The sequence below is a fragment of the Gemmatimonadota bacterium genome (genome assembly GCA_016713785.1).
Classification (GTDB): Bacteria; Gemmatimonadota; Gemmatimonadetes; order Gemmatimonadales; family GWC2-71-9; genus JADJOM01.
This window is the reverse complement of sequence record JADJOM010000002.1, coordinates 457,606-572,948: the sequence shown is the minus strand read 5'-3', so window position 1 is coordinate 572,948 and position 115,343 is coordinate 457,606. Positions and strand designations below refer to the sequence as shown.

Genomic DNA, 115,343 nt, shown 5'->3' with positions numbered 1-115,343 from the left:
GCCGGCGCGATCGTAGCGGCTCAGGCTCCGGCCCGATCCCCCCTGATACAGCTCGAGCACCACGCACCCTCCCGCCTCGCGGGTGATGCGGCTGCCTCCCGCGGGACTGCCACTCGGGGTGGTGATCGACCAGTCGCCGAGCCAGAAGTCGAAGCCGTCGTAGGCCTCCCCGCGGCAAGAGCTCCCGGCAAGCGGGGCCAGTCCGTAGACCAGTTCCAGGCCAGCACCGTCCTGCGCCGCCACCAGCCCGGGCGCGGTCGGGTCGGTCGCGCCACCCTCCCGCCCCGCGCAGCCCAGCGCCGCGACCGCCGCCGCCAGCACCACCATGCCCATGCCCCGCATGCGTTCCCCCGTGCCGTGTGGGGGGCCCCCGTGGTCCGGCCCGCATGGCCGCCACATCGCCCCCGCCTGTCAGGTGGAGCCACGCTAGGCGGCGGCGGGCGCGGGCGCCCGCGGTTGGGGACGAGCCGTCCACTGCGGGGACCAGCCGTGCCGCAGAGGGCCGCGACGGCTTGTCCCGGGAGGATACGGCTCGCCCCGGATCGCTGGCGCGGGGAGGGAGGCCGGCCATGGTTGGGCACCCCAGACCGGAGCCCGCACCGTGCCGTCCCGCCGCTCGTTCCTCGCCGTCACCGCCGCCGCGCTGGCCGCGCGCCGCCTGCCGCGCCTCCATGCCACGGATCCCGGGTGGCGTGCCCGCAAGCGGACCGTCCAGGTGCGTGGGCTGCCGCTGGCGTACGTCGCGAGCGCCCGGCCATCCAACCCGGCCGCCCCGACCATCGTCTTCCTGCACGGCAATCCCACCAGCTCCTACCTCTGGCGGCGGATCCTCCCGGGCCTCGAGACCTTCGGCTGGTGCGTGGCGCCCGACCTCCTTGGCATGGGCGACTCCGCCCGGCTGCCCGACAGCGGACCGGGGCGCTACCGCTTCGTGGAGCACCGGGACTACCTCGAGGGCCTGCTCGACGCCCTGGCGCCCACCGGCCCGGTGTGCCTAGTGCTGCACGACTGGGGCGGGATGCTGGGCTTTGACTGGGCGCGCCGGCACCCCGATCGCGTGGCCGGCATCGCGCACATGGAAACGGTGATGGACGGGCTGGACCGCCGGACCGCGCCGCCCGAGGCGGTGCGCTTCTTCGAGCGGTACCGGACCCCGGAGGGCGCGGCGCTGGTGCTGGAGCAGAACCAGTTCGTGGAGCAGGTGCTGATCGGTTCGCTCGGCGACCGGCTGACCGAGGCCGACCGGGCGGAGTATCGTCGGCCGTTCCTGGCGCCGGGCGAGGCGCGCCGCCCGACGCTCACCTGGCCCACCGAGGTTCCCCTCGATGGCGCGCCGGCCGACGTGGCGGCCATCATGGCCGCGTGCCACGCCTGGCTGGCGGAGAGCATGGTGCCCAAGCTCTTCGTGAACGTGGAGCCCGGCGCGCTGGTGGCCGCGCCGGGGCGGAAGGCGCGCTGCCGCGGGTGGCCCGCCACCACCGAGGTGGTGCTGCCCGGCCGCCACTTCATCCAGGAGGAGGCGCCGGTGGAACTCCAGGCCGCCCTGGCCGTCTGGCTGGAGACCCTGACACAAGGACGCCGCTGATGCGATGGGGAGCGCGACAGGCGCGGTGGGTCGCGGCCTGGCTCGCGGGCGCCTGGCTGGCCCGCATGTTCGTCGAGATGGGGTGGGTGAAGTTCTTCGCCGACGGCTTCTGGACCGAGGCCTTTGCGCGCTGGGGGTATCCCCCCTGGCTGCGCATCCTCGTGGGCCTGGGCGAGGTCGTGGGCGGGCTCGCCCTCCTCGTGCCCTGGATCGCGAGCTACGGCGCGCTCACGCTGATCGTGGTGATGCTCGGCGCCTGGGGCACCCGCGCCCTCGATGGCCGATGGACCGACGTGGGGTGGATCACCGTCTATGTCGCGGTGCTGGCGTGGATCGCGGCGGAGTGGTGGTCGTGGCGCGTGGGCCCCCGCGCCCGCCGGTGACCCAGCGGCTCAGCTCCCGGTCCCGGCCCGGCGGCGCAGCACGGCGAGCCCGCCGAGTACCAGCGCCACCGGCGGGACGAGCAGCAGCGCAGCGAACTTGAGCCTGGTGGCCCATGGCAGCACCTCCGCGAGTGGCCCCGCCTCGGGGTACCGCGCGATGGCGCCGAGGAGCAACAGGTTTTCGGTGACGTCGGCCAGGGCCAGGGCGGCGGGGAACAGCAGCATCGCCCGGCCGGCCGCGGCCGGGAGCCGCGCGCGGGCCGAGAGCCACAGGAGGAGCGCGGCGGCCGCCAGGGAGAGCAGCAGGGGATTGAGGAAGTCCAGGTACTGGAAGGCGGCGTACCGTGCCCGCCCGCCGGCGTCCAGCGCCGCCAGGAAGGCCGCGACCGCGGCCGGCGCGGTCGAGAGTTCCTCGGGGAGTGGCCGGCCGGCGGCGGTACGCAGGCCCTGATAGGGCCCGGCGAGCACGACGAGCGCGCCCCCGGCCAACGCGAGGCCGGACGCGAGCAGGACCCGCGCCCCGGTCACGGTCGGCCACCGCCCCGCGCGCGGGGCATCCTTGGGTCCTGACATCAGCCTCCCGTCGTCAGGGGCGGAGCGACGCCCCGGTGGTGTTTGAACCGGCGGTGGCCCCCGCCTCCGGGCTCCATACCCGCCGGTGCAGGATGGTGGCCGTGCGGCGCTCGAAGTCGCCGGGCGCCTCTCCCATCAGCTTCCGGAACTCCCGGGCCAGGTGACTCTGGTCGGCGAAGCCGTGGTCGGCGGCCCGCGCCGCCCAGTTCTCCCCAGCCTCCCGTGCCGCCGCCTCGGCGCAGCGCCGGAAGCGCCAGATCCGGATGAGCTCCTTGGGCGAGAGGTCCGTGGCGCGCTGGAAGCGGCGCCGGAAGTGGCGCTCCGAGAGCCCCACCCCCTCCGCCAGTTCCCGCACGCTCGGCCCATGCCCGGTGGCGAGGAGGATCCGCTGCACCGCGACCCGGAGGGCCACGTCCGGGCGGCCCGCCCCCGCGGCGAGCGACCGGAGCACGGCATCGGCCGCGGCCACGTCCGCGGCGTCGGTCCCGCCGAGGCGCGCGACGAGCGCCGGGACCCAGTCGAGCCCGGGCACCAGGGCGGCCGGGAGCGCGCGGTCGCGCAGCGGTTGCGTGGCGGGCAGCCGCAGGAAGGGACGCGCCGCGCCGGGCCAGAACCGCACCCCGAACCAGCGGAGCCCCGGCGACGCCGGCACCCGGAACGGCGTGACCTGCGGCCCCACGAGCACCCGGTCGCTACCGCCGAAGGCAAGGTGCGTGCAGCCGTCGGGCGGGACCGCCAGGTCCTCACCCGGGGGCACGCCGGCCATCGCCACGCTCCAGTAGCTCGCCACCCACGGCGCGAGCGCCGGGGCGGGAGCGTGATCGGCGTAGACCAGGGCCGGATGGCCGGGTATCGTGGTGGAGGTCGTCATCGTGCGCCGCTCCCTACGTGGCGCCACAGCCGGGGTGTCAGCGGGCCGGTGGCCGATTCGTCCAAGACCGCCCGCCGCGGCGGGAGAAGATTGCGGCGGCGGCACTCCTTCGCCACCCCCGCACCCGGAGCTGCAATGGCGTCGTACCGCGTACCGGAGGTCGTTCGCATGGCCCTGCCCCTGATCCTGGGCACCCCGCTGGCCGGGCAGCAGCCGGCGCCACCACCCCCGGTGGAGATGCGCGCCCTCGCGTTCCTCGAGGGGCGCTGGGAGGGGACCGGCCGCATGGGCACCGGGGAGCGAGCCGCCGAGGCGCGCGCCACGGAGCTGGTCCGCTTCCGCGCCGACACCGGCGTGCTGGTCATCGAGGGAAAGGGCGTCGCGCGCGGACCGGACGGCCAGGACATCGTGGTGCACCAGGCGTTCGGGGTGCTCTGGTACGACCGCGCGGCCGCCCGCTACCGGCTGCGCACCTTCCGCCGCGGCGGCGAGAGCATGGAACCCGACGTCACCGTCGGCGAGCAGCAGCTCACCTGGGAGTTCACCGACCCACGCGCGGGGCGGATCCGCTTCGAGATCGCCGTGAGCGCCGCGCAGGGCTGGCAGGAGCGCGGGGCCTGGTCCCGCGACGGCACCACCTGGACGCCGTTCTTCGAGATGCAGCTCACCCGCGTGGGGCCGGCGGAGTAGCGGGCCTCTACGACCCGACCTTCCAGAACTCCACCCGGTTCTCCAGGAAGAGCGGAATCGCCACCAGCCCCCGCACCTGGTCCACGCCGATGTCGGCCGGGCTGTTGACGCCGGTGATGAGCTTCTTCGCCCCCGCCGCGTCCATCACGAAGACCGTCGAGTCGGTCCAGCTGGTGACCAGGGTCTGGCCGTTGAGGATCTCGACGCCGTCCTGCATGCCGGGACCGGCGGCGAGGGAATCGCCCGTGGCGGCGCCCGGCACCCAGCCGAGCAGCGCGTTGCCGCCGAAGGGAACCACCAGGTAGCGGTTGTTGGCCCCGTCCCACGCGATGCCGTTGGGACGCTCAAGCCAGTCGCCCTCCGCCGCCACCGTGGCCGCCCGCCCCTTGAGCGCAAAGATCCGGTCGGGCCCGGGATGGAGGAAGTTGCCCTTCTCGTCCATCCCCATGCCGGTGTCGGTGATGTAGACGGTGCCGTCGGGCCCGGTCACGGCGTCGTTGAGGAACTTCGCCTGCGACCCCAGCTCCACCGCGGCCACCAGCGCGCCGGTCCGCCGATTGAACCCGCGGATGGCGTCGATGTCGGTCACCCACAGCGTGTCGCCCACCAGCGCCATGCCCTTCGGCGCGTTCAGCGTCACCCCGCCGCGGCCCCCCAGCACAAAGTTGAGGCTGTCCACCACGCCGTCCGCCGTGAGCCGGCTGATGAAGCCGTTGCCATCCTTGGCCAGCGGGCTGCCGTTGATGTTGGACACGAACCAGACCTGCTGCTCGGCGTCCCACAGCACCGACTCCGGCGTCAGGAACCCCGTGGCCTCGGAGACCTTGGCGGGGGCGGCGGGCGCGGCGACATCCGGCGCCGGCGCCTCCTTCTTCGCGCAGCCGGCAACCACGAGCAGGGCAACGGACAGCAGGGCGGCGTGCTTCACGGCAGGGGTCCTTGGGTTGGGGGTGGGAGAGAATCTAGCTGGTTCGGCCAGTGCCACGGGCAGAGGGAAACGGGAAGAGGGAAACGGGAACGGAAGCCGCGAGCGGCGAGGGAGGCGTGAGGGAAGTCGGCACGAAGGCAGCGAGCGGCGACGACGACGCACAGCGGGGGGGACGCGGGCCGCTCAGCGGGCCCACCCGGGCAATGCGGCCCCGATCCCCCCGCGAGCAGTCGGAGGAGCCGATCGCGGCGGGTCGGGCATCGGTCGGCGCGAGGGCGTGCTCGCAGTCGGCGCGTGGCCGCACAGGAACCAGGAGCCCGCCGCGCGGCGCACGCGCCTCTGCTGTGCCGCCCTCACGCCTCCCTCGCCCTTACGGCCTCTGCCGTCAGAAGCGCCACTTCGCCACGTACTCCCGGGCAAGCGGCTGGTTCGTCAGCAGCGCCCGGAGCAGCTCGATCGGCATCTGGTGCGCGGCGAGCACGGCGTCGTGGAACTGGAGCTCGGTCATCTTCCCGGCCCCCACCACCTCCTGGTGCAGCGCGCGCAGCTGCAGCGCGCCCAGCATGTATCCCGCCTGGTAGAGCGGCGGGTAGTCGCCGCGGAAGGAGCGGCGCACCTCCGCCGTGGCGTTGGCGCGCTCGTGACCCACCCGGTCCACCAGGAAGGTGATGGCCTCGTCGGGGGTCATCTGCCCCAGGTGCACCTTGAGCGAGAAGATGATCCGCGCCGCGCGGTGCATCCGCCAGAACAGCATCCCCACCCGGTCCTCCGGCGAGCGGGGGAAGCCCCGCTCGTACATCAGCATCTCCCAGTACACCGCCCACCCCTCGGTGTAGAACGGCGTGCTGAAGGCGCCGCGCTGCGGGTTGCTCCGCTCCCCCACGAAGCCCTGCAGGTGGTGCCCGGGGATCAGCTCGTGGTGCACCGTGGCGCGGGCAAAGTGGACGTTGTTGCCACGCATGGTCATGCGCTTGTCGGCGTCGTCCATGGCGTCGGTGGGGTAGGCCACCTGGATCACCTCGCCACCCAGGAAGAACGGATTGGCCTTCTGCGCCTCCGGGGAGAGCATCGTCAGCCGCCACAGGTCGCGGGCCAGCGGCGGCACGGTGACCAGCTTCCGGCTGCTCACCCAGTCGGCGGCCTCGTCGGCCAGGCGCTTGACCAGCAGCGGCTGCGCCCCGGGCGCCACGTGCGCCAGCTTCACCCGCTCGAGCGCGGCGTGCCAGTCGTCGCCCAGCCCCATGGCGCGGGCGGCGGCGATCATTTCCCGGGTGCACCACGCCAGCTCCCGCTCGCCGATGGCGATCAGCTCCTCGGCGGTATACGGAATGAGCTCGAAGGCGATGTCGCGCTCCAGCGCGGCGCGGCCCAGCGGGTCGCCGACGATCGGCTCGTCGGCGCCGGGGGCCTGGCCCAGGATGGTCTCGCGGAGGTATGTGGCGTACCGGGTGAGCGCGGTGTCGGCGCGGGCGGCGGGGGCGCGGGTCCACCAGCCGAGCCCGGGATCGTAGCCGCCGTAGTGGCCGGTCCAGGTGCGCAGCAGGGCGCGGTGGCTCTCCACCGCCCGCGCGGCGCGGAAGGCCACCACGCGGCTGGGCCGCGCGGCGCTGTCGAGGGCCCCGAGCGCGGCGCGTGCCGAGTCGGCCTGCCGGGCAACTGCCGTGAAGGTGGCCGCCGCGGCGGCGCCGTCCACCGAGTCCACCCGTTCCCGCGCCTCGTCGAGCGCGCGGATGGCGGCGCCGAAGGGGATGAGCGGAGCGATCTCCGCCAGCCGCGCCTCCTCGAGCGCCAGCAGCTCCAGCCGGTGGGTGAGCGCCTGCCGCAGCAGCAGGTAGTCCACCTTCCCCTCCTGCGACAGCCGCGCAAAGTCGAGCGCCGCCAGCCGCCCCTGCCAGCCGTGATAGAACCCCGCCAGCGCCGCGCGCCGCGCCGCCGACCACTCGGCGGGGTAGCGGCGGCCCAGGGCGCTCTCGTCGGCGGTGAAGCGCTCCAGCGTCTCGCGCAACTCGCTGGTGGTGGCGCGCACCGGGCCGGCGCCGGCGGGGACGTATCCCGCGGCATCGCGCACCGGCCCCCGCTCCTGGGCGGCGAGGGGGAGGGAGAGGAGCAGCAGGGCGGCGTAGGGGCGCATGGGGGGTCGGCGGTAAAGGCGGTAAGGGCGGTAAAGGCGGTAAGGGCGGTAAGGCGGTAAGGCGGTAGAACAGCGAGCGGCGACGACGACGCGCAGCGGGGAGGCGCGGCGGCCTGGTCAGCGCGAGGGCGTGCTCGCCGCCCCATCAGCGACCATCGTACCGCCGTACCGCCCTACCGCCTCACCGCCCCATCGCCCGCGCCACCCACGCCACCAGCTCCTGCGCGTCCCAGGGCTTGGGCAGGAGCGGCACGTCGGGGGGCAGCGGGATCCCGTCGGGCATCTCGCGGCCGGTGTAGCCGCTGGTGAAGAGAAAAGGCAGCACGATGCCCTCGCGCGCAAGGGCGGCGTGCAGGGCGGGGCCGCCCATGCGGGGCATGACCACGTCGGAGAGCACCAGGTCGAGCGCGTCGCGGTGCACCCGCGCCAGCTCGAGGCCCTCCTGGCCGTCGGCGGCGGAGAGCACCCGGAAGCCGCTGCGCTCGAGCAGCCGCTGGGCGGCGCGGCGCAGGGCGGGCTCGTCCTCCACCAGCAGGATGGTGCCGCCGCCGGCGATGGTCACCGGCGCCACCGGCGGCGGGTGGATGGCGGGCTCCTCCGCCACCGGGAAGAACAGCGTCACCGTGGTGCCCTGCTCCGGGGTCGAGGCCACGTCGACGAAGCCGCCGTGCTGCTTCATCAGGCCGTACACCATGGCCAGGCCGAGCCCGGAGCCCTGCCCCGGCGGCTTGGTGGTGAAGAAGGGCTCGAAGGCGCGGTCCAGCACGGCCGGCGGCATCCCGGCGCCGGTGTCGCTCACCGAGAGGGCCACGTAGCTGCCCTCGCGGCCCCAGCCGCGGCGCACGATGAAGTCGCGGCCGATGCTGGCGCGGCCCAGCCGGAGCCGCAGGGTGCCGCCGCCGGGCATGGCGTCGCGGGCGTTGGTGGCCAGGTTGAGCACCATCTGCTGCACCGCGCTCGGGTCGGTGCGCACCGCGGGGACCGCGGCGTCGAGCTCGGCGTCGATGGCCACGGTGGCGGGGAGCACCCGCCGCAGCATCTGCACCGCCTCCGGCAGCACCTCGGCCAGGGTGCGGGTCTCGAAGCTCACCTGCCCCGCGCGGCTGAAGGCGAGCAGCTTGCGGATCATGTCGGCGCCGCGCTGCGCGGCGACCTTGAGCTCGTCGAGGTCGTCCTTCAGGTCGGGATAGCCGGCGGGGAGCCCGTCCTCCAGCAGCCGCACGTTGGAGAGGATGACGGTGAGCAGGTTGTTGAAGTCGTGCGCGATGCCGCCGGTGAGCTGGCCCACCGCCTCCATCTTCTGCGCCTGGCGCAGCTGCGCCTCGATGGCGCGGCGGGCCGCCTCGGCGAGGAGGATCCGGCGCCACGCCGCGGTGAAGGTCACCCCGCCGATGGCCAGCAGGATCACCGCCACGCCGGCCAGCGCCACCAGCAGCCAGCGTGCCGCCCACCGCGCGCCGGCCCCCATGGTGTCGCTGAAGGCGTTCTCCAGCAGGGCCAGCTCGCGCGCCAGCGCGTCGAGCTCCATCAGGAAGGCGTCGCGGCTGGCGGGTGGCAAGGGGGCGCCGGCCCGCTCCGCGCCGAGCCGGGCGCCGAGCGCCTCGAGCTGGACCATCAATGAATCGCCGGCCGACCAGGAGCGGACGGCCTCCGCCACGAACGGCACCCGGCCGTAGCGCCGCAGGAAGACGCCCATGCGGTGCACGTCGTCGGGGTGATTGCGGCCGCGCAGGAAGCCGGCGTGCACCACCTCCCAGTCGGGGGCAGGGCGCAGCAGCTCCACCCGGGCCACGTGGTCGCCCCGGTACACCTCGAGCTCCCGCTGGTACGCGGCGTAGTGGAGGGAATCGCCGTCCCAGGCGTAGCGCATCAGGTGCCGGACGGCGTCCTTCTGCGCCTTGGACCACTGCCCCTCGCCCCCCACGTAGGCGCGGGCGGCGGAGAGGGTCTCGAAGCCGATGGCGGCGACGACCAGCAGGATGGCCACGATCCCGACGCTGAGCGCGCCCGCCAGCATCACCTGGCGGCGGGGAGCGGCATCGGCGCGACGCACGGCGAGCGCGGCCGCGCCAGGCCTCGACGGGCTCGAGGGCATCGGCGGTCTCCCACGGCAATGACGGGGGTGCCCGCAAGGTGGCCGCCGGTGGGGCCAAACGGAAGACGGTGTAGCGGAGTGAGGCGGTGGGGCGGCGACCGAGCCCCCTTCGGGAGCGGCGAAGCCGCGACCCGGGGGCGAGGGAGTGGCGGTAGGGCGGTAGCGCGGTAGGGCGGTAAGGCGGTAGGGCGGTAAGGCGGTAGGGCGGTAAGGCGGTAAGGCGGTAAGGCGGTAGAAGAGCGAGCGGCGACGACGACGCACAGCGGGGGGGCGCGGGCCGCTCAGCGGGCCCACCCGGGCAATGCGGCCCCGACCCCCCCGCGAGCAGTCGGAGGAGCCGATCGCGGCGGGCCGGGCATCGGTCGGCGCTGTCCCCTTCCCGTTTCCCGCTTCCCGCTTCCCTACCTCCCTACGTACACCTCCCCACCGCTCGCCCGGAACTCCGCGGCCTTCTCCGCCATCCCCTGCGCGGCGGCGCGGATGTCCTGGGTGATCTGCATCGAGCAGAACTTCGGGCCGCACATCGAGCAGAAGTGCGCCACCTTGGCGCCGGCGGCGGGCAGCGTCTCGTCGTGGTAGGCGCGCGCGGTGACCGGGTCGAGGGCCAGGTGGAACTGGTCCTCCCAGCGGAACTCGAAGCGCGCCTTGGAGAGCGCGTGGTCCCAGGCCAGGGCGCCGGGGTGCCCCTTGGCCAGGTCGGCGGCGTGCGCCGCGATCTTGTAGGCGATGACGCCGGCCTTCACGTCCTCGCGGTTGGGCAGCCCCAGGTGCTCCTTGGGCGTCACGTAGCAGAGCATGGCGGTGCCGTACCAGCCGATCATCGCGGCGCCGATGGCGCTGGTGATGTGGTCGTACCCCGGCGCGATGTCGGTGGTGAGCGGGCCGAGGGTGTAGAACGGCGCCTCGCCGCACCACTCCAGCTGCTTCTCCATGTTCTCCTTGATCAGGTGCATGGGCACGTGGCCCGGCCCCTCGTTCATCACCTGCACGTCGTACTCCCAGGCGATCTTCGTGAGCTCCCCCTGGGTCTTGAGCTCGGCGAACTGCGCCTGGTCGTTGGCGTCGGCGATCGACCCGGGGCGGAGCCCGTCGCCCAGCGAGAACGAGACGTCGTAGGCCTGCATGATCTCGCAGATCTCGCGGAACCGGGTATAGAGGAAGTTCTCGCGGTGGTGGGCCAGGCACCACTTGGCGATGATCGACCCGCCGCGGCTCACGATGCCGGTGAGGCGGCCGGCGGTGAGGGGGATGTAGGGCAGCAGCACCCCGGCGTGCACCGTGAAGTAGTCCACCCCCTGCTCCGCCTGCTCGATCAGCGTGTCGCGGTACACCTCCCAGGTCAGGTCTTCCGCCACGCCGCCCACCTGCTCCAGCGCCTGGTAGATCGGCACCGTGCCGATGGGCACCGCGCTGTTGCGGAGGATCCACTGCCGGGTGGCGTGGATATTGGGGCCGGTGGAGAGGTCCATCACCGTGTCGGCGCCCCACAGCGTGGCCCAGTGCAGCTTGGCCACCTCCTCCTCGATGCTGCTGGCCACGGCCGAGTTGCCGATGTTGGCGTTGATCTTCACGTGGAACTGGCGGCCGATGATCATCGGCTCGAGCTCGGGGTGATTGATGTTCGCCGGCAGGATCGCGCGCCCCCGCGCGATCTCGCTCCGCACCCGCTCCGCCGGCACCCCCTCGCGCAGCGCCACGAACTCCATCTCGGGCGTGATCTCGCCCCGCCGGGCGTAATGCAGCTGCGTCACCGGCCCGCGGCCGCGGAGGGGGGTGCGGAGGAGGGAGTCAGGGATGAGGGCGGACGGCCGGACGGCCTGACGGTCGGACAAGACGACGCTTGCGGGAGAGCCACCGACCGCCTGACTGCCCGACCGCCCGACCGGCTCGACCTCCCGTGCCCGAATCCACGCCCCCCGCACCTCCGGCAATCCCTGCCGCACATCGTGCCCCTGGGGGCCGCTGCTGTCGTACACCTGCAGCGGTGGTTCGCCGCCGGAGAGGCGGATTTCGCGCACCGGCACGCGGAGGCCGCGGGGGCCGGTGCGGTACGCCTTGGTGCTCGCGGGGAAGGCGTCGCCGTAGCCGGCGGGATCGGGGGCTGGCGTGTCAGGCAGGACGGGGAGGGGGGTGGCCATGGCGCGGCTCCTTCCGAGGGGACGGAACGCGGCGGCGGCGCCGCGCTCCCTTCGCCGGTATCAACCGGATCAGGTTCCAAGGGTCTCTCTCAATCCGGCGCCGGCGCGGCGTGCCGCGACCGCGGGCCGGATACCCCTGGCGGACCCGCGAATCGTAACCCGGGGACCGGCGCGGTCAATGGCACGCGGTATGCCCCTGTAGCAGGCGCGGATGCGGCGGGAACCGGCGGGGCGTGCAGGAAGTTGACAGTGCGGGTGCCGGCCCGGGGGCTCAAGCTCCCCGGTACCGGGTCCGATATGAGAACACAGGAGCCGCCCTCACGTTGCTCCAAGGGGATGACCAGGAACTCGATGCGGCAGCGGAATCAGGCAGTGCTCAACCCGACCCTCGTCAACCGGCGCCTGCGCCGGGGGGTCGGCTGCAACCCGGAACTGACGCGGCACGGCTGAGCGCGGGCGACATGCCCGGCCACGGCCCCCGCGTCCCGGAACGGACGCGGGGGCCTTGGATTTCAGGGAGGCGGGGAGGCAGGGATGCCACGGACATGGACGATTGCGATGACCGGCCTCGCGGCGCTGGTGGGCGCGGGGCAGCCCCTGCGGGGGCCGGCGGCGGCGCCGGCGCCGGTGGCGCGCGAGGTGGCGGAGCGCTCGCTGCGCGACGTGGCGGTGGCGGTCTACGACCCCGCCGACCCGGTGATCTACTACAACCCTGACCTGATGCAGCGGTTCAGCCCGGAGCTGCGGGCCTTCTTCATGGCGCACGAGCGGGCGCACATCGCGCTGCGGCACACCCGGTCGGCGGCGCTGGGGCTCGAGCCCGGGGCGCGGGAGCAGGTGCTGCAGGGCAAGGAACTCGAGGCGGATTGCCTGGCGGCGCGCACGCTGGGGGAAGCGGGGCAGGCGGCGTCGCTGGCGGCGGTGGCGTTCTTCGCGCGGCTGGGCGCCAATCACTTCGACGCGGAGCATCCCTCAGGCAGCGCGCGGGCGGCGAAGATCCTCGCCTGCACCCCGATTCAGGCCGGCCTGTCGGCCGCGGCGAGCGTCTCCCGCAGCCGCTGAAGCAGCTGGGTGGTGGTGAAGGGCTTCTGCAGGAACCGGGTCTCCCCCTGGAGCAGGGGGCTCGAGCCCACCGCGCTCGCCGCGTATCCCGACATGAACAGGCAACAGAGCCCCTGGCGCTCGGCGAGGAGGATCTCGGCGAGCCGCGGGCCCGAGATCCCGGGCATCACCACGTCGGTGAGCAGCACGTGGATGGCTCCGGCGTGCGCCCGCGCCAGCTCGAGCGCGCTCTCGCCGCTCGGCGCCGAGAGCACCACGTAGCCGTGCTGCTCGAGGACGCGGCGGGTGAGGTTCCGCACCGCCTCCTCGTCCTCCACCACCAGCACCGTCTCGGAGCCGCTGGGCAGCGCGGTGCTCGCCGGGAGCATGGGGGGGGGATCCTCGGCGCCCACCTGCGGCAGGTCGATCTGGAAGGTGGCGCCCTCGCCCAGCGCGCTGCTGACGGTGATGGTGCCGCCGCTCTGCTCCACGATCCCGTACGCCGTGGCCAGGCCCAGGCCGGTGCCCTTGCCCACGTCCTTGGTGGTGAAGAACGGCTCGAAGACGTGGCGCCGCACCTCCTCGCTCATCCCCACGCCGTCGTCCTGCACCCGGATGCGCACCCCGGGGCCGACGGGCAGCCGCACGTTGGTGGTCTCGATGAGCAGGCGGCCGCCGTCGGGCATGGCGTCCCGGGCGTTGACGGCCAGGTTGATGAGCACCTGCTCCATCTGCACCGGGTCGGCGCGGACGTGGCCCAGGTCGGGGGCCAGCCGGGTGACCAGGGTGACGTCCTCGCCGATGGTGCGGCGCAGCATCTTGATGGTGCCGCTCACCACGGCGTTGAGGTCGAGGACGCGGGGCTCGAGCAGCTGCTTGCGGCTGAAGGCGAGCAGCTGCTGGGTGAGCGCGGCGGCGCGGGTGCCGGCGGCCTTGATCTCCTGCAGGTCGTCCCGCACCGGGTGGCCGGTGTCGAGGGTGCCGAGGGCCAGGTCGGCGTGGCCCAGCACGGAGGTGAGCAGGTTGTTGAAGTCGTGGGCCACGCCGCCGGCCAGGCGGCCGACGGCCTCCATCTTGGCGGCCTGCCGCAGCTGGTCCTCGCTGCGGCGCAGCGCCTCGCGGGCCTCGCGCAGGCTGGTGATGTCGAGCATGGCGCCGATCACCCGGGTCACGCGGCCGGCGGCGTCGCGCTCCAGCCGGGCGCGGTCGAGCACCCAGGCGTAGCTGCCGTCGCGGCGGCGGATGCGGTACTCCTCGCGCCAGCTGGTGGCGGTGCCGGTGGCGGCGGCGGCGTAGGTGCCGCTGGCCCGCGCGCGGTCCTCCTCGTGCAGCAGCTGCTCCCAGCCGTCGTCGCTGAAGCGGATCTCGCCGGGCTGGTAGCCGAGGATGGCGGTGATGTTCTCGCTCCACCACTCCCGCCGCGTCACCGGGTCCCACTCGTAGATCACGTCGCTGGTGGTGGCGGCGAGCGCCCGGAAGCGCTCCTCGCTGCGCCGCACCAGCTCGGCGGCGCGGGTGCGCTCGATCAGGAACGCCACCTGGCTGGCCACGATCTCGAGCAGCTGCTGCTCCCGCGCCGAGTAGACGTGGGCGCCCTCATAGGTCTGCACCGCCACCACGCCGACGGTGCGGTCGCCCACCGTGAGCGGCGCGGCCATCCAGTCGGCCGGCTCCGGCCCCACGAACGTCGCCTCGGCGGCGGGGGGCTCGCCGGTGGCCAGGCTCTGGCGGTAGCGCAGCGGCCGGCCGTGGAAGAGCACCCAGTCGGAGTAGCTCTGGCCGCGGGGGCGGTAGCGCGGGTTGGGCAGCCGCTCGTCCGACCAGTAGGGGAAGATCAGCCGCTCCTCCCCCGCGTCGACCAGCGCCACATAGCAGCTCCGGGCCGGCATCAGCGCCGCGATGGTGCGGTGCAGCTCGGCCAGGGTGTCGTGCAGGTCGGTGCGCTCCACCGCCGCGCGCGCCACCGCGCCCACCACCCGCTCCAGCAGCTGCGATTCCTTGACCGGCGTGATGTTCCGCGCCACCCAGACCGCCCGGTCGGGCCCCATGGGCGAGGCGGTGCCGGAGAACCAGTGCGGCACCCCGCGGATGGGCAGCTCGTACTCGATGGTCACTGCCTCGCGCCGCTCCAGCGCGGTGCGGACGGCCAGCGTGGCCTCCGCCGCGAGCGCGGGGGGCAGCACCTCCGCCATCCGCTTGCCGATCACCTCCTCGGGGGAGCTGAAGCGGTACTCCTGCCGGGTGGGGGCCACCTTGAGGAAGGTGCCGTCGCGGTCGAAGACCACGATCACGTCGGGCATGGCGGCGAACAGCGCCTCGAGCTCCACGGCGGTGGCCTGCTGGTCGGCCGCGGCGCGGCGCCGGTCGATGGCCATCGCCACCTGGTTGGACACGAACTCCAGGATGTCCTGGTCGCGGTCGGTGTACTGCACCCCCTGGTCGTAGCTCTGCACCACCAGCACGCCCATGACCGTGCCCGAGACCTGCAGCGGCACGCCGAGCCAGTCGGCGGCGGGGGTCCCGACGACCTCCACGTCGCCGCGCGCCTCGAGCGAGCCGATGGTGGTGTGGCGGTCGCGCAGCGGGCGCCCGCTGCGCAGCACGTACTCCGTGAGCCCGTTCCGGGCCCGCCGCGGGGCGGGGCGGGGGTCGTGCTGGTCCACCCAGTAGGGAAAGCTCAGGGTGTCGGTGGCGCGGTCGTAGAGGGCGATGAAGAGGTTCCGCGCCGGCATGAGCCCGCTCACGATGCCGTGGATCGCGGCGTAGAGGCTGTCGAGGTCCTCCGCCAGCAGCGCCGCCTGCGAGATCCGGAACAGCGCCGCCTGCAGCTGCTCGGCGCGCTTGCGCTCGGTGATGTCCTGCAGCGCGGCCACCGAGCCGGCGAAGCTGCCGTCGGCGTCGCGCAGCGGCCAGGTGTGCAGCACCACGTCGATGCGGGTGCCGTCGCGCCGCCAGCGCAGGGTCTCGAGGCCGAGCAGCGGCTCGGTGCGCCCCGCGAGGATGGCCGCGAACTCCTCCGCCCGCTCCGGCGGGATGGTGGGGGGCGGCCCCCCGATCACCTCGGCCGCCTGCCAGCCGAAGAGCTGCTCCGCCGCGGCGCTCCACAGGCTCACCCGGCCGGCGCGGTCGAGCCCCACGATGGCCAGCGGCGAGGCGGCCAGCAGCGCGCGGTACTGGTCGTCGGCGCGGTACTCCAGGGCCTGGGCCCGCTGCCGCTCCGCCGCGCTGGCGGCGAGCAGCAGCCCGGTGCCGCCGATGGCGAAGTGCAGCAGGGTGAAGAACACCTGGAGCTCGAGCACGCCCGGCTCGAGCAGCGACAGCTCCTGCCCCATGCCGAAGACGCTGAGGACGTAGGAGGCCACGGTGAGCGTGGTGGCGCCGCGGGACCCGAAGCGGAGCGACGCCCAGGTCATGAGCGGGAAGGCGAGCAGGGCGTAGAGCGGGGTGCTGGCGTGGATGAGCAGCAGCGCGCCGCCGATGCCCCCGGCGAGCACCAGCAGCTCCCAGCCCCGGCCGGTGGGGCGCTCGGCCGGCCGCGGCCCGAGCCAGGCCACCAGCGGCGCGGTCACCACCAAGCTGGCCACGCCGGTGGCGAGGGCCACCGAGGCCAGGTAGGTGAGCGGGTAGTCGTGGTTGGCGTCGGCCCACAGCGTCAGGCCGCCCAGCGACGCGACTCCCGCGACCACGGGCCCGAGCACGCCGGCGACGAGCAGGAAGCGGCCCACGCCGCCGACGGTCTCGAGGCAGCAGCCGGCGCGGCGGAGCAGCCAGGCGGGGAGCGCCGCGCTCACCGTGCTGCCCAAGGCCAGCGCCAGGGTGGAGGCGGGGGGGATCCCCAGGAAGGTGTTGAGGGCGAGCTCGGCGAGCAGCACCCCCGGCCAGGCCCGGAGGCCGAGGAGCAGCAGGCCGGCGAGCGCCACGCCGGCGGGCGGCGAGAGCGGCGGCGCCCCGCCGTGCAGCCCGCGCAGCGCCCAGCCGGCCGCCCCGCTCACCACGACCGCGAGCGCGAACAGGGCGACCTGGATCGAATAGCCTATGCGGGTCCGCGCGGGGGCGACGAGGGCCGCGGCAGGGGTCATCGGCGGCCGGTCAGCGCGGGGGGGGCGGAAGGGGCGGCGGGGTCACGGCGGGGGGCGGCGGCGGGGCGGCGACCGTGGGCATGACGACGCGCTGGTAGCTCCACAGCCGCATCATCCCGGTGAACGCCTCGCCCAGCTGGGGGTCGAAGTCCACCCCGGTACGCTCTTCCATGTAGGCCAGGGCCACCTCGGTGGGCCAGGCGTCGCGGTAGGGCCGCGCGGTGCACAGCGCGTCGAAGACGTCGCAGACGTGCACCAGCTTGCTGGCGAAGTGGGTGTCGCGGGTGTAGCGGAAGCGCGGGTAGCCGTGCCCGTTGATCATGATGTGGTGCTCGTAGGCCACCGTCGCGGCGAGGTCGAGCGCCTTCTCGCGGGCCAGGATCAGCCGGGCGCCGTCCACCGGGTGGCGGCGCAGCACCCCAGCTCCTGGTCGGTGAGGGCGCCGCGCTTGGTGAGGATCTCCTTGGGCACCCGCACCTTGCCCAGGTCGTGCAGCAGCCCCGCGATGCCGAACTCGCGCACGTCCTTGGCGGAGAGGCCGATATACTCGGCCAGCGCCATCGAGAGCACCGAGACGTTGGTGGCGTGGGTGGTGGTGTACTGGTCGTAGTTCTTGAGCTGCAGCAGCGGCAGCAGCATGCGGCTCTGGCTGTGCATGGCCAGCGACAGCGAGCGCACCACCGCGTTGGCCTCAGCCAGCGGCAGGTCCTCGGTCTGCTCCACCTCGTGGTGGATCCACCCCACCGCCTCGATCTCGTCGTCGAGGGTGTAGGGCACGGCGGCGTCCTCCGCCACCTCCACCGCGATGTCGGCGGTGGCGCCCCGGAGGCTCAGGTTGCCGAACCGGATGCTGGGCCGCCGGAGCTGGCGCGCCTCGCTGCTGTCGTCCTCGCCGGTGGCCACCTTCTTGTGCACCTCGGCCAGGAAGGTGGCGAGGTCCTCCCGGGTGGCGTCGCGGTCGAACTCCACCCGCTGCACCCCCGCCTTGGTCAGGCGGCGGGCCCAGTCCCAGGCCTTGAAGTCGCGCAGCGCCTGCTGCCGGTAGAGGACCTCGTCCTCGAGGAAGGAGAAGTGCGGCGAGGGGTCGAACCGCTGCAGCTCCTCCAGCTGGCGCCAGGCCTGGTCGAGCGCCCGCTCCCGCGCCGGGTGCCCGTCGCGGTAGAGCGAGGTGGCCGACAGCGCCTGGCCCAGGGACGTCAGGAACTTGACCGGGTCACTCACTGGGAGCCTCCTCCACCACCACGCCGGAGGCGGCGCGCCGGATCGAGGGATCGGTGCTCTCGCCGGCGAGCTTGAGCACCTGCTGGGCCTGCGCGTCCTGGCGGAAGCCGCGGGCCAGCGCGCCGATGATGGCGATGAGCTCGGGGCTCCGCGGCAGCAGCCGGCTGCGGCGGAACCACCCCGGCTTGCTCTGGGCGTGGGCCACCAGCCAGTCGCGGGTGGCCGGCGTCCGGATGGTGCCGAGCACCCGGATGGCCAGGGCGCGGATCTCGACCGGCACCTTGCGGTCGTTCACCAGCGCCATCAGGCGGCCCACCGCGCCGGTGGGGCACCCCTCCAGCGCGGCGCCCAGCCCCAGCCGCACGTTGGGGATGTCGTCGTCGCCGAGGGAGATGATGATCGCCTCGTCGCGCTGGCCCGGGATGCGCAGCATCAGCTTGAGCGCCTCGCGCCGCACCCGGGAGTCGTCGTTGCCGGTGTAGGGCGACGGCGTGAAGCCGGCGGGGATCTCCGGCAGGCTCCCCAGCAGCGCCAGCAGGTTGCGCTGCACGTACCAGGGCGCCGGCGGCAGCCGCTCGATGAGCATGGGCCCAATCAGCGGCCCCAGCCGCCCCAGCCGGGTGAGCAGGCGCCGCCGCATGGCGCGGTTGTCCGCCACCTCGAGGCTCTCCAGCATCGGCTCCGCCGCCGTCATCCCCATCCGCTCCAGCAGCAGCTCCACCACCTCGGTGTCACGCGGCTCGTTGCCGAGCAGGATGCGCATGTTCTCCGGCGTGGCCAGGTGCGCCCAGAAGTGCTCCTGGATGTCCTCGGCCACGTTCGGGTCCTCCACCATCTTCACCACGTCGGTGGCCTGTCCCTCCCGCACCACCTCCTCCAGCGCCGACCACACCGCGTCGCCCACGGTGTCGGTCTCCAGCGCCATCTGCACCATCCGGATGGCGTGGGCGCTGTGGTCCTCGGCCGGCGGCGCCACCCCCGAGGGGTGCCGCGACAGCCGCTCCAGCACCCGGGCGTAGGGCGCCGGGCTGGGGTCGTCGAGCGTCCACTTGTCCACCATCTGCCGCACCGCCTCGCGCAGCGCCAGGTCGGCCTCCTCCCGCACCGACTGCGACCCCTTCTCCGCCTGGAAGGCCAGCTTGGTGAGCAGCCGCATCATCGCCTGCGGCATCACCTGCGAGCTGGCGTCGGACACCGCGCGCATCAGGGTGAGCACCGCGCCGGCGGGGAGCACCATCGCGGCGTCCATCACCAGCCGGCGCCGCTGCGCCAGGTCGGCGCCCAGCGTGGCCAGCTCGCGCAGCGCCTCGGGGGTGATGTGGTTGAGCAGCATCCCCAGCCGCTCCTTGAGCACGTCCGCTTCCTGCCCATGGGAGCGGCGCAGCTCGCGGGAGAGGCCGAGCAGGTAGTCGATGATCTTCTTGGCCTCGGCCGGGTCGCGCACCCGCCGGTTGAGCGCCTGCGCGATGGCCCGCGGGTCGGTGTGCAGCTCCGGCGCGCCCTCGCGCGCCACCGCCACCGCCGCCAGCCCCACCCAGAGGCGGCTGGCCGCGCTCTCGGTGGGGGCGGTGTCCCCCAGCTTCTGGTCGCTGTCGGAGAGCTCCAGCCGGTCGTAGGCCGGCGGGATCAGGCGGATGTGTTCCCAGCGGGTGTCGTACTCGGTGAGGTCGCGGCCGATGGTCTTCTGCCGCGGGTCCTGGCTCAGCTCCTTGAGGAGCTCCTCGACCTGCTCCCGGTCCACGCCGTTGAAGACCTTGATGGCGCCCAGCTGGTGCTTGTGCAGCTTGGTGGCGAGGTCGCGCAGCACCGGGTTGCCGGGGTCGGTGGCCAGCCCCTCCACCAGCAGCTGGCCCCGCGCCACGCCGAGCAGCAGGAAGGGCCGGTTGACCAGCACGATCCGGAGGTGGCTGGCCACCGCGTCGAGCGCGGACTTGAGCAGCGGGTGCCCCGGCGGGTAGGCCGTGCACTTGTGAAGGCCGATGCCGAGCAGCGGCAGGAAGACCGCAATGTCGCGCGGCAGGACCGCGCGTTCCTGGGTGGCGGAGGCGCCGGGGTGATCGGCCACAGCTCTCGACGGGGGGAGGACGTTCTAAGGTAAGGAGCGGAGGAGGAGGCGGGAAGGGTCAGGCGGGGGGGAACGACGCGGGGCCCGGCGGATGCCGGGCCCCGTGGGGGCGGCGCGGGGCGGGCGCCCCGGCGGCGCGCTTACTTGGCCCGGTCGATGTACTCGCCGGTGGTGGGGTTCACCCGGACCTTCTCGCCGGTCTGGATGAACTCGGGGACGTTGATCATCGCCCCGTTGTCCAGCTTGGCCGGCTTGAACGACGCGCTCTTGGTGGCCGTCTTCATCACCGGGTTGGTCTCCACCACCTCGAAGACCATGGCGTTGGGGAGCTGGATGCCGATGGGTCGCCCGTTGAAGAACTCGGCGATGATCTTCATCCCCGGCGCCACCCACTGCGCCGAGTCGCCGAGGTCCTCGTCGCTCATCTCGAGCTGATCGAAGTTCTCGGTGTTCATGAAGTGGTAGCTGTCGCCGCCGGCGTACAGGAACTCGAGCGTGTGGGTCTCGAGGTCGGCGACCTCCACCGTGTCGGTGGACCGGAAGCGGTGCTCGAACTGGGTGCCGGTGCGGAGCTTCCGGAGCTTGGCCTGCACCATCGCGCGGAGGTTGCCCGGGGTATGATGGTGGAAGTCGAGCACGCGGCAGGGCTCTCCCTCATACAGGAGGCACATGCCCTTCCGCATTTCGCTGGCGATGATTCCCATGGTCCTGCCCCTGCGCTGATGTACGGGAGATGGGGGGAGACGGGAGGGGGGCCAAGGCATGCCTTGGCCCCCTCCTGCCGCCCTGAAGCCGGGCACAAGGATAGAGGAAGGCCCGGTCTGGCGGTAGGGGGCCCAGCCAGTAGATTGGAACTGCTTCTCCCACCGAGGCTTACATGGCCAGTCGCCGCAGTTTCCTCGCCGGCGCCCTGAGCGCCGCCGCCGTCCCCGCCTTCCGCCCCGACGCCCTGCGCCGGGTGCTCGACGTCGGCCCCACCGCCGGGCGCCCCGATGACGAGGACTTCTGGGGCGAGATCCAGCGGGCCTTCGACTGCGACCGGTCGATCGTCAACCTCAACAACGGCGGGGTGAGCCCCTCCCCCACCCACGTCCTGGACCAGATGATCCGGGACCTCCGGTTCTCCAACGAACTGCCCGTGATCCACATGTGGCAGACCCTGGAGCCCCGGATCGAGAGCGTGCGCCGCGAGCTGGCCCGGGAGTTCGGCTGCGACCCCGAGGAGATGGCCATCACCCGCAACGCCTCCGAGGCCAACGAGACCATGATCCTCGGCCTCGACCTCAAGGCCGGCGACGAGGTGATCGTCACCAACCAGAACTACGGCCGGATGATCACCGCCTGGGAGCAGCGGGTGCGGCGCGACGGCATCGTGCTCAAGCAGGTGTCGGTCAAGCTGCCGCCCCCCTCGGCCGAGTACATCGTCGAGCAGTTCAAGGCGGCGGTCACCCCCCGCACCCGGGTCATCGAGGTCACCCACATCACCAACCTCTCCGGCCAGATCATGCCGGTCCGCGCCCTGGTGGAGTGGTGCCGCCCCCGCGGCATCGAGGTGTTCGTGGACGGGGCCCACGCCTTTGCCCACTTCCCCTTCACCCGCGACGAGCTGGGCTGCGACTACTACGGCACCAGCCTGCACAAGTGGCTGCTGGCCCCGATCGGCACCGGCTTCCTCTACGTGCGCAAGGCGCGGCAGAAGCAGCTCTGGCCGCTCATGGCCGCGCCCGAGAGCATGGACGAGAACATCCGGAAGTACGAGGAGATCGGGACCCACCCCGCCGCCAACCACAACGCCATCAGCGTGGCGCTCGCCTTCCACCAGGCCATCGGCGGGGAGCGCAAGGTGGCGCGGCTCCGCTACCTCCGCGACCGGTGGGCCAAGCGAGTGACCCGGGAGAGCGACCGCTGCCGCGTGCTCACCCCGCTCGACAGCCCGCTCGGCGCCGGCATCGGCCTGGTGCACGTGGAGGGGCTCGACCCCAACCGGCTGGTGGGGTGGATGATGGAGAAGCACAAGATCGTGGTGACGCCGATCGTGCACGCCGAGTTCAACGGGCTCCGGGTGACGCCCAACGTGTACACCACCACCCGCGAGGTGGACCTCTTCGCCGAGAAGCTGCTGGCGGCGGTGCGCGAGGGGATCAGTTGATCCGTCCGCCGATCTTCGTGGACGCGCGGGGCAGCCTGCTGGCCTTCTCGAGCCCCGCCGAACTGCTGCGCCACGCCACCGCCGAGGCCATCCGCGCCGGCGCCTACCCGGTGCTGTACGACGCCGATGGCCGGCTGCTCCGGCTGGTGGTGAAGGTCGAGGAGTACAAGCTGTTCGGCCTGGTGCGCCGGGTGCGGGAGCGGATCGAGCTCGAGGCCACCGAGCACCTCCCCACCCACGAGGTGGCGCTCCGGGCGCTGCTGCTGCGCTTTGTGCGGCCGGGCGCGCCGGAAGAACCGCTCCCCGCCACCGGCGCCCACCATCCGCTCGCGGGGCTGGTCCGGACGTGACCGGCGGCCGCGCCGCCGCCCCCGTGCTGCTCCTGCTGCTCGCGGCCGCCCCGCTCCGCGCGCAGGAGCCCCCCTCCCACTTCCCCACCTGCAGCAGCGACTCGCTGGCCGGCGCCTTCCTGGAGCGGATGCGCTTCCTGCTCGCCAGCAATGACGCCGCGCGCCGCGCCACCCTGGGCCTCCGCGCGGCGGCGCCGGAGGCGGCGCGGCTGGTGCTGCTCGAGCCGGTCTGCCTCGCGGCCTCGTACGCCTACGCGCGGGTGGCCCACGGTGGCACCGGCCTCACCCCCCCGGTGCCGATGGCGGTGGTGCAGGCCGGCGAGCAGTACCTGGTGCAGCTGGGCGGGCTGGCCGGCGCCGAGGTGGACCGGTGGGAGGTGGCGGTGTTCGACCCGGCGTTCCGGCTGGTGGGGATCGACCCCGCGCCGTGAGGGCCGCCCGGCGGGGGCGCGGGGGCTTGGAGTCCGTTCCCGGTCTCGCCAAACTTCTCCCCATTCCCTGCGCCACCGTTCCCCGTTTCCCTCGCCGAGGAGCGCCCGTGTCCGTCCCCCCGTCCCCGTGCCCCGCATGACCTGGCTCCGCGGGGGCCGCGCTGGTGGCGCTGCTGGTGGTGGCGGCCGGCGTGGTGCTCGCCTTCCGGCGGCCCTCCGCGGAGCGGCGCTGGGCGGAGGACCAGTCGGTGCTCCCGGAGGCGGTGTTCGAGGGGAGCCGGGTGACCATCCGCGGGGTGCGCGACTTCCGCTGGACCAGCGCCACGGCGTACACCGCGGCGTGGGAGGACCGGAGTTACGACCTGGACCAGGTGGCCACCGCCTGGTACGTGCTGGTGCCGTTCTCGGAGAAGTGGCGCGGGCCGGCGCACGCCTTCGTGTCGTTCGGGTTCGACGACGGGCGGTACCTGGCCATTTCCGTGGAGGCGCGGCGGGAGGCGGGGGAGTCGTACGGCGTGCTCGCCGGGATGCTGCGGCGGTTCGAGCTGCTGTACGTGGTGGGCGACGAGCGGGACCTGATCGGCCGCCGCGCGGTGTACGACGGCAACGACGTCTTCCTCTACCCGGTGCGGGCCGACCGCGCGGTGGTGCGCGCGGTGCTGGTGGCCATGCTCGAGCGGGCCAACGCGCTGCGGCAGCGGCCGGAGTTCTACAACACCTTCACCAACAACTGCACCCTCAACCTGGTGCGTCACGTCAATGCCCTCTCGCCGGGGCGGATCCCGGGGAGCTGGCGCATCGTGCTGCCGGGCTACAGCGACGAGGTGGCGCTGGGCCTCGGGCTGATCGATTCCACCGGCCCCGTGGCCGCCGCGCGCGAGCGCTTCCGCATCAACGCCCGGGCCCGGGCCGCGCTCGACGCCCCCGACTTCTCCCGCCGGATCCGCGAGTAACATGGCCTCGATCTACGACCTCAAGCCGAAGTTCCAGGCGCTGCTGCGGCCCCTCACCCGGGCGCTGTTCGGGATGGGCGTCACCGCCAACCAGGTGACGGTGTTCGCCGCGCTGCTCTCGGCGCTCACCGGGCTCGCCCTGCTGCTGCATCCGGCGGCGCGGTGGCCGCTGCTGCTGGTGCCGGCGGTGCTGTTCGCGCGGATGGCGCTCAACGCCATCGACGGCATGCTGGCCCGCGAGCACGGCCAGAAGTCGCGGCTCGGCGCGGTGCTCAACGAGCTCTCCGACGTGCTGGCCGACGCCGCGCTGTACCTGCCCTTCGGCGCGGTGCCGTGGGTCTCGCCCCGGCTGGTGGTGGGGATCGTGGTGCTGGCCATCGTGAGCGAGATGGCGGGGGTGGTGGGGGTGCAGATCGGGGCCAGCCGCCGCTACGACGGCCCCATGGGCAAGTCGGACCGCGCCTTCGCCTTCGGGCTGCTGGCGCTGCTGCTCGGCCTGGGGGTGCCGGCGGGGCGGTGGATCAACGTGGGCCTCGCCGTGGTGGCGCTGCTCGCCGCCGTCACCATCGTCAATCGCTGCCGGCGCGCGCTGGCGGAGGGCACGGCATGAACTTCCCCCAGCTCACCCCCCAGGTCCGCGCGGTGATGGGCGGCATCCTCGCGCTGCTGGTGGTGGCCACCGCGGTGACCGCCTGGCTGCAGCGGCGGGGACCGGCGGAGAAGTACACCGAGCTGCGGCAGCGGGTGAACTCCTGGTGGGTGATGGTGGCGGTGTTCGCCATCGCCATCATGATCGACCGCACCCTGTCGGTGGCGTTCTTCGGGCTGGTCTCGTTCCTGGCGCTCAAGGAGTACCTGAGCCTCATCCCCACCCGCCGGGCCGACCGGCGGGTGCTGTTCTGGGCCTACCTGAGCATCCCGCTGCAGTACTACTGGGTGGCGCGCGGCTGGTACGGGATGTTCATCGTGTTCATCCCGGTGTGGGTGATGCTGCTGGTGAGCGCCCGCATGGTGCTGATTGGGGAGACGAAGGACTTCCTGCGCGCGGTGGGAACCATCCAGTGGGGGCTGATGCTGATGGTGTTCGCCATCAGCCACGTCCCCTACTTGCTGATGCTGTGGCCGGCGGGGGGCGCCGCGCTGGTGCTCTACCTGGTGATGCTCACCCAGCTCAACGACGTGGCGCAGTACATCTGGGGCAAGAGCTTCGGCCGGCGGAAGGTGGTGCCCACCGTGAGCCCCAACAAGACCGTGGCGGGGCTGGTCGGCGGCATCTGCACCACCACCGTGCTCGCGGTGCTGCTGGCGCCGCTGCTCACCCCGCTCGACCGCTTCGACAGCATCGCCGCCGGCCTCCTGATCGGCGCCGGCGGCTTCCTCGGCGACACCACCATCGGCGCCCTCAAGCGCGACCTGGGCGTCAAGGACGCCGGCACCATGATCGCCGGCCACGGCGGCGTGCTCGACCGGATCAACAGCCTCACCTACACGGCGCCGTTGTTCTTTCATTTCCTCAGGTTCTACTACTTCTAAGCGGTACGGCGGTACGGCGGTAGGGCGGTAAACGTACCGCCCTACCGCCGTACCGCCTTCCCGCCCCTACCGCCCATGACCCGCCTCCTCCGCCTCCTCTTCTTCGGCGTCATCGTCCGCGTGGTGACGCTGCTGGTGCTCGGGCTCAACGTGCGGCACCGGGAGCGGCTGCCGCGGAAGGGGCCGGCGATCCTCGCCGCCAACCACAACAGCCACCTCGACACGATGGTGCTGATGACGCTGATGCCGCTGGCGCTGCTCGACCGGGTGCGGCCGGTGGCGGCGGCGGACTACTTCCTGCGCAACCGGTTCCTGGCCTGGTTCGCCACCGGGATCATCGGCATCCTGCCCATCGCGCGGGCGCGCACCCGGCCCGACGAGGACCTGCTGGCCCCGCTGGTGGACGCCCTCGACCGGGGCGACATCCTCATCTTCTTCCCCGAGGGCACCCGCGGCGAGCCGGAGCAGCTCAAGGAGCTCAAGAGCGGCATCGCGCGGCTGCAGGAGCGGCGGCCCGACGTGCCGGTGGTGCCGATCTTCCTGCACGGCCTCGGCAAGGCGCTCCCCAAGGGCGAGGCGATCCTGGTGCCGTTCTTCGTGGACGTCTTCGTGGGCGCGCCGGTCACCTGGACCGGCGACCGCGACAGCTACCTCGGCCAGTACCGGCACTCGATCGAGACGCTGGCGGAGGAGGGAGAGTTTCCGGAGTGGCGGTGAACGGGAGGGCGGTAGGGCGGTAGGGCGGTAAACTCAACGTGAGGCGGACAGTCGGGGCCACATCGAGGCTCGCCTCTCGCTACCGCCTTACCGCCTTACCGCCCTACCGCCCTACCGCCCTACCGCCCTACCGCCCTACCGCCCTACCGCCCTACCGCCCTACCGCCCTACCGCCCCGCGCAGTAAGCTCTCCCCATGGAACCCGTCAACCAGACCGCCTTCTACTGCGCCGGGGTGCGCGCGCTCGACGCCGAGCGGTCGCATCCGATCGTGGGCGACCGGTACGCGCACCTGTTCCTGGGCGAGGACGGGAAGTTGGTGTTCGAGCGGTTCCGGCACCTCACCCGGCCCAACGGCAGCAACATCGCGCGGGCGCGGATCGTCGACGACCTGCTGCGCCGGCGGCTGCTGGAGGACGCGGCGCGGCCGATCGTGCTGCTGGGGGCGGGGTTCGACAGCCGCGCCTTCCGGCTCACGGGGGGGCACTGGCTGGAGCTCGACGCGGCGCCGCTCATCGCCCGCAAGGACGCCACGCTTCCGGTGACCCGCTGCCCCAACCCGCTGGAGCGGGTGGCGGTGGACTTCAGCCCCGCCTCGCTGCGCGAGGCGCTGGCGCGCTTCCGCGGCGCGGCCCAGGTGACGGTGGTGATCGAGGGGGTGCTGATGTACCTCACCGCGGCGCAGAAGGACCAGCTGCTCGAGGTGCTGCGCAAGGCGCTGCCGCGGCACGAGGTGCTCTGCGACCTCATGCAGGAGCGGTTCCTGCGGAAGTACAGCGCGGAGATCCACCGGGTGCTGGAGGAGCTGGGGGCGCGCTTCGAGGGCGTGGAGCCCGACCCGGCGGCGCGGTTCCTCGAGGCGGGGTACACGCTCCGCGGCAAGACCTCGATCGCGCTGCGCGCCGCGGAGCTCGGCGCGGTGGAGGTGAGCCCCTTCATGATCCGGTGGCTGGTGCCCTCGCTGCGCGACGGCTACGCCATCCACGAGTTCGCGCGGGGCGGCTGAGCGGCGCCGGGCTCAGCCCCCGACCCGGATGAGGTAGCTCCCCTTGAGGAAGAAGCCGTCGCTCCGGCGCCGGAAGTGGTCGAACTTGAACGACTCCTGCTCGGTGAGCGTGCTGCCGTAGCCGGCGAAGAACACCGTGCCGGGCGTCGGCGTGAACGACACCAGCACGTCCCCCCGGAAGGCGTTGTCGCTGCGCGGCGTGGTGCGGACGTAGTCGCCCACCCCCGGATCGAAGATCAGGATCGGGTATTCGGTGCGCTGGTTGTCACGCAGCGCGTCGACTTCCTCCGAGTTGTACTCCCCCACCAGCCGGATGAACAGCGGCCGGGCCAGCTGGTACTCCACCTTGATCCGCGGGATGCGCTGCCGGCCCGCCAGGGTGCGGTCGCTGCGCCGGCGGTACTGGTTCCAGCGGTAACGCCCCTCCACCCGGAGCTTGTCGGTGGGCCGCCACTGCAGGCCGAAGTCGGAGAACAGGATCTCGGACGAGGCCCACTCGAAGAAGTTCTCGTCCAGCCCCATCAGGAAGAAAGCGTTGGCGGAGAAGCCGCTCCACGACGGGGTGCTGAACGACACCGCGTAGTCGCGGTTGGGGATCCTGTCGTTGCCGCCGGTGAACGGAATGGTGTCGAGCCCCACGCCGCCCGGGCCGGGCGCCTCGAGCGCGTAGTTGCGGTAGATCCGCGGGTCGTAGCTGAAGTACTCGAGCAGGAGGGAGGCCCCCACCTGCCAGCCGCCCCGGAGCGTGGCGTTGAGGTTGAAGTGGGCCTTGGGGTCGCGGACGCCGCGGCCATCCTTGAAGCGGTCGTAGGTCCACACGCCGTTGAGCGTGATGTCGGGGGTGAAGCTCTCGACGAACCCGCCCGGCTTCCCCTGCACGATGAGGATGTTGGTGAGCGAGAGGTTCACGTCGCCGGTGCGGTTGACGAAGCCGCTGCGGGTGCGGAAGGCCGGGTCGATCCCCGAGAAGGAGTAGCGGAGCGCCACCCGCTGGCCGCTGTGGGTCATCCGCGCGAACCAGATCGGGCCCCCGGTGGTGCGGCCGGATTCCCGGCTGCGGGAGGCCCCGCCCTGGAAGGTGAAGTTGGTCTTGCCGAACCCGAGGCGGCCGTCGAGCGCCGCCACCCGGTTCCACTCGTCGCCGTCGCGCCGGTCGGTGTAGGTGACGCCGATGCGGGAGCGTGACCCGACGTCCTTCTGCAGCCGGAGCACGTTGTTGACCGGGTGGTCGTCGCCGGTGCGGGAGGCCACCTGGTCGTCGACGGCGGAGATCAACCCGACGTCGGTGCCGAGGGCCTTGCCCGCCAGCTTCACGGCGCCCACCGGCTGCACCACCCGCCGGGTGTAGACCAGGTTGAACGGGGTGGCGAACAGCTCCAGGCCGTCCAGGAAGAAGGGCCGCTTCTCGGGGAAGAACAGGGCGTCGCGCGGGTCGAACTGGATCTGCGACACGTCGGACTCGACCTGCGAGAAGTCGGGGTTGGCGGTGCCGTTGAGCACCAGGTTGTTGCTGATCCCCCAGCGCACCGTGCCGCCGACCTCGGGGCCCTGGCGGTCGTAGTCCCAGCCGCCGCCCTGCCGGGCGCCGTCCAGCCGGCCGGTGATCTCGGGGGTGAAGTCGAGGGTGAGGCCGCGGGAGAGCCCGCGCAGCCCCGCCAGCGAGCCCGACTGCCCCAGGAAGCTGGCGCTGGCCCGCGCCGCCGGCACCCACGAATCCTCGAAGCCCGAGTGCTGGATCTGCCGCAGCACGTGCACCTGCCAGTCCTGCTCGGCCCGGGCCTGGTAGCGCAGGCTCTTGAAGGGGATCCGCACCTCGATCTCGTAGCCCCCCTCGACCAGCCGCCCCTTGGACTGGAACACGTAGTCCGGCGAGAGGTCGGTCGACTCGCGCGCCTGGGCGCTGCCGCCGTTGAACCCGCCGCCCACCAGGTTGCCCCGCTCCACCAGGACGCCGTCGCCTTGGACGCCCAGCGGGTTCACCGCGAAGACGAAGGCCTGGCGGCTGTCGTTGTAGGTGCCGAGGAAGAGCAGGATGTGGTCGTCGCTGAAGATGCGGTCGCGGTCGGCGAGGGTGGCGTGCACCTCGCCGTGCGGCTCGCGGGCCCGGATGCCGAAGTGGATGGCGGTGGAGGAGTACCAGACCCGCACCTCGGTGCTGTCCTCCGCCGGGATGCCGTCGACCGGCTGGAAGCGCGAGAAGCCGGTGAGCCGCGCGGCGCCCTCCCAGGCCGGCTCGTCGAGCACGCCATCCACCGTGATGGTGGTGTCCCGCTTGGGGGCTCGATGCGCAGCTGCCGGGCGCGGCCGTCGTAGACCAGCGGGTCGGTGGCCGCCACCGGCACGGTGGCCTGGGCGGGCGCGGGCGCGGGCGGGGCCACCGGCCCCTGCAGGGCGGCGAGGAGGACGAGCAGCATCAGCGGGACCTTGGCGTGAGGGAACGGCAGCGGTACGGCGGCGCGGGGTTCAAGGTTTCCGCCGCGCCCCCGGCGCCCGCTGTCGGGCCGCCGCGCGCGCGTGTAGCTTCACCGGGAACCTCCACCCTCCGTCGCAGGACGAAACATGACGACTCGTACGCTCCGCGTCACCCTCCTCGCGCTGGCGCTCGGCGCCACCGGACTCTCGGCCCAGGCCGGCCGCGCGCCCAAGGAGCCCACCTTCCAGGACCGCCCGCTCAGCGCCTGGGTGGACGACCTCAAGGGCATGGCGCCCTACACCCGCAACCAGGCGGCGTACGCCATCGGGGGCATGGGCCCCGCGGCCAGGTCGGCGGTACCGGCGCTGATCGAGGCGCTCAAGGACCCCGAGGCCACGGTGCGCTTCCCGGTGTGCATCGCGCTCCGGGAGATCGGGCCCGACGCCATCGCGGCGGTGCCGGCGCTGCGTGAGGCGCTCGACGACCGCAACGACGACGTGGCCGCGATGGCGCGGAAGGCGCTCATCACGATCACCGGGGAGGATCCGCGGCCGTTCGGGGAGAACGATTGAGGCTCCTGCTCGTCCTGGCCCTGCTCGCCGCGCCGCTCGCGGGGCAGGGCCGGGAGCGGCCCGACCCGCGGCTTGAGCGCCGGCTCGACTCGCTGGTGCAGGGCTTCCGCGGCCAGGTGGGGATCTACGTGCGGCACCTCCCCACCGGCCGCAGCGCGGCGATCCACGCCGACAGCGTCTTTCCCACCGCCAGCATGATCAAGGTGCCGATCCTCGTCGCCACCTTCGACGCCATCCAGAAGGGCTACCTCGACGTCCACCAGCCGCTGGTCTACACCGACTCCCTGCGCTACCCTGGCGAGGACCTGATCGGCGGGCTCAAGGACTCGACCGTCGTTCCCCTCTCCAAGCTCACCCTGATGATGATCACCACCAGCGACAACACCGCGTCGCTGTGGCTGCAGTGGCTGGCCGGCACCGGCAGCACCATCAACGGGTGGCTGTACGACCACGGCTTCGAGGCCACCCGGGTGAACAGCCGCACCCCGGGGCGGGAGGAGCACCGCACCGCCTACGGCTGGGGCCAGACTACCCCGCGCGAGATGGCGCGGCTGCTGGTGATGATCCGCCAGGGCCAGGCGGTGAGCCCCGCGGCGAGCCAGGAGATGTACCGCCACCTCACCCGCAGCTACTACACCGGCGAGGCGCTCTCCGCGCTGCCACCGTGGGTGCAGGCGGCGAGCAAGGTGGGGGCGGTGGACCGCTCCCGCTCCGAGGTGGTGCTGGTCAACGCCCCCTCGGGGGACTACGTCTTCTGCGTCATCACGAAGAACCAGGAGGACACCTCCTGGGACCCGCCCAACGAGGGCTGGGTGCTCATCCGGAAGGTGAGCGCGCTCCTGTGGCGGTACTTCGAGCCGCGGCATCCGTGGCGGCCGGCGGAGGAGGCGGGGCGGTTCAAGCCGTAGGAACGGCGGGGAAAAGGGAAGAGGGAAGAGGGAAGATGAGCCACGGGCTCGAACGGTATCGCCGGCTGGCCGGGCAGCTCGACAGCCGCTTCCGCATCCCCGGCACCTCCATCCGCTTCGGGTGGGACGCCCTCCTCGGCCTCGTCCCCGGCCTGGGCGACGCCGCCGGCGGCCTCATGGGCGGGTTCGGCGTGTACACCGCGTGGCGCCTCGGCGCGCCGGTGAGCGTCCTCTTCCGGCTCCTCCTCAACGTGGCCCTCGACCTCGCCATCGGCACCATCCCCCTGCTCGGCGACCTCTTCGACCTGGGCTGGAAGAGCAACCAGCGCAACCTGGCCCTGATCGAGCGGTGGCAGGCGGCGCCGCACCAGACCCACCGGCGGAGCACGCTGCTGCTCGCCGGGCTCGGCCTGCTGCTGCTCCTGCTCGCGATCGCGGCGGCGTGGGGCGTGGTGCGCGTGGCGGGGTGGGTGCTGGCGGGTGGGGGGTGAGATGTGCGGGGGCGGCGGCGAAGCCGGCCCCGCGGGGATCACGCTGGCGCCCGACGGGCGCGCACCTCAGTTCGCCATGACCCGCCTGCTGGGCGCCCCGGTGCGCACCCGAGTCGAAGCCGCCGGCGCTCCCCGCGCCGCGAGGGCCGCGGGCGGGCCCGCCAAGTTGGGGAAGACCCTCGCGATGGTATCACACCCGCCGAGAGTCGAGCCGAGTGCCAGCGCGTGCGCGCCACGCACCGTCGTGACGCAGCTCCCGCCGGTGATCTCCGTGCTGCGGACACCGGCCCCGCCCTCGATGAATGTCATAGAGCCGAATGTCGCGCCGCCCGGAGGCACGGCGATAGCGCGTGGTGTCCAGGCGGTGCCGTATTCGAAGTTGAGCACCGTGCCTGCCGCCGGAATGAACGGCGAGGTGCTCAGGACTTGCAGGAAGCGGCGGCCGTCAGGGGTCCAGGCCGCCGGGCCGCTCACCCCGAAGTTCCCGTCCCAGGGGTACTCCTGCATGCGGGTTGGGGCATCACTCCCCACCGGCGCCAGGCTGAAGCGCTGGAGCGACGGGGTGGACAATGACGTCTGCCACATCACCGCGGTGGCGAAGAAATCGGCCGCGGGGGAGATGGCCCAGGAGCATTCGACGAGGTACTGCCAGGTGGAGGGCGGGTCGGCCTCGCACATGTTGATCGGCCCGGTGGTGCTCCCGTCGGGGTGCTTGAGCCGGAGGACGAACCGGTCGGTGAAGAAGGTATTGGGTGGCCCCGGCACCAGCTGGACCAGCGCGGTGTCTTCCTCGAGGTACCAGCGCTCGAAGGTTGCCCCGTCCCAGGGCGTGCGGGCGCGCTCGCCCCAGGCCCCGTTCTGCAGCGTGGCCGTGATCCGATCCACGCCGGTGGTGCCGTACTTGTCGCCGTCGGTGACGGAGATGACCCGCCCGCCCTGGGCCACGGAGGGGTTCTGGGCGCCAGACAGTGCGGCCACGGGGAAGGACTCGATGGCCGTCGGCGTCCGCTCCAGCCGGATGTAGCTGGGGTTCTGCTGGGTCACGGAGACCGGGATGCCGCAGACCGGGGTGCCCATCCGCTCCTTGGAGAGGAGCGATAGCGAGCCGTAGGCGTCGAGCTGGTAGATGGTGCCCGGCGCTCCGGCCACCTGGAGCGGTTGACGCGGCAGCCGTTGCCCGGTGAGGCTGTCGAGCAGCGAATCCTGGGCCCCGCGCAGCAAGTAGTCCTTCGCCATTGCCCCAGTGAGGGTCGGATCCATCGCGAATAACGCAGCGAGAGTGCCGGCGATGAACGGAGCCGAGAAGGAGGTCCCGGAATACGCCCTCGTGCCCGCGGGAAAACCAGGCTGTGGCTCTGTGGTTCTTCCCAGCGAGAGGATCTCCTCAGCGGGAGCGGCCACGGAGGTTGCGCCAATCCACACGTTGCTGGCGTACCACACTGCAGTTCCACCATCGCTACCGGCGGCAAAAACGATTTGGCTGCCACGCGTCGCATACAACTCTGCCGCCGCCCGATCAACTGCAGTCACCTGAGGGTCCACGCCCGTGGCGACCTGTGCAATGGGGACGCGCAGGGTGTCGTTTCCGTTGGCGATGACGAAGACCGCATTGGGGTCCTGGAGAAAGAATTCAAGCGCGTCCCGGAGGCGGGCCACCAGGTTCAGATCATGCGGATCGCCAAATGCGACCGAGGTTGTAACGACGCGAGTGCCCGCCGACGCCGCAGCCCTGAGGGCATCCTCGAACCTCAGGTCTGGGGCGTTGGTCAAGAACGAATCTACCCCGTAGTGGTAGAGGTTCAGATCTGCGCTCCATACCACCCCGGCCACGCCACTTCCATTGTCCCCGACTGCCGCCAACACACCGGCTACCCCGGTTCCATGAGCTCGGGTGACCACTCCTCCAGCACCTGAGAGTATGGGGGCTGGCGACAATACTGCACCAGGCGGCAGGGGGAAGAGCTCCACGTTGGCGGTATCAAGGTCGCCGTGTCCTTGCTCAAACGAAACGTCCACCACCCCCACCCGAACCCGCTGTGTTCCGTACGTACCGGTCTCACAACCCCAAGCGAGCGGTGCCCTGATACTAAGACGAGAAGCGGTGCCTACCGGCGCCGGCCGCTGGAACCAATCCGCTCGAGCAGCGAACGTGCCGTCATTGGGATACCGCCCCCGCACATTCAGTCGAAGCCTGATGGCTATCCGACTCGCGCGACGCACCCCATTCTCCGCATTGAGCAACCCGATCACGGAATCGAGCGCGACGAGTCCTGGGCCCGGATCAGGGACCTGGACATAGTACTCCCCGGTTCCACTCGGCAGCGCAGATCCACCGATGACGGTTCCGTGGTACTTGCCGAGAACCGCAGAGACGGTTTGCGCGCTCGTGGAGTCGTCAAACAGGACGCCGACGACATCACGATAGTAGACATTCGCAGTGTCCTGCGGACTGGGAGCCTGCAGGGGACTCGATGGCCAGATTGTCGTTGGAATAGTTGGGCGGCCAGGGAGTTGGGCCGTCGCCTGAAACTGCCACCGGGCCTTGGTCACCGGCGACTGCACCTGGAAGGTCAGCGTGTCCTCCGCGGTCGAGTCGCCCGCCGCCAGTACGCTGCTCCCCCCGACGAACCACACCCGCCCCCCGCCCGCCTCGCTGCTGTCCGGCTGGTACGCCACGACCTTGCTCGGCGGCGTCCCCGCCGGCAGCACCACCGTGGTCCCGGTCGCCGGCAGGTAGAGCCGCACCGGCAGCTGCACCGCCTGCCCGGTGAGGTTCCGCAACCGCACCAGCAGCCGCAGCCGCCGGTTGGGCGTCTGCACCCAGGTGGCCGGCTGGCTCCGGGTGAGCACCAGGCCGCTCGGGCACTCCGCGGCGGTGGGGAAGTTGGTGGTCACCGACGTGGGTCCGGTGAGCGTGAACTGCGCCCGCACGCAGAGGGTGTCGGCCACCACCAGCACCCGTGCGGGCGCCGGCGGCCGCGCCCGCGGCGCGGTGAGGTCCTCGCCCCGGCACCCGCCGCCACACACCCCCGCCAGCCCTGCCAGCATGAGCCACATGCGTGCGCCTCCGGTTGCCATGGAAGTTCCCCTGGGTGGACGCCCCGGCCAGCCGGCGGACCACAGGAGCCTACGCCCCCCCGCCGCGCAAGGCCGTCAGGCACAATTGGCGGTCGTGCGTGGGGGCGGGGAGGCCCGCGGGGAGTGGAGCTGAGGGAGGGAATAGAGCGCGGGGCCGGCGGCGATGCCGGCCCCGCGGGGATCACGCTGGCGCCCGACGGGCGCGCACCTCAGTTCGCCATGACTCGCCGGGGACCGGTGGGCTTCAGACCCTATGGGGCCTGACCGGGCCGCATGGGGCCCCGGAGAGGCGCGCTCGCCGGGGCGCCGGCTGACCACGCCAGTGGGACACCATACGCCTCAGCGATCGCCTCCCACCGGGCCAGCGCGCCTGCGGCCACGCTGCCGGAGCCGAGGTCGCACTCGGTCTGGTAGGGGCCTTCCAGGAGCTGCCCGGTCGCCATCGACCGGAATTCCGTGTAGCAGGGCCCGCTGAGCGGGATTTGGGGCGGGTTCGCGAACTGGGACACGGTGTTGTAAGAGACCGCGACTTCCGCCCCATCTTCCGAGACGGTCTTGAGGACATAGAACGCCTTGGGCAGCGTGAACAGCTTCCGCGAGGCACCCGTCCCGATCTTGACGGCATACACGTCGGCCGCCGAGTCCAGGACCGTCGGGTGCACCGCCACGAGCAGTTGATTCCCGATCCCGTCCCACCCGGCGTACGCCAGGCAGTTGCAGGTCGGGGCCGTCTGCCAGCTTGCCGGATATCCCTGAAAGACCGCCAATGGGGTGGGCTGGGTATATCGCACGGCTTCCGTGGTCGCGCCGTTACCATGTTCGTAGCCGGAACTGTCGGCATCATGGGAGAAGCCGAAGCGCGAGTTCTCGACCCCGCTGGCCGTGAAGGTCGGCGCCTGCGTGAAGACCCATTGCCCACCCTGGAACAGCCAGCCCTTCGCGTTCCGGGCCCCGAGGTACTTGCCGCCGTGAGGCGCGAGCAGGGCGATGACCGTGTCAGGGGCTGTCCAGCGGAAGGTGTCGGTTACCGTCGGGGTGCGCCGCACCACGACGTTGAGGCCGCGCCGCCACATGCGGTTGCCGCAGACCGGCGCCCCCGGGCGCTGGGCCGCCAGCCGGAGGGACTCGTAGGCGTTTGCAAGAGGCGCGCTATCCGAAGTCCCCGGGGTTCGAACGACATTGCGACCTCCAACTACCGCCCCGTTGATCACCAGGTCTCTCAGTTCTGCGGCCGTCAGGTTGGGGTTGAAGCTCTTCAGCAGCCCGGCGATACCCGCAACAATCGGTGCAGCCTCAGAGGTGCCGCTGCCTGGACCGTACCCTCCCGGCCCATAGGTGAACACCCCTTCTCCCGGGGCATAGATGTCGACACGGGGACCAACCGCAGAGGCCTGGCCTGTTCCAACGCTGATCCATCGCCCTCGCGGGGCCTTTGTGCTGGCGCCCACGACAAGAAAGTTTGAGGGAAAGCTATCCTTCAGCGCAGGGTACCCGATCAGCAACGCATCGACCGGGTAGTTCCCTGCGCTGACTACAACAAGTGGAAGTTTCCCAGATTGTTGGGACTTTCTGAGGTACCGCATCATCGGAGCCAATTGGCGCCAGACGAATGCTGTGTCCTGAGCCGCGCCAGTCGGCACGTAGGGCCCCCAAGGAATGTCCCACCCGTACGAGAGGTTTACGATGGACACCCCGGCCGCCCCAGCTCTCTCGATTTCCCTTCCGATTTGGCTCGGGGTTGGGTGCGACGTGCCGAAGTCCTGCAAGTGAAGACCGGCCCGCCACATGATCCCGGTCATACCGCTGCTGTCATTTCCCCGCGCCGCAAGGATGTTCGACACAATGGTCCCATGTAGCCGTGGGTCCGCAGGGTATCGCCCTAATACACTGGATCCGACGGAGACATTGCTTGCTACTTCGGTTGGCTGAAATGCATGATCGAGAACGGCAACGTGTGCCGAGGTGTCCCCCGTAGAGCAGCCCCAGGCGAACGGTGCGGCAACGTCCTCCAAGGCCCAATTGTCTCCCAGCGCGCTGTCAAGTGGGAGGCGCCAGTCCTGCCTCTGCCAGTTCACACCGTCGTCCGGGCGAAGGTAGGTAGGACCAGTACCGCGCCATTGTCTGGCCGCATGCTGCACTGCTGGCAACAGCATCAGCTGCACGACTGCTGAGTCTAGAAGGGCCCCACTTCCATCATCCGGCAACTGAACTAGGTAGTAACCATCTCCATCACTCATGGGTAAGCCACCGACTACCGTGCCCCCAACGGACTGGAGTGCCGATTGGCGTTCAGCCTGTGGTGCGCTCGCCAAGAAGAGCACCTCAAGTAGGCGCTTTGTGTACCCATTTCCGTCGATGCTCGAGTCCGCCAGCACCCACGATGGGATGGAGTCTGGGGGCAGGGCGGGCACCGGCCCACCTCCGGCCACTGCGCTCGCCGTCGCCTGAAACTGCCACCGGGCCTTGGTCACCGGCGACTGCACCTGGAAGGTCAGCGTGTCCTCCGCGGTCGAGTCGCCCGCCGCCAGTACGCTGCTCCCGCCGATGAACCACACCCGCCCCCGCCCGCCTCGCTGCTGTCCGGCTGGTACGCCACCACCTTGCTCGGCGGCGTCCCCGCCGGCAGCACCACCGTGGTCCCGGTCGCCGGCAGGTAGAGCCGCACCGGCAGCTGCACCGCCTGCCCGGTGAGGTTCCGCAACCGCACCAGCAGCCGCAGCCGCCGGTTGGGCGTCTGCACCCAGGTGGCCGGCTGGCTCCGGGTGAGCACCAGGCCGCTCGGGCACTCCGCGGCGGTGGGGAAGTTGGTGGTCACCGACGTGGGTCCGGTGAGCGTGAACTGCGCCCGCACGCAGAGGGTGTCGGCCACCACCAGCACCCGTGCGGGCGCCGGCGCCGCGCCCCGCGGCGCGGTGAGGTCCTCGCCCCGGCACCCGCCGCCACACACCCCCGCCAGCCCTGCCAGCATGAGCCACATGCGTGCGCCTCCGGTTGCCATGGAAGTTCCCCTGGGTGGACGCCCCCGGCCAGCCGGCGGACCACAGGAGCCTACGCCCCCCCCCCCCCCCGCCGCGCAAGGCCGTCAGGCACAATTGGCGGTCGTGCGTGGGGGCGGGGAGGCCCGCGGGGAGTGGAGCTGAGGGAGGGAATAGAGCGCGGGGCCGGCGGCGATGCCGGCCCCGCGGGGATCACGCTGGCGCCCGACGGGCGCGCACCTCAGTTCGCCACGACTCGCCAGGGACCGGTGGGCTTCAGACCCTACGGGGCCTGACCGGGCCGCATGGGGCCCCGGAGAGGCGCGCTCGCCGGGGCGCCGGCTGACCACGCCAGTGGGACACCATACGCCTCAGCGATCGCCTCCCACCGGGCCAGCGCGCCTGCGGCCACGCTGCCGGAGCCGAGGTCGCACTCGGTCTGGTAGGGGCCTTCCAGGAGCTGCCCGGTCGCCATCGACCGGAATTCCGTGTAGCAGGGCCCGCTGAGCGGGATTTGGGGCGGGTTCGCGAACTGGGACACGGTGTTGTAAGAGACCGCGACTTCCGCCCCATCTTCCGGAGACGGTCTTGAGGACATAGAACGCCTTGGGCAGCGTGAACAGCTTCCGCGAGGCACCCGTCCCGATCTTGACGGCATACACGTCGGCCGCCGAGTCCAGGACCGTCGGGTGCACCGCCACGAGCAGTTGATTCCCGATCCCGTCCCACCCGGCGTACGCCAGGCAGTTGCAGGTCGGGGCCGTCTGCCAGCTTGCCGGATATCCCTGAAAGACCGCCAATGGGGTGGGCTGGGTATATCGCACGGCTTCCGTGGTCGCGCCGTTACCATGTTCGTAGCCGGAACTGTCGGCATCATGGGAGAAGCCGAAGCGCGAGTTCTCGACCCCGCTGGCCGTGAAGGTCGGCGCCTGCGTGAAGACCCATTGCCCACCCTGGAACAGCCAGCCCTTCGCGTTCCGGGCCCCGAGGTACTTGCCGCCGTGAGGCCCGAGCAGGGCGATGACCGTGTCAGGGGCTGTCCAGCGGAAGGTGTCGGTCACCGTCGGGGTGCGCCGCACCACGACGTTGAGGCCGCGCCGCCACATGCGGTTGCCGCAGACCGGCGCCCCGGGCGCTGGGCCGCCAGCCGGAGGGACTCGTAGGCGTTCAGAATAGGGATTCCGCCCGCCGTGCTGCCCCCGATGACCGCTCCATCGACCAGCAGCGTCTTGAGCTGTGCTGCAGTCAAGGTGGGGTCGAATGAGAGAAGCAGCCCGGCGACACCCGAGACGAGCGGTGCTGCGACCGAAGTCCCGGTCCCAGTCCTGGGCGTACCGGCGCGGTCGAGGGTTGCTACGCCAACGGCTGGAGCGACCAACTCAACCCGTGGTCCCCTCCCACTCGAATCATACAGTTGCCCCAGGGAGTCGCTTCCTCCGACGACGAGCACCTGTTGCGGAAACGTGTCCACCAGGCCTCCGAGGCCATTCATGTATGCATCAATGGGCTTGTTTCCCGCGATCAGGACGATCAGCGGTGGCGCCGCTCCCGGGAGGCCGGTAGCATTCCTTATTGCTGTGACGAGTTGCCGGAGAATGTGGTTGACGTGCACGGTATCTGCCGTCACGGGTCGATTGCGCCCCAGCACACCCTTGTAGAGCTCCCAATCTAGCCACTGCGAGAGGTTGATCACTCGGACCCCTTGTCGGGTCAGCGATACTATGCCACTAGCCGTGTGACTCGTCGCATCGCCAGGTCGCGTGGCAACCTCTCGGATGAATGCCCGACTGCGCCACATGATCCCGCTGATTCCCAAGCCATTGTTGCCATTGGCGGAAAGTACTGATAGGACCGCAGTGCCGTGCCCAAGCGCGCCCGGGGTCCCATACAATGGCGCCGATGAAGGATCCACTATTCCGACAAACTCGGGGAGACTGTCGAACTGCGTATCGAGCACGCCGACCTTCGTAAGCGAGTCTCCGGTTTCACACCCCCATGCCAGGGGGCCGCGAATCGCCTCCAACGCCCAGTTAGCCCCGCTGGGCGCGTCGTTCGGGCCAACCCTCCAATCAGCCGGCTGCCACCCGAGACCGTCCGTGGGTCGGAGGTACCCGGGTGACAATGGCACCAACTCCGGGGTCGCAAGTAACACCTGCGGTAACGACTTCAACTGTGCGATCGCATTGAACAGTGGGGTCGTCGTGCCGTCGCTGGCGATCGTGACGTAGTACACCCCACCATTCCCGATCGGGTTTCCCCCGACAACCTGACCCCGATGGCGTCGATCGCTGCCTGCTTCTCACCAAGCGGCGTGTTTTCCCGAAACGTCACCAGAATGAGATTGCGTGGGAATGGAATCGGATATGCGGCGGATGCTGGTTCCAGGTTGAGCGTGTCGTGCAGGGCGAGCCACGTTGCTGACGAAATCGAGTCAGGGGGAAGGGCGGGTACGCCCGAACCGCTGCCTACACTGGCCACCGTCGCCTGAAACTGCCACCGGGCCTTGGTCACCGGCGACTGCACCTGGAAGGTCAGCGTGTCCTCGGCGGTCGAGTCCCCCGCCGCCAGCACGCTGCTCCCCCCGACGAACCACACCCGCCCCCCACCCGCCTCGCTGCTGTCCGGCTGGTACGCCACCACCTTGCTCGGCGGCGTCCCCGCCGGCAGCACCACCGTGGTCCCGGTGGCCGGCAGGTACAGCCGCACCGGCAGCTGCACCGCCTGCCCGGTGAGGTTCCGGAACCGCACGAACAGCCTGAGCCGCCGGTTGGGCGTCTGCGCCCAGGTGGCCGGCTGGCTCCGGGCGAGCAGCAGCCCGCTCGGGCACTCCGCGGCGGTGGGGAAGTTGGTGGTCACCGACGTGGGCCCGGTGATCGTGAACTGCGCCCGCACGCAGAGGGTGTCGGCCACCACCAGCACCCGCGCGGGCGCCGGCGCCGCGCCCCGCGGCGCGGTGAGGTCCTCGCCCCGGCACCCGCCGCCACACACCCCCGCCAGCCCTGCCAGCATGAGCCACATGCGTGCGCCTCCGGTTGCCATGGAAGTTCCCCTGGGTGGACGCCCCCGGCCAGCCTGCGGACCACAGGAGCCTACGCCCCCCCCCCCCCCCGCCGCGCAAGCCCGTCAGGGGCGAATGCCGGCAGCGGGTGAGGGCGGGGAAGCTCGGGGGGTGGAGCCGAGGGAGGGGAAGGCACGCGGGGCCGGCGGCGATGCCGGCCCCGCGGGGATCGCGCCGGCGCCTGACAGGCGCGCACCTCAGTTCGCCACCACCCGCCGGCTGGGTGCCCCGGTGCGCACTCGCGTCGAAGCCGCCGGCGCTCCCCGCGCCGCGAGCGGGCCCGCCAAGTTGGGGAAGACCCTCCCGATGGTATCACACCCGCCGAGGGTCGAGCCGAGTGCCAGCGCGTGCGCGCCACGCACCGTCGTGACGCAGCTACCGCCGGTGATCTCTGTGCTGCGGACACCTGCCCCGCCCTCGATGAAGCTCATCGTGCCGAACGCCGCGCCGCCCGGTGGCACGGCGATAGCGCGTGGCGTCCAGGCGGTGCCATACTCGTAGTTGAGCACCGTGCCTGCCGCCGGAATGAACGGCGAGGTGCTCAGGACCTGCAGGAAGCGGCGGCCGTCAGGGGTCCAGGCGGCTGGGCCGTGGATTCCGTAGTTGGTCGACCATGGCAACTCCAGCATCCGGGTCGGGCTGCCGGGGCTGGTGGACACCAGGGAAAATCGCTGCAGCACCTGCGCCGGCACATGCGAGATCTGCCAGAGAACATCCGTGGCGTAGTCGGCGCTTGACGGTGAGATGCTCCAGGCACATTCGACGAGGTACTGCCACGCCCCGGGCGGGTCGGCCTCGCACATGTTGATCGGCCCGGTGGTGCTCCCGTCGGGGTGCCTGAGCCGGAGGACGAACCGGTCCGTGAAGAAGGTATTGGGTGGCCCCGGCACCAGCTGAACCAGCGCGGTGTCTTCCTCGAGGTACCAGCGCTCGAAGGTTGCCCCGTCCCAGGGTGTGCGGGCGCGCTCACCCCAGGCCCCGTTCTGCAGCGTGGCCGTGATCCGATCCACGCCGGTGGTGCCGTACTTGTCGCCGTCGGTGACGGAGATGACCCGCCCGCCCTGGGCCACGGAGGGGTTCTGGGCGCCAGACAGTGCGGCCACGGGGAAGGACTCGATGGCCGTCGGCGTCCGCTCCAGCCGGATGTAGCTGGGGTTCTGCTGGGTCACGGAGACCGGGATGCCGCAGACCGGGGTGCCCATCCGCTCCTTGGAGAGGAGCGATAGCGAGCCGTAGGCGTCGAGCTGGTAGATGGTGCCTGGCGCACCGGGCACTGGCAGGCGGGGCACCGGCTGCCCCGTGACGCTGTCGAGAAGCGGCTCCTGCGCCCCGCGCAGGATGTAGTCCTTCACCTGGGCAGCAGTGAGCGTCGAATCCATCGCCATGAGTTGCGCGGCCACGCCAGCGACCATAGGTGCGGCGTAAGAGGTGCCATCCGCGAGGCGCGAATCGGAGCCGAAGTCCGCCGAGTGCGCCAGGGTGAGCACGTTTTCCGCCGGCGCCAGGATCGCCGTGCCGCCAGGTCCGCTCCAGTAGCCGCTTTGCGGCCAGAAGGTCCGCGATCCGGGGCGCGACCCGCCCACGAGCAGGATCTGATCCGGATAGAGCAGCGCAAGCTGAGCCACAGCACGGTCGGTTGCCTTGAGGCCCGGGATCACTGTTGCCGCAACAGATGCGAGTGAGGTGACGATCCCACTCTGCCCAAGAGGCCCTTCGTCCATGGGGTAGACAAACAGGTTCTTCGAATCCTGCTGCAACCACGGCTCAAGGAAGGCCCTGTACTTTGCGACACGGCTTGAGTCGGCCGCCTCGCCGTCCGCCGACGATGTCACGAGGATGTGAGCGCCCGTGGCCAACAGATCCGGCTGCACCGCCTTCAGGAGCCAATCGGGCCGGTTCGAGATCGTAGAGTCATTTCGCCCGTACGGGTAGAACACCGCTGTCGATTGCCACAGCAGCCCCGCAATCCCTTGACCGTTGTTCCCGATAGCTGTGACGATTCCAGCAAGGGCCATCCCATGCGAACGCATGATCTTGGCGGAAGTGCCAGCGCCGACAAGAAGGGCATCTTGCCTAACTGGCACGCTTGTTCCTGCGCGCCTAATCGCTGGAAGGTCATGAAGTGCATCGAGGGTCACGTCAAGCATCGCGACAGGGACGGCCGTGGCGCCATATTGACCATTCTCGCAACCCCAGGCGAGCGGTGCCCGTACGGCCCGCCATGCGACGGTTGCGGTGGCCGTATCGGCCCATGCCGCCCTCCCCGAAGCCCCATCGACCGGGTAACGCCCACGGGGCTGAAGCACATCACGATAGTAGAGGCGCCCCGCGTCGGCGACGCCCGGCTCTGAACGCATGAGCGCGAGAAGGGAATCAACCGCCGCCAGACTCGATCCGGGGTCAGGGACCTCGAAGACATAGCTCCCTCGGGGACCCCATGGAAACCCACCCGCGACGACCGCACCATACTTGGTCATAAATGCACGAATGATCGTGCCGGTTGTCGTAGGCAGGAATTCGACAGACACAAGCTTGCGATAGACGAGGGCCTCGCGTGCCGAGGAAACCGGTGCCGTGAAGCTCGAGTCCTCGAGTGGTACCCAGGTGCTCGGCAGCACCGGAGTGGTCGTATCATTGACTTCCACCGTCGCCTGAAACTGCCACCGGGCCTTGGTCACCGGCGACTGCACCTGGAAGGTCAGCGTGTCCTCCGCGGTCGAGTCGCCCGCCGCCAGTACGCTGCTCCCCCCGACGAACCACACCCGCCCCCGCCCGCCTCGCTGCTGTCCGGCTGGTACGCCACGACCTTGCTCGGCGGCGTCCCCGCCGGCAGCACCACCGTGGTCCCGGTGGCCGGCAGGTACAGCCGCACCGGCAGCTGCACCGCCTGCCCGGTCAGGTTCCGGAACCGCACGAAGAGCCTGAGCCGCCGGTTGGGCGTCTGCACCCAGGTGGCCGGCTGGCTGCGGGTGAGCAGCAGCCCGCTCGGGCACTCCGCCGCGGTAGGGAAGTTGGTGGTGACCGACGTGGGCCCGGTGATCGTGAACTGCGCCCGCACGCAGAGGGTGTCGGCCACCACCAGCACCCGCGCGGGCGCCGGCGCCGCGCCCCGCGGCGCGGTGAGGTCCTCGCCGCGGCACCCGCCGCCACACACCCCCGCCAGCCCTGCCAGCATGAGCCACATGCGTGCGCCTCCGGTTGCCATGGAAGTTCCCCTGGGTGGACGCCCCGGCCAGCCTGCGGACCACAGGAGCCTACGCCCCCCCCGCCGCGCAAGCCCGTCAGGGGCGAATGCCGGCAGCGGGTGAGGGCGGGGAAGCTCGGGGGGTGGAGCCGAGGGAGGGGAAGGCACGCGGGGCCGGCGGCGATGCCGGCCCCGCGTTTGTGCTCCGGGAAGGCGGCGGGCCTCAGTTTGGGCGGGCGGCCCGGGCCCCGGCGCGGTTCCGCCTGGCGCGGAGGTTGGGCATGAGGGGCGTCCCCGTCTGCTCGAAATCGGCCAGGAAGCAGTCGGCCCCGGTGGGCGCGCCGGCCTCGAGCATCGGAGAACCCGGATTGGCCCGCTGGCGAGTCGTTGTCCAGCAGGAAGGCGCGGCTCCGATGACGCTGAACTCCGAGAAGCGCCAGGCAAACCCGTCCGACGTGTAGCGCGGGTACTTGAGTCCGCGTTGCGCGATCGTGTGCGACGCGACCATCCCGCCCACCGTCCACTCCCGAACGAGGGAGCTCTCGCCGGTCACGGTGCCATTCGGATCGAGCGGGTTGTAGAAGTGACTCCAGCGGTTCGCCAGTGCCCGGAGCCCATCCTGGCTCCACGTGAAGTAGAGTCCGCCGGTGTACTCCCCGGGATCGATGCCAGGGCAGTACAGCCCGACGTCGGTGTCGAGAAGCGGAATGGCCGGGCCCGTGGAGCCCAGCGGCACCGCGTGGACCCGGTCGACCCTCCGGAGCGCGTCCGTGCCATCGGGGCACTGGTACCCCAGGTCATCGTCGGCGTAGCTCTCGACCAGCGCGTGCATCCCGTCCGGTGCCACGCGCACCCGCCCCGGCGCGAACAGCAGATGCCCCCCGTCCACCAGGTCAAACACATTCGGGTACGTCATCGAACCGGATGGCCCGGTGATCGTCACGCCGGTTCCCGAGATGTCGGCCGTATCGCGCTCCAGGAACTGTCGTTCCACGCCTGGCGCCGTGTGCAGCAACGCGCCGGTGTGACTGTACACCGATGTGGAGACCCCGGTCGCCAGGTTGAAGACCCGGACCGCCAGCCGTCGGCCCCCTTGGGCCACGCTGACGCCCTGCGCCTCCCCGCCAGGGATCGGGATGCGGAGGGTGTCGGCTTCCTTCCGCGCCAGTTTGACCTCCCACGTCGGCTGGCTCCCGACGGCAACCTCATACCCGCAGACCGGCACGCCCGCGCGCTCCCGGGACAGCAGGGTGAGTGATCCATAGGCGTCGAGCTGGTAGACTGGACCGGGCGCGCCCGGCAGCCGCAGCTGGGTCGAGTCGGCGATGAACTGCCCGGTGAACGGATCGAACTTCGGCTCCTGGGCCCCGCGCAGGATGTAGTCCTTGACCTGGGCGGGCGTGAGCGTCGGGTCCATCGCGAATAGCTGCGCGGCGACGCCGGAGACGAATGCCGCAGCGTAGGAAGTCCCTGACCCCTCGGAGGCGGTCCCGTCGGGGTTCAACCCGAGAACACCATCGGATGGGGCAGCAATGAGGGAGGCACCTTGCCAGAAGTTGCTTGGGGCGAACTTCTGGCTGGCCCGGTTCGAGCCTGTGACGAAAACGATCCTGTTCGAGTCGCCGGCAAGGTAGAGCTGCGCAAGCGCACGATCGAGGGCGGTGATCCCCGCGAGGAAAGCCGGATCACGGTAGTTCGTGTCCGCAAGTTGCGCGACGAATGGGGTGACCGGTGCACCCGTCACTGCATCTCCCACTGCGCTGACAATGAGCCCGCCAGGATTGCGGTCGAGGAACTGCCCCTTGATGACCTCTCGAAGGAAGGTCACATGATCGTTCCTGTCACCGTTCAGGAAGCCCACAGAGAGATTCAGGACCTGGGACCCCGAAACGGGGGCGCCGGCGTGAATGAAGAGATCCTGGATCCGGTCAGAGACCGAATAGGGATCAGGGCTCAGGGTGTCTCGCTGTAGCGGGTAGAGGCGGAGATCGCTGTTCCAGATCGCCCCGGCGATCCCGCCCCCATTGTCGCCGACGGCCGTGACCAGGCTCGCAACTCGAGGTCCATGAGACTTCTGGGCTGGCGTCCGGTAGGAGAGGTCGTTTCCAACCAGAAGGGAGTCGACGAATGGCACCGGCGACTGGCTCTGTGGCAGATCACTGGGCAAGGCATCGAGGAAATTGTCCACAATCCCGACCCGTGGCGGCACGCCACCGTAGCGGCCTGTTTCGCAGCCCCATGCGAGCGGTGCGCGAATAGCCAACCACGGCTGCGTGTTCCTGCTTGTTCCGAACCACTGGGTGCGATCACTCGCGAGGTGCTGATCGATGGGGTAACGACCGCGGACTTGAACCCACGTGCCGCTTGGGCCCGGCAGCACGAAATCGACGCCAGGTGACGCTCGCATGGCATGGTACAGCGAATCGTATGCTCCCCATGATGGGCCGGGATCCGCGATGACGATGTGGTAGCGATTCAAGCCCTGAGTGCCGGGTCTCGAGCTTCCGCCGACGATGTGGGCGCGGAACCGGGTCAGGAAGCCCCAGATGGTTGGACCACTGGTTGAGTCATCAAACCGAACGGAGAAAGACCGGCGGTCATATGCCCACCTGGGATCGGTAGGATCTGTTACGGTGGGGCCGGGGCTGGTCTGCCGTTCACTTCCATTCACGATCGCCGGGCGTGTGGTGTCCGACACTACACACGCTGTCCCTCGCCGCGGCAGCCCCGTCGCCGCATCAACTCCATCCCCCGGCACCACCTCCCCTACCACCGGCTTGTCATTCCCCACCGCCTCGTTGCTGATGTTCGCCGCATCCAGCACGTCCCACAGCCGGACACAGTTGGCGTCCCACCCCGGGCCCTTGGTGTCAGACGTCTCCCCCAGCCCCGGGCTGTTGAACGGCGCCACGTTCCCCACCAGCTCGGCCAGGTCCCCCGGCGCCGGGATCGGCGTGCCGGCCGGCGAGGGATTCCCCACCGCCCAGTTCCCCACCCGCGAGGCATCCACCACGTCCACCGCGCCATTGCCCGTCACGTCGCCGAACCGCCGCCCCGCCGGGATCGAGTCGATGAGCCGTCCGAGGAGCGCCCCGGGCCGCTGCAGCCGGGTCCACTGCGCGGGTCCCAGGCGGACCGGGGCGGTGGGGAGCCGGAGCGCGGCGTCCTCGCCGACCTCGCCGCTGGTGCCGCCGTCCGGCAGCACCGCCAGCGCCGTCGTGACCGCCATGTCGGTGCGGTACCGGAGCGACGTGGCGTAGTCGCCGCGGAGCACGTCGAAGGCGAGGATCGCGGTCTGGGGGCCAAGCCCCGACGGGTCGACGCTCAGCACCACGAGCGTGCCGGCGTCGGCGGCGCGGTCGTTGACGATCACCAGCGGGAACCGGAGCGAGTCATACCCCGCCTGCCCCACGTAGCGCAGCGCCGCCGGGTCGAACTGCAGCTCCCCCTGCAGCCCGGAGAGGAGCACGCCGCCCGCGGGCGTGGCCTCGAGCGCGACCGCGATCCGGGTCCCGGCCGGCGCGCTGAGCCGGGACACCACCGGCCGGGCCAGCGCGGGGGGCGGCTCGGGCGGGTGCCCCGGGCCCTGCAGCCGCTCCTCGCTGGAGCAGCCGCCGCACACCGCCAGTGCCAGGAGCATCGGGAACATGTGCCACCTCTCGCTCGTGGGACGCACGGGGGCCTCGGGCGCTGCCGGGGAGCAATCGACGGACGGGCCCCACCATGATGCGAGCCCCCCCCCCGCCCGGCGCAAGGCGCGCCCGGTGCATGTGGCGCTCCCGTGACGGGCGCGTGACGCCGGCGTCCGTCCGGTGGACGCCCCCGGCCAGCCGGCGGACCACAGGGCGCCCGGCCCCGCCCTGCACGGGGCCCTCGCACGCCCCGCCGGACGTGCCATATTCCCCGCGCGGCTCCGCGTGTCCCCGACCACCCATCCGTGCCCTGCCGAGTGACTCGATGCGTCGACCGACCGCCCTCCTCCCGCTCCTCCTGCTGGCCGCCTGTGCCCGCGGCGACGGCGGCACCACCTATCCCGGCACCATCGAGCTCGACGAATCCGACGCGGCGCCGCTGGTGGGCGGGCGGATCGTGGAGCTCCGGGTGCAGGAGGGCGACACCGTCGCCGGCGGCGACACGATCGCCATCCTGACCCAGCGCACCCTCCCGGCGCAGGCGGAGGACCGCCGCGCCCGGCTGGCCGTGGCGCGCGCGCGGCTCGCCGACCTGCGCCGTGGCTCGCGCGAACCGGAGCTGGCGCGTGCGGAGGCGGAGCTGGCCGCCGCGGAGGCCGACGCCGACCGCGCCGCGAAGGACCTGGAGCGCGCCAACCGCCTGGTGGCCGACAAGGTGATCGCGCAGCAGGAGTACGACCGGATCCGCTCCGGCGCCGAGGCGGCGGCCCGCCGGCGCGACGCGGCGCGCGCGGTGCTTGCACTCGCACAGGAAGGCAGCCGCAGCGACCAGGTGCGCGCCGCCGAGGCCGAGGTGGCGAGTGCCGAGGCGCTGCTGCGCGGCGCCACCGCCGACTTGGACGAGCTCGCCGTGCTGGCCCCGGTGGCGGGCGTGGTGCTGGGCCGTCACGCCGATCCCGGTGAAGTGGTGCCGGCCGGGACGCCCATCGCCACCGTGGGCGACGTGAGTCATCGCTGGGTGCGGGTGTACCTCCCCGCCGCGCTGCTGGCCACGCTCGCCGCCGGCGCCCCCGCCGAAGTCACGGTGGCTGAGCCGCCGGGTGCCCGAGCCGCCGAGCCGGCGGCCCGCGGCCACCTCCTCTCGGTGAGCCCCAAGGCCGAGTTCACCCCGCGCGCGGCACTCACCGAGGAGGAGCGGGCCGACCTCCTCTTTGCGAGCCGGGTGGCGCTCGACAGCGCGCCGCCGGGGTTCCGGCCGGGGCTCCCGGTGAACGTGCGCTTCCGGCCGGCGGCGCCGTGACCGGACCCGCGGGCGCGCCGGCCATCGTCACCGAGGCGCTGCACAAGCGCTTCGGCGAGCTGGTGGCGGTGGAGCGGCTCGACCTGGTGATCCAGCGGGGCGAGATCTTCGGGCTGCTCGGCTCCAACGGCTCCGGCAAGACCACCACCATCCGCATGCTCACCGGCCTGATGCCGCCGACCTCCGGCACGGCGCGGGTGGCGGGGATCGACGTGGTGCGGGAGCCGGAGGCGGTGCGGCGGCGGCTCGGGTACATGTCGCAGCGCTACGGCCTGTACGACGACCTCACGGTGGAGGAGAACCTGCGCTTCTACGCCGGGCTGTACGGGCTGGTGGGCGCGGAGGGGAAGGCGCGGGTGGAGGAGCTGATCGCGGAGCTGGCGTTCACGCCGCGACGCCGGCAGCTGGCGGGCACGCTCAGCGGCGGGTGGAAGCAGCGGCTCTCGCTGGCCTGCGCCACCAGCCACCGGCCCGACGTGCTCTTCCTGGACGAGCCCACCGCCGGGGTGGACCCGGCGGCGCGGCGGCAGTTCTGGCAGGTGATCCGCGAGCTGGCGGGGCGCGGCACCACGATCCTCGTCACCACGCACTACATGGACGAGGCGGAGCGGTGCGGGCGGGTGGCGCTCCTGTGGCGGGGCAAGCTGGTGACGGTGGGCGCGCCGCACGAGATCACGGTGCAGCTGGGCCAGCCCACGCTGGAGGACGCGTTCATCGCGCTGCAGGAACGGGACGGGGCCACGGCATGACGCCCGAGCCGTCGCGTCGCCGGGCCGGCTGGTTCGCCCGCCTTGCCTTCTGGCCCATGCTCCGCAAGGAGTTCATCCAGATGCGGCGCGACCGGCTGACCCTGGCCATGATGGTGGGCATCCCCGCCATCCAGCTGATGCTGTTCGGCTTCGCCATCCGCACCGAGGTGCGGCACCTGCCCACCCTGGTGCTGGACGAGGCGCGGAGCAGCGAGAGCCGGGCGCTGGTGGCCACGCTGCAGAACTCCACCTACTTCGACGTCATCGCGCACATCCACAGCCGGGCGGAGGCGGAGGCGTGGATCCGCCGGGGCGATGCCGCGGCGGCGGTGATCATCCCCCATGACTTCACCCGCGACTGGAAGCGCGGCCGCGGGGCGCAGGCCCAGGTGCTGGTGGATGCCGCCGACCCGATGTCGAGCGCGGCGGCGCTGCAGGGGGCCACGCAGGCGGGCCTGGCCTTCCAACCCACGGCCGCGCCGCCGAGCCGCCGCGCCGCCGAGTTGCGGGTGCGCCCCTGGTACAACCCGATGCTCGAGAGCAGCACCTACATCGTGCCGGGGATCATCGGGGTGCTGCTGTCGATCACCATGGTGATCATCACCGCGATGGCGGTGGTGCGGGAGCGGGAGCGGGGCACGCTGGAGCAGCTGATCGTCACGCCGATCGACCGCACCAGCCTGATGCTCGGCAAGATCGTGCCGTTCCTGCTGGTGGGGTACGTGCAGATCACCGTCATCCTGCTGCTGGGCCGGCTGGTGTTCGACGTGCCGCTGCGGGGCAGCCTGCCGCTGCTGTACCTGATGGCGTTCCCGTTCATCGTGGCGAGCCTGGGCATCGGGCTCTTCTTCTCCACGCTGGTGCAGACCCAGGCGCAGGCGATGCAGGCGGGGTTCATGTTCATCCTGCCCAACATCCTGCTGTCGGGGTTCATGTTTCCCCGGGCGGCGATGCCGGAGGCGGCGCAGTGGATCGGCCTGGCCTTTCCGCTCACCTATTTCCTGGAGATCCTGCGGGGGATCCTGCTCCGGGGCGTGGGGGCGGCGGCGCTCTGGCCGGAACTCGCCGCGCTGTGCACCTTTGCCGTCGTGATCGTGGCGCTCAGCGTCCGCCGGTTCCACAAGACCCTCGACTGAGCCTCTCCATGCCGCTGGCGCCCTCCGCGGGACCGTGGGACCAGGAACTCGCCGTGGCCCGCGCCGCGGCGGAGGCGGCGGCGGCGCTCTTCCCGCCGCCCGGCGCGGCGCCGCCGGCGGCGCAGAAGCCCGACGGCTCGCCGGTCACCGCCACCGACCTCGCCGCCAACGCGCGCATCCTCGCGGTGCTGCGCTCCGCCTTCCCCGCCGACGCCATCCTCAGTGAGGAGCTGGCCGACGACCCCGCGCGTCTCCGGGCCCACCGGGTGTGGATCGTCGATCCGCTCGACGGCACCCGCGACTTCGTGGCCGGCTCCGGCGACTGTGCGGTGCACGTGGCGCTCGCGGTGGAGGGGGTGCCGGTGGTGGCGGCGGTGGCGTGGCCCGCGGACGGCGCGGTGTACGTGGCGGTGCGGGGTGGCGGCGCGCTGCGTCATGACGCGCAGGGCGCCCACCCGCTGTCGGTGGCGCCGGCGCGGCCGCTCGCGCAGTACCGCACCGGCATCACCCGCACCGCCATGCACCCGGCGCTGGAGCGGTTCCTGGCGCGGGGCGGGCTCGCGGCGGCCGCGGAGCCGCGCGGCGCGTCGATCAAGCACCTGCTGCTCGCCGGGGGCGCGCTCGACTGCTGCGTCACGCTGCACGACCGCGAGCACGAGTGGGACACCGCCGCGCCGGGCCTCATCGTCACCGAAGCGGGAGGCACCGTGACCGACGCCGACGGCGTACCGTTCCGATACAACCAGCCGGATGTCGGGCATCATCGCGGGGTGCTGCTGAGCGCCGGCCACCATCACGCCGCCCTGGTGGCACTGGCCCGGGAGTGCTGGCCTTCATGAATCGCCCGATCATCACCGTCGATGGCGTGGACGGCTGCGGCAAGTCCACCTTCGCCGCGCGGCTGGTCACCGAGCTGGCGGTGGCGGGCGCCACCCCCGTGCTGGTGCGGGTGGATGACTTCCGCCGCCCCCTGGACTGGGCCAGCGGTGACGAAGCCACGCTCTACTACGAGCAGTACTACGACCTCGAGCGGCTGGGCTGGCTGGTGCGCACCTTCGCGGCCGGCGCACTGGAGCTGATGATCCCCGCCTACGACGGCCTGGCGGGCGCCCCGCTCCCCGAGCGGCGCGTGGTGCTCGGCGCCCGCCCCGTGCTGGTCATCGAGGGGGTGTTCGTGCGGCGGATCCCCTCGGGAACGATCCCGGTCACCGCGGTCTACCTCGAGGCGCCCGAGGCCGTGGCGCGGGCGCGCCTGGTGGCGCGCGATACCGCCCGTGGCCGCGCCCGCGAGGAGGTGGAGCGCCGGCTCGACCGGCGCTACGTGCCGGGCCAGCGGCGCTACCATGCGGAGCACCGCCCGCGCGCCGCCGCGCAGGTGGTGGTGGACAACGCCGACCCGGCCCGGCCCCGGCTGTTGCAGCACGATGCCTCGAAGGTCCCGCCCATCCTCACCGCCGCCCTCGCCGCGCTGGTCCCGGCCTGAACGCGCCATCCCGGTGAGTGCCCGGGAACAAGGCATGCGTTTCGTGCGGGGATTGTCCGCGCCGAAATCCCGCCATGGCCGAAGATGTGCTGGATGGTGTGCATGGTTCGCCACCTCCTTGCACCCGGGCACGGATGGCTGCACCGTAGGATCGTGATGTTCTCCTCCGGCTCACCCCGTCCGCTGCATTGACCGATACTGGCACGATGGACTCTGCTCCGCTCGCGGCCCTGGTGCGCGACCTCGATGGACGCATCACCAGCCTCAGCCCGGGCGCGAGCGCGCTGCTCGGTCTCGGGGCCGCCGAGGCGCTGGGGACCCCGGCGGCCGCGCTGATCCCCGCGGAGCTGCGCGCCGCGGCGGCCACGCTGCCATGCGGCGGACCGCCGGTGCTCACCGAGCGGCTGCGCAAGGATGGCACCCGGGTGCGGGTGTGGCTCACCTCCTCCCCGGTGCTGGATCATCGCGGCGAGGTCATCGCGGTGACCGACGTGCTCACCCTCGCCGACGACGCGGAACCCGACACCTCGGCCCTCCGGCCGATCGTGGACCAGCTGGTGGAGTCCACCCGCGCCGAGAGCGAGGCGCGGCTGCGGCTGGCGCTGCAGGCGGCGGAGATGGGCGTGTGGGAGTGGTTCCCCGCGACCGACGCGGTGTACTGGTCGCGCGAGTGCTACGACATCATGGACGCGCCGGCGTTCGACGGCACGGTGGCCGGCTTCCAGCGCTGCGTGCATCCCGAGGACCTCGCCCGGGTGGTGGCCGCCACCACGCGCTCCTTCGAGGACGGGACCGAGCTGCGGCACGAGTTCCGGGTAGTGGGGCGCCGGGGCACCCGCTGGGTGGAAAACCTGGCGCGGTGGTTTCCCGGCGCCGACGGCCCCCGCACCCGGATGATCGGCACCGTCACCGACATCACGGAGCGGAAGCTCGCCGCCGCCGCGCTCGCGGCGCAGGAGGAGCGGCTGGCGCTGGCGCTGGCGGCCACGCATACGGGGGTGTGGGAGTGGGACATCCGGACCCACGACGTGATCTGGTCGCCGGAGTGCTACGCGATCGTGGGGCTCACGCCGGACCAGTTCGATGGCACGGTCGAGGCGTGGGAGCGGCGGATCCACCCGGACGACGCCGACGCGGTGGCCCGGGAATCGGCGGAGGCGGTGGGCCGGCGGGAGCAGTTCCGGCTGGAGTTCCGCATCATCCGCCCCGACGGGCAGGTGCGGTGGATCGAGAACGTGGCCCGGGCGCAGTACGACGCCGCGGGGGTGCCGCAACGGATGGTGGGCACCATCCGCGACATCACCACGGAGCGGGCGTGGCGCGAGGCGCTGCTGGACCGCGAGGCCACCTTCCGGCAGCTGGCCGAGGGGCTGCCGCACATCACCTGGACGATGCAGGCGGACGGCACCGAGGACTTCATGAGCCAGCGGGGCTGGCGTATGCCGGGTACAGCCTGGAGGAGATGCGCACCCGCTGGATCGAGACCATTCACCCCGACGACCGCGAGAGCACCGTGGCCTGCCGGGTGGCGGGGCTGGCGAGCGGCGCTCCCTTCCAGACCGAGTTCCGGCACCGCCGGCACGACGGCGCCTGGCGCTGGCACGAGCTGCGCTGCGCGCCGGTGCGCGAGGTCACCGGGGCCCTCGTCAAGTGGGTCGGATCGCTCACCGACATCCACGAGGCCCGGGCTCGCCCCCGGTGGCGGCCCCCCCCCCCGGCGACGCTTCCAGCAGGTGGTGGACTCACTGCCGCAGCTGGTCTGGACCTGCGGGCCCGACGGGGCCTGCACCTTCCTGAGCCGGCACTGGGCCGAGTTCACCGGCCGCGCCGTGGCGGAGCACCTCGGCAGCGGCTGGTCGGAGCAGGTCCACCCGGAGGACCGCGACCGGGTGCTGGCGGAGTGGCGCCAGGCGGTGGCCACCGGCGCCGACCACCACACCGAATTGCGGCTGCGCCGGGCGGACGGCGCCTACCGCTGGTTCGACGTCCAGGGCATGCCACTCCGCGGCGCGGACGGGACGATCACGGAATGGTTCGGGGCCTGCACCGAGATCGAGGAGACGCGGCGGGCGACCGCGTCCCTCGCGGAGGAGCAGGCCCGGCTGTCGCGGATCGCCGACGCCTCCCCGGGCGCGCTGCATTCCTTCCGGCGGCCGCCATCGGGACCGATCCACTTCCCGTACGCCAGCCGCAGCCTCGAGCGCATCTATGGCGTGCCGCTGGAGCAGTTCCAGCGCGACGCCACGGTCCTGATGGGCATGGTCCACCCGGAAGACCGCGCGGGCACCCTGGCGGCGATCGACACGTCCGCCCGGGACCTCACCCCGCTGCACTTCGAGGCCCGCTTCCGGCGGCCCGACGGCCGGGAGGTCTGGACCGAGACCCACGCCATCCCGGTACGCGACCCCGACGGCGGTACCACCTGGCACGGCGTGATCAAGGACGCCACCGAGCGGCGCCGCACCGAGGCGCTGCTGCGCTCGAGCGAGGAGCGGGTGCAGGCGGTGCTGGAGCACCTGGGCGAGGGGGTGGTGGTGGCCGACCTCTCGGGCCGCCTCCTCAGCTGGAACCGCGCCGCGCTCCAGATGCATGGCTTCGGGGATGCGGAGGCCTGGCTGCTCCGGGTCCCCGAGTTCGCCGCCCTCTACGAGCTGAGCGGCCTCGACGGCCGCGTCCTCCCGGAGGCGGAGTGGCCCGTCAGCCGCATCCTGCGGGGAGAGCGGATCGACAACGTGGCGCTGCGGGTGCGCCGGCTCGACACCGAGTGGCGGCGGGTGTTCCGCTACGGCGGCGCCATCGTGGAGCTGCCGGGCGGGGGGAAGGTCGCGGCGATCACGATCACCGACGTGACGACGCGGCACGAGGCCGAGCGGGAGCTGCGGCAGTGGGCCGACGCCTTCGAGCACTGCGCCCACGGCATCGCGGTGGGCATCCCGGGCCGCAACCAGCTCATGGCGTGCAACCCGGCCTACGCCCGCCTGCTGGAACGGACGGCGGAGGAGCTGCGCGGGGCGGCCATCGCCGACCTGTACGACGCCGCGGACCGCCCCCGGGTGCAGCAGGCCATGGTGGAGGCCGATCGCGAGGGGCAGGCCCGGGTCGAGGCCCGCATGCTGCGGCCGGAGGGCCGCGCGGTGGATGTGCAGGTGGACATCGTCAGCGTGCGCGGCGCCGACGGGGCGGTGCAGTACCGGATCGCCACGGTGCAGGACATCTCGCAGCGAAAGCAGGCGGCGGAATCGCTGCGCGGGATGTCAGACTGGCTGCAGGCGATCGTCCGCTCCTCCCCGCTGCCGATCGTGGCGCTCGACAACGACGGCACGGTGCTGCTGTGGAACCAGGCGGCGGAGGCGCTCTTCGGCTGGAGCGCCGAAGAAGTGCTGGGCCTGCCCTTCCCGATCGTGCCCAAGGACCTGGAGGCCGAGTACGACGAGCTGCGCCAGCGCGTCGCCGCCGGGCGGCCCTTCCGCAACCTGCAGACCCGGCGGATGACCCGCGACCGCCGCAGCATCGACGTGAGCATCAGCACCGCCCCGCTGCACGACCGCACCGGCCGCGTGATGGGCCTGGTGGCCGCCTACCTGGACCTCACCGAGCAGCGCGCCCTGCGGCGGGAGCTCTCCGCCTCCGAGGAGCGGCTCAGCCTGGCCTTCAAGGCCAGCCCCTCGGGCAGCGTCATGCTGCGCTGCGCCGACCGGACCATCGTCGAGATCAACCAGGTCATGTGCGACCTGAGCGGCTACCCCCGCGAGGAGGTCCTCGGGAAGACCACCCAGGAGCTCGGCGGCTTCATCCCGGCGGAGTTCCACGAGGCGCTGTGGCACCGGCTGGACACCGAGGGCCGGCTGGCGCAGGTGGACTATCCGTTCCGCCGCAAGGACGGCACCGCCCGCCACGCCCTGGTCTCCGCCGAGCGCATCCACCTGGGCGGCGAGGACTACATCCTCGGCGTCTTCCTGGACGTCACCGACCGGAAGCTGGCCGAGCAGGCGCTGCGGGAGAGCGAGGAGCGGATGCGGCTCTTCGTGGAGCACGCCCCCGCCTCGCTGGCCATGTTCGACCGCGACATGCGCTACCTGAGCGTGAGCCGCCGCTGGCTCACCGACTACGCTCTCGGCGACCGCGACCTGCGCGGGCTCTGTCACTACGACGTCTTCCCCGAGATCGGCGAGACGTGGCGCGCGGTGCACCGCCGCGCCCTGGCCGGCGAGGTGGTCCGGGAGGACGCCGACCGCTTTGTGCGCGCCGACGGTTCGGTACACTGGCTGCGCTGGGAAGTGCGGCCCTGGCTGGAGGCCAGCGGCGCGGTCGGCGGCATCCTCGTCTTCAGCGAGGACATCACCGCCAGCCTGGCGGCGCAGGAGGCCCTCCGCGACACCGAGCACCGCTTCCGCCAGCTGGCGGAGAGCATCCGCGAGGTATTCTGGCTCACCGCGGTGGGGAAGCACCAGATGCTGTACATCAGCCCCGGCTACGAGGCGATCTGGGGCCGGTCCTGCCAGCGGCTGTACGACCACCCGGGCGACTGGCTCGACGCCATCCACCCCGAGGACCGGGAGCGGGTGCTCGAGGCCGCCATGACCCGGCAGGCGGCCGGCACCTACGACGAGGAGTACCGGATCGTCCGACCGGACGGGAGCATCCGCTGGATCCGCGACCAGGCCTTCCCGGTGCGCGACGCGGACGGACGGGTGGTGCGGGTGGCCGGCGTGGCGGAAGACATCACCGAGCGGCGCCAGCTCGAGGCCCAGCTGCGCCAGACCCAGAAGATGGAGTCGATCGGGCTGCTCGCCGGCGGGGTGGCGCACGACTTCAACAACTGGCTCACCGTCATCGCCGGCAATGCCGAGCTGCTGCAGGACGTGGTGCCGGAGGAGACCGACGGGCGGGAGCTGATCGGCGAGATCCTGCACGCCGGCGAGCGGGCCGCCGCGCTCACCCGGCAGCTGCTGGCCTTCAGCCGCCGCGAGGTGATCGAGCCGCAGGTGCTCGACCTCAACACCGTGGTGGTCGACACCGAGAAGATGCTCCGCCGCCTGCTGGGCGAGGACATCCTCCTCACCACCGCGCTCGCCCCCGCCCTGCCCCGGGTGCTGGTGGACCCGGGCCAGTGGTCGCAGGTGCTGCTCAACCTGGCCGTCAACGCCCGCGACGCCATGCCCACCGGGGGGCAGCTCACCCTCGAGACCCGCGCCCTGGAGGTGGACGAGCACTTCCTCCGCGGCCGCCCCGGCCTCGGCCCGGGCCGCTACCTGCAGCTCACCATCAGCGACACCGGCTGCGGCATGACCCCGGAGGTCCGGGCCCGGATCTTCGAGCCGTTCTACACCACCAAGTCCCGCGGCAAGGGCACGGGACTCGGCCTGGCCGTGGTCCACGGCATCGTGACCCAGGCGGGCGGCGCCATCGAGGTGTACACCGAGCCGGGCCTCGGCACCTCCTTCAAGATCTACCTGCCCACCGTGGACCAGGCCGCCCTCGGGTCCGCGCTGGAGCAGGAGGTGCAGGATGTGCGCGGCACCGAGACCATTCTCCTGGTGGAGGATGAGGAGAGCGTGCGCCGGGTGGCGGCCCTCGCGCTCCGGCCCTACGGCTACGCCGTGCTCCAGGCCGGCAACGGGCGCGAGGCGCTGGAGGTGGCGGCGCGGCACCCCGGCCCGATTCACCTGCTGCTCACCGACGTGGTCATGCCCTACATGGATGGCCGCGAGCTGGCCGCCACGCTCACCACGCGCGATCCCGACCTCCGGGTGCTCTACACCAGCGGCTACACCGACGACGCCGTGATGCGGCACGGCATCCTGCAGGCCGAGGTGACCTTCCTCTCCAAGCCGTACACCCCGATGGCCCTGCTGCGGAAGGCGCGCCAGGTGCTCGACCGGAAGTAGCCGCCCCGCTCAGGCGGTCCGCGGGACCAGCGCCGCCGCCGGTGCCGGCGCCTCCCCCACCGCCGGCGGCAGCAGCTTGTACATCACCGGCGTCACCAGCCGGGCCAGCAGGGTGGAGCTGAGCAGCCCGCCGATGATCACCAGCGCCAGCGGCGAATACAGCGAGGACCCCTGCAGCGCCAGCGGCAGCAGCCCGCCCACGGCCGTCAGCGTGGTGAGCACGATCGGCAGGAACCGCACCGTCCCCGCCCGGGCGATCGCCTCGTCCAGCCCGACGCCCTCCGCCCGCAGCTGGTTGGTGAAGTCCACCAGCAGGATCGAGTTCTTGATCTCGATCCCGATCAGCGCCACGAACCCGATCATCGCCGTGAACGAGAGGGTGTTCCCCGACAGGAACAGCGCCACCAGGCCGCCCACCACGCCGAGGGGGATCACCGACGCCACGATGAGGGTGCTGGTGAAGGTGCGGAACTCGAGCACCAGGATGGCCAGGGTGAGGAAGACGGCCACGATGATCGCCGCGCCCAGGCCGCCGAAGCTCTCCTCGCGGCTCTCGATCTCGCCGGCGGGGATGATGCGGTAGCCCGGGGGGAGCGGCACCGCCCCGAGCCCGGCGAGGACCTGCTTGGTGACCCGGTCGGTGTTGTAGCCGGTGACCACGCTGGCCGTGACGGTGACGCTGCGTTCCTTGTTGTAGTGCTGGATCACCGGCATGGTCCCGTCGAGCCGCACCCGCGCCACCTGGCCCAGCGGCACCTGGCCACCGGCGGCGCTGGCGAGGTAGAGCTGCTCCAGCAGCTCCGGGCGTGGCGTGCCATCGAGGCTCGGCGCCGGGCTGGCGGCGGGGAGCCGCACCCGGATGGCGTAGTCCTCGCCGGTGGCGTCGCGCAGGGCGCCCACCTCGAGGCCGGCCAGGCCGAGCCGGATGGTGCGGTCGATCTCGGCGATGGGGAGCCCGAGCAACCCGGCCCGGTCCCGGTCCACCTCCACCCGGAGCCCGGTGCCGCGGAGTTCCACCGGGTTCACCACGTTGCGGGTGCCGGGCGTGGCCGCGAGGTGCGCCTGCAGCGCGGCCGCGAGCCCGCGTAGCGTGTCGAGGTCCTCCCCCACCAGCCGGAAGGCGATCGGGGCGTCGATCGGGGGCCCGTTCTCGAAGGCCACCAGCTCGATCCGCGCCCCCGGGTAGCCGTCGAGCACCCGCTGCAGCGAGTCGAGCGTCCGCGGGGTGGCGCGCGGGTCGTAGCGCTCCAGCAGCACGAACGCCTCCGCCACCGTGAGCCGCTCGTTGCGGGGGATGATGTTGTAGTAGACGTCCGGATTGCTGCGGCCCACGTTGGTGAGCACCGCCCGCACCCCCGGCGCCCCGGCCAGGGTGCGCTCCACGAACCGCGCGGCGCGGTCGGTCTCGGCCAGGCTCGAGCCGTCGGGGGTGGTGATCCGCACCAGGAACTGCGGGGTGTCGGCCCTGGGGAAGAGCGAGAAGCCGATCAGCGGCACCAGCGCCAGGCTCCCCACCACCAGCAGCGCCGCCAGCGCCAGGGTGAGGCGGGGCGCCGCCAGCGCGCGCTGCAGCCAGCGCCCGTAGCTCCGGTCGATGACCCACAGCAGGCCGCGCAGCACCACGTTGCCCTTGCCCTCGGGCTCCTCCGTGAGGAGCAGGCTCGCCAGGAAGGGGATGATGGTGAGCGAGACCACCAGCGACGCCACGATGGTGTAGATCACCGCCACCGGCATGCTGCGGATGAACCTGCCCGCGTTCCCCGGCAGGAAGAGGATCGGCAGGAAGGCCACGATCAGCGTGGCGGTGCAGCCCAGCACCGCCACCGCGATCTGCCGGGTGGCCCGGATCGCCGCCTCGCGGCGCGAGTGACCCTCGCGCAGGAACCGGCTGATGTTCTCGACCACCACGATGGAATCGTCCACCAGCAGCCCCAGCGCGATCACGAACCCCACGATCGAGAGCTGGTTGATGGTGAAGCCGGTGAGCTGCAGCAGCGACACCCCGATGGCCAGGGAGAGCGGGATCGAGATCATCACCACCAGCGAGGCCCGGGTGCCGAGCGGGAGCAGCGTGACCAGCACCAGCAGGATCGCGATCGCGAAGTCCTCGCCCAGCCGCGCCAGCCGCCGCCCCACGTTCACCGACTGGTCGAAGCCGCGCTCCAGCCGCATCCCCGCCGGCAGCCCCGGTTCGGCCTGGTCGAGCTCGCGGTAGATGGCGTCGCGCACCGCGCCGATCCGCTCGCCGTCCTTCATGTTGGCGGTGAGGAACACCGCGCGCTGGCCGTTGTAGCGGCCCAGGTGCCGCGCGTCCGCGTAGCCCCAGCGCACCCGCGCCACGTCCTGCAGCCGCACCACCGCGCGCCCGGTCCCCGCCACCACGGTCTGGGCCACCTCCTCCACGCGGCGATAGCTGCCGCTGGTGCGCACCGAGAAGGCCCGTGCCCCGGCGCTCACCGTGCCGCCGGGGATGTTCAGGTCCTCGCTCCCGAGGGCCTGCAGCACCTGGCCCACCGGGATCCGCAGCGCCGCGAGCCGGCCGGCGTCGAGCTCCACCACCACCTCGCGCTCCCGGAATCCCCACCGTTCCACCGTGCGTACCCCGGGCACCCGCTCCACCCGCTCGGTGAGCCGCCGCGCCTCCTCCGCCAGCACGTGCATCGGCAGCGCCTCCGAGACCAGCGCCAGCTGCACGATGTTCACCCGGCTGGCGTCGAACTTCTGGACGTCGAGGCGCGCCAGGTCCGCGGGCAGCGAGGGCCGCAGGGCGTTGAGCTCCCGCACCACGTCGTCGTAGCGCGCGTCGGCGTCGCTCGAGGCCTCGAACTCCACCGAGATGGTGGCCAGGCCGTCCAGGATCTCCGTCTTGAGCTTGCGGAGGTCGTCCAGTTCGTTGAGGCGCTGCTCCAGCGGGTCCACCACAAGCTGTTCCATGTCGGCCGGGGTGGCGCCGGGATACACCGCCACCACGGTGAAGCTCGCGATCGGGAAGGTCGGGTCCTCCGCCTGCGGGATGGTGCGCAGGGAATAGACGCCGAGCACCGCCGCCATCAGGAAGACGACGATCGTGAACTGGTAGTGCCGGACCGAGAACTCGGCGAGCTTCATGGCGTGTCCCCGGACGGGACGGGCGCCACGGCGGCGCCGTCGGTGAGGTACCCCGCGCCGGCGGTCACCACGCTGTCCACCGCGGCGAGCCCCGCGGTGACGGCGGCGTGATCGCCCGCCAGCAGCCCGACCGTCACCACCACCCGCCGCGCCCGCGCCGCGCCCAGGCTGTCGCGGGCCACGGTGTAGACCACCGCGCTGTCGCCCTCCCCCTCGAGCAGCGCGGCGAGCGGGACGATCCGCGCGGTGGCGGCCCGGCCCGGCGTGATCTCCACCCGGCCGATCAGCCCCGTGGCCACCGGCATCGGGTCCAGCAGGGTCACCTCGATGTCCCACGCGCCGCTGCCGGGGCTGGCCGCCGCCGCCCGCTGGGTGACGCGCCCGCGGAGGGGCCCGCCGCTCACCCCCTCGAATTGCACCGTCGCGTGATCACCGAGCGACACCCGGGCGGCGTCCCGGTCGGCGAGGCCCACCCGCAGCACCTGCCCCCGCCCGCCGCCGGCGAGCACCAGCACCGGCGCGCCGTTGCCGATCTGCTGCCCCACCTCCGCGAGCCGCCGCAGGATGGTGCCGGCCTGGGGGGCGCGGATCACCGCGTACTGCTCGTTGAACCGGGCGATGCGCAGGTTGGCGCGCGCCATCTCCGCCCCGGTCACCGCCCCCTCGTACCGCTCCCGGGCGATGACGCTGTCGCGATAGAGCGCCTCCGCCCGCGCCAGGTCCCGTTCCGCCTGCGCCGCCGCCGCTTCCGCCTTGGCCACCTCGGCCCCGATCTCCGGTTGCGCCAGCTCGGCGAGCAGCTGGCCCGCCCGCACCACGCTCCCTTCATCCACCAGGATGCGCGCCACCACGCCGCCGATCTTGAAGCCGAGCGGCACCTCCTCCTTGGTGGCCAGCACGCCGGTGCCGCGCACCGGCGGGGTGATGGCGCTGTCGCGCACCGGCACCAGCGTCACGGGGATCCGCCGGGTCGCGGCGGTGCCGACCGGCTCCGGCGCCGGCCCGGCGCCGCACCCGGCGGCGCAGAGGGCCACGAGGCCCGCGGCGAGGGCGCGGCGTGCACCCGGGATCGGATGGGTGGTCATCGGTCCTGCCCTCCGTCGTGGGGATACAGGCCCGCGGCGCGCTCCAGCTCCACGCGGCGGGCCAGGTGGTCATAGTGGGTGAGGATCTGGTTGAGCGCCGCGGCGGTGGAGGCGGTGCGGGCATCGATCAGCTCCACCTGCGCGGCCGCCCCCTCCCGGAACTTCCGCTCCACCAGTTCGTAACTGCGCGCGGCGCTGGCCAGCCGGTCGGCCGCCGTGGACTCGTTGAGCCGCGCCACCTCCGCCGCCCGCCACGCGGCCCGCGTCTCCAGCGCCACCTGCCCGGCGGCCCACCGGCGGGCCTCGACCAGCGCATCGCGCCGCGCCCGCGCCTGCTGGCGCCGGGCCTGGTCCTGGCCGCCGTTGAAGAGGTTCCACTGCAGCACCAGCGACGCGACCAGGAAGTCCTGGCTGCCACGGAAGCGGTACCGATCGCCCTGGATGCCCCAGTCGATCGCGGCCACGAGCGAGGGGAGGAAGGCCGCATTGGCGTAGCGCTCCGCGCCGGCCGCCGCGGCGATGCCGTGGTCGAGCTGGCGCAACTCGGTCCGGCCACGAAGGGCCGCCGCCACCGCGCTGTCCTGGCCCATGCCGGCGGTGATCCCCAGCAGGGAGTCGGGCAGCAGCTCGAGCGGCGCCGCGGCCGGCCGGTCGAGCAGCAGGTTGAACGTCTCCCGTGCGGAGGTACGGAGGTTGGCGGCGTCGGCCTGGCGCTGGAGCCCCTCGCTGTGATCGGCCCGGGCGCGCAGCAGCGCGTCCGGCGTGATCACGCCCTGCGCCAGCAGCGCGGTATGCACCCGGAGGTTCTCGGTGAGCAGCCCGAGGGTGGCCGTGAAGAGCTCCTCCACCCGCACCGCGCGCGCGTAGTCGAGGTAGGCCAGCCGGATGCGCGCCGCGAGCGCGCGCCGTTCCCCCACCAGGCCCGCGGCCTCCGCGGCGCGGCCCTCGCGCGCCACGCCCACCCCGGCCGCCACGGCGGGCTGGAAGAGCGGCTGGGTGAGCCGCAGGCCGGTCTCCTGCTTGAACGGCTGCTTGAGGCTCACGTCGGTCGGGAAGGCGTCCTGGCCCAGCAGCTGGTTCAGGGCCCGGAAGGCCGGGTTCACCATCTCGCCGATGTCGAGGATGTTCCCCGAGCGTTCCGAGTAGCGGGCGGTGAGGGTGAGCGCGGGGAGCCAGCGGCCGGTGGCCTCCCGCACCGCGGCATCGGCCTGGGCGAGCTGGTGCTCGGCCCGGCGCAGGTCGGGGTTCCGGGCCAGCCCCTCGGCCACGAGGGCATCGAGCGGCTCCTGCTGGGCCGCGAGCCCGGCGGCGGAGGGGCCGAGGCTGAGGAGGGTGCCGACCAGCGCGGCACGGAGACAGGGGGACACGGGGCGGCTCCCGAACACGAGTAAAGACTCTAGTCAGTAGACAAGAAATAGAGCGACAGCTCTAGTCGCTCCGGTCAAACTAGAGGCGCCGCTCTACTTGTCAAGTCCCGGCCGTTGTACCATCTTTTCGCCCGCCCCGGTCCCCCAACCCGGACCGGGGCCCGGAGGGGGGAACAGCCGCCGATGGCCAGGCCGGGGACCAATCGCAAGCGCGCGCCGCGCCGGGTGGCGGAGCCGCGCCGCCAGCCGCAGCAGGAGCGTGGGGAGAAGCGGGTCGAGGAGATCCTCGACGCCGCCGAGGCGGTCATCGCCGAGGTCGGCGTGGCGGCGGCCACCACCAACGCCATCGCCGAGCGGGCGGGATCGTCGGTCGGCTCGCTGTACCACTTCTTTCCCAACAAGGACGCGATCATCCGCGCCCTGGCCGCCCGATACGAGGGCGAGATGCGGCGGATCAAGGACACCTCGCTCTCCCTCGAGGTGGCTGCCGCCGTGCCCATCCGCGACATGGTGAACGGGATCGTCGATCCCTTCGTGGCCTTCATGCTGCGCCACCCCGCGTACCTCGAGGTGTTTCCACGCCACCGGCGACCCGCGGCATCCCTCCTGCCTCAGCGAGGAGCTGCACCAGACCATCGTGGGACAGGTCGAGGCGCTGATGCACGCCCGGGCCCCGGCCACCGCGCCGGCCTACCGGCGCCTGCAGGCGGTGTTCGCGGTGGAATACGTGCACCGGATGCTCGAGGCCGCGTGGGACCAGCCCCCGCCGCTCCGGCAGGGCATGGTCGACGAGCTCAAGCGGCTCTTCATCCTGCACTCCGAGATGGTCACCAGCGGCCGCGACCCGCTCGCCTGACCCCCATGCCCCAGCCCGGCACCGACCCGTTCCACTGGCGCGCCTTCAACGTGATGCTGCGGCTGCTCGGCATCGGCGCCACCTTCTCCGGCGTCATCGCCTTCGTCACCGTGGGGCTCGGGCTCCCGCCCATGGGGGATGGCCCGCCCCTCCGGAACACCGCGGGGCTCCTCTCCGGCGGGTTCCTCGGGCTGCTTGGCCTGGGCTTCCTGATGCTCAAACCCTTCCGCCCCGACCTGGGCGATGTCGGCGCCCCGCTCAGCCCGCTCCGCACCGTGCAGGGCCGCCGGCGGTGGTGGACCGGGGATCGCGTGGGCTGACCGGTCCGTCCCTCCGGGGCGAGATGCCCTCCAGTTTGGGACTGATTTTCGGACATTACGCGTACTGAAATCGAGACACTCCAGCCATCCCAAGGCGGGGCCGTGACTTCCACGGCCTTTCGCGTTTTCGGGCCCCCAACGGCGCACTTTCGGGCTTGCTGGCGGGCACGGCAGGCAGATATCCTCGCGCTCCCCGGTCGCCGGGGTTCGCCGCTGCCTTCGCTGGTTGTCGAGGAGTCCGCAGTCATGACCGCCGTCGCCGTCCCTCCCGGCCGCACCACCACCCCTGTCGAGGCGCCCCCCCGCGCCCCGCGCCATCCCACCGTGCGCACGCTGCACGGCGACGTCCGCACGGATGACTACGCCTGGCTGCGGGAGCGTGGAGACCCGGCGGTGCTGGCGTACCTCGAGGCCGAGAACCGGTGGACCGACGCCGCCACGGCGCACACCGCGGGGCTGCGCGAGACCCTCTACCAGGAGCTCCTCGGGCGGCTGCGCGAGGCGGACCAGTCGGTGCCGCTCTGGTACCGGGGGTGGTGGTACTCCACCCGCACGGAGCCGGGGCGCCCCTATCCGGTGTACCTGCGCCAGGCGGGATCCACCGACGCACCGGAGCAGGTAATCCTCGACCAGAACCAGCTCGCCGACGGGCTCCCGTACCATGCGCTGGGCGGGCTCGAGGTGAGCCCCGACGGCCGCTGGCTCCTGTACCTCGAGGACACCACGGGCGAGCGGAGCTACACGCTCTCGCTCAAGGACCTCGAGCGGGGCGAGGTGGTGGAGCGGCTGGAGGAGGTGTGGACCGGCGTGGCCTGGGCCGACGACAGCCGCACCTACTTCTACATGACCGCCGACAGCGCACGGCGGGGCCACGCGGTGTGGCGCCGCGCGCGCGGCACCCCGCGGACCGCCGACGCCTGCGTCTTCGACGAGCCGGATCCGCTGTACGACGTGGGGGTGCGCCGCTCCCGCAGCGGACGCTCCATCCTGATCGACAGCGACAGCTTCTCCACCGCCGACTGCCGGGTGATCCCGGGCGACGACCCCGCCGCGCCGCCGCGGCTCCTGCTGCCGCGCCGCGAGGGCATCGAGTACCGCGCCGACCACGGCCCCGACGGGTACTACCTGGTGACCAACGACGGGGCGCCGGAGTTCCGGGTGGTGCGCCTCACCGAACCCGGTGGCGCGGTGACGGAGGTGGTGCCGGCGCGGGCCGGGGTATTCGTCGAGGGCCTCGACCTCTTCCGGCACCACCTGGTGCTCACCGAACGGGTGGCGGGGCTGCGCCGCTTCCGGGTGCGCGCGCTGGCCGGCGGGATGGAGCGGACCATCGCGTTCGCCGAGGGCGCCTACGGCGTGGTGGCGGGCCTCAACCCCGACTTCGAGAGCGCGGCGTTCCGCTTCACTTACTCGAGCCTGCTCACGCCGCCGTCGGTGTACGACGAGGAGCTCGCCACCGGCGCACGGGTGCTGCGGAAGCGGCAGCCGGTGCCGGGGGGCCATGACCCGGAGCGCTACGAGCTGCGCCGGCTGGACGCGCCGGGGCGCGACGGGGCCCGCGTCCCGGTGACGCTGCTGCTCCGGCGCGGCGCCCCCTGCGACGGCAGCAACCCGCTGCTGCTGCACGGCTATGGCGCCTACGGCGCGAGCGTGGAGCCGGTCTTCAGCAGCGCCGTGCTCTCCCTCGTGGACCGGGGCTTCGTGTACGCCATCGCCCACGTGCGCGGCGGGCAGGAGCTGGGGCGCGGGTGGTACGACGCCGGCCGCATGCTCCGGAAGCGGAACACCTTCGAGGACTTCGTCGCGGTGGCGGAGGAGCTGATCCGCCGCGGCTACACCCGCCCCGACCGGCTCACGGCGCAGGGCGCGAGCGCGGGGGGACTGCTCATGGGCGTGGTGGCCAACGAGCGGCCCGACCTGTTCCGGGCGCTGGTGGCGGAGGTTCCCTTCGTCGACGTGATCAACACCATGCTCGACCCCACCCTGCCGCTCACCGCCCAGGAGTGGGAGCAGTGGGGCAACCCGGCGCGGGAGGAGGAGTACCGCTACCTGCAGGGGTACTCGCCGTACGACAACGTCCGCCCGCAGGCCTACCCCTGGCTGCTGGTGACCGGCGCGCTGCACGACTCCCAGGTGATGTACTGGGAGCCGGCCAAGTGGGTGGCCCGGCTGCGCGCCACCGGCACCGGCAACGCCCCCCTCCTGTTGCAGACCCACCTCGAGGGCGGGCACGTGGGCCCCTCCGACCGCTACGCGCGGCTGCGCGAGACCGCCTTCCGCTACGCCTTCCTGCTCGATGCCGTCGGCCTGGCCGGCGGCGCCACCCCCTAGCGCCGGCCCGCCACCCCGCGCGTGACCGGCCCCGCCTTGACAGCGCGTGCGGCGGGGCCGATCTTCCCTCCGTAGACATAGATATCTAGGGCTAGACATCTACCCCTTGGAGCCGCCGTGGCCCGTACCCGCACCGATGTGCTGCAGGGCACCCTGACCCTGCTGGTCCTGCGCACCCTCGCGCGGGGGCGGCTGCACGGGTACGCCATCACCACCCATATCCAGCGGGTGTCCCAGGAGCTGCTGCGGGTGGAGGAGGGTTCGCTCTACCCCGCCCTGCACCGGATGGAACAGGAGGGGTGGATCCGCTCCGAGTGGGGGCTCACCGAGACCAACCGGCGGGCGCGCTTCTACGCCATCACGGCGCTGGGGCGGAAGCAGCTGGCGGCGGAGCAGGACAACTGGGAGCGCCTGATCGCGGGGGTGGGCCACGTGCTCCGCTTTGCCGGATCGGTGGCCTGACATGGGACTCCTCGAGCGGCTGGCCGGCTCCCTGTGGCGCCGCGACCGCGTGGCGCAGGACCTCTCGGACGAGATCGCCTTCCACGTGGAGGAGCGGACCCGGGAGAACCTCGCCGCCGGTATGGCCCCCGACGCGGCCGCGGCCGACGCCCGGCGGCGGTTCGGCAACGTGCCGCTGCTGCAGGAGCGGGCGCGCGACCTGGACGTGGTGGCGTGGCTCGACGCCGCGGTCCGCGACGCCGGGCAGGCGCTGCGGAGCCTGCGCCGCCGCCCGGGCCTGGTGCTCACGGCGGTACTCACCCTGGCGCTCGGTATCGGCGCCACCAGCGCCATCTACAGCATCGTCCACGCGGTGCTGCTGCGGCCGCTGCCGATCCCGGACCACGCCGCGGTGGTGATGCTGCGCGAGGCGCGCGCCGGCAGCATGATCGGCGGCAACCCCGCCCGGTTCCGCGACTGGCAGCGCGAGCTCACCGGGGTGCGCGACCTCGCCGGCTTCTACGGCGAGGCCACGGTGCTCACCGGCCGCGGCGAGCCGGAGCGCTACGCGCTGCTGCGGACCTTCGGCCCGGTGCTCGGGCTGACCGGGGCCGAGCTGGCCATGGGGCGCGGCTTCACGCCCGAGGAGGAGCGGGGCGAGGGGGCCCCGGTGGCCCTGCTGAGCCATGGCCTGTGGCAGCGGCGCTTCGGCGGGGAGGCCGGGATCGTCGGGCAGGCGGTGACGCTGAGCGCCACCAGCTACACCATCGCCGGCGTGCTCGCCGCCGGGGCGCGCTACCCCGACGGGCAGGATTTCGTGAGCCCCGCCCCGCGCGGGTTCCAGGAGGACGGGCGCGGCGGCGGGAACTACTTCACGATCATCGGCCGGCTGGCGGAGGGCACCACGCTGGCCGCCGCCAACGCGGAGGCGGCGGCGATCGCGCGGCGCTTCCGCGAACGCTACCCCGACACCGACGCCGCCCTCACCGCCACCCTCGCCCCGCTGCAGGAGGTGGAGACGGCCGAGACGCGGGCCCCGCTGCTGCTGCTGCTCGGGGCGGTGTTCCTGGTGCTGCTGATCGCCTGCGTGAACATCGCGAGCCTCCTGCTGGCTCGCGCGGCGGAGCGACGGCACGAGGCCGCGATCCGGGTGGCGCTCGGCGCCGGCCGCGGCAGCCTGCTCCGGCTCTACCTCATGGAAAGCGGCTGGCTGGCGCTGGCCGGCGGGCTGGGCGGCCTGCTGGTGGCGTGGCTCGGCCTGCCGGTGCTGATCCGGGTGCTTCCCGCGGAGCTGCCCCGGCTGGCCGAAGCCTCCCTGGACTGGCGCGTGGCGCTGTTCGCGGCGGGCGTGGCCGTCGGATGCGGGCTGCTGTTCGGCCTGGCGCCCGCGTGGCAGGCCGCCCGCGCGGAGCGCACCCACGACGCGCTGCGCGATGGCGGGCGTGGCACCACCGGCGGCCGCCCCCGCGCGCGCCGAGCGCTGGTGGTGGTGCAGGTGGCGCTCTCGATGGTGCTCCTGGTCTCGGCGGGGCTGCTGGCGCGGAGCCTGTACCAGATGCGCGGGGTGTCCACCGGCGTGGTGCCCGGCCAGGTCCTCGTGCTGCAGCTGGCGTTCCCGTGGGACACCGACGCGGCCCGGCTGCACGGGTTCTATCGCCAGGCGCTCGACGACCTCGCCGCGCTCCCCGGCGTGCGCCGCGTGGGGCTGGCCGACCGGCTGCCGCTCGAGGGCGGGACCCAGAGCCGCCCGATCCGCCTGGGCGAGCCGGCGGCCGCGCGGGTGCCGCTGCCGGCGGAGGAGAGCATCGCGTATCGCGCGGTGAGCGAGGGCTACTTCGCCACGGTGGAGGTGCCGGTGCTCACCGGCCGGATGTGGCGCGACGACGACGCGGGCCGGGTGCGCGAGGTGGTGGTGAACCAGGAGTTCGCCCGCCGCTACCTGCCGGAGGCCCGCGCCGTGGGGTCGCGCATCAGCTTCGACCTGTCCCCGGCCGACGGCGCGCCGCCGGCGTGGCACGAGGTGGTGGGCGTGGTGGGCGACATGCGGGTGGAGCTCAACCAGCCGGCCCAGCCCCCCGAGGTGTTCCTCTCGTACCGGAGCACCTACTGGCCGCTCGCCTCCCTGACCCTGCTCACCCGCGGCGACCCGGCGGCGCTCACCGCGGCCGTGCGCGCCGTGGTCCGCCGGATCGACCCGGACCTGATCATCGACGGGATCCTCCCGCTGGAGCGCCAGCTGGCGCGGGCCAGCGCGGCGTCCCGGGTCCGCACCTGGCTGGTCGGCGTCTTTGCGCTGGCGGCGCTGCTGCTCGCGGCGCTCGGGCTCTACGGCGTGCTGAGCAGCGAGGTGGCCCAGCGGCGGCACGAGATCGGGCTGCGCATGGCGCTCGGCGCCGAGCCGCGGCAGGTGCTGGGAATGACGGTCCGGCAGGGCCTGCTGGTGACCGTCGCCGGATTGCTCGCGGGGGGCGCGGGCGCGCTGGCGGCGGGTCGGCTGCTGGCCACCTCGCTCTTCGGAGTGGGCGCAACCGACCCGCTGGCGTTCGGCGCCGCCGCGCTGGTGCTGCTGCTGGTGGCCCTCGCGGCGAGCTACCTGCCCGCCCGACGCGCCTCCCGGGTGGATCCGATGGTGGCGCTGCGCCGGGAGTGAAGGCTCAGCGGGGTCCGGGCGCGAAGACGCGGGTCTCGCCGTGGCGCAGCTGGCAGAGCCGGTGCGGCGGCAGCCCGGCCTCCCGCCAGGCCTCCGCGGCCCGGCGCGGCGGTTCGTCCATCGGCTCGTCGGTGAGCTTGAAGGTGCCCCAGTGGATCGGCACCATCAGCGGCACCGTGGCGCTCCCGGCCGAGAGGTCGCGGAGCGCGCGCACCGCCTCCTCGGGATTGACGTGCACCACGTGCATGAACCAGCGCGGCTCGTAGGCGCCCACCGGCATCAGCACGAGGTCGAAGGGCCCGAGCCGCTCCCCCACCCGCCCGAACTCGGGGTGGTAGGCGGTGTCCCCCGCGAAGTAGACCCGCCGCCCCCCCACCGCCACCGTGAAGCCGCCCCACAGCGCCCGGCTGCGATCGTGCAGCCCACGGGCGCTGAAGTGCTTGGCCGGGGTGCAGCCCACCCGCGCGGCGCCGACTGCCCGCTCCTCCCACCAGTCGAACTCCTCGATGCGCGAGACGCCGAGGGTCCGCAGCAGTTCGGCGTTGCCGTGCGGGGTGCACCAGGTGGCGTGCGGCTGGAGCGCGGCCAGCTCGCGCACGGTGGGCGCGTCGAGGTGGTCGTAGTGATTGTGGGAGAGGAGCACCAGGTCCACGCGGGGCAGCGCCGCCACCGACACCGGAGGGTCCACCCAGCGCTTGAGCGAGGCTGTGGGCAGCGGGGAGGCGTAGGTGCCGAAGATCGGGTCGGTGAGCACCGTGACGCCGTCCAGTTCCAGCAGCGCAGTGGAGTGCCCGATCCAGGTGACGGCGAAGCCGCCCGGGGCGGCGCGACCGAAGTCGGGCACGGCCACGTCGAAGGCGGTGCGGGGCGGATCGGGGGCGGGGCGGTTGGTGAAATTCCGCTCGAAGAACCACCGGACCAGGTGCGAGAAGCCGCGGGGGTTGGAGTCGGGCCAGGGGTTCTGGTACCCGCCTCCGGGGCGGTGATGGGGCGGGCGCGTCATCAGAAGGGGAAGAGGATGCCCTTGTCGCGCAGCTTCTCGAAGCGGGCGGCGGCAAAGCGGTAGAGCCGCGCGGGGCGCGCGCGGCCGGCGGTGCGGTGTTCGGCGAGGGGCACCAGGATGTCGAGCAGCTCGAGCTTGCGGCGGAAGTTCCGCTTGTCGAGCGGGCGGCCCAGGACCGCCTCGTAGACGGCCTGCAGCTCGCCCAGGGTGAAGCGCTCCGGCAGCAGCTGGAAGCCCACCGTGGTGTACTCGAGCTTGTTGCGCAGCCGTTCGATGGCGTAGGCCAGGATGCGGTCGTGATCGAAGGCGAGCGGGGGCGGCGCGTCGGCGGGCCACCAGCGCGCCTCGGCGGCGTCGGAGCCGGCGGCGACCTGCTGGTCGGAACGGATCAGGGCGAAGTACGCCACGGTGACCACCCGCCCGCGCGGGTCGCGGCCAGGATCGCCGAAGGTGTAGAGCTGCTCCAGGTAGACGTCGCGGACCCCGGTTTCCTCCATGAGCTCCCGCGCCGCGGCGGACTCGAGGTCTTCGTCGTCGAGCACGAAACCGCCCGGGATGGCCCAGGCGCCCTGGAACGGGGGGATCCCCCGGCGGACCAGCAGCACCTGGAGCCGCTGCTCCCGGATGGTGAAGATCACCACGTCCACGGTGAACCTGGCGTCGGTCATGGCTCCTCGTTCCGGGTGACCAGGTGCGCGTGCCGCGCGGCCGCGCGGATCTCCGCGATGGCGCCGGCGTCGAACGGAAGGCAATCGCTCTCCATGCCGTCGCTGAAGATGACGCCTCCGGCCGGCATCCGCGACTCCACCCGCAGCGGCTCGCCCGCCGGCAGCAGGCCCGCGACCACGCTCACCCCCGACTGGCGGCTGCGGAACGGCTCCCGCACCGCAAACAGCAGCCGGCTATCCTCCCACGCGAGCCGCACCGGCGCGCCGGCCGCGCCGCCGGTGAAGGAGGCGACGCCTTCGGCCATGTTGAACACCGACGACATCCAGCCGGTGCTGCCCGCCCCCGTGGACACCAGGATGCCACTGGAGGACTGCAGCTCGGTGGCCCCGCCCACCTCCAGCCGGTAGCGCGCCGACACGTGGCTCCGCGCCCCGACGAACAGGTCGTTGAACGCCAGCAGTCGCTGCCCATCGGCCAGGACCGCCTCCGCCAGTGGTGACCCGCCGAACCGGCGCCGAGCCCGCGAGCGCCCGCTGCACCACGGCCCCGGCCTCCGCGGTGCTGAAGGGGAGCAGCACCCCGTCGAAGCGGGCGGGGTCGGGGTTCACCGCCACGATCGGGATCCCGGTGGCGTACTTGGCTACGTTGGCCACCAGGCCGTCCTGCCCCACGGTCACCACCAGGTCCGGCGCCTGGAAGAGGTACGACGGCGCCAGGGTCCGGTCGATGAACTGCCGGGGCAGGCCCAGGTCGAGGGCTCGGCGCAGTTGGTCGAGGCTCCGGTGGTAGGTCTCATGCTCGGCCTCGTAGTCGGCATACTCTGCCCCGCCGCGCTCCAGGAAGAAGCGGGCCTGGCTCCTGGTGTTGAAGCGCACCAGGAGCTCCTCCAGCCGGGTGCGGCGGGTGACGATGACCAGCCGCTCGGCGGCCTTCACTTGCGCTCCGGTCCCAGCAGCGAGCTGAGCAGGTCCGGCGTCACGTTGAGCTGCCCGATCTTGCCGGCATTCTCCGCCAGCTCCCGGAACGCCAGGGCGAGCATGGCCCGCGGATCGCCGCTGCTGGCGTTCACCGCCATCAGGGTCCGCCAGTCGGTCTGGCGCAGCGGTTCGAGCGTGGCGGTCAGGGCGTAGGCCCTGGTGTCGGCGTCCTTCCGCTCGTTCGCGGCGCGGCGTTCGATCAGTTCGGCCCGCTGCTGCTCCAGCGCCACGTCGGCGGCCATGCGGGTCTCGCGGATCTGCCGCTGCTTCTCGACCACGGCGTTCTCGGTGCTCAGCTCGTTCTCCTTGATGAGCCGCTCCTGCTCCACGGCCGCGTTGCGGCGGGTGTAGATGGCGAGGTCGGATTCCCGCTGCAGCGCCTCGCGCGCCTCCGCCTCGAGGGCCCGCGCCATCTCCGGCGTGGGCCGGATGGAGGTCACGGCCAGGTCGAGGATCTCGACGCCCAGGCTGGCCACGATGTCGGCGGTCCGGAGCCCGGCCAGCACGTGGGTGCCCAGCCGGTCCACCGCCCCGAGCGCCTCCCGGAGGGAGGCGCCCTCCAGCTGCTCCCGGGCAAAGGTCTGGGCCGCCTGCACCAGCCGTTCACCGAGCTTCTCGGGATCGTCGCTCCGGTAGGCGCCGTTGGGGTGGATGGAGTAGTCCAGCAACCCGGCCAGCTGCGTGGGCCGCGCCACCCGGTAGGTGAGCCGGCCCTGGACGGTGACCTGCTGGAAGTCCGCCGTGACCTCCGCGAAGGCGAAGGGCAGGTCGGCGCTGGCGAGCGGCACCGAGACGATGGTGGAGGTGGGGAGGAGGTACGCGAAGGCCAGCCCGGGCCCTTCCCGGCGGAGCCGGCCCCCGCTGTAGTGGAGTACATAGGTGGTGGGAGCGGCCTTGAGGTACCCGAGCATGGTCTCCTCCGAATTAGTGTTTATGGGACACCATAATAGTGTCTTAGCAACACTAAATCAAGACCCTGGCGGATTCCGCCCGGGCTCCCGTGGGGGGTCGGACGTTGACAAGGGACCGCCGAGACATTTGATTATCCGGATAACAGGATGCTTCAAGGAGCTCCGTGGGCGCCACCATCGTCACCCGGCTGCAGGCCTTGGCCGATACTACCCGCAACCGGCTGCTCCTCGTCCTGGAGCGGCACGAGCTGACGGTGTCGGAGCTCTGCGAGGCGCTACAGCTGCCGCAGAGCACGGTGAGCCGGCACCTCAAGGTGCTGGCCGACGATGGGTGGGTCCTTTCCCGGGCCGACGGCGCGAGCCGACTGTACCGGATGCCGGTCACCGACCTCGAGCCGGCGGCGCGCAAGCTGTGGCAGCTGGTGCGGGACCAGGTGGAGTCCGCGCCGGCGGCGCTGCGCGACGCCGAGCGGCTGCGCGGGGTGCTGGCGGAGCGGCGGGCGCGGTCGGAGGAGTTCTTTGCCACCGCCGCGGGGCAGTGGGACCGAATGCGCAGCGAGCTCTTCGGCGGCCGCACCGAGCTGCTGCCGCTGCTCGGCCTGCTCGACCCGGCCTCCGTGGTGGCCGACCTGGGCTGCGGCACCGGGCACCTGACCCAGGCGGTGGCGCCCTTCGTCCGGCAGGTGATCGCGGTGGATGGCTCGGCGGCGATGCTGCGCGCGGCCCGGGCCCGGCTGGGCGAGCTGCCCAACGTGGAGATCCGCCGGGGCGACCTCGAGACGCTCCCCATCGCGGACGGCACCGCGGACGTGGCGTGCATGGTGATGGTCCTGCCCTACCTGGCCGAGCCGGCGCTGGCGCTGCGCGAGGCGGCGCGGGCGCTCCGGAGCGGCGGGCGGCTGCTGCTCACGGACCTGATGCCCCATGAGCGGGCGGAGTACCGGCAGACGCTAGGCCACCTGTGGCAGGGGGTGGGCGAGGGGCAGCTGGCGGAGTGGCTGGCGCAGGCGGGTCTCACCCTCCGGTGTTATCGCCCCGTGCCGCTCGATCCGGGCGCGCGGGGTCCGATGGTCTTCACGGCGGTCGGCAGCAAGGCGTAGGGGCGCGGCGGGACCGCGTCCCACCATCAGGCAGGCAACGAAAGGAACCGAGCATGGCCACGAGTGTCGCGCAGCTGCATCCCTTCCAGGCCGCCCGCGAGGCGGGCCGGGAGCCGTTCAAGGTGAAGGACCTCTCGCTGGCCGAGTTCGGGCGCAACGAGATCCGGCTGGCGGAGTACGAAATGCCGGGCCTGATGGCGCTGCGGAAGGAATACGCCGGGTCCCAGCCGCTGGCCGGGGCACGGATCATGGGCAGCCTGCACATGACGGTGCAGACGGCGGTGCTGATCGAGACCCTCGCGGAGCTCGGCGCGGACGTACGCTGGGTGAGCTGCAACATCTTCTCCACCCAGGACCACGCCGCCGCGGCCGTGGTGGTGGGGAAGCAGGGCACGGTGGCCGATCCGCAGGGCATCCCGGTGTACGCGTGGAAGGGGGAGACCCTGCCCGAGTACTGGTGGTGCACCGACCAGGCGCTGCTGTGGCCGGATGGCGGCGGGCCCACCCTGCTGCTGGATGACGGCGGGGACGCCACGCTGCTGGTGCACCGGGGGGCCGAGTACGAGAAGGCCGGGAAGGTGCCGGCGTTCAACGCCGCGAGCGAGCCGGAGGAGTGGGGTGTGATCCTCGACCTGCTGCGGAGCACCATCAAGGCCACCCCGAAGCGCTGGAGCACGGTGGCGGCGGGGCTCCGGGGCGTCTCCGAGGAGACCACCACCGGCGTGCACCGGCTGTACGAGATGATGAAGGCGGGGACGCTGCTGTTCCCGGCGATCAACGTCAACGACTCGGTGACCAAGTCCAAGTTCGACAACCTGTACGGTTGCCGGCACTCGCTGACCGACGGCATCCTGCGGGCCAGCGACGTGATGCTGGCGGGCAAGGTGGCGGTGGTCTGCGGCTACGGCGACGTGGGCAAGGGCTGCGCCCAGGCGCTCAAGGGGCAGGGCGCGCGGGTGGTGATCACCGAGATCGACCCGATCTGCGCGCTGCAGGCCGCCATGGAGGGCTACCAGGTGACCACGCTGGACGCGGTGGTGGAGACCGCGGACATCTTCGTGACCGCGACGGGCAACAAGGAGATCATCACCGCGGCCCACATGGCGCGGATGAAGGACAAGGCGATCGTCGGGAACATCGGCCACTTCGACAATGAGATCGACATGGCCGGCCTCAAGAAGGTGAAAGGCGTGGAGCGGATCAACATCAAGCCGCAGTACGACGAGTACGTCTTCCCCGACGGCCACAGCGTGCTGATCCCTGGCCGAGGGGCGCCTGCTGAACCTGGGCTGCGCCACCGGCCACCCCAGCTTCGTGATGAGCTGCTCCTTCACCAACCAGGTGGTGGCGCAGATCGACCTGCACCTCTCGGCGCAGGGCAAGCCGACGGTCTCTGGCACCAAGTACGGCGAGAAGAAGGTCTATACCCTGCCCAAGAAGCTGGACGAGAAGGTGGCGCGGCTGCACCTGGGCAAGCTCGGCGTGAAGCTGACCGAGCTGACGAAGGACCAGGCCGAGTACATCGGCGTGCCGCCCGAGGGACCGTACAAGCCGGAGCACTACCGCTACTAGGCCGCTCCTGGGCCGGAGGGCGGGCGGACGGGGTGGGCCATGCGGCCCACCCCGTGCTGCCTTCCGGGACCGGGGTCCGCCTGCCTAACCGCATGCCGGCACCGGAGTTGACGGGTGGTTGACGGGGCGGTGGTAGCGTACACCCGATGCTCATGGTCTCGGTGGGTCCGGTGTGGCAGGACGGGGCACGGCGCAGGCCGCGGCTCCGGGCGGTGCTGGTGGGCCCGGAGTGGATCGTCCTCGAGTTGCGCGACGGCCGGCGGCTGCGGGTGCCGACGGCCTGGTCCGCTCCATTGGCCGACGCCAGCGTGGGGGAACGCGCGGAATGGCGCCGCTTCGGGGCAGGCACCGGGGTGGTCTGGCCCGCCCTGGGCGAGGTGCTGGTGCTCCGGCTGGTGGCGGGCGCCCGGCGCCGGCCACCCGCCGCCGGGGACGGTCCGCCCCCGCCGCTCCGGCTGGCCATGGCCTGAGCGCCGCCCGCCCCGCGAAACCCGCCCGACTGGACAGGCGTCCGGTCGGGCGGTTTCGTTGAGGGCCCACGGCCCGGTCCTGTCCCCCGCTTCCCGATCTCTCCATGCCCATGCTGCGCCGGCTGCTGCCCGTCCTCCTGGTCCTCGCCCCGCTGCCGCTGGCGGCCCAGGCGCCGGACTCCTCGACCATCACCCTGGAACGGGTGTTCGAGTCGCCGTTCTTCTCCGGCCAGTTTGCGCCGCCCACCCGGTGGACCCCCGACGGCGAGGCCTACTTCTCGTCGGACCGCCGCCCGGGCACCAAGGGGCCGGACCTGGTGCGGGTGAACCCGGAGACCGGCGAGAAGACGGTGCTGGTGCGCAGCGAGCAGCTGGTGCCCGCGGGCGATTCGGTGCCGCTCCGGGCGGCGAGCTACCGGTTCTCGGACGACGGCCGGAAGGTGCTGCTGTTCACCAATACGGCGCGGGTCTGGCGGCTCAACACCCGCGGCGACTACTGGGTGCTCGACCTCGACAGCGGCCAGCTCCGGAAGCTGGGCGGCGAGGCGGCGAAGCCGCAGACGCTGATGTTCGCCAAGTTCGCCCCGCAGGGCGACCGGGTGGCGTACGTGCGGGAGAACAACCTGTACGTGGAGCGGGTGAGCGACGGCCGGATCATCCCCCTCACCCGGGATGGCTCACGGACGCTCATCAACGGCACCTTCGACTGGGTGTACGAGGAGGAGTTCAGCGCCCGCGACGGCTTCCGCTGGAGTCCCGACGGGCAGGCGATCGCCTACTGGCAGCTCGACGCGTCCGGGGTGCGCGACTTCCTGCTGCTCAACACCACCGACAGCCTCTACTCCTTCACCGTGCCGGTGCAGTACCCCAAGGCGGGCAGCACCAACTCCGCGGTGCGCATCGGCGTGGTGCCGGCCGCGGGCGGTCCCACCCGCTGGATCCAGGTGCCGGGCAGCCCGCGCGACATCTACGTGGCGCGGATGGAGTGGGCGGGGACCTCGGACGAGATCGCCTTCCAGCACCTCAACCGGCTGCAGAACACGCTCACGGTCTTCCTGGCCGACCGGAAGACGGGGCGGAGCCGGCCGGTGTTCACGGACCGGGACAGCGCCTGGGTGGACGTGGTGGATGACTGGGACTGGCTGGACGGCGGGGCGCGCTTCGTGTGGATCAGCGAGCGGGATGGCTGGCGGCACGCCTGGACCATCAGCCGTGATGGCACCCGGCAGACGCTGCTCACGCCCGGGGCGTTCGACATCGCCGACGTGGTGCAGGTGGACGTCAAGGGCGGGTGGATCTACTACACCGCGAGCCCGGAGAACCCGACCCAGCGCTACCTCTACCGCTCCCCCCTCGACGGCCGCGGCACCCAGGAGCGGCTCTCGCCGATGGGCCAGTTCGGCACCCACGGCTACAACCTGGCGCCGGGCGCGAAGTACGCCATCCACACCTTCTCCAACATCGACACGCCGCCCCGCACCGAGCTGGTGCGGCTCCCCGGCCACGCGCTGATCCGCACCCTGGCCGACAACGCCGAGCTGCGGCACCGGATGGGGCTGCTGCGCCGGGGCCCGGCCCGCTTTACCCGGGTGGACGCCGGCAATGGCGTGTGGCTCGACGCGCTGGTGATGTACCCGGCGGACTTCGACTCGACGAAGCAGTACCCGGTGCTCTTCATGGTCTACGGCGAGCCGGCGGCGCAGACGGCGGTGGACCGCTGGAACGCGATGGACCCCTGGCACCTCATGCTCACCCAGATGGGCTACGCGGTGATCACGATGGACAACCGCGGCACCCCGTCGCTGCGCGGGCGCGACTGGCGCAAGGCGATCTACCGGAAGATCGGGGTCTACGCCTCGGAGGACCAGGCGGGGGCGGCGCGCGCCATCGGGCGCTGGCCGTGGGTGGACAGCACCCGGCTCGGGGTCTGGGGCTGGAGCGGCGGCGGGTCGATGACGCTCAACCTGCTGTTCCGCTTCCCGGAGGTGTACCGCACCGGCATGTCGGTGGCGCCCGTGCCCGACGTCCACCTCTACGACACGATCTACCAGGAGCGGTACATGGGGCTGCCGGGCCCCAACGCGGAGGACTACCGCCTGTCCTCGCCGGTGACCTTCGCCGACCGGCTGCGCGGCAACCTGCTGGTGGTGCACGGGACCGGCGACGACAACGTGCACTACCAGGGCACCGAACGGCTGATCAACGCGCTGGTGGCGGCCAACAAGCAGTTCAAGCTGCTCTCCTACCCCAACCGCACTCACGGCATCTTCGAGGGCGAGGGGACGACGCTGCACCTGTTCAGCCGCCTGACGGAGTACCTGGTGAAGTACCTGCCGGCGGGCGGGCGCTGAGCCCCGCCCGGGCCCGGGGTGAGGGGCGTCACCCGGCGCCCCCCGCCACCGGTGCCACATTGGGGCGCATGCGACACCTCCTGCTGCTGTGCGCCTGCGTGGTCGCCTGTGACTCGACCCGTGAGACGCCGCCCCTCCCACCCGCCGACTCCTTCCCCGCGCCCGCCGCCGGCGCCCGCTACCACGGCGTCTTTCCCGGCGACACCAGCGGGCTGGAGAACACCATCACCCCCGCGCGCCTGGCCGAGTACGAAGGGGCGGCGGGCCTGCCGGCGGCGTGGGTGTACTTCTCGCACGAGTGGGGCGAGGGTCGCGCCTTTCCCGGGGCGGAGGTGGCGTGGATCGCGGGTCAGGGCAAGGTCCCGTACATCCGCCTGATGCTGCGGAGCAGCACGGAGCAGGACCTGGCCGAGCCGCTGTTCACCCCCGACCGGATCATCGCGGGCGACTTCGACGCGGACCTCCGCCGCTGGGCCCGCGCGGCGCGCACGGCTGGCACGCCCATCCTGGCCGAGTACGGCACCGAGATGAACGGCGAGTGGTTCGGCTGGAACGGGAAGTGGTTCGGCGGCGGCACCCTCACCGGCTACGGCGACCCCACGGCGCCGGATGGCCCGGAGCGGTTCCGCGACGCGTATCGGCACATCATCGACCTGGCGCGGGAGGAGGGGGCCCGCAACGTGGGGTGGGTGTTCCACGTGAACGATGGCGACTATCCCGCCGCGGCGTGGAACCGGTTCGAGGCGTACTACCCCGGCGATGCGTACGTCACCTGGCTCGCAGTCAGCGTCTACGGCGCGCAGACCCCGCAGGACGGCGAGTGGCCGCGCTTCCGCGACGGCATGGACGCGACCTACGCGCGCCTGGTGGCGCTGGCGCCGGCCAAGCCGGTGATCGTGGCGGAGTTCGGCGTGACCCGGGACAACCCGCTCGGCAGCCAGGCCGCCTGGGCCGACAGCGCCCTGGCCGACCTGCTCGGCGGGCGGTGGCCGGCAGTGATCGGGTTCTCGTGGTGGAACGAGGGCTGGCCCAACGACGACGATCCCGCGCACGACACCAACATGCGGGTGCAGGACAACGCGCCGCTGGCCGCGGTGTTCACCGCGCGGCTCACGGCGGCGCCCGCCCTCAAGGGGCAGTACCCGTAGCAGCTTCCCGGCGCGCCCGGGGCGGCTAAGTTGCCCGGCATGCCGCCCCTTCCGCCCAACCAGGCCGCCCTCCGGCTGCTCGACGCCTTCCTGGCCGACCCGGGCACCACCACCCTCGAGGCGCTGCTGCGCTGGCTGCTCGAGGCCTCGCCCCGGCCGACGGGGAACGAGGTCCCGCGCACCCGCCGACTGCAACTGCTTGCCGAGACCCTCGACGGACACCCGCGGGCGGAGCGGGTGCGCGCCAAGCTGCGCGAGGTGTGGTCCCATCGCTCCGCGGTGCGGCTGCTGGCGGAGACCGGGCTGCCGGTGCATGGCACGCTGATCAAGGAGACCTTCGAGCGGCTGGTGGACCGCCTGGTGCCGCGCCTGGAGCCCGCGGACGACCTCTTCGTGCTGCTGAGCCGGCTGGGGCTCGGGGAGGAGGACGCGGCGTGGCTCGAGTCGCTGCCGCCGGACCTGGTGGCGCCGTGGGCCGCGCTGGTGGCCATCCCGGATGCCGCGATCGGTGATGCGGCGCGGCTGCTGGCCTATCGCGCGGCGGCGCTGGGGCTCACCCGCGAGCTGCTGAGCCTGGATGCGGACGCCGCGGATGGCGCGTCCCCCTTCCTCCGGCTGCCGACGCAGGTCGATGCGCTGGTGGCCGCGCCCGGGACCGCGGCGGCCGCCGCCCTCGAGGAGACGCGCGCCGCGTGCGGGGCCGCCCTGGCCGCGGCCCACCGGACGCTCGAGGTCCGGGGCGTGTCGACCGACGTGCTGTTCCGGCTGGAGCTGCTCGAGGCGCTGCTGGCCCGGCTGGAGGAGCTCACGCTGGTGCTCACCGGCCACGCGGAGGGCCGGCTGCTGGCCCACGAGCTGGCGCGCGGCAGCTTCCGGCAGCGCGGGGTGCGCTCCCTGGCGCACCAGACGCTCAAGCGGCTGGCGCTCAAGGTCACCGAGCACACCGCCGAGACCGGCGAGCACTACGTGGCGCGGGACGTGGCCGAGTGGGACGCCACCGGGCGTTCGGCGGCCGGCGGCGGGGCGATCACCGCGCTCACCGCGATGCTCAAGTACGTGGTGGCCGCGGCCCCGCTGGCGCCCCTGGTGCAGGGGCTGGCGGCGGCGCTCAACTACAGCGCCAGCTTCATCGTGATGCAGTTCGCGTACTTCACGCTGGCCTCGAAGCAGCCGGCGATGACGGGCGCGGCGCTCGCGGCGGCGCTGGGCACGCGGGAGGACGTGGAGCGCCAGGTGGACCTGGTGGCGGGCATCACCCGCTCGCAGGTGGCGGCGACGATCGGGAATGTCTTTGCCACCATCCCCGCCTCCGCGCTGGTGGCGATCGTGATCGGCTGGCTCACCGGCGGGCCGGTCCTCGCGGAGGAGACCGCCCTGCACTCGGTGCACGGCGTGCACCCGTTCCTGTCCTTCACCATTCCCTTCGCGATCCTCACCGGCGGGTTCCTGTGGCTGGCGAGCCTCGCGGCGGGGTGGGCCGCGAACTGGAGCGCGTACCGCGGCCTCCCCGAGGCGCTGGCGGCGCACCATGGGCTCCGGGCCGCCCTCGGCCCCGGCGGCGCGGCGCGGCTCGGGCGGCTGGCGGCGCAGCACCTGAGCGGCATCGTCGGCTACCTGGCGCTGGGGCTGCTGCTGGGCTTCGTGCCGGTGCTGTTCGCGCGGTTCATGGGGATCCCGCTCGAGGTGCGGCACGTGACGCTGCAGGCGGCGTCGCTGACGCTCGCGGCGGTGTCGCTCTACGGGACGGCGGCCTTCCACTGGGCCGACGTGGCGTGGGGCGGGCTCGCGATCCTGCTGATCGCCGCGTGCAACCTCGGGGTGTCGTTTGCCCTGGCGCTGCGCACTGCGGCCCGCGCCCGCGACCTGAGCGCCGACGACCGCCGCCGGCTCGCCACCGCGCTGCGGGAGGCCTTCCGCCGGGAGCCGCGCCGGTTCCTGTGGCGGCCGCGGGAGTAGGCCCGCGAGCCGGGGTCAGCCCTCGGGGAAGCCGGCGGGGTTCTGCGACTGCCAGCGCCAGGCGTCGCGGCAGATGTCGTCGAGGTCGAGGGTCGTCTTCCAGCCCAGCTCACGCAGCGCCTTGGACGGGTCGCAGAAGCTGGTGGCGGCGTCGCCGGGGCGGCGCTCCACGATGCGGTAGGGGATGGGCCGGCCGCTGGCGCGCTTGAAGGCCTCGATGGCCTCGAGCACGCTGTGGCCGCGCCCGGTGCCGAGGTTGTACGCCACGCAGCCGGTCCGGCCCTTGAGCGCCTCGAGCGCCTGCAGGTGGCCGCGGGCCAGGTCCACGACGTGGATGTAGTCGCGCACCCCGGTGCCGTCGGGCGTCGGGTAGTCGCCGCCGAAGACCCGGAGCTCCGCCAGCTTCCCCACCGCCACCTGCGTGATGTAGGGAAAGAGATTGTTGGGGATCCCGTTGGGGTCCTCGCCGATGCGGCCGCTGGGGTGGGCGCCGACCGGGTTGAAGTACCGCAGCAGCGCGATGTTCCAGCTGGGGTCGGCGCGGTAGAGGTCCCGGAACACCTGCTCCATGATGAGCTTGGTGTTGCCGTACGGATTCACGGCGGAGAGCGGCATCTCCTCGGTGACGGGCACCTCGGCGGGGTCGCCGTAGACGGTGGCGGAGGAGGAGAAGACCATCGTCTTCACGCCGTGCCGCACCATCGCCTCACACAGCACGATCGTCCCGCTCACGTTGTTGTGGTAGTACTTAAGCGGCTGGGCCACGGACTCGCCGACGGCCTTGAAGGCGGCGAAGTGGATCACCGCGTCGACCGGGTGGCGGCGGAAGACCTCGTCGACGGCCGGGGCGTCGAGCAGGTCCACCTGGTGGAAGGTGAAGGGCCGGCCCGCCAGCTCCTCGGTGCGGCGGAGCGCCTCGGGCTTGCTGTTGCTGAAGTTGTCGAGCAGGACCACGTCGTGGCCGGCCTTGAGCAGTTCGACCGTGGTGTGGCTGCCGATGAAACCGGCGCCGCCGGTCACGAGGATGTGCATCCGGGTGCTCCGCAGGAGGAAGATGAACGCCGACAATCTACAACATTCCAGCCTGTACCGTTGCGCGACAGGCCGCACGGGCCCGGAGCCCCGCCTTCCCCGCGCAATCGCCTCCCACCGCACGACTTAGCTCCCCACCACCTGCCGGGCGCGCCGCGGCCCGGATGCTGCGCTTCCGGGGCACGCCACGCCGACCACCGGCGTGGCCTCCGGGCCCGCGCCATGGGTCCGTCCCGTTTCGCTGCGGGTGTTGCGTGGCGCTGCATGAGGCCGCCGGGCGAGCGGCTGACGTACTCACGGCACGTTCATCAATCGCACATCAATATGCTGGTAGTTTGTGGCCCCACCCGGCACCCCGTCGGATGCACGCGCCCGACCCCGATCGACTTCACCTCCTGGAGCAGCACCATGCATTGTCGGATCTCCCCCTGGCTCGGCGCCGCCGGCCTCCTTGCCCTTGTCGCCTGCGCCGATGGCTCGGCGCCCGCGGCCCTCGCGCCCACCAGCGCCGAGCTGGCGGGCACGGCCAACTCGGTCACCCGCGTCGTGGGGAACTGGCAGGTCACGATCACCGACCTGGGCATGCTGCCCGGCGGCACCTTCTCCTCGGCGTACGACATCAACAACCTCGGCGAGGTGGTCGGCCTCGCCAGTGACGCGAGTGGCGTCAACCGCCGGGTGATCTGGCAGAACGGGGTCATCGTCGACACCCTGCCGCAGCCGGGCTCGGCGGTCACCACCGCCACCCAGCTCAACGAACGCCGCCAGCTGGTGGGATTCGCCAGGCAGAACTCGACGATTGCCTACGGCGTGTTCTGGGACAACGGCACGGCCGTCAAGCTGCAGCCGCTGCCGGGCACCACCGCCTCGGGCGCGGCCGCCAACGGCCTCAACGCCGCCGGCGACGTGGCGGGGGGCGGCACCGGCGGGGGCGGGACGGTCCCGGCCTACCAGCATGCCGGCATCTGGCGGAACGGGCTCCTGTTCCAGGACATCGGCGTGATCCCCGGCGGCAACTACTCGATGGCGTACGACATCAATGACGCCGGGCAGGTCACGGGCACCGGCACCGCCGGCGGCACCGGCGCCCGGCAGTACGCCTTCGTGTGGACCAACGGGACCTTCACCGTGCTGCCCGACCTGCCGGGCCCGTTCCTGCAGTCGGTGGGGCGGTCGATCAACACGCGGGGCGACGTGGCGGGCCTCAGCAACGGCGGCACCCCGGTGGTCTGGAAGCACGGGGTGGTGAGCGCGCTCCCGATGCCCGCCCGGCTGGCCAGCGTGGTCAGCGAGATCAACGACAGCGGCGACGTGGTCGGGACGGTGGGCACCACCGGGGCGCTGTGGAAGCAGGGCCAGCACATCCCCCTCGACCCCTGGCCGAACGCGGCGGTGAACGCCTCGGTGGCGCGCGGCATCAACAACCAGGGCGCCGTGGTCGGCGAGGCGTACTTCCCCGCGGGTCAGGGGGTGCACGCGGTGATGTGGACGGTGGCGCCCGTCGGTGGCGGCCCGAACACCCCGCCCGCCGTGACGCTGGCCGCCGCCGGCCCGACCAGCATCCGCGTAGGTCAGGCCGCCCGGATCACCCTGACGCTGGCGGACCCCGACGCCGGGGACGGTCCGTGGCCCTACACCGTTTCCTGGGGCACCGGCACCACCACCGGCAGCCTTGCCACCGCCGGAAGCGTGGCCGTCACCCGTACCTACACCCGGGCCGGCACCTTCACCGTGCGGGCGCGGGTGACCGACGCGCGGGGCGCGACGGCCACCTCCAACACCCTCACCATCCGAGTGCGCTGACCCTCCGCCGGCGCGGCACGGAAGGCGCGCCGGCATCCCCTGAGCCAGGAGTTGTCATGACCCACCGTTCCACACTCCTCCGCGGCGCGCTGCTGGCCGCCGCCCTGCTGACCGCCGGCTGCGACGCGGATCGGCTGGAGCCCACGATCGGCGCCCCGGAGGCCGTCCGCGCCTCGGCCGTGGCCGGCATGTACGCCGTCGAGTTCATCGCCACCGCCGCCACCGGGGCGGACATGAACAACGCCGGCGACGTCATCGGCACCTCGTACCTCGACACCGGCTGCGGGCCCTTCTGCCTGCCGCCCCAGGAGACGGTGGCCTGGCGGGGCGGGACCCGGATCGTGCTGCCGGCGGTGCCCGGGCTGTCGGGCATCTACCCCGGCTCGATCAACAACCAGGGGGTGATCGCGGGCGTGGCCGGCATTCCCGGCGTGAACACCCGCGCGGCGGTGTGGACGCCGAGCGGGGCCGGCTACACCGTGCAGGACCTGGGCGCCCTCCCGGGGATGTCCACCACCACCACCGCCGGCATCGACGAGCAGGGCCGCGTGGTGGGCTGGTCCTCCACCGGCGGCGCGATTCCCACCGCGGCCGCGCCCTACCTGTGGTCGGCGTCGACCGGGATGGTCAACCTGGCCACCCAGGGCTACCCGAACGACATCCCCGAGGGGATGAGCCCCGGCGGCGCGGTGAGCACCGCGACCGGCTGGTACCAGCTGGGCAATCCCGCCAGCTTCACGCCGCTCCCCGCGCCCCCGGCCGGCTTCTTCGGCGCCAGCCGCGGCGCCTCGGCCATCAATGACAACGGCGACCAGGCCCGGTTCCTGATCACCAGCGGCAGCCAGAACCTGGTCTACCTGTACCGCCTGCCGCGCGGCGGCGCGTGGCAGCAGCTCTCGGGCATCCCCACCGGCCACCTGACCGGCTATGGCGTCGGCGGCATCAACGACGCGCTCGACATCACCGGCACCGTGAGCAGCACCGGCGTCGTGGCCGGCGGCCCCACCGGCCTGGCGCAGGGCATCCTCGGCCTGATCTCCCCGGCGTACGGCGCCCGGGGCGTCGGCGGCGGCGGCCCGCTCAACGCGAGCGGCCAGATGCTCGCCTCGGTGTACTTCGGGACCAGCCCGCGGCTGGTGCGGCTCACCCCGGCCTCCCCGTGCGGCGCCAGTTGCCTCCTGGCCACGGCCACGCTCACCGCGCAGTTCGTGCAGGACCCGGGCAATCCCGGCTCCTGCTTCCAGGGCGGCAGCATGTACAACCAGGCCAGCGCGTCGGTGACGGTCACCGACGAGAACGGCGCCCCCCTGGCCAGCGCGGTGGTAAACGGCCGCTTCATGGACGATTACTGGACCAGCCACGCCGTCACCGGCACCACCAATGCCGCCGGGGTGGTGAGCTTCAGCGATCGCGGCCCCTGTGGCGTGGGCTCCATCGAGTTCCTGGTCGAGAAGGTCACCCTCGGCGGGCGGACCTTCGACAAGACCCGTGGCGCGCTGGCCAAGTCGGTCATCCCGAGCGTCACGCCCCCGACCAACCAGCCGCCGGTGGCCAGCTTCACCTGGAGCTGCACCGGGCTTGCCTGCAGCTTCAACGGGACCGGCTCGACCGACCCGGATGGCACCATCACCGGCTACACCTGGAAGATGTCCTCCGGCACCACCGTCTCCACCGCGGCCTCGTTCAGCCGCACCTTCCCGTCGGCGCGCACCTTTGCGCTGACGCTGACCGTGACGGACAACAATGGCGCCACCAGCAGCGTCACGAAGACCGTGACGGTCACGGGCGGCGGCACCAACCAGCCGCCGGTGGCCAGCTTCACCTGGAGCTGCACCACGGCGCACGCCTGCACCTTCAACGGGACCGGCTCGACCGACCCCGACGGCACCATCACGGGCTACAGCTGGAAGCTCGCCAACGGCACCACCGTCGCCACCGCGGCGTCGTTCAGCCGCACCTTCCCGTCGGCGCGGACCCTGGCGCTCACGCTCACCGTGACCGACAACGGCGGGGCCACCCACAGCACCACGCAGACCGTCACCGTTCCCTGACGCGCCCGGACCCGCGTCCTCGCCGCCGGCCCTCGCGAGAGGGCCGGCGGCGAGTCGTTTCCCGCCCGGTCATGGTGAAGGCTGGAACGCGGGAAACCCGCCCCGTCCGGGTGCCGTACAGGCCGGGCTCCCGTTCCCGCCCGTTCCCCCATCCGGAGATCGCATGCGTCGCCTGGCCTCCACGCTCCTCCTGGCCCTGTCCCTGGCCGCCTGCCACGGCGCCGCTCCCGCCAGCGCGCCACCGCCCGCGGGGCCACGCACCGAGCTGCTGCGGGCCATGGACGCGTCGGCCGCGGCCTGGAACCGCGGCGACCTCGACAGCCACGTGGCGCTCTACACCGACTCGGCGGCGATGATGGGGAAGAACGGCCCGATCGTGGGCCGCGCGGTGATCCGGGGACTGCTGGAGCGGGGGTTCTGGGCCGGCGGCCAGCCGGCGCAGCAGCTCGCCTTCGACCACCTGGTGGTCACCATGCTGGGCCGCGACCATGCCATGCTGACCGGCCAGTGCATCCTCACCGGCGGTGGCAAGCCCGACTACACCTGCCGCTTCACCACCATCTGGGAGCACACCGCGGCGGGGTGGCGGATCATCCACGACCACTCGAGCTGAGCGGGCGCGCTACTCCGTGCGGAGCGCCACGGTGGGGCTGACCCGCGTGGCGCGCAGCGCCGGGATGGCGGTGGCCAGGGCCGCCACCAGCAGCAGGACCCCGGCGACGACGCCGAACACCACGGGATCGGCGGGGGACTGCTCGAACAGGAGCGGCGCCAGCCACCGCCCCGACCAGAGGGCGATGAGGCTCCCCACCGCCACCCCGGCGAAGGCGATCCGCATCCCGTCACCCACCACCATCCGTACCACGTCCGGCGCCCGCGCGCCGAGCGCCATCCGCACCCCGAGCTCGTGGGCGCGCTGGGCCACGTCGTAGGCCATCACCCCGTAGAGGCCGACCGCCGCGAGCACCAGTGCCAGTCCGCCGAGGGCCACGAACATCGTGGCCCCGAGCTGCCAGGAGCGGAGCTCGGGATCCACGATGTCGCGCAGCGGGGTCACGTTGACGTAGCCCTCGCCGGGCATCTCGGGCTGCAGGGTCTGGCGGAGCACCTCCCGCACCTCGCGGCCCTGCCCCCGCCCCCGGGCAAAGATGACCGCCGCCTCGGGGTGGAACTGCGCGATCGGGAGGTAGTAGCTCAGGCCCCGGTCGGTGGTGACGCTGTTCTGGTGGATGTCCTCGGCAATGCCCACGACGGTGGTGCAGGGGACCGTGTCCGCGCCGATCCGGAAGCACTCCCCGAGGGCCTCGCGGCCGGGCCAGAGCGTGCCGGCCATCGCCTGGCTCACCACCGCCACGAGCGGCGCCCCGGCGCGGTCCTCCGCGGTGAACCCGCGGCCCCGGAGGATGCGGGTGCCGAGGGTGGCGAAGAACTCCGGCGAGCCGGCCTGGATGGTGAAGCTCCCCAGCCGCTCCACCGAGTCGATCCCCGCCACGAAGAGGTTGTCGTTCCAGGTATCCCAGAACGGCACCGTCAGGCCCAGCGCGGCCGACTCGACCCCGGGCACCGCGCGGGCGGACTCGAGCAGCCGCAACCGCAGCGCCGCGGCCTCGGCGTCGGCGAGCCGGGCCCCGCGCTGCTCAGGGTAGATGTACACCACCGGATCGACGTCGTACCCGAGGCGGAGCGCGCGGACGTTGCGGAGGCTCTGCACGAACAGCGCGGCGCCGACCAGCAGCACCACGGACAGGGCAGCCTGGAGCGCCAGCAGGCCGGTGCGGAGGCGGGAGCGCCGGTAGCCGCCGTCCCGGGCGCCGGACTTGAGCGCCTCGACCAGGTCGGTGCGACGGGCCTGGAGCAGGGGCGCCAGCCCGGTCAGGCCGCCGGCGAGTGCCGCGACGGCCAGGACGAACGCCGCGGTGCGCGGATCGGCGAGGGTCCCCGCCGCGACGTTCGCGGGCAGGAACAGCGCGCGCAGGAGGGCCCCGCCGGTGCGGGCCAGCAGCAGGCCGACCACCGCGCCGGCGCCGGCGAGGAGCAGGCTCTCGGTGAGCAGCTGCCCGAACAACCGGCCGCGGCTCACGCCGAGCGCGAGCCGTACCGCGATCTCGCGGCGGCGGCGGACTGCGCGCGCGAGCATGAGGTTGGCCACGTTGGCGCAGGCGATGAGGAGCACGATCAGCGCCACCCCGCTCACCCAGGTGGCCACCCGGGTCACGGTGCTCTGGTTGGGGCCCCGCTCGGCCTGCACCGGGCCCGCGAGTGCCGCCGGCCGGGCGATCTCCGGGGCGGTCATCCCGGGGCTGATGGCCCGCTGGGCCTCATAGCTCTGCCGCTGGGCCCGGCTCAGGTCCGCCTCCGCCGCGGCCCGGGTGACGCCGGGCTTCCGGCGCACCACCAGCTGCATCCAGCTCCAATTGTAGCGGGTGTAGTAGTTGGCCACGTTGGGCCCGGCGCGAAAGACGCCCGCGTAGGCGGTGATCGGGATGAAGAGGGCGGGCGGGCCCTCGTCGCTGATCCCCTCGAAGCCCCGCGGGGCGACACCGATGATCGTGTACGCGGCGGTCCCGACCCGCAGCACCTGCCCGAGCGCGTCCGGGCGCCCCCCGTAGCGGGCCTGCCAGAAGCCATGGCTCAGCACCGCCACCTGGGCACCGAGCGGCACCGTATCCTCCGCCGCGGTGAAGAACCGCCCGAGCACCGGCGCGGCGTCGAAGAAGTCGAAGAGCGTTGCCGAGATCACGCCGACCGGCAGCTCCGCGCTCGCCGGACCGGAGCCGACCGGGAGGGACCGCACGCTGTATCCCGCCAGGGCATCGAACTGGGTGGTGGCGCGCCGGAAGTCGAGGTAGCTGGCGTACCCCATCATCGCGCCGGTGGCCAGCCCGTTCCGGTTGTGCCACTGGAGGTAGACCCGGTGTACCCGGGCAGGGTCGCGCAGCAGGGGTGGCGCGCGGAAGAGCAGCCGGTCCACGATGCCGAACATCGCCGCGTTGATCCCGACGCCGAGCCCCAGCGTGGCGATCACCGCGACGGTGAAGCCGGGGGTGCGCCGGAGCGCGCGCACGGCGTAGCGGAGGTCCTGGCCCGCCCGGTCCAGCCAGCGGACGCCGCGGCCGTCGCGGGTCTGCTCCTTGACCACCTCCAGGCCCCCGAAGGCCAGCCGGGCCTGGCGCATGGCCTCGGCCGCGGGAAGCCCCGCGGCGCGGTGGCGGGCCGCCTCCTGCTCCAGGTGGAAGCGCAGCTCCTCGTCGAGCTCCCGCTCCAGCGCCTCGCGGCGGAAGACCGCGCGGGCGCGATAGCGCGCTTCGCTCCACAGCCGGGCCCACACCGGTCAGCCCATCCCCAGCACGAGGTCCACCGCCACGGTGAGGCGTCGCCACTCGGCGGCCTCCACCTTGAGCTGGCGGCGGCCGTCGCGGGTGAGTTCGTAGTACTTGGCGCGGCGATTGTTGTCGGAAGCGTCCCAGTGGGCGGCGATCCAGCCCCGCCGTTCCAGCCGGTGCAGCGCGGGATACAGCGACCCCTGCGGCACCTGGAGGGTGGCGCGGGAGACCTGGTGCAGGCGCTCGGAGATGGCCCAGCCATGCTGGGCTCCCAGCGACAGGGCCTTGAGGATCAGCAGGTCGAGCGTGCCCTGGGGCAGCTCCAGGCGGTCGTCGGACATCGGTCTCCTCTCGGGCTTCTACAGGAGACGTTAGGGCCACTCCTGTAGAAGCGCAAGGGGAGAACGCTAGTCGGCCCCCTCCGGGGCCCCGCCGGCCCGGGCCACCTGGTCGGCCTTCACCTTGCCCGCGTCGAACTTCCGTGCGCCGGCCAGCATCCTGGCGATGGTCTCGTCGAAGTCGGCCTTCTGGCCGCGCTTGAGCGTGAAGCGGAGCGGGTTGAGCCGCGCCAGCACAAACGCCTTGAGGTAAGGGCTCTCGAAGCCGCGCGCCTTGAGCCCCTGCACCGCCTCGACCACCGCGGCGTCGAGCTCCAGCAGCCGCTCCGCCCGGGCCCGCCGGGTGGCGAGGGCGTGGGAGAGCCTGCTGCCCAGGAACGCCTCGCAGCGCTTGAGCACGGGATGGTAGGCGCCGCCCGAGAAGCGGCCGTTCTGCTGGTAGCAGCAGCCCAGGGTGAGCAGCGAGGGTTCCTCGAACTCGGTCTCGTAGCTCTTCTCGGCGCGGTCGTCGAGCTGGGCCAGCGCCTCCGCCAGGCGGATCACCTCGAGGGCGCGCTCGCGGACGTTGTGGGCCTTCTCGCAGTTGAGCACGAGGATGCGGTGCGCCACCTCGGGCTCGGGCACCACCAGCGCCACCAGGGCGCGGGCGCCCAGCGCGAGCATGGCCCCGAGACGGTGGTTGCCGTTCGGGGTCCAGTACTTCCCCGGGGCGCTGCGCACGGCGATCACCGGGTCCATGAAGCGGCCCAGCCGGTCCATGGCGTCGGCGAGGCGGGCGACGTGGGTCTCGGAGCGGTCCCGCTGGTACGGGGTGGGCTCGAGGATCTCGATGGGCAGCGCGGCGAGCACCTGCCACTGCCCGCCGAGGGGCTCGCGGTATGCGCCGAGGACGGTGCCACCGTCTTCGGCGATGTGCTCCGCCAGCGCCTGGACCGCCTTGGGCGGCTCTCCGCCGGCCACCTGCCGGGCGGTGAGCCCGCGGGGCTCGATCGTCTTCACCCGCTTGCGGGTGGTCTTCTTCTTCGGGGCGTCGGCCATGGGGGTCGGGGAAACGGGAAACGGGAAACGGGAAACGGGAAACGGGAAACCGTCCGGAATCTGGGGGTCGGCGCCGCGCCCGGCCATGGGCCGGTTTCAGGACCGTTGAGAAGCGGGGCGCGCCACGCTATGTAGAGGGCATGACCCACTACACCCTGTTCGAGACCGCCATCGGCCGCGCGGGCCTGGCGTGGAATGCGCGCGGACTGGTCGCGGTGCAGCTCCCCGAAGCCGCGGAGGCCGCCACCCGGGACCGGCTGCGGCGGCGGGCGCCGGGCGCGGTCGAGGCGGCACCGACCGCGGAGATGGCCCAGGCCATCGCGGACCTCTGCGCGCTCCTCGCCGGGGACCGGCGCGATCTCTCGTGGATCCCGCTCGACCCGGAGGGCGTGCCGCACTTCCACCAGCGGGTCTACGAAGTGACGCGAGGCATCGCGCCGGGCCAGACGCTGACCTACGGCGAGATCGCCACCCGGCTGGGCGCGCCGGGCTCGGCGCGCGCGGTGGGCCAGGCCCTCGGCCACAACCCCTGGCCGCTCGTGGTGCCCTGCCACCGGGTGCTCGGCGCCGGCAACGCCATGGTGGGCTTCTCCGCCCACGGCGGCGCGGTGCTCAAGCGCCGGCTGCTTGGCATCGAGGGCGCGCGGCTGAGCGACGCCCTCTCGCTGTTCGGCGACTGAGCCTCAGCCCGGCGGCCGGGCCCGGAGCAGCCGGGTCAGCACCCGGTCGAGCGCGGCGGCGAAGGCCTGGCGCGCCCGGGCGTCATACGGCGCGGGACCGCCGGTGACCATCCCCGCCGTCCGCGCCTGCTCCATGAAGTTCCGCACCGACAGCCGCTCGCCGATGGTCTCCATGGTGTGTTCCTCGCCGCGCGGATCGAGCACCGGGATGCCGCGCGGCACCAGGAGCGCCGCGAGGGGGATATCCTGGGTGACGACCAGGTCCCCGACCAGGGCGTGGTCGGCGATGTACTGGTCGGCCACGTCAGCGCCGCCATCCACCCACACCGCCGTCACCTGCGGGTTGCCCGGCGGGAGCTGCAGCCGCTGGTTGGCCACCAGCACCGCGGGCACCGCCAGGCGCTTCGCCGCACGGAAGACGAGCTCCTTGACCTCGCGCGGCGCGGCGTCGGCATCGATCCAGATCGTCATCCGGCGGCGACGAGGGTGGCAACGTGGTACGATCGGTCCCTGCTCATCGGCGCTCGGGCGGGTGGGTGGGCATCGTCGGGGCGGGGCGGGCCGGGGATGCCGGCGTAGGATGGGGACGGTCGGCCGGGTGGGGCACGCGGGGGCGGGGTGCACTGGGCATGCGACCGGCCGGCTGCGGATCCCCCACCCCGGCGGGGTGGGGGATCGGGTGGGTCAGTCGGTGGAGTCGGTGCCGGGGGTCTCGTCCGCCGCCCCGTCGTCCATGGGCAGCTCCCCGTCGGGCAGGTCGGAGCCGTCAGGCGCCTGCGACCGCTCCAGGCGCTTCTGCAGCTTGAGCTGCTTCTTTTCCTTCTTGGCGATCTCCTTCTGGCGCTTCTCGAAACCGAAATTCCGTCTGGGCACTGAGGTCCTTGCTGTGGCCCCCGACGCGGGGGAGTGAAACGGCCGGATGCGGGTGCGGCGCGGCGGGGCCCGGCTAGTTCGGGCCCCACCAGGTGCGGCGATGCTTGGAGCTGACGGGCTTGGCGGAGGGCGTGACCGCCTCGGGAACGGCCGCGGTGCCCATGGCGTGCTGCTCCGCCCAGCGGGTAAGCGCCTGGTCGATGGCCGCCGAATCCTGGGCGGGATCACAGGGGAACATGGCGAAGCGGCGCCCGGCCACCATCATGTACCACATCGGGGGCTGCTCTTCCTCCCCCCGGTGGGCGTTGGCGGGCCGGCCCTCGTACGACACGAAGTGAAAAGTCCGGCCACGCACCTCGAGATGGCGCTGGTCAGGCTTGAAGGCGGGCATGGCTGCTCCGGTTCGGGGACGGCGAGCCGGAGATGGCGCCGGAGAGGGTGCGCCAGCAACAGCGGGGGACGGCAGGAAAGATAACCTGTCGTCCCCCGTAGCCGAACCCGGGCCACGGGGTGTCGGGCCGTGGCGCGGGCCTGCGGCGGGCGGCCTAGCGGCCGTCCACCGGGAGGCCGCTGGGCACCCGGACCGGGACCGTCCGCCGGAGGTCCAGCGCGGCGGGATCCGTCAGCGCGGACATGAAGGTGGTGAGCTGGTCGACGATCGTGGAAGGCAGCACCACCCCGTCGATGATGGTGTCCCGAGTCGCCAGCACCGCGTCGAAGTTGAGCACCAACGATCCTTGCAGCAGCGGCTCGAGGCCGGCGACGTCGAAGTTCCGGAGCTTGAGGTCCGACTCGCTGTAGTGATCGATGAACGCCCGCAGGTCCTGGAAGGCGCCGTCATGGCCGTAGGGCGCCGTCAGCGCCACGTTGCGCAGCGGTGTGGTACGGAAGGTGTACTGGTCGGCCGCCAGCCCGGTCACGTTCATCCGTCCGAAGTCATCCCGGCCGTCGACCCCGTTCCCCTTCCCCGGCCCGAACTGCGCCAGCGCCACGTTGTGGAACTGGTTGTCGGTCAGCGCCGGCCCGTTGTGGCACAGGGAGCAGCGGATGGTGAGGAAGACCTGCGCGCCGGCGAGCTGCTCCGCGGAGAGCGCGTGATCGTCCCCGGCGAGGAACCGGTCCCAGGGGGCGTTGACGAAGGAGAACCGGTCGACGAAGAAGCCACCGATCGCGTTCGACGCATGGGCGAACGTCATCCGCCCGAAGGGGGTCCCGGGATAGGCCGCCTCGAACAGGCGGCGGTACTCGGGAATGGCGCCCAGCCGTCGCATGAGGGCGCGCCACACCGCACGGTTGTCGCTGTCGGGGATGCCGGCCAGCTCATTGCCGTCGATCGCGCGCATCTCCTCGCGCGAGAGCACCGGAAAGAGCCCGATGGCCGAGGCGGCGCCGAATTCGAAGACCCGGGTCATGTCGGCGGTGAGCTGGGTCCCGGCCGGGGTATGGAACCGCCCGCCCGCATCCATCGCCACCCGGCCGTCCCAGAACAGGGCGGGCATCGCCGTCAGGTTGAAGAGCGCCGGGGCGTTGCGCGGAATGAACGCCCCCTCGGGATGCACCCGGGCGGCACCGACCCCGGTGGCACCCTGGCCGATCGAGAGGCTGCGCCCGTCGCCGGTGGCCAGCGGCGGCAGGTGGCAGGTCATGCAGGAGATGTCGCGATTGCCGCTCAACACCTTGTCGAAGGCGAGCGCCTGCCCCAGGCGGGAGAGCGCCGGACGGACCTTGGGTGGCACGGGCATCGAGGTCACCCCGCGACCGGCGGCGAGCTGCCGCACGGCCTCCACGAACGAATCGGACACCGCCGGCGCGGGGGGACGGATCCGGGCGGCGGCATCAGGGGCCGTCGCCGCATCGTCGCAGGCGGACAGGCCCGCCACCAGGGCGAGGGCCATGCCGCACAGGTACCTGTTCTGCATCGCAAGACTCCTTGTACCGGGGAAGGGGCGGGTGGTCCGGTCGGGAGACCCGCCCACCTTCCAGATCGGAAAGGCGCGGACGGACCCGACATGGGCTGCCGGGGCCCCGGCTGTCGGCTCGTCGCCACCGCTTCCGATAGCAGTGACGGGGACCGGAATCCGACGAAGGAAGGGCCGGCTCTATCGCCGCCCCGGGTCCTGGACGACATTCGAGGCCGGAGATGCTCACAATGGCGGAACTGCCGCGGGACCACTGGCTTTCCCTCGAGCCACTGCTGGATGAGGCCCTCGACCTGCCCCCCGCCGAGCGGGCGCGGTGGCTGCACGGGCTGGCAGCGCGTTCACCGGTGCTGGCGGCCGAGATCGACGCGCTGATCTCGCGGGAGTCCGCGGCCGACCGGGACGGATTCCTCCTGCCGTCTACCGTGGCCGGGCTGGAGGGACTCGAGCTCGGCCCCTGGCGGCTGACGCACCCGCTGGGACAGGGCGGCATGGGCAGCGTGTGGCTGGCGCGTCGGGTGGATGGGCGATTCGAGGGCGTGGCGGCGGTGAAGCTGCTGCACCTCGCCCTGCACGGCACGGAGGGCCAGGCCCGCTTCCGCCGGGAGGGTTCGCTGCTCGCCCGGCTCACCCACCCCGGCATCGCCCGCCTGCTCGACGCGGGGGTCACACCTTCCGGGACGCCCTACCTCGTGCTCGAGTACGTGGACGGGGCGCCGATCGACGAGTACGTGCGCACCCACCGCCTGACGATCCCGGCGTGCGTCCGGCTGTTCCAGCAGGTGCTCGCGGCCGTGGGGCACGCGCATGCCGCCCTGATCGTGCACCGCGACCTCAAGCCCACCAACATCCTGGTCACCGCCGCGGGGACGGTGAAGCTGCTCGACTTCGGCATCGCCCGGCTGCTCGACGACCAGCCGGGCGACCGGGCCGCGCTCACCCAGGAGGGGGGGGGCGCCTTCACCCCGCACTACGCCGCGCCGGAGCAGGTGCGCCACGAGCCGCTCACCACCGCGGTCGATGTCTACGCGCTCGGGGTACTCCTCTACCAGCTGCTGTCCGGCCGGCACCCGACCGCCGGGGAGGCGATGACCCCGGCGGCCTGCCTCGCCGCGCTGCTCGAGGTGGAGCCGCCCCGGCTCGGCCTGGGCGACCTCGACACCATCCTGGCCAAGGCGCTCCGCAAGGTTGCGGCGGAGCGGTACCTGTCGGTGGGGGCCTTCGCGGATGACCTCGCGCGCTACCTGGGCCACGAACCGATCGGGGCGCGACCGCCGTCACTCGGGTACCGGATGGAGCGCTTCATCCGTCGCAACCGCGCCGGCGTGCTGGCCGGCGGGGTGATGGTGCTCAGCCTGCTCGGCGCGACTGCCTTCTCCGTGGCGCAGATGCGGGAGGCGCGGCGCCAGCGCGACGCGGCCGTCGCGGCCCGGCGGCGGTCGGACGCGCAGGTCGAGTTCCAGGAGTCGCTGCTGTCGCAGGTGGGCGACCGTCCCATCACGGTGGCCGAGATGGTGGACTCGGCCAGGGCCGTGGTGACCCGCCAGTTCGCCCACGACTCCGCCACCCTGGGGTCGCTGCTGCCGCTGCTGGCCAACGCCTATGCGCGGCTGGGCGAGACCCGGGAGCGCGGCGCGCTGCTCGCCCGGGCCGAGTCCCTGGCCGCGGCCGGCTACGGGGTAACGGAACTGCCCGAGATCTACTGCATGCAGGTGGACAACCTGCGGATGGAAGGAAGGTATTCCGAGGCGTGGCGGCGGCTGGCCGAGGCCGACAGCCTGCGGCAGCGCCGCCCGGACCCACGCCAGGAGGCGAGTTGCCTCGGCGCGCGCGCGGCGCTCGAGGTCGAGGCGCACATTACCGGCAGCGCCCCCACGGACGCGCCCGACGGGACCGCCACCTCGCGCCGGGCCCTGTTCATCCTCGACAGCCTGGGCGACACTCGCGGACCGGAGTACCTCGCCCTGCTGGACGACCTGGCGACGGCGCTCGACGTGAGTAACCGGCCGCGGGAGGCGGTGGCGGTGTTCCGCCGGGTGCTGGAGTGGCAGGCCCGGGCCGGGATGGGCAGTTCGCTGGACCACACGATGGCCAGCCACAACCTCGCGCTGGCGCTGGTCAAGCTGGGCGAGACGGCCGCGGCAGATTCCCTGTTGCGGCAGGTGCTGGACCAGGCCGCGGCGAGCGACCCCAGCGGCCGGATCTACTGGCAACCGCTCATCCACTACGCCGAGATCGCGCTGACGGTCGGCCAGGCCGACACCGCGCTCAAGTACTTCCGCCAGGTGGTGCGGCAGGCGGTGGCGGACACCAATCTCTACTGGGAGGGCCGCGGGCTGTTCGGCGTGGGTCGCGCCGCGGCCACCGTGGGCCGGGTTGCGGAGGCCAGCGCCGCCGCGAACCGGCTCGAGCGGCTCGTGGCGCGATACCCCCACGCGCAGGACACCGACGACGTCTTCCCCGACCCCCGGACCATCCGGGGCATGCTGGCGCTGGCGGCGGGAGACCCCGGTGCGGCGTGGACAGCCTTCGACGCGGTACTCCGGCAGCACGGCTACTTCGAGGGGAGGAAGCAGTCGCGGCTCAGGCCGGTGGCGCTGCTGGCCGCGGAGGCGGGGATCGCGGAGGGTCGGTTGGAAGCGGCGGCAGACCTGGTGCGACTGGCCGGAGCGAATGCCCTGCTGGACCCGATCGCCGACTCGGCGAGCGCGGCCGTGGCGGAGGTCCGGCTGGTGGAAGCGTTGCTCGCGCTGGCGCGGGGGGACACCACCCTCGCCGGCGCCACGTTCGATCGCGCGGTGGCCGGGTTTTCCCGCGGGGCGGGACCCGACGATCCCCGCACCCGCCGGGCGCTGGCCCGGCGCGCGATGCTCCCCAGCTAGGCCGGGCCGGGCGGCGGCTCCTCGCCCAGGCTCCGGTGCAGCAGCAACCGCGCCTTGCGCCAGTCGCGCTGGACGGTGCGTTCCACCACCCCCCGCAGCTCCGCAATCTCCACCAGCGCGAATCCGGCGAAGTAGTGCAGGTCCACCAGCTCCGCGAGCGCCGGGTCGAGCCCGGTCAGGTCCTCGAGCGCCGCGCCCAGCGCCGTCAGGTCGGTGGTGGCCTCGAGGGCGGCCGGGTTCGCGGCGTCCTCCTCCTGCAGGGTGATCTCCAGCAACCGGCCGCGCTTCACCGCGCAGCGGCGGCGGGCGTAGTCGATGATGAGCCCGCGCATGGCCCGGGCCGCGTACCCGAAGAAGCGCGCCCGGTCGGGAAAGTCGGCCCCGCTCCTGGCCGCCATGCTCAGGTAGGCCTCGTGCACCAGCGTGGTGGTGCCGAGGGTCAAGGCCTGGTCGCTCCGACGGAGCTGGCGCTCCGCCAGGCGGTGCAGCTCGTCGTAGAGCAGCGCGAAGATCTCCCCCGCCGCCGCGGGGTCCGTGCCTTCGGCACGGCGGAACAGGGCCTCGAGGTTGGCCGGGCCGGGTGCGGTCACGGCCGGAGACGGTGGGCGGGCCCGCGAGGGCTCACGGCAACCGGACCGCGGGGCGGGTCGAGTCGGTCGGCGCCGCGCGGCCGGCCCCGGTGGCCAGCGCGAACACCTGCAGGGTGCTCCCCGCCGCCACGGCCACGTACTGCCGCCCGCCGACGGCGTAGCTGATGGGGTTGGCATTGACCATGGCGCCGGTCTGGAAGTGCCACAGCGGGCGCCCGGTGCGGGCGCTCAGGGCAAAGAACACCCCCTCGTTGGTCCCCCCGAACAGCAGCCCACCGGCGGTGGAGAGCAGCCCGGCCCATGGCGGCGAGAACAGCGGGAAGCTCCACCGCTCGCGCCCGGTGAGGGGATCGAGCGCCTTGACCGCGCCCTGGGCGGAGTCGCCGCCGAACTCCGCCTCGCCGCCGCCCAGGAAGTAGCGGCCCGGCGTGTAGCTGACGGGATATTTGTAGTACCGGCTCCCCATCTGCCGCGCCGCCACGTAGAACAGCCCCGCCCGGGGGCTGTAGCTCGGGCTGTACCAGTTGCTGGCCCCGTGCAGGTTGGGCGCGAGGCTGGTCCCCGTGTCGGTCGGCTCGCTGCCCGGACGCACGATCGGCCGCCCCGCGGCGTCGAGCCCCTCCGCCCACTCCTGCCGGATGTAGGGGGTCCCCGCGAGGAACTCGCCGGTGGCGCGGTCGAGCACGTAGTAGAAGCCGTTGCGATTGGCCATCGCCACCAGCGGCCGCGCCCGCCCCGCCACGGTGCCCTCGAAGAGCACCGGGACCTGCGCGGCGTCCCAGTCGTGGGTGTCGTGCGGCGTGAACTGGAAATGCCAGCGCAGGGTGCCGGTCCGGAGGTCGAGCGCCACCAGGGAACAGGTGTAGAGGTTGTCGCCGGGGCGGTCGTCGCCGTTCCACAGCGGGCCCGGGTTGCCCACGCCCCAGTAGAGCAGGCCCAGCGCCGGGTCGTAGCTGCCGGTGACCCAGGTGGACCCGCCACCGGTCTTCCACGACTCCCCGCCCCACGTCTCCACGCCCGGCTCGCCCGCGCCGGGGATGGTATGGAAGCGCCAGCGGCGCTCGCCGGTGCGCGCGTCGTACGCGTCCACGAAGCCGCGGATCCCCGCCTCGGCCCCGCTCACCCCGGTGAGCACCAGCCCGTCCACGGCGAGCGGCGCGCCGGTGATGGCGTAGCCGAGCGCGTTGTCCGCCACCGGCACCGTCCATCGCACCGCGCCGGAGCGGGCGTCGAGCGCGATGAGCCGCGCGTCGGGGCTGCCCACGAACACGGTGGAGTCGAGCACCGCCACGCCGCGGTTGGTGGGCGCGAAGCCGAGCGCGAGGAGCCCGGGCGGGATGGCCTGCTGGTAGCGCCACAGCACGCGGCCGCTGCGCGCGTCGAGCGCCACCACGTGGCCCTGGAACTCGGTCAGGTACATCACGCCGTCGACCACCAGCGGGCTGGTCTGCAGGGTGCCGGGCATGGCGGCCTGGTAGATCCAGGCCGGGCGCAGCGCCGCCACGTTGGCGGTGGTGACCTGGGCCAGCGGGCTGTAGCGCTGGCCGCCGAGGTCGCCGGAATAGGTGAGCCAGTTGGCGGGCTCGCGCCGCGCGGCGCGCAGCCGGGCGTCGGTCACCTGGGCGGGGAGCGACGGCGCCGCGGCGCCGAGCGCCAGGGCGAGCAGCAGCGAGGATCTCATGGCGCGCCCCTCCGGCCGGCGAGGTAGGCCACCAGGTCATCGAGCTCGGTGGCGGTGAACGTGGCGGCAAAGGACGGCATGGGGCTCTGGCCGGGGATCTTCCGCAGCCGGCGGAGGGTGGCCTTGTCCAGGGAGCGGAGGGTCCCGTCCGCCTCACGCAGCACCAGGGTGAAGTCGTCCTCGGTGACCCGGGTGCCGCGGATGACGCGGCCGCCCGCGGTGAGCGCCTCCACCGCCAGGAAGGCGGGATAGGGGCCGTGCACCGAGGGGAGCGGGCTGATGGGCTGGGCGGCGCCGGGGTCGGTGAGCGACTGCCGGATCTGGGCCGCGTTCAGGCGGAGGCCCACCTCGCTCAAGTCCGGGGCCCAGCCGGCGCCCTGCCCGTCGAGGATGTGGCAGGCGCCGCAGCGGCCCGGCTCGGCATAGAGCCGCGCGCCGGCCGCGGGATCGCCCGGGAGCACTTCCGGCGGCCGGCGGCCGAGGGCCCGCACGTACGCGGCCACCTGGGTGGCCTCCTCGGCGGTGAAGTTCCAGAAGCCGATCATCGCGGTGCCGGGCAGGCCGGTGAGGATCACCTGCACCAGCGCCTCGTCGGTGGGGGCGCGGCGGAGTCGCGGGCGGTCGAGGGCCGGGGCGACGCCCCCGGTGCCGCCGACCCCGTGGCAGCGGGCGCACTGGCTCTCGAACAGGCGGCGGCCCTCGACGATGTCCCGGGGGACCGGGCCGAAGGCGGAGTCCCGCGCGGCCTGGGCCGCAAGCGGCGCGGCGCTCCCGAGCAGGAGCGCCGCGAGAAGAGGGGTGGTTCGCATGGAACTCGAGTGGAGAGAGAGTGTGTGCCGCCGAGCTGCCCAGCCGCCTGCTACAGCACGATCGGCAGCTTCCGCACGGGCGTGCCGGTGAGCCGCACCACCGCGTTCACCACCGCCGGCGCGATCGGGGGCAGCCCCGGCTCGCCCACGCCCTTGGGCGCCTCACCGCTCGGCACGATGTGGGTCTCGACCACCGGCGCCTCGGGCATCCGCAGCACCGGGTAGTCGTGGAAGTTGCTCTGCTTGACCTTGCCGCCCTCGACGGTGATCTCGCCGTACAGCGCGGCGGAGAGGCCGTAGATGACGCTGCCCTCGATCTGGTAGCGGACGTTCGACGGGTTGACCGCGAGGCCGCAGTCCACGGCGCAGGTCACCTTGTGCACCCGGACCTTCCCGCCCTCGATCGACACCTCCGCCACCTCCGCCACGATCGCGTCGCTGAAGAAGTGGTGGATCGCGAGGCCCTGCGCGCGGCCGGCCGGGACCGTCCCCCAGCCCGCCTTCTCGGCGGCGAGGTTGAGCACCGCCAGGTGCCGCGGCGAGTGCGCGAGCAGCTCCCGGCGCACCGCGAGCGGGTCACGGCCCGCGGCGGCCGCCAGCTCGTCGAGGAAGCACTCGTTGGCAAAGCAGGTCTGCGAGGCGTACACCGACCGCCACCAGCTCACCGGCACCGGGGTCTTCACCATGCCGTACTCGACCCGGAGGTTGGGGATCTGGTAGTGCAGGTCGACCGCGCCGTCCACCGCGTCGTTGTCGAGCGCGTTCTTGACCGAGCCGGGCCAGCGCTGGTCGTTGATGGAGGGCGCCACCACGCGGTGCAGCCAGGCGGTGACCTTGCCGTCCTTGCCCACGCCGCCGGCCATCCGGTGCACGCTCATGGGCCGGTACCAGTCCCGCTGCATGTCGTCCTCGCGGGTGAACACCAGCTGGACCGGCATGCCGGCGGCGCGGGAGACCTGGGCCGCCTCGATCAGCTCCTCGGGCAGGAAGCGGCGGCCGAACCCGCCGCCGAGCAGCGTGGTGTGGACCGTCACCTGGTCGGGCTCGAGGCCCAGCACGCCGGCCACCTCCTGGCGGGCCCACTCGGGGGCCTGGTGGGGCGCCCAGATCTCGCAGCGGTCGGGGCGGGTGTCGGCCACGCAGTTCATCGGCTCCATGGTGGCGTGGGCGAGCAGCGGCGCCTCGTAGTCGGCCTCGAGCGTCTTCGCCGCGGCGGCGAGGGCGCCGGGGAGGTCGCCGTCGTTGCGCGCCAGGGCGCCGGCCATCCGGGCGCGGTCGTGCAGCTGGCGGGAGATCGTGGCGGAGTCGAGCTGGGCGGCGGCCCCCTCGTCCCAGCGGCACTCGAGGGCCCGGCGGCCCTGCATGGCCGCCCAGGTGCCGGTGGCGATCACCGCCGCCCCGCTCGGCACCTCGACCACCTGCAGCACGCCGGGCACCGCCAGCGCCTTCGCCGGGTCGTGGCCCCGCATGGTCCCGCCGAACACCGGGCAGCGGGCGATCACCGCGTAGCGCATCCCCGGGACCGTCACGTCGAGGCCGTAACGCGCCCGGCCGGTGACCTTGTCCCGGGTGTCGAGGCCCACCGGGTCGGTCCCGATGAGGCGGAACTCGGAGGGGTCCTTGAGCGTGACCTGCTCCGGCACCGGCAGCCGCGCGGCGCGGTTGACCAGGTCGCCGAAGGAGAACCGCCGCCCGGTGGCGGGGTGCTCCACCGCGCCGGAGCGCGCCCGGCACTCCGCCGGCGGCACGCCCCAGCGTTCCGCCGCCGCGGCGACGAGCATCTCGCGCGCCTGCGCGCCGGCCTTGCGCAGCGGCTCCCACAGCGAGCCCACGCTGCTCGAGCCGCCGGTGCCCATCTCGCCGTAGCGGGGATGGGCGTCGGCCTGCACCACGCGGACCTTGCTCCAGTCGGCCTCGAGCTCGTCGGCCAGGATCATGGGCAGCGCGGTCCGCACCCCCTGCCCCATGTCCGACTTGGTGACCCACACCGACACGACGCCGTCCGGGGTGATCTCGACGAACGCGCTCGGCGCGAGCGCCCGCGCCGCGGACACCGGGACCGGCATGCCCGCCAGCCGGCGCGCCGGCAGCGCGGTGACGGCCAGCGCCAGCCCGCTGGTGCCAAGGAACTCGCGGCGGGAGAGGGCGGGGGTCATGTCAGGCCTCCTGGGCGGCGCGGTGGATGGCGGCGCGAATCCGCTGGTAGGTGCCGCAACGGCAGATGTTGCCCGCCATGGCCGCGTCGATCTCCGCGTCGGTCGGCTGCGGCGTCTGGCTGAGCAGCGCCGCCGCCTGCATGATCTGCCCCGACTGGCAGTAGCCGCACTGCGGCACCTGCTCCGCCACCCAGGCCTGCTGCAGCGGGTGGCTGCCGTCGGCCGAGAGCCCCTCGATGGTGGTGACCTTCTTGCCGGCCGCCGCGCTGACCGGCGTGGAGCAGCTGCGGATGGCCTGGCCGTCGAGGTGCACGGTGCAGGCGCCGCACTGGGCCATGCCGCAGCCGTACTTGGTCCCGGTGAGTGCGAGGGTGTCGCGTAGCACCCAGAGGAGCGGGGTGTCGTCCGGCACGTCCACCGACTGGGAACGGCCGTTCAGCGAGAAGGTGATGGCCATGGCGAAATCCGGAAGCGTGGGGGGGAGCTGGCGGCCGGGGCCGACACGCCAGGCTGCAATGTACGCCCCGGCCGTGCCGCAGGCGAGAGGGGGCGCGTATCTCTCGGTGCCATCGACGCTTCACGGCCGCTTCAGGGCGCCGGTGCTACCGTTACCTTGGCACCAGCGGCCGCCCAGCGGGTCGGCGGGATGTCCCTTCCCTCCCGCGGTCGCGAGCGCTCGCGCCCTGCCTGATTTCGCAGCATGTTGTCCCGGTCCGGACCCGTCACTCGGAACCCCAGCGCGGTCCCCGAGGCCCTGATGCCCAGCCGCAAGCGACCCTCCCCCGCTCCACCGCGCCGGCCGCGCGGCGCCAGCGCCGTGGAGCGGACCAACCGCGCGCTCCGGATGCTGAGCGACTCGAACCAGGCCCTCATCCGGGCCACCGATGAGGCGGAGCTGCTGCAGCAGATCTGCCGCATCGCCGTGGAGCGCGGCGGCTACCGGATGGCCTGGGTGGGACTGGTGGGCAAGGACCCCGCGCGGCGGGTCGAGCCCGTGGCCCACGCCGGCTTCGAAGAGGGTTACCTGGCGACGGCTGGCCAGGTGTGGGGCGAGGGCGGGTCCACTGGAGGCCCGGCCGCGGAGGCGCTCGCCACGGGCGCCGTGGCCATCACCCACGACATCCCGTCGGACCCCGCCTTCGGGCCCAGGCGGGAGACGGCCAAGGCGCGTGGCTACCGCTCGGCCATCGCGCTCCCCCTCCGGGACGGGGAGGAGCCACCCTTCGGGGTCTTCAAGATCTACTCCACCGAGCCGGGGGCCTTCGATCGCGACGAGGTCGAGATCCTCTCCGAGCTGGCGGGCGACCTGGCCTACGACCTGGTCGCGCTCCGGACCCGATCGGCCGCGGCCCGGACCACCGAGGCGTTGCGCGAGAGCAATCGGAAGCTCGAGGCGTCGCAGCGGGTCGGGCACCTGGGCTCCTGGTACCGCGACCTCGACGCCGGGCAGATCCAGATGACGGCCGAGAGCTACCGGATCTTCGGGTTGCCCCACGAGGATGGGCCGCGCGACCTCGCCGAATGGCACCCGCAGTGGCTGCGGCTGGTCCATCCCGAGGACCAGCGGGAGGTGGCCGAGGCATACGCGGCCGCCGTCGACGGTCGCAGGCCCTACGACGTGGAGTACCGGGTGGTCCGGGCGGATGGCGAGGTCCGGTACGTGCACAGCCTGGCCGAAGTGGACCGCGACGCGGCGGGGCGACCGCACCGGATCTTCGGCACGATGCAGGACGTCACCGAGCGACGCCTGGCCGAGGAGGCGCAGCGCCTGGCCGAGCGGCGCCTGGGCACGCTCACGGACAGCTTCCCCGACTTCGTCAGCCGGTTCGACCTGACCGGGCAGTTCACCTATGTCAGCCCCTCGGTTGGCCGGAGCATGGGCCAGGGGACCGAGGCCATCCTGGGTCGTACGCCGGTCGAACTCCACATCTGCAACTGCCCTGAAGAAGATGAGGCGCTGCAGGCCAGTCTGGCGCGCGTCGCCGCGGGGGGCCCCGCCGAGCGGCTGGAGGTCAGCTTCCGGACGCCGGAGGGGCCCCGGCACTTCGAGGTCCGGCATGTGCCGGAGCGGGATGCCCGCGGCACGGTGGTGAGCGTGCCGGGGATCGCGACCAACCTCGAGGATCGCAAGACGGCCGAGCGCCAGTTGTACCTGCTCAATTACGCCCTCGATCACATCGGGGAGGGGATCTACCTGATGGAAGGGGACTCCCCCCGCTTCAGCTACGTCAACGAAGGCGCCGCCGGGGCTCTGGGCTTTACGAAAGCGGAGCTGACCGGCGGCATGGGGGTGTTCGATATCGATCCCGAATGGACCCCGGAGCAGTGGGCGGCGTTCCTGCCGGAGATCCAGCGGGTGCGGCAGATGACGATCGAGACCGTCCATCGGACCCGTGGCGGCCGGATCACGCCGGTGGAAGTAACCGGGAACTACTTCGAGTTCGAGGGCCGCGCGTACAACATGGCCATCGTGCGCGACATCTCGGAGCGCAGGGCCGCCGAAGCCGAGCTGCGGACGCGGGAGCGGAGCTTCCGTACCCTGGTCGAGAATACCCCTGACCTGCTGGTCCGGTGGGACCGCAACCTGAACCGGGTGTTCGTCAACCCGGCCTTCGCCGCGGCCCAGGGAAAGTCCGTGGAGGACCTGCTCGCCGGCGGGTTCGGGTCGGGGCACCATGTCGAGGCCGGCCCCGCCCTCGCCCAGGTCTCCCAGGCGATCCTGGAGGTCTTCGCCACCGGCGAGGCCCAGACGGTGGAGCACCCCCTCCATACCATCCATGGGCCGCGGCTGGTCCAGCTCCGACTCGCGCCCGAGCGGGATGACCAGGGACAGGTCGCCACCGTGCTCGGCCTCGCGCGCGACATTACCGCGCTCAAGGAAACCGAGCGGCAGCTGCGGACGCTGGCGGAGCACTCGCCCGACGTCATCCTGCGCTTTGACCGCAGCGGGCGGTACCTCTACGCCAACGCGGCCTTCGAGCGCCTCACCGGCGTGCCGGTGGCGGCGCACCTCGGGCGCTCGCTCGGCAGCGTGACCGGCCAGGGCAGCGAGGAGCTGTACCGCTCGCTCCGGACGACCATCGCCGCGGCGTCCACCGGCGGCGTGCCGGTGGAGACGGAGGTAACGCTCCCGCTACCCGACGGGCCGCATGACTTCAACGTCCGGCTCGTCCCTGAGAAGGATGACCAGGGCGAGGCGAGCACCGTGCTGGCGGTGGCGCGGGACATCACGGCGCAGAAGCGGGCCGAGGCCGACTTCCGGGGCAGCGAACAGCGGTTCCGGCAGGTCACCGAGACGATCGACGAGGTCTTCTGGCTGACGGACGCCTCCAAGCGGGAGTTCGTCTACGTGAGCCCGGCGTACGCCCGCGTCTTCGGCCGGCCGTGCGAGACCCTCCATGCCGATCCGCAGTCGTGGCTCGCGCTGGTCCACCCGGACGACCGGACCCGGGTGACGTCCGCGCTGCCGGAACAGGTGGCCGGCGGGTACGACATCGAGTACCGGATCCTGCGCGAGGGCGCGGTGGCCTGGATCCACGATCGCGCCTTTCCCATCCGGGACGCCGCGGGACGGGTGTACCGCATCGCGGGCGTGGCGGAGGATATCACGGTCCGGCACCGCCTGGAGGAGCAGCTGCGGCAGGCGCAGAAGATGGAGGCGGTGGGGCAGCTGGCCGGTGGCATCGCGCACGACTTCAACAACATGCTCGCCGTCATCCAGATGCAATCGACCCTGCTGCTGGAGGAGACGACGGAACCCGCAGAGGTCCGCGACGGCATCCGGGAGATCCTCGCCGCCACCGAGCGCGCGTCCAATCTCACCCGTCAGCTGCTCACCTTCAGCCGCCGGCAGGTGAGCCGGCCGGTCCCGCTCGACCTCGGCGAGGCCCTGGGCAACACCACCAAGCTGCTGCGGCGGGTGCTGGGCGAGGACGTGGCGCTGGCAACCCGGTTCGCCCCGGGGCTGCCGCTGGTGGATGCCGATCCCGGGATGATGGAACAGGTGCTGATGAACCTGGCCATCAACGCCCGTGACGCGATGCCGCAGGGAGGCCAGCTCTCGGTGAGCCTCGACGCGATCGTCGTCGACGGGGAACGCGCCTCGCTCCACCCCGGGTGCGACCCCGGCCCGCATGTCTGCCTGACCGTCAGGGACACCGGGTGCGGCATCCAGCCGGAGGCGCTGCCACGGATCTTCGAGCCGTTCTTCACCACGAAGGAAGTGGGCCGGGGCACCGGGCTTGGGCTCGCCACGGTGTTCGGCATCGTGCAGCAGCACCACGGCTGGATCGAGGTGGAGAGCGCCGTCGGCGCGGGGACGGTGTTTCGCGCCTACCTCCCCGCCCTCAAGGGAGTGGCGCCACAGCCGGAGCTTCCGCCCGCGCCGCCGCCGATTCGGGGCGGCCATGAGACCATCCTGCTGGTGGAGGATGAGCCGGCGGTGCGGGCCGTGAGCCGGACGGCCCTCGAGCACTACGGGTACCGCGTCCTGGAGGCGGACTCGGCGGCGAGCGCCCTGGAGCTCTGGGAAGCCCGCGGGGGCGGCGTGGACCTGCTGCTCACCGACATGATCATGCCGGGCGGGGCGTCCGGGAAGCAGCTGGCCGAGGCGCTGCTCGCGCGCGCACCCGGGCTGCGGGTGCTCTATTCGAGCGGCTACAGCCCCGACGTCGTGGACCGGCTGCTGCAGCTCGACGCGGGCCGGCAGCTGCTGCAGAAGCCCTACGCCGCGGCCGACCTGGCGCAGGCCGTGCGCCGCTGCCTCGACGACCCGCGGTCCTAGCCCCCGGGCCGCCGCCGCCGCCAGAGGCGGAATCGCAGCTCCAGGTCATCCAGCAGCGGCCGCGCGGCGAGCAGGCCGAGCAGCAGCGCGAGCGGGACGGTGGCGCCGTAGCCAAAGCGCTTGAACCCGTACGCCCCGCTCACCCCGCCCACGAAGAAGCAGCCGATGAGCAGCAGGTGCACCCGGAGCCGGGCGCGATTGGCCAGCACCGGCGCCTCGACCGGCAGGCGATTGAGGTAGAACAGCTTGCCCAGCTCGATGCCGAGGTCGGTCACCAGCCCGGTGACGTGGGTGGTGCGGATCTCGGCCCGCGAGACCTTGGTGATGACCGCGTTCTGCAGGCCCATGAGGAAGCAGAGCAGCACCACGGTCGCGGGGAGCAGGAAGGTGGTCCGCTGGGTGAGGGTGCCCCCGATCAGCCCGAACGCCAGCAGCAGGACCGCTTCGAGCAGCAGCGGGAGCGCATACAGGCTGCGCAGCCGGCGGCGGCGGGCCCAGTGGATGGCGATGGTGGTGCTGGTGGCGCCGACCAGGAACGCCAGGAGGGCGGCGAAGCCGCTCGCGGCGAGGGCCAGCTGGCCCAGGACCAGGTCGTCGGCCATGGCGGAGACGATGCCGGTCATGTGGGAGGTGTAGCGCCCCACCGCGAGGAAGCCGCCGGCGTTGGCGGCGCCGGCCACGAACGCCAGCGCGGCGCCGAGGCGACGGTTGGTGGTGCCGGTGCGGTGGGAGTGGGCGAGGTCGCGGACGATCGGCAGCATGCCGAAGTGTAATGCCGGGGCGGCGCGCTATCGCGCCAGGGCCCAGCGCTTCTCCTCCTGCCACACCGCCCGGGAGAAGACGATCCCCCGGGGGAAGTGTGCCGCGAACTCCTCGCGCAGCCGCGCGGTGTGGTCGCGGAGGTAGGCATCCACCATGGCCTGCGAGGCGGCCTGGTACCGGGCCCGGAAGGTGGTGGCGTCGGTCCGCTCAAACACGGCACCGGTGAAGCACCCGGTGGCCAGCACGTCGGCGATGTGCCGCGCCCGCATGTAGGTGGCGTAGGCCTCGACCAGCCCCGGCTCCACCACGGCCGTCACCTCGTAGGTTACCATGGCATCCCCAGGCGCACGGAGTCGGCCGGACGTCAGGCCTGGCGCGGGCCGCCGGCGGGGGGCTCCCGCCGCTTGAGCGACGCCAGCAGCAGCGCCCCGAGGTTGAGCCCGGCCATGCCGGCGCCGACCATGATGAGCGTCTTGGCGGTGCGCCGCAGGATGCTCAGCCGGTCAATCCCCACGATCACCAGCCCCGCCTTGGTGGTGAGCAGCGCCGCCGCCACCGAGAAGATGACCAGCTGCAGCAGGAGCAGCGGCCGGGAGCCGAGACCGGCGTAGAGCCAGTAGAGCGCCAGCCCCACCAGCAGCCACGCGAGCATGCCGGTGCGGGTGGTCTGGCCCAGCGGGAGGTCGCGCAGGAGCGGCACCACCACGAGGGCCAGCGCCAGCAGCATCAGGGCCAGGCGCGCCGTCCCCGCCAGCGATGGCGCGGGGACGAGGACGGGCTCGCGCGGGGGCGGCTGGGTCACGGGGTGCCCCCGCTCACAGGCTGGCGCAGGGGTCTTCGCGCGCCGCGGGCGGGGTGACGATCAGCACCTGGTACTGGCGCGCCGCCTCCGGCCCCGGCACCGCCGCCTCGGTGCCCCGCTCCACCACGCCCACGATCAGCAGGGTCTTGCCCGGCGCCACGCGGCGCAGCATTCGCGGCACCGCCATGTCGGCGCGCACGTGGCCGTCGCCGGCGATCAGCCAGGCCGGCCCCCCGCCCTTCGCGGCGGTGAGCAGCGCCTCGGCCATCGACGCGTCGCGCAGCTCCTGCGCGGCGCGCATCCCCGGCACCATCTCCGCGGGCAGCTTGCCGCAGTGGCCCTCGAACAGCTCCCGGTCGATCGCGGCCCGCGCCACGCTGTCGAGCGGCGCCTGCTCGATGATGGCCCGCAGCTCGGGCGGCGCCGCCGCCGCGCCGCCCCGCACCACGGCGCGCAGCGTCTCGCGCGGGAGCCCGCTCCCCCAGACCCCCTGCCCGCTCGCGAGCGCGGCCTGCACCACCGGCTGGTGCAGCGGCCAGCGCCAGTTCTTCCGGTCGAAGCCGTACTGGTCGAGCCACGCGTCGTCCGCGGTGCCGCCGGCCGGCGGCGGGATCGGCCCCGCGCTCCGCGCAAACTGCTCGAACACCACCGCGGGATGGCGGCCCGCCGCGGTCAGCAGCGCGCCCCGCACCTGGTGGTGGGCAATGTTGTCATGGATCTCGCCGAGCAGCACGAAGTCGGCGGCGCGGGCGCGGCGCACCAGCTCGGCCGAGGCGATGGGCGCGCCGGTCGCGGCATCGAGCACCACGGTGGACTCGGGCAGGGCCAGCGCGGCGGCGGGCGCCACGGGCGCCGCCGCGGGAGCGGAGCCGCCGCAGGCGGCGAGCAGGAGGGCCGGGGCCCACAGCAGGGTGGTTCGCATGGGCGAAGGTTAGGGCCCCGGCCGCCGCCGCGCAAAAGCCCGCCCGCCGACCCCAACTCGTCAGCCCCCCGAAAGGGCGGTAGGTTCCCTCCCCTATGACCTGGTTCTCCTCGTTCCTCGTGGCACTGCTTACGGCCGCCCTCGGCCTGTTCCTCAGCGCCTTCGTCAGCTCGCTCGTGGTGGACTGGTACCGGATCTCCTCCTTCGAGGGCGGGTCCGGCTACTTCGTGATCAGCATGGCCATCCTCGGCGGGATCGTGAGCTTCGGGCTGGGGCTCGTCGCCGCGCGCTACATCGCCGCCCACCCCGCGCCAGGGTTCCTCAAGGCGCTCGGCCTCTCGGTGGGCGGCGTGGTCGGCGTCCTGGGCCTCATCGCCGGGGTGGCCCGGCTGCTCGCCGACGTCCCGCCCGAGATCGCGGGCGAGGGCCTGTTCTTCCAGGTGGAGATCCGCTGGCCCGCTGGCGACAGCACCGATCCCCGCACCCTGGCCGGCACCGGCAGCGTCACCCTCGGCAGCATGACGATGTCGCATGTGCGGCGGAAGGCGGAGGAGGGCCCGCTCTTCGTGGCCGACGCGCACCTGGTGGATGGGCGCTGGGTGGTGCCCGGCGCCGTCCGCATCTTCACCAACCGCGGCCGGCGGCTCCTGAGCGGGCAGATCGGCGACAAGGACCTGGGTGGGGTGCTGATCCCGCAGCGTGGGCAGCCCTCGCCCCGCGACACCGCGTGGACCGACTGGTATCCCCACGCGCGGCCCGGCGCGCCGGCGCTCCCCGATTCGCTGTTCACCTACCGCTACCGGGTCACCCGCCGGAGCGAACCAGTGCGGCTGGACCGCGTCGGGCCCTTCGAGGTGGCCACGGTCTCGAACTACTTCTTCACGACCGGCGACACCCCGGAGTTCTCCGCCTACTCGCGCTTCCGGGTGAGCCTGCGCGGGGCGCCGGTGCCGGTGGCAGGCGAGATCTCGGGGCTGGCCGTGGTGCCGGGCGACCCGCCGGCGCTGCTCGCGAGCGTGGAGGCGTCGGACGAGAGCCAGGGCATCTGGCTCGTGACCGCCGGTGACGACGGCCCCCGCGTGGAGCGGGTGAGCACCGGCACGCTGCCCACCGACCCGGTGTTCATCACCAGCGACCCGGCGCGCTTCCGTGCCTCGCGCGACCGCAGCGGGCCCCGGGGCTGGATCGACCGGGCCAGCTTCGCCGAACCGGGGCTCTACAAGTTCTGGGACGCGATCTTCGACAGCCGCACCCGGCGCGCCACGCCGGTGACCCTGCCCGACGATCCCTTCCCCCTCCCCTCGCCCGGCTTCATCACGGTCTCACCCGATGAGCGGAGCGTGGTGTGGCTGGCCCACCCGGGGGGCGAGGGGCAGACCGTCCTCGGTGTCACCGACTACGTCGCGAAGGCGAGCTACACGCTGCCGATCGACCGGTCGCGCATGCGCTACGGCACCGACGACTCGCTCGACCCGGCCTGGGTGGCGCATCACTTTGCGTGGGAGCGTGGCGCCGGCGGAACGGACCGGCTGGTGGAGCGGAAGGGCTTCACCCCGCTCCCCTACCGGGTGGAACGGAGCGCGGGCAAGCCGGGGGAGTGGCAGGGCCTCACCCTTCGCCCGGGCGGGGAGGCGCTGCGCGCGGCGCTGGTGGAGGCGATGGTGGCGGAGCTCGGCGCCGAACGGCTGCCGGATGAGCTGAATGGCTACAAGAAGATGCTGCGCCTGGAAGGGATGGCGCTCGACGCGACCGTCATCGAGGACGGGCCCTACGTGTCCATCTCCACCAATCACGGCGACCCGGCGGCCATGGCCCGCATCGCCGACCGGCTCGATGCACTCCTCGCGACGGGGCGGTTCGACAGCCTCTTTGGCCCCTGAGCGGCGCCGGGGCCTAGTCCGCGACCGGCTCCAGCGACAGCACCCGGATGGCGGAGCCGACGTCGGCCATGGTGCGGCTGCTCCCGCTCACCAGGCGCGGGTAGCCGAGCACGGAGTCGAACTCCGCCACGACCGTCCAGCCGGTGTCGGCGAGCTGGCGGCGCGCCTCCCCGAACAGCTGCGGCACCGTGCGCCCCGCGGTGAGCGGCCGCGGGAGGTCGCCCACCGCCGTTCCTTCCTCCAGCACCGACACGACCCCCCGCGCACCGTCACCCGGATGACGGGCTGCGGCGGGCAGAAGCACGACACCTGGTAGCGGACCACGTAGCCGGCCGGGCCCTGCGCCTCCCAGCGCCCCTCGGCCTGGTCCAGCCGGCGCGCGAGCGCGGTGTCGGGCAGCGCGTCCACCTCGGGGAGCAGCGCCGCGGGGCGCGCCTGATGGGCCTGCGCCCGCGCCGCGGTGTAGGCCGCGAGCGCCAGCGCCACGACCACGACCAGCCCAAGGGGCGTGGGTCGTGGCCCGGGGTCAGCCAGACGGTAGTGCATGCCGCTCCACCACGCCGGTGAGGGTGTCGGTGCCCATGGTGATATACAGGTGCCGCTCGGTGACCGACAACGTGAATTTCGTCCGCCGATCGAGCCGCGAGGCCAGCGCCGCGAGCAGGTCGCGGTCCACGCTGTACACCTCGAGCTCCGCCGCGCGGTGGATCCGTTCCCCGGCGAACTGCCGCAGCAGCAGCGCCGGGTCCTTGTGGGTGTAGACCGCCACCCGGGGCGACGCCATGCTGGCCTTGTGCAGCCGGGCCGCGTCGGGCCATCCCACCTCCACCCAGAGCCGCAGCGCTCCCGTGAGGTCCTTCACGGTGAGCGCCGGTTCGCCCGGCTCGGAGAGGCCCTTCCCGAAGCTGATGCCCTCCACGTACTCCAGGCAATAGGCCAGCACCCGGGTGAGGAGGTACTCCTCGGTCTCCGAGGGGTGGCACGCCACCTTGAGCGCGAGCGTCTCGTAGACGCCGCGGTCCACGTCGGCGAGCTCGATGTCGAAATTGTACAGCGTGGCGCCGAGGGCCATCATGGGCGTCCGGTGAGAGGTGGACGTCAGCCGAGCAGGGGCAGGATGTCCCGCTCGATCTGCTCCGGGGTGTCGGTCGGCGCGTAGCGCGCGAGCACCACCCCGTCGGCGCCCACCAGGAACTTGGTGAAGTTCCACTTGATGGCCGTGGAACCGAGCAGTCCCGGCCGCGCCTCCTTGAGGAGGTCGTAGAGCGGGTGCGCGCCGGGGCCGTTCACCTCGATCTTGCTGAACAGGGGGAAGGTCACGTCGTAGGTGCGGGCGCAGAAGCGACGGATCTCCGCGGCGTCGCCCGGCTCCTGGTGGCCGAACTGGTCACAGGGAAAGCCGAGGACCGCGAGGCCCCGCTGCTGGTGCGCGCGGTGGAGCGCCTCGAGGCCCGCGTACTGCGGGGTGAAGCCGCACTGGCTCGCCACGTTGACGATGAGCAGCACCTTGCCCCGGTACGGGGCCAGGGTGGTCGGCGCGCCGTCGAGGGTGTGGACGGGAATGTCGTACAGGGAGTGCATGGGTCCGGGCGGGTGGCGGGACGTCGTGGCGATCGGACCCCAATCTACCGCGCCGCGGCCTCCGGCGGGGGAGCGTGGTTCAGCGCCCCGGCCCGGCCACCGGCCGCGCGGAGGCGAGGGCGGGGATGCTCATCGGCGCCACGCTCGTGCGCTCGCCGGTGACCGCCCGGCGGTGGTAGTCCACCTGCCCCAGGTGGAAGGCGAGGTGACTCGCCAGGTGCAGCAGGAAGTCCCCGGTGACCAGCTGCTGGCCCAGCAGGGCCTGCGGATAGCTCTCCTCGAGCCGCTCCGGGGCGAGCCCCGCGAGGGTGGTCAGCACCTCGCGCTCGGTGGCCTCCAGCACGAGAACCAGCGCGGCCCGGCTGGCGGGCGGGGCGTGGAACTCGGCCTCGCGGTCGCGGACGTAGCCGGTGTCGCCGAGCTGGGCGCCGATGAAGTGCCGGAGGTTGCCGCAGAGGTGGCGGACCAGCATCCCCCCCGAGTTCGGCAGGCCGTCGACGGCCCGCCAGGGGTGGTCGTCGGTGGGATACGCCTCGACCTCGCGGCGCAGCGTGCGCAGCTCGCGGCGGACGAGCGCGGTGAGGGACTCGGCGAGCATCGAGGGGTCTCGCGACTGAGGGAAGTCAGCGTGGGTGCGCCACGAAGATATTCGCGTCGAAGCCGCCAGGCACGGCCCCGCCGCCGATGAAGTAGAGGTCCCCGGACAGCGTGAGCGACGGGTCACCCACGGCGCCGGCCACCACCACGCGGGCCCGGGTCCAGCCGGCGGCGGTGCGCCGGCTGTACAGGATGCCGCGGCCGGAGCCCTTGTCATCGAAGTACAGCGCGGTGCCGTCGAGGCTGAAGGGGGAGCCCTCGACCCCGGGCGTATTGACCGTGGCAGGGAGCGGGACCGGCGCGCTCCACTGGCCCTGTACCCGGGTGGACATCCAGAGGTCCTGCAGCCCCTGGCCGCCGGGCCGCGACGACTCGAAGAACAGCGTCTGCTCATCCAGCGTCAGGTGCGGGTTCTCGTCGCCGCTCACGAAGGGGAACCCGACGCTGCTCGCCAGCACCGCGGGCTGCCACATTCCATTGAGCTGCTCGGCGTAGTAGATGCCGTACGCGCCCCGCGGCCCGCCGGCGCCGCCATTGGTGAAGAGGATCCGCTGGCCGTCGGCCGAGACCCACTCGTCGCCCTCCTGCTCCTCGGGGAGGTTGATGGTGGTGTCGAGGTGCACCGGCTCGGTCCACGCGCCGTCGACCAGGTCACTCCGGTAGAGCTCGGCGCCGATGGTGTCGTACGGCGCGAGCGTGGGCCATCCGGGGCGGAGCGGCC

General features: G+C 72.6%; 87 protein-coding genes, 3 pseudogenes and 1 riboswitch (2 of these 91 only partly in view). Of the genes and pseudogenes, 40 read left to right on the top strand and 50 right to left on the bottom strand.

Annotation, left to right across the window (positions count from 1 at the left end; all coding sequences use genetic code 11):
- Window positions 1-342, bottom strand: the beginning of a protein-coding gene (locus IPJ95_06890) for a hypothetical protein (GenBank protein ID MBK7923347.1). Its footprint begins 711 nt before the window's first position; 342 of the gene's 1,053 nt are visible here — the first part of the coding sequence; it begins with the start codon at window positions 340-342; the stop codon falls past the left edge of the window.
- A 316-nt stretch (window positions 343-658) separates the two neighbouring features.
- Between IPJ95_06890 and IPJ95_06885 the strand changes: the two genes are divergently transcribed.
- On the top strand, window positions 659-1,585 hold the full coding sequence (locus IPJ95_06885; protein MBK7923346.1) for a haloalkane dehalogenase: 927 nt from the start codon (window positions 659-661) through the stop codon (window positions 1,583-1,585).
- Window positions 1,585-1,968, top strand: coding sequence for a DoxX family protein (locus tag IPJ95_06880; GenBank protein MBK7923345.1), 384 nt, complete (start codon window positions 1,585-1,587; stop codon window positions 1,966-1,968). Before IPJ95_06885 ends, IPJ95_06880 begins: the two co-directional genes overlap by 1 nt.
- Window positions 1,969-1,977: 9 nt before the next feature.
- Here the strand turns inward: IPJ95_06880 and IPJ95_06875 are convergent, their stop codons facing one another.
- Window positions 1,978-2,541 (bottom strand): hypothetical protein, encoded by a 564-nt coding sequence (locus IPJ95_06875; protein ID MBK7923344.1) that lies wholly within the window; start codon window positions 2,539-2,541, stop codon window positions 1,978-1,980.
- 13 nt (window positions 2,542-2,554) lie between these two features.
- Window positions 2,555-3,412 carry an AraC family transcriptional regulator gene (locus IPJ95_06870; protein ID MBK7923343.1) on the bottom strand — a complete coding sequence of 286 codons (858 nt, stop codon included), beginning with the start codon at window positions 3,410-3,412 and terminating at the stop codon, window positions 2,555-2,557.
- 168 nt (window positions 3,413-3,580) lie between these two features.
- Between IPJ95_06870 and IPJ95_06865 the strand changes: the two genes are divergently transcribed.
- The gene (locus IPJ95_06865; protein MBK7923342.1) at window positions 3,581-4,102 is read left to right on the top strand and encodes a hypothetical protein; all 522 of its coding nucleotides are present in this window, start codon (window positions 3,581-3,583) and stop codon (window positions 4,100-4,102) included.
- A gap of 7 nt (window positions 4,103-4,109) precedes the next feature.
- Here IPJ95_06865 and IPJ95_06860 read toward each other — a convergent pair whose 3' ends face one another.
- From IPJ95_06860 to thiC, 4 genes are all read right to left on the bottom strand, one after another.
- Window positions 4,110-5,030, bottom strand: a complete 921-nt coding sequence (locus IPJ95_06860; GenBank protein MBK7923341.1) for an SMP-30/gluconolactonase/LRE family protein — start codon at window positions 5,028-5,030, stop codon at window positions 4,110-4,112.
- Window positions 5,031-5,415: 385 nt separating this feature from the next.
- Complete coding sequence (locus IPJ95_06855; protein MBK7923340.1) at window positions 5,416-7,161, bottom strand: DUF885 family protein; 1,746 nt, start codon at window positions 7,159-7,161, stop codon at window positions 5,416-5,418.
- A 181-nt stretch (window positions 7,162-7,342) separates the two neighbouring features.
- Entirely contained in the window at window positions 7,343-9,256 is a 1,914-nt protein-coding gene (locus tag IPJ95_06850; GenBank protein MBK7923339.1) for a response regulator, read from the bottom strand.
- A 401-nt stretch (window positions 9,257-9,657) separates the two neighbouring features.
- Window positions 9,658-11,394: a phosphomethylpyrimidine synthase ThiC gene (gene thiC, locus IPJ95_06845; GenBank protein ID MBK7923338.1), complete on the bottom strand. Its 1,737-nt coding sequence runs from the start codon at window positions 11,392-11,394 to the stop codon at window positions 9,658-9,660.
- Window positions 11,395-11,434: 40 nt separating this feature from the next.
- A riboswitch (TPP riboswitch) is annotated at window positions 11,435-11,537 on the bottom strand.
- A gap of 415 nt (window positions 11,538-11,952) precedes the next feature.
- Between thiC and IPJ95_06840 the strand changes: the two genes are divergently transcribed.
- Window positions 11,953-12,456 (top strand): hypothetical protein, encoded by a 504-nt coding sequence (locus IPJ95_06840; GenBank protein MBK7923337.1) that lies wholly within the window; start codon window positions 11,953-11,955, stop codon window positions 12,454-12,456.
- On the opposite strand, the gene IPJ95_06835 is transcribed toward IPJ95_06840, so the two are convergent.
- The 5 genes from IPJ95_06835 to efp all read right to left on the bottom strand — a co-directional run bounded on the left by IPJ95_06835 (window position 12,411) and on the right by efp (window position 20,504).
- A complete protein-coding gene (locus IPJ95_06835) occupies window positions 12,411-16,514 on the bottom strand; it encodes a PAS domain S-box protein (protein MBK7923336.1) in 4,104 nt (1,367 codons plus the stop codon). The two genes, IPJ95_06840 and IPJ95_06835, sit on opposite strands and share 46 nt — an antisense overlap.
- 10 nt (window positions 16,515-16,524) lie before the next feature.
- Window positions 16,525-16,932 (bottom strand): hypothetical protein, encoded by a 408-nt coding sequence (locus IPJ95_06830; GenBank protein MBK7923335.1) that lies wholly within the window; start codon window positions 16,930-16,932, stop codon window positions 16,525-16,527.
- On the bottom strand, window positions 16,896-17,735 hold the full coding sequence (locus IPJ95_06825; GenBank protein ID MBK7923334.1) for an HD domain-containing protein: 840 nt from the start codon (window positions 17,733-17,735) through the stop codon (window positions 16,896-16,898). Before IPJ95_06825 ends, IPJ95_06830 begins: the two co-directional genes overlap by 37 nt.
- The gene (locus IPJ95_06820) at window positions 17,728-19,800 is read right to left on the bottom strand and encodes a hypothetical protein (protein ID MBK7923333.1); all 2,073 of its coding nucleotides are present in this window, start codon (window positions 19,798-19,800) and stop codon (window positions 17,728-17,730) included. Before IPJ95_06820 ends, IPJ95_06825 begins: the two co-directional genes overlap by 8 nt.
- Before the next feature lie 140 nt (window positions 19,801-19,940).
- Window positions 19,941-20,504 carry an elongation factor P gene (gene efp, locus IPJ95_06815; protein MBK7923332.1) on the bottom strand — a complete coding sequence of 188 codons (564 nt, stop codon included), beginning with the start codon at window positions 20,502-20,504 and terminating at the stop codon, window positions 19,941-19,943.
- Window positions 20,505-20,677: 173 nt separating this feature from the next.
- Between efp and IPJ95_06810 the strand changes: the two genes are divergently transcribed.
- The 8 genes from IPJ95_06810 to IPJ95_06775 all read left to right on the top strand — a co-directional run bounded on the left by IPJ95_06810 (window position 20,678) and on the right by IPJ95_06775 (window position 26,938).
- The gene (locus tag IPJ95_06810) at window positions 20,678-21,949 is read left to right on the top strand and encodes an aminotransferase class V-fold PLP-dependent enzyme (protein MBK7923331.1); all 1,272 of its coding nucleotides are present in this window, start codon (window positions 20,678-20,680) and stop codon (window positions 21,947-21,949) included.
- Window positions 21,946-22,299 carry a hypothetical protein gene (locus IPJ95_06805; GenBank protein MBK7923330.1) on the top strand — a complete coding sequence of 118 codons (354 nt, stop codon included), beginning with the start codon at window positions 21,946-21,948 and terminating at the stop codon, window positions 22,297-22,299. The genes IPJ95_06810 and IPJ95_06805 overlap by 4 nt, the downstream gene beginning before the upstream one ends.
- A complete protein-coding gene (locus IPJ95_06800; protein MBK7923329.1) occupies window positions 22,296-22,730 on the top strand; it encodes a hypothetical protein in 435 nt (144 codons plus the stop codon). Before IPJ95_06805 ends, IPJ95_06800 begins: the two co-directional genes overlap by 4 nt.
- A 164-nt stretch (window positions 22,731-22,894) precedes the next feature.
- Window positions 22,895-23,683, top strand: coding sequence for a DUF4105 domain-containing protein (locus IPJ95_06795; protein MBK7923328.1), 789 nt, complete (start codon window positions 22,895-22,897; stop codon window positions 23,681-23,683).
- 1 nt (window position 23,684) lies between these two features.
- Window positions 23,685-24,293, top strand: coding sequence for a CDP-alcohol phosphatidyltransferase family protein (locus IPJ95_06790; protein ID MBK7923327.1), 609 nt, complete (start codon window positions 23,685-23,687; stop codon window positions 24,291-24,293).
- Window positions 24,290-25,216, top strand: coding sequence for a phosphatidate cytidylyltransferase (locus IPJ95_06785; protein MBK7923326.1), 927 nt, complete (start codon window positions 24,290-24,292; stop codon window positions 25,214-25,216). The genes IPJ95_06790 and IPJ95_06785 overlap by 4 nt, the downstream gene beginning before the upstream one ends.
- Window positions 25,217-25,291: 75 nt before the next feature.
- A complete protein-coding gene (locus IPJ95_06780) occupies window positions 25,292-25,933 on the top strand; it encodes a 1-acyl-sn-glycerol-3-phosphate acyltransferase (GenBank protein ID MBK7923325.1) in 642 nt (213 codons plus the stop codon).
- Between the two features lie 195 nt (window positions 25,934-26,128).
- Window positions 26,129-26,938: a class I SAM-dependent methyltransferase gene (locus IPJ95_06775; GenBank protein MBK7923324.1), complete on the top strand. Its 810-nt coding sequence runs from the start codon at window positions 26,129-26,131 to the stop codon at window positions 26,936-26,938.
- Between the two features lie 12 nt (window positions 26,939-26,950).
- Here the strand turns inward: IPJ95_06775 and IPJ95_06770 are convergent, their stop codons facing one another.
- Complete coding sequence (locus IPJ95_06770; GenBank protein MBK7923323.1) at window positions 26,951-29,182, bottom strand: carbohydrate binding family 9 domain-containing protein; 2,232 nt, start codon at window positions 29,180-29,182, stop codon at window positions 26,951-26,953.
- A gap of 315 nt (window positions 29,183-29,497) precedes the next feature.
- Between IPJ95_06770 and IPJ95_06765 the strand changes: the two genes are divergently transcribed.
- Genes IPJ95_06765 through IPJ95_06755 form a run of 3 tightly spaced genes read left to right on the top strand, consistent with a single transcriptional unit; the run spans window position 29,498 to window position 31,322 of the window.
- A complete protein-coding gene (locus IPJ95_06765) occupies window positions 29,498-29,923 on the top strand; it encodes a HEAT repeat domain-containing protein (protein ID MBK7923322.1) in 426 nt (141 codons plus the stop codon).
- Window positions 29,920-30,831: a serine hydrolase gene (locus IPJ95_06760; GenBank protein MBK7923321.1), complete on the top strand. Its 912-nt coding sequence runs from the start codon at window positions 29,920-29,922 to the stop codon at window positions 30,829-30,831. Before IPJ95_06765 ends, IPJ95_06760 begins: the two co-directional genes overlap by 4 nt.
- A gap of 35 nt (window positions 30,832-30,866) precedes the next feature.
- Window positions 30,867-31,322, top strand: a complete 456-nt coding sequence (locus IPJ95_06755) for a DUF4112 domain-containing protein (GenBank protein ID MBK7923320.1) — start codon at window positions 30,867-30,869, stop codon at window positions 31,320-31,322.
- 66 nt (window positions 31,323-31,388) lie between these two features.
- On the opposite strand, the gene IPJ95_06750 is transcribed toward IPJ95_06755, so the two are convergent.
- From IPJ95_06750 to IPJ95_06715, 8 genes are all read right to left on the bottom strand, one after another.
- Window positions 31,389-34,379: a S8 family serine peptidase gene (locus IPJ95_06750; GenBank protein ID MBK7923319.1), complete on the bottom strand. Its 2,991-nt coding sequence runs from the start codon at window positions 34,377-34,379 to the stop codon at window positions 31,389-31,391.
- 272 nt (window positions 34,380-34,651) lie between these two features.
- Window positions 34,652-36,241, bottom strand: a complete 1,590-nt coding sequence (locus IPJ95_06745) for a S8 family serine peptidase (GenBank protein ID MBK7923318.1) — start codon at window positions 36,239-36,241, stop codon at window positions 34,652-34,654.
- Between the two features lie 650 nt (window positions 36,242-36,891).
- On the bottom strand, window positions 36,892-37,377 hold the full coding sequence (locus tag IPJ95_06740; protein MBK7923317.1) for a hypothetical protein: 486 nt from the start codon (window positions 37,375-37,377) through the stop codon (window positions 36,892-36,894).
- A gap of 1,055 nt (window positions 37,378-38,432) precedes the next feature.
- Window positions 38,433-39,608 (bottom strand): S8 family serine peptidase, encoded by a 1,176-nt coding sequence (locus tag IPJ95_06735; protein MBK7923316.1) that lies wholly within the window; start codon window positions 39,606-39,608, stop codon window positions 38,433-38,435.
- Window positions 39,542-40,393, bottom strand: coding sequence for a hypothetical protein (locus IPJ95_06730; GenBank protein ID MBK7923315.1), 852 nt, complete (start codon window positions 40,391-40,393; stop codon window positions 39,542-39,544). The genes IPJ95_06735 and IPJ95_06730 overlap by 67 nt, the downstream gene beginning before the upstream one ends.
- Window positions 40,394-40,630: 237 nt before the next feature.
- Entirely contained in the window at window positions 40,631-43,111 is a 2,481-nt protein-coding gene (locus IPJ95_06725) for a S8 family serine peptidase (GenBank protein MBK7923314.1), read from the bottom strand.
- A gap of 20 nt (window positions 43,112-43,131) precedes the next feature.
- A complete protein-coding gene (locus IPJ95_06720) occupies window positions 43,132-43,617 on the bottom strand; it encodes a hypothetical protein (protein ID MBK7923313.1) in 486 nt (161 codons plus the stop codon).
- 223 nt (window positions 43,618-43,840) lie between these two features.
- Window positions 43,841-47,155: a S8 family serine peptidase gene (locus IPJ95_06715; protein ID MBK7923312.1), complete on the bottom strand. Its 3,315-nt coding sequence runs from the start codon at window positions 47,153-47,155 to the stop codon at window positions 43,841-43,843.
- A gap of 419 nt (window positions 47,156-47,574) precedes the next feature.
- Here IPJ95_06715 and IPJ95_06710 point away from each other — a divergent pair, with 419 nt between their 5' ends.
- From IPJ95_06710 to IPJ95_06685, 6 genes are all read left to right on the top strand, one after another.
- Window positions 47,575-48,549, top strand: a complete 975-nt coding sequence (locus tag IPJ95_06710; GenBank protein MBK7923311.1) for an HlyD family efflux transporter periplasmic adaptor subunit — start codon at window positions 47,575-47,577, stop codon at window positions 48,547-48,549.
- Entirely contained in the window at window positions 48,546-49,298 is a 753-nt protein-coding gene (locus IPJ95_06705; protein MBK7923310.1) for an ABC transporter ATP-binding protein, read from the top strand. The genes IPJ95_06710 and IPJ95_06705 overlap by 4 nt, the downstream gene beginning before the upstream one ends.
- A gap of 56 nt (window positions 49,299-49,354) precedes the next feature.
- Entirely contained in the window at window positions 49,355-50,434 is a 1,080-nt protein-coding gene (locus IPJ95_06700; GenBank protein MBK7923309.1) for an ABC transporter permease, read from the top strand.
- 8 nt (window positions 50,435-50,442) lie between these two features.
- Entirely contained in the window at window positions 50,443-51,273 is an 831-nt protein-coding gene (locus tag IPJ95_06695; protein MBK7923308.1) for a 3'(2'),5'-bisphosphate nucleotidase CysQ, read from the top strand.
- Window positions 51,270-51,917: a hypothetical protein gene (locus tag IPJ95_06690; protein ID MBK7923307.1), complete on the top strand. Its 648-nt coding sequence runs from the start codon at window positions 51,270-51,272 to the stop codon at window positions 51,915-51,917. The genes IPJ95_06695 and IPJ95_06690 overlap by 4 nt, the downstream gene beginning before the upstream one ends.
- A gap of 206 nt (window positions 51,918-52,123) precedes the next feature.
- On the top strand, window positions 52,124-57,805 hold the full coding sequence (locus IPJ95_06685) for a PAS domain S-box protein (GenBank protein MBK7923306.1): 5,682 nt from the start codon (window positions 52,124-52,126) through the stop codon (window positions 57,803-57,805).
- 9 nt (window positions 57,806-57,814) lie between these two features.
- On the opposite strand, the gene IPJ95_06680 is transcribed toward IPJ95_06685, so the two are convergent.
- Genes IPJ95_06680 through IPJ95_06670 form a run of 3 tightly spaced genes read right to left on the bottom strand, consistent with a single transcriptional unit; the run spans window position 57,815 to window position 63,365 of the window.
- Window positions 57,815-60,913: an efflux RND transporter permease subunit gene (locus tag IPJ95_06680; protein MBK7923305.1), complete on the bottom strand. Its 3,099-nt coding sequence runs from the start codon at window positions 60,911-60,913 to the stop codon at window positions 57,815-57,817.
- On the bottom strand, window positions 60,910-61,998 hold the full coding sequence (locus IPJ95_06675; protein ID MBK7923304.1) for an efflux RND transporter periplasmic adaptor subunit: 1,089 nt from the start codon (window positions 61,996-61,998) through the stop codon (window positions 60,910-60,912). The genes IPJ95_06680 and IPJ95_06675 overlap by 4 nt, the downstream gene beginning before the upstream one ends.
- The gene (locus IPJ95_06670; protein MBK7923303.1) at window positions 61,995-63,365 is read right to left on the bottom strand and encodes a TolC family protein; all 1,371 of its coding nucleotides are present in this window, start codon (window positions 63,363-63,365) and stop codon (window positions 61,995-61,997) included. The genes IPJ95_06675 and IPJ95_06670 overlap by 4 nt, the downstream gene beginning before the upstream one ends.
- 183 nt (window positions 63,366-63,548) lie before the next feature.
- Between IPJ95_06670 and IPJ95_06665 the strand changes: the two are divergent.
- The 6 genes and pseudogenes from IPJ95_06665 to IPJ95_06640 all read left to right on the top strand — a co-directional run bounded on the left by IPJ95_06665 (window position 63,549) and on the right by IPJ95_06640 (window position 69,963).
- Window positions 63,549-63,845, top strand: a pseudogene (locus IPJ95_06665) (helix-turn-helix transcriptional regulator).
- A gap of 46 nt (window positions 63,846-63,891) precedes the next feature.
- The gene (locus IPJ95_06660) at window positions 63,892-64,221 is read left to right on the top strand and encodes a hypothetical protein (GenBank protein MBK7923302.1); all 330 of its coding nucleotides are present in this window, start codon (window positions 63,892-63,894) and stop codon (window positions 64,219-64,221) included.
- Window positions 64,222-64,226: 5 nt separating this feature from the next.
- Window positions 64,227-64,541: a hypothetical protein gene (locus IPJ95_06655; GenBank protein ID MBK7923301.1), complete on the top strand. Its 315-nt coding sequence runs from the start codon at window positions 64,227-64,229 to the stop codon at window positions 64,539-64,541.
- Between the two features lie 246 nt (window positions 64,542-64,787).
- A complete protein-coding gene (locus tag IPJ95_06650) occupies window positions 64,788-66,872 on the top strand; it encodes a S9 family peptidase (protein MBK7923300.1) in 2,085 nt (694 codons plus the stop codon).
- A gap of 117 nt (window positions 66,873-66,989) precedes the next feature.
- A complete protein-coding gene (locus tag IPJ95_06645) occupies window positions 66,990-67,334 on the top strand; it encodes a PadR family transcriptional regulator (GenBank protein ID MBK7923299.1) in 345 nt (114 codons plus the stop codon).
- Between the two features lies 1 nt (window position 67,335).
- Window positions 67,336-69,963: an ABC transporter permease gene (locus tag IPJ95_06640; protein MBK7923298.1), complete on the top strand. Its 2,628-nt coding sequence runs from the start codon at window positions 67,336-67,338 to the stop codon at window positions 69,961-69,963.
- 4 nt (window positions 69,964-69,967) lie between these two features.
- Here the strand turns inward: IPJ95_06640 and IPJ95_06635 are convergent, their stop codons facing one another.
- The 4 genes and pseudogenes from IPJ95_06635 to IPJ95_06620 form a co-directional block, all read right to left on the bottom strand.
- Complete coding sequence (locus IPJ95_06635) at window positions 69,968-70,966, bottom strand: MBL fold metallo-hydrolase (GenBank protein MBK7923297.1); 999 nt, start codon at window positions 70,964-70,966, stop codon at window positions 69,968-69,970.
- Window positions 70,966-71,634 carry an NUDIX hydrolase gene (locus IPJ95_06630; GenBank protein ID MBK7923296.1) on the bottom strand — a complete coding sequence of 223 codons (669 nt, stop codon included), beginning with the start codon at window positions 71,632-71,634 and terminating at the stop codon, window positions 70,966-70,968. Before IPJ95_06630 ends, IPJ95_06635 begins: the two co-directional genes overlap by 1 nt.
- A pseudogene (locus IPJ95_06625) lies at window positions 71,631-72,570 on the bottom strand (NAD(+)/NADH kinase). Before IPJ95_06625 ends, IPJ95_06630 begins: the two are co-directional and overlap by 4 nt.
- On the bottom strand, window positions 72,567-73,523 hold the full coding sequence (locus IPJ95_06620) for an SPFH domain-containing protein (GenBank protein ID MBK7923295.1): 957 nt from the start codon (window positions 73,521-73,523) through the stop codon (window positions 72,567-72,569). The pseudogene IPJ95_06625 and the gene IPJ95_06620 overlap by 4 nt, the downstream one beginning before the upstream one ends.
- A 164-nt stretch (window positions 73,524-73,687) precedes the next feature.
- Between IPJ95_06620 and IPJ95_06615 the strand changes: the two genes are divergently transcribed.
- The 6 genes and pseudogenes from IPJ95_06615 to IPJ95_06590 all read left to right on the top strand — a co-directional run bounded on the left by IPJ95_06615 (window position 73,688) and on the right by IPJ95_06590 (window position 82,120).
- Window positions 73,688-74,623, top strand: a complete 936-nt coding sequence (locus tag IPJ95_06615) for a metalloregulator ArsR/SmtB family transcription factor (protein ID MBK7923294.1) — start codon at window positions 73,688-73,690, stop codon at window positions 74,621-74,623.
- A gap of 53 nt (window positions 74,624-74,676) precedes the next feature.
- Window positions 74,677-76,195, top strand: a pseudogene (locus tag IPJ95_06610) (adenosylhomocysteinase).
- 146 nt (window positions 76,196-76,341) lie between these two features.
- Window positions 76,342-76,665 (top strand): DUF2442 domain-containing protein, encoded by a 324-nt coding sequence (locus IPJ95_06605; protein ID MBK7923293.1) that lies wholly within the window; start codon window positions 76,342-76,344, stop codon window positions 76,663-76,665.
- 110 nt (window positions 76,666-76,775) lie between these two features.
- Window positions 76,776-79,016 (top strand): S9 family peptidase, encoded by a 2,241-nt coding sequence (locus tag IPJ95_06600; protein MBK7923292.1) that lies wholly within the window; start codon window positions 76,776-76,778, stop codon window positions 79,014-79,016.
- A gap of 68 nt (window positions 79,017-79,084) precedes the next feature.
- Window positions 79,085-80,164, top strand: a complete 1,080-nt coding sequence (locus IPJ95_06595) for a beta-mannanase (protein MBK7923291.1) — start codon at window positions 79,085-79,087, stop codon at window positions 80,162-80,164.
- Window positions 80,165-80,203: 39 nt separating this feature from the next.
- Window positions 80,204-82,120 carry a hypothetical protein gene (locus IPJ95_06590; protein ID MBK7923290.1) on the top strand — a complete coding sequence of 639 codons (1,917 nt, stop codon included), beginning with the start codon at window positions 80,204-80,206 and terminating at the stop codon, window positions 82,118-82,120.
- A 15-nt stretch (window positions 82,121-82,135) separates the two neighbouring features.
- On the opposite strand, the gene galE is transcribed toward IPJ95_06590, so the two are convergent.
- Window positions 82,136-83,152: a UDP-glucose 4-epimerase GalE gene (gene galE, locus IPJ95_06585; GenBank protein MBK7923289.1), complete on the bottom strand. Its 1,017-nt coding sequence runs from the start codon at window positions 83,150-83,152 to the stop codon at window positions 82,136-82,138.
- A gap of 408 nt (window positions 83,153-83,560) precedes the next feature.
- Here galE and IPJ95_06580 point away from each other — a divergent pair, with 408 nt between their 5' ends.
- The 3 genes from IPJ95_06580 (at window position 83,561) to IPJ95_06570 (ending at window position 87,619) form a co-directional block, all read left to right on the top strand.
- Window positions 83,561-84,955, top strand: coding sequence for a hypothetical protein (locus IPJ95_06580; protein ID MBK7923288.1), 1,395 nt, complete (start codon window positions 83,561-83,563; stop codon window positions 84,953-84,955).
- A gap of 56 nt (window positions 84,956-85,011) precedes the next feature.
- A complete protein-coding gene (locus IPJ95_06575) occupies window positions 85,012-87,006 on the top strand; it encodes a PKD domain-containing protein (protein ID MBK7923287.1) in 1,995 nt (664 codons plus the stop codon).
- A 163-nt stretch (window positions 87,007-87,169) separates the two neighbouring features.
- A complete protein-coding gene (locus IPJ95_06570) occupies window positions 87,170-87,619 on the top strand; it encodes a nuclear transport factor 2 family protein (protein MBK7923286.1) in 450 nt (149 codons plus the stop codon).
- 9 nt (window positions 87,620-87,628) lie between these two features.
- On the opposite strand, the gene IPJ95_06565 is transcribed toward IPJ95_06570, so the two are convergent.
- The 3 genes from IPJ95_06565 to IPJ95_06555 form a co-directional block, all read right to left on the bottom strand.
- On the bottom strand, window positions 87,629-90,334 hold the full coding sequence (locus tag IPJ95_06565) for an ABC transporter permease (protein MBK7923285.1): 2,706 nt from the start codon (window positions 90,332-90,334) through the stop codon (window positions 87,629-87,631).
- A gap of 3 nt (window positions 90,335-90,337) precedes the next feature.
- Complete coding sequence (locus tag IPJ95_06560) at window positions 90,338-90,670, bottom strand: PadR family transcriptional regulator (GenBank protein ID MBK7923284.1); 333 nt, start codon at window positions 90,668-90,670, stop codon at window positions 90,338-90,340.
- A gap of 66 nt (window positions 90,671-90,736) precedes the next feature.
- Window positions 90,737-91,705 (bottom strand): ParB N-terminal domain-containing protein, encoded by a 969-nt coding sequence (locus IPJ95_06555; protein MBK7923283.1) that lies wholly within the window; start codon window positions 91,703-91,705, stop codon window positions 90,737-90,739.
- Between the two features lie 140 nt (window positions 91,706-91,845).
- On the opposite strand from IPJ95_06555, the gene IPJ95_06550 reads away from it, so the two are divergent.
- Entirely contained in the window at window positions 91,846-92,385 is a 540-nt protein-coding gene (locus IPJ95_06550) for a methylated-DNA--[protein]-cysteine S-methyltransferase (GenBank protein MBK7923282.1), read from the top strand.
- A gap of 3 nt (window positions 92,386-92,388) precedes the next feature.
- Here the strand turns inward: IPJ95_06550 and IPJ95_06545 are convergent, their stop codons facing one another.
- The 4 genes from IPJ95_06545 to IPJ95_06530 form a co-directional block, all read right to left on the bottom strand.
- On the bottom strand, window positions 92,389-92,856 hold the full coding sequence (locus IPJ95_06545) for a YaiI/YqxD family protein (protein MBK7923281.1): 468 nt from the start codon (window positions 92,854-92,856) through the stop codon (window positions 92,389-92,391).
- A gap of 213 nt (window positions 92,857-93,069) precedes the next feature.
- Window positions 93,070-93,258 (bottom strand): hypothetical protein, encoded by a 189-nt coding sequence (locus IPJ95_06540; GenBank protein MBK7923280.1) that lies wholly within the window; start codon window positions 93,256-93,258, stop codon window positions 93,070-93,072.
- A gap of 73 nt (window positions 93,259-93,331) precedes the next feature.
- A complete protein-coding gene (locus IPJ95_06535; GenBank protein ID MBK7923279.1) occupies window positions 93,332-93,649 on the bottom strand; it encodes a hypothetical protein in 318 nt (105 codons plus the stop codon).
- Between the two features lie 154 nt (window positions 93,650-93,803).
- Window positions 93,804-95,177: a cytochrome-c peroxidase gene (locus tag IPJ95_06530; GenBank protein ID MBK7923278.1), complete on the bottom strand. Its 1,374-nt coding sequence runs from the start codon at window positions 95,175-95,177 to the stop codon at window positions 93,804-93,806.
- 230 nt (window positions 95,178-95,407) lie between these two features.
- Here IPJ95_06530 and IPJ95_06525 point away from each other — a divergent pair, with 230 nt between their 5' ends.
- Window positions 95,408-98,059 carry a serine/threonine protein kinase gene (locus IPJ95_06525; GenBank protein ID MBK7923277.1) on the top strand — a complete coding sequence of 884 codons (2,652 nt, stop codon included), beginning with the start codon at window positions 95,408-95,410 and terminating at the stop codon, window positions 98,057-98,059.
- Here IPJ95_06525 and IPJ95_06520 read toward each other — a convergent pair.
- Genes IPJ95_06520 through IPJ95_06500 form a run of 5 tightly spaced genes read right to left on the bottom strand, consistent with a single transcriptional unit; the run spans window position 98,056 to window position 103,752 of the window.
- Window positions 98,056-98,649 carry a sigma-70 family RNA polymerase sigma factor gene (locus IPJ95_06520; GenBank protein MBK7923276.1) on the bottom strand — a complete coding sequence of 198 codons (594 nt, stop codon included), beginning with the start codon at window positions 98,647-98,649 and terminating at the stop codon, window positions 98,056-98,058. The genes IPJ95_06525 and IPJ95_06520 overlap by 4 nt on opposite strands.
- 31 nt (window positions 98,650-98,680) lie before the next feature.
- Window positions 98,681-100,330, bottom strand: coding sequence for a PQQ-dependent dehydrogenase, methanol/ethanol family (locus IPJ95_06515; protein MBK7923275.1), 1,650 nt, complete (start codon window positions 100,328-100,330; stop codon window positions 98,681-98,683).
- Complete coding sequence (locus tag IPJ95_06510; protein MBK7923274.1) at window positions 100,327-101,139, bottom strand: c-type cytochrome; 813 nt, start codon at window positions 101,137-101,139, stop codon at window positions 100,327-100,329. The genes IPJ95_06515 and IPJ95_06510 overlap by 4 nt, the downstream gene beginning before the upstream one ends.
- A gap of 50 nt (window positions 101,140-101,189) precedes the next feature.
- Window positions 101,190-103,295, bottom strand: a complete 2,106-nt coding sequence (locus IPJ95_06505; protein ID MBK7923273.1) for a xanthine dehydrogenase family protein molybdopterin-binding subunit — start codon at window positions 103,293-103,295, stop codon at window positions 101,190-101,192.
- 1 nt (window position 103,296) lies between these two features.
- Window positions 103,297-103,752 (bottom strand): (2Fe-2S)-binding protein, encoded by a 456-nt coding sequence (locus IPJ95_06500; protein ID MBK7923272.1) that lies wholly within the window; start codon window positions 103,750-103,752, stop codon window positions 103,297-103,299.
- A 300-nt stretch (window positions 103,753-104,052) separates the two neighbouring features.
- On the opposite strand from IPJ95_06500, the gene IPJ95_06495 reads away from it, so the two are divergent.
- Complete coding sequence (locus tag IPJ95_06495) at window positions 104,053-108,078, top strand: PAS domain S-box protein (GenBank protein ID MBK7923271.1); 4,026 nt, start codon at window positions 104,053-104,055, stop codon at window positions 108,076-108,078.
- Here IPJ95_06495 and IPJ95_06490 read toward each other — a convergent pair.
- Genes IPJ95_06490 through IPJ95_06475 form a run of 4 tightly spaced genes read right to left on the bottom strand, consistent with a single transcriptional unit; the run spans window position 108,075 to window position 110,564 of the window.
- The gene (locus IPJ95_06490; GenBank protein ID MBK7923270.1) at window positions 108,075-108,839 is read right to left on the bottom strand and encodes a DUF1275 domain-containing protein; all 765 of its coding nucleotides are present in this window, start codon (window positions 108,837-108,839) and stop codon (window positions 108,075-108,077) included. The genes IPJ95_06495 and IPJ95_06490 overlap by 4 nt on opposite strands.
- Before the next feature lie 27 nt (window positions 108,840-108,866).
- Window positions 108,867-109,172, bottom strand: a complete 306-nt coding sequence (locus tag IPJ95_06485) for a DUF4286 family protein (GenBank protein MBK7923269.1) — start codon at window positions 109,170-109,172, stop codon at window positions 108,867-108,869.
- 32 nt (window positions 109,173-109,204) lie between these two features.
- Window positions 109,205-109,642 (bottom strand): hypothetical protein, encoded by a 438-nt coding sequence (locus tag IPJ95_06480; GenBank protein ID MBK7923268.1) that lies wholly within the window; start codon window positions 109,640-109,642, stop codon window positions 109,205-109,207.
- Between the two features lie 13 nt (window positions 109,643-109,655).
- A complete protein-coding gene (locus IPJ95_06475; protein MBK7923267.1) occupies window positions 109,656-110,564 on the bottom strand; it encodes a ChaN family lipoprotein in 909 nt (302 codons plus the stop codon).
- A 95-nt stretch (window positions 110,565-110,659) separates the two neighbouring features.
- Between IPJ95_06475 and IPJ95_06470 the strand changes: the two genes are divergently transcribed.
- Window positions 110,660-112,444 (top strand): hypothetical protein, encoded by a 1,785-nt coding sequence (locus IPJ95_06470; protein ID MBK7923266.1) that lies wholly within the window; start codon window positions 110,660-110,662, stop codon window positions 112,442-112,444.
- Window positions 112,445-112,457: 13 nt separating this feature from the next.
- On the opposite strand, the gene IPJ95_06465 is transcribed toward IPJ95_06470, so the two are convergent.
- From IPJ95_06465 to IPJ95_06445, 5 genes are all read right to left on the bottom strand, one after another.
- Entirely contained in the window at window positions 112,458-112,697 is a 240-nt protein-coding gene (locus IPJ95_06465) for a hypothetical protein (protein ID MBK7923265.1), read from the bottom strand.
- A gap of 273 nt (window positions 112,698-112,970) precedes the next feature.
- Window positions 112,971-113,516: a YaeQ family protein gene (locus tag IPJ95_06460; GenBank protein MBK7923264.1), complete on the bottom strand. Its 546-nt coding sequence runs from the start codon at window positions 113,514-113,516 to the stop codon at window positions 112,971-112,973.
- Between the two features lie 26 nt (window positions 113,517-113,542).
- Window positions 113,543-114,025: a glutathione peroxidase gene (locus IPJ95_06455; protein MBK7923263.1), complete on the bottom strand. Its 483-nt coding sequence runs from the start codon at window positions 114,023-114,025 to the stop codon at window positions 113,543-113,545.
- A gap of 79 nt (window positions 114,026-114,104) precedes the next feature.
- On the bottom strand, window positions 114,105-114,623 hold the full coding sequence (locus IPJ95_06450) for a DUF1572 family protein (protein ID MBK7923262.1): 519 nt from the start codon (window positions 114,621-114,623) through the stop codon (window positions 114,105-114,107).
- Window positions 114,624-114,648: 25 nt separating this feature from the next.
- Window positions 114,649-115,343: the 3' portion of a PD40 domain-containing protein gene (locus IPJ95_06445; GenBank protein MBK7923261.1), read on the bottom strand. Its footprint extends 241 nt past the window's final position; the window shows 695 of its 936 coding nt (coding positions 242-936); its start codon lies beyond the right edge, outside the window; its stop codon occupies window positions 114,649-114,651.

Excerpts from the sequence above, each read along its gene's own strand:
- IPJ95_06605 (MBK7923293.1), top strand. The coding sequence starts at position 76,342 with ATGCTCATGGTCTCGGTGGGTCCGGTGTGGCAGGACGGGGCACGGCGC.
- IPJ95_06570 (MBK7923286.1), top strand. The coding sequence starts at position 87,170 with ATGCGTCGCCTGGCCTCCACGCTCCTCCTGGCCCTGTCCCTGGCCGCC.
- IPJ95_06740 (MBK7923317.1), bottom strand. The coding sequence starts at position 37,377 with ATGTGGCTCATGCTGGCAGGGCTGGCGGGGGTGTGTGGCGGCGGGTGC.
- IPJ95_06460 (MBK7923264.1), bottom strand. The coding sequence starts at position 113,516 with ATGGCCCTCGGCGCCACGCTGTACAATTTCGACATCGAGCTCGCCGAC.
- IPJ95_06595 (MBK7923291.1), top strand. The coding sequence starts at position 79,085 with ATGCGACACCTCCTGCTGCTGTGCGCCTGCGTGGTCGCCTGTGACTCG.
- IPJ95_06730 (MBK7923315.1), bottom strand. The coding sequence starts at position 40,393 with ATGTGGCTCATGCTGGCAGGGCTGGCGGGGGTGTGTGGCGGCGGGTGC.
- IPJ95_06470 (MBK7923266.1), top strand. The coding sequence starts at position 110,660 with ATGACCTGGTTCTCCTCGTTCCTCGTGGCACTGCTTACGGCCGCCCTC.
- IPJ95_06655 (MBK7923301.1), top strand. The coding sequence starts at position 64,227 with ATGCCCCAGCCCGGCACCGACCCGTTCCACTGGCGCGCCTTCAACGTG.
- IPJ95_06810 (MBK7923331.1), top strand. The coding sequence starts at position 20,678 with ATGGCCAGTCGCCGCAGTTTCCTCGCCGGCGCCCTGAGCGCCGCCGCC.
- IPJ95_06505 (MBK7923273.1), bottom strand. The coding sequence starts at position 103,295 with ATGACCCCCGCCCTCTCCCGCCGCGAGTTCCTTGGCACCAGCGGGCTG.
- IPJ95_06630 (MBK7923296.1), bottom strand. The coding sequence starts at position 71,634 with ATGACCGACGCCAGGTTCACCGTGGACGTGGTGATCTTCACCATCCGG.
- IPJ95_06475 (MBK7923267.1), bottom strand. The coding sequence starts at position 110,564 with ATGCGAACCACCCTGCTGTGGGCCCCGGCCCTCCTGCTCGCCGCCTGC.
- thiC (MBK7923338.1), bottom strand. The coding sequence starts at position 11,394 with ATGGCCACCCCCCTCCCCGTCCTGCCTGACACGCCAGCCCCCGATCCC.
- IPJ95_06495 (MBK7923271.1), top strand. The coding sequence starts at position 104,053 with ATGCCCAGCCGCAAGCGACCCTCCCCCGCTCCACCGCGCCGGCCGCGC.
- IPJ95_06700 (MBK7923309.1), top strand. The coding sequence starts at position 49,355 with ATGCTCCGCAAGGAGTTCATCCAGATGCGGCGCGACCGGCTGACCCTG.
- IPJ95_06785 (MBK7923326.1), top strand. The coding sequence starts at position 24,290 with ATGAACTTCCCCCAGCTCACCCCCCAGGTCCGCGCGGTGATGGGCGGC.
- IPJ95_06695 (MBK7923308.1), top strand. The coding sequence starts at position 50,443 with ATGCCGCTGGCGCCCTCCGCGGGACCGTGGGACCAGGAACTCGCCGTG.
- IPJ95_06550 (MBK7923282.1), top strand. The coding sequence starts at position 91,846 with ATGACCCACTACACCCTGTTCGAGACCGCCATCGGCCGCGCGGGCCTG.
- efp (MBK7923332.1), bottom strand. The coding sequence starts at position 20,504 with ATGGGAATCATCGCCAGCGAAATGCGGAAGGGCATGTGCCTCCTGTAT.
- IPJ95_06580 (MBK7923288.1), top strand. The coding sequence starts at position 83,561 with ATGCATTGTCGGATCTCCCCCTGGCTCGGCGCCGCCGGCCTCCTTGCC.
- IPJ95_06855 (MBK7923340.1), bottom strand. The coding sequence starts at position 7,161 with ATGCGCCCCTACGCCGCCCTGCTGCTCCTCTCCCTCCCCCTCGCCGCC.
- galE (MBK7923289.1), bottom strand. The coding sequence starts at position 83,152 with ATGCACATCCTCGTGACCGGCGGCGCCGGTTTCATCGGCAGCCACACC.
- IPJ95_06875 (MBK7923344.1), bottom strand. The coding sequence starts at position 2,541 with ATGTCAGGACCCAAGGATGCCCCGCGCGCGGGGCGGTGGCCGACCGTG.
- IPJ95_06750 (MBK7923319.1), bottom strand. The coding sequence starts at position 34,379 with ATGTGGCTCATGCTGGCAGGGCTGGCGGGGGTGTGTGGCGGCGGGTGC.
- IPJ95_06675 (MBK7923304.1), bottom strand. The coding sequence starts at position 61,998 with ATGACCACCCATCCGATCCCGGGTGCACGCCGCGCCCTCGCCGCGGGC.
- IPJ95_06525 (MBK7923277.1), top strand. The coding sequence starts at position 95,408 with ATGGCGGAACTGCCGCGGGACCACTGGCTTTCCCTCGAGCCACTGCTG.
- IPJ95_06870 (MBK7923343.1), bottom strand. The coding sequence starts at position 3,412 with ATGACGACCTCCACCACGATACCCGGCCATCCGGCCCTGGTCTACGCC.
- IPJ95_06710 (MBK7923311.1), top strand. The coding sequence starts at position 47,575 with ATGCGTCGACCGACCGCCCTCCTCCCGCTCCTCCTGCTGGCCGCCTGT.
- IPJ95_06835 (MBK7923336.1), bottom strand. The coding sequence starts at position 16,514 with ATGACCCCTGCCGCGGCCCTCGTCGCCCCCGCGCGGACCCGCATAGGC.
- IPJ95_06850 (MBK7923339.1), bottom strand. The coding sequence starts at position 9,256 with ATGCCCTCGAGCCCGTCGAGGCCTGGCGCGGCCGCGCTCGCCGTGCGT.
- IPJ95_06530 (MBK7923278.1), bottom strand. The coding sequence starts at position 95,177 with ATGCAGAACAGGTACCTGTGCGGCATGGCCCTCGCCCTGGTGGCGGGC.
- IPJ95_06545 (MBK7923281.1), bottom strand. The coding sequence starts at position 92,856 with ATGACGATCTGGATCGATGCCGACGCCGCGCCGCGCGAGGTCAAGGAG.
- IPJ95_06690 (MBK7923307.1), top strand. The coding sequence starts at position 51,270 with ATGAATCGCCCGATCATCACCGTCGATGGCGTGGACGGCTGCGGCAAG.
- IPJ95_06840 (MBK7923337.1), top strand. The coding sequence starts at position 11,953 with ATGACCGGCCTCGCGGCGCTGGTGGGCGCGGGGCAGCCCCTGCGGGGG.
- IPJ95_06680 (MBK7923305.1), bottom strand. The coding sequence starts at position 60,913 with ATGAAGCTCGCCGAGTTCTCGGTCCGGCACTACCAGTTCACGATCGTC.
- IPJ95_06450 (MBK7923262.1), bottom strand. The coding sequence starts at position 114,623 with ATGCTCGCCGAGTCCCTCACCGCGCTCGTCCGCCGCGAGCTGCGCACG.
- IPJ95_06455 (MBK7923263.1), bottom strand. The coding sequence starts at position 114,025 with ATGCACTCCCTGTACGACATTCCCGTCCACACCCTCGACGGCGCGCCG.
- IPJ95_06865 (MBK7923342.1), top strand. The coding sequence starts at position 3,581 with ATGGCCCTGCCCCTGATCCTGGGCACCCCGCTGGCCGGGCAGCAGCCG.
- IPJ95_06755 (MBK7923320.1), top strand. The coding sequence starts at position 30,867 with ATGAGCCACGGGCTCGAACGGTATCGCCGGCTGGCCGGGCAGCTCGAC.
- IPJ95_06500 (MBK7923272.1), bottom strand. The coding sequence starts at position 103,752 with ATGGCCATCACCTTCTCGCTGAACGGCCGTTCCCAGTCGGTGGACGTG.
- IPJ95_06775 (MBK7923324.1), top strand. The coding sequence starts at position 26,129 with ATGGAACCCGTCAACCAGACCGCCTTCTACTGCGCCGGGGTGCGCGCG.
- IPJ95_06880 (MBK7923345.1), top strand. The coding sequence starts at position 1,585 with ATGCGATGGGGAGCGCGACAGGCGCGGTGGGTCGCGGCCTGGCTCGCG.
- IPJ95_06590 (MBK7923290.1), top strand. The coding sequence starts at position 80,204 with ATGCCGCCCCTTCCGCCCAACCAGGCCGCCCTCCGGCTGCTCGACGCC.
- IPJ95_06685 (MBK7923306.1), top strand. The coding sequence starts at position 52,124 with ATGGACTCTGCTCCGCTCGCGGCCCTGGTGCGCGACCTCGATGGACGC.
- IPJ95_06575 (MBK7923287.1), top strand. The coding sequence starts at position 85,012 with ATGACCCACCGTTCCACACTCCTCCGCGGCGCGCTGCTGGCCGCCGCC.
- IPJ95_06560 (MBK7923284.1), bottom strand. The coding sequence starts at position 90,670 with ATGTCCGACGACCGCCTGGAGCTGCCCCAGGGCACGCTCGACCTGCTG.
- IPJ95_06515 (MBK7923275.1), bottom strand. The coding sequence starts at position 100,330 with ATGAGATCCTCGCTGCTGCTCGCCCTGGCGCTCGGCGCCGCGGCGCCG.
- IPJ95_06650 (MBK7923300.1), top strand. The coding sequence starts at position 64,788 with ATGACCGCCGTCGCCGTCCCTCCCGGCCGCACCACCACCCCTGTCGAG.
- IPJ95_06640 (MBK7923298.1), top strand. The coding sequence starts at position 67,336 with ATGGGACTCCTCGAGCGGCTGGCCGGCTCCCTGTGGCGCCGCGACCGC.
- IPJ95_06790 (MBK7923327.1), top strand. The coding sequence starts at position 23,685 with ATGGCCTCGATCTACGACCTCAAGCCGAAGTTCCAGGCGCTGCTGCGG.
- IPJ95_06620 (MBK7923295.1), bottom strand. The coding sequence starts at position 73,523 with ATGCTCGGGTACCTCAAGGCCGCTCCCACCACCTATGTACTCCACTAC.
- IPJ95_06635 (MBK7923297.1), bottom strand. The coding sequence starts at position 70,966 with ATGACGCGCCCGCCCCATCACCGCCCCGGAGGCGGGTACCAGAACCCC.
- IPJ95_06535 (MBK7923279.1), bottom strand. The coding sequence starts at position 93,649 with ATGCCCGCCTTCAAGCCTGACCAGCGCCATCTCGAGGTGCGTGGCCGG.
- IPJ95_06555 (MBK7923283.1), bottom strand. The coding sequence starts at position 91,705 with ATGGCCGACGCCCCGAAGAAGAAGACCACCCGCAAGCGGGTGAAGACG.
- IPJ95_06490 (MBK7923270.1), bottom strand. The coding sequence starts at position 108,839 with ATGCTGCCGATCGTCCGCGACCTCGCCCACTCCCACCGCACCGGCACC.
- IPJ95_06510 (MBK7923274.1), bottom strand. The coding sequence starts at position 101,139 with ATGCGAACCACCCCTCTTCTCGCGGCGCTCCTGCTCGGGAGCGCCGCG.
- IPJ95_06600 (MBK7923292.1), top strand. The coding sequence starts at position 76,776 with ATGCTGCGCCGGCTGCTGCCCGTCCTCCTGGTCCTCGCCCCGCTGCCG.
- IPJ95_06720 (MBK7923313.1), bottom strand. The coding sequence starts at position 43,617 with ATGTGGCTCATGCTGGCAGGGCTGGCGGGGGTGTGTGGCGGCGGGTGC.
- IPJ95_06485 (MBK7923269.1), bottom strand. The coding sequence starts at position 109,172 with ATGGTAACCTACGAGGTGACGGCCGTGGTGGAGCCGGGGCTGGTCGAG.
- IPJ95_06765 (MBK7923322.1), top strand. The coding sequence starts at position 29,498 with ATGACGACTCGTACGCTCCGCGTCACCCTCCTCGCGCTGGCGCTCGGC.
- IPJ95_06780 (MBK7923325.1), top strand. The coding sequence starts at position 25,292 with ATGACCCGCCTCCTCCGCCTCCTCTTCTTCGGCGTCATCGTCCGCGTG.